The organism is Acinetobacter sp. 1424608, from assembly GCF_000588255.1.
GTDB classification, from domain to species: Bacteria; Pseudomonadota; Gammaproteobacteria; order Pseudomonadales; family Moraxellaceae; genus Acinetobacter; species Acinetobacter nosocomialis.
On the sequence record NZ_JFXL01000006.1, the window covers coordinates 57,672 to 159,194 of the forward strand.

General features: G+C 39.4%; 93 protein-coding genes and 2 pseudogenes (1 of these 95 cut by a window edge). 46 read left to right on the forward strand and 49 right to left on the reverse strand.

The annotated features are described in order from the left end of the window. The 4 genes from J678_RS12190 to J678_RS12205 form a co-directional block, all read right to left on the reverse strand. Positions 1–1,466, reverse strand: partial view of a cation:proton antiporter gene (locus tag J678_RS12190; RefSeq protein WP_017393944.1) — the 5' portion only. 244 nt of this gene lie to the left of the window's left edge; only the first 1,466 of its 1,710 coding nucleotides appear in the window; its start codon is at positions 1,464–1,466; the stop codon falls past the left edge of the window. A 147-nt stretch (positions 1,467–1,613) separates the two neighbouring features. Then, positions 1,614–1,769: a 50S ribosomal protein L33 gene (gene rpmG, locus J678_RS12195; RefSeq protein WP_001205031.1), complete on the reverse strand. Its 156-nt coding sequence runs from the start codon at positions 1,767–1,769 to the stop codon at positions 1,614–1,616. A 12-nt stretch (positions 1,770–1,781) separates the two neighbouring features. Next, positions 1,782–2,018, reverse strand: coding sequence for a 50S ribosomal protein L28 (gene rpmB, locus J678_RS12200; protein WP_000048256.1), 237 nt, complete (start codon positions 2,016–2,018; stop codon positions 1,782–1,784). Positions 2,019–2,185: 167 nt separating this feature from the next. Beyond that, positions 2,186–3,634 carry a coniferyl aldehyde dehydrogenase gene (locus tag J678_RS12205; RefSeq protein WP_017393943.1) on the reverse strand — a complete coding sequence of 483 codons (1,449 nt, stop codon included), beginning with the start codon at positions 3,632–3,634 and terminating at the stop codon, positions 2,186–2,188. Between the two features lie 112 nt (positions 3,635–3,746). On the opposite strand from J678_RS12205, the gene J678_RS12210 reads away from it, so the two are divergent. The 5 genes from J678_RS12210 (at position 3,747) to J678_RS12230 (ending at position 7,588) form a co-directional block, all read left to right on the forward strand. Beyond that, on the forward strand, positions 3,747–4,439 hold the full coding sequence (locus J678_RS12210; protein WP_002053350.1) for a TetR/AcrR family transcriptional regulator: 693 nt from the start codon (positions 3,747–3,749) through the stop codon (positions 4,437–4,439). Positions 4,440–4,513: 74 nt separating this feature from the next. Next, entirely contained in the window at positions 4,514–5,377 is an 864-nt protein-coding gene (gene purU, locus J678_RS12215) for a formyltetrahydrofolate deformylase (RefSeq protein WP_002053369.1), read from the forward strand. 386 nt (positions 5,378–5,763) lie between these two features. Continuing rightward, positions 5,764–6,519, forward strand: coding sequence for an energy transducer TonB (locus tag J678_RS12220; RefSeq protein ID WP_017393942.1), 756 nt, complete (start codon positions 5,764–5,766; stop codon positions 6,517–6,519). A 44-nt stretch (positions 6,520–6,563) separates the two neighbouring features. After that, positions 6,564–7,184, forward strand: coding sequence for a MotA/TolQ/ExbB proton channel family protein (locus J678_RS12225; RefSeq protein ID WP_002053291.1), 621 nt, complete (start codon positions 6,564–6,566; stop codon positions 7,182–7,184). After that, positions 7,184–7,588, forward strand: coding sequence for an ExbD/TolR family protein (locus tag J678_RS12230; protein ID WP_002053449.1), 405 nt, complete (start codon positions 7,184–7,186; stop codon positions 7,586–7,588). Before J678_RS12225 ends, J678_RS12230 begins: the two co-directional genes overlap by 1 nt. Positions 7,589–7,645: 57 nt before the next feature. Here the strand turns inward: J678_RS12230 and msrA are convergent, their stop codons facing one another. From msrA to lgt, 8 genes and pseudogenes are all read right to left on the reverse strand, one after another. Next, a complete protein-coding gene (gene msrA, locus J678_RS12235) occupies positions 7,646–8,170 on the reverse strand; it encodes a peptide-methionine (S)-S-oxide reductase MsrA (RefSeq protein ID WP_002053439.1) in 525 nt (174 codons plus the stop codon). A 135-nt stretch (positions 8,171–8,305) separates the two neighbouring features. Continuing rightward, positions 8,306–8,803: pseudogene (locus J678_RS0104180) on the reverse strand (SRPBCC family protein). A 148-nt stretch (positions 8,804–8,951) separates the two neighbouring features. Further along, on the reverse strand, positions 8,952–10,007 hold the full coding sequence (locus J678_RS12240) for a DUF4105 domain-containing protein (protein ID WP_017393939.1): 1,056 nt from the start codon (positions 10,005–10,007) through the stop codon (positions 8,952–8,954). Between the two features lie 14 nt (positions 10,008–10,021). Continuing rightward, complete coding sequence (locus tag J678_RS12245; protein WP_000312548.1) at positions 10,022–10,531, reverse strand: dihydrofolate reductase; 510 nt, start codon at positions 10,529–10,531, stop codon at positions 10,022–10,024. Positions 10,532–10,575: 44 nt separating this feature from the next. Further along, positions 10,576–11,418, reverse strand: a complete 843-nt coding sequence (thyA, locus tag J678_RS12250) for a thymidylate synthase (RefSeq protein WP_001203170.1) — start codon at positions 11,416–11,418, stop codon at positions 10,576–10,578. A 122-nt stretch (positions 11,419–11,540) separates the two neighbouring features. After that, positions 11,541–11,903 carry a hypothetical protein gene (locus tag J678_RS12255; protein ID WP_017393938.1) on the reverse strand — a complete coding sequence of 121 codons (363 nt, stop codon included), beginning with the start codon at positions 11,901–11,903 and terminating at the stop codon, positions 11,541–11,543. Positions 11,904–11,914: 11 nt separating this feature from the next. After that, on the reverse strand, positions 11,915–12,274 hold the full coding sequence (locus tag J678_RS12260; RefSeq protein WP_004710678.1) for a hypothetical protein: 360 nt from the start codon (positions 12,272–12,274) through the stop codon (positions 11,915–11,917). Between the two features lie 73 nt (positions 12,275–12,347). Then, positions 12,348–13,166 (reverse strand): prolipoprotein diacylglyceryl transferase, encoded by an 819-nt coding sequence (gene lgt / locus J678_RS12265; protein ID WP_017393937.1) that lies wholly within the window; start codon positions 13,164–13,166, stop codon positions 12,348–12,350. Positions 13,167–13,259: 93 nt separating this feature from the next. Between lgt and J678_RS12270 the strand changes: the two genes are divergently transcribed. Continuing rightward, positions 13,260–14,039 (forward strand): NRDE family protein, encoded by a 780-nt coding sequence (locus tag J678_RS12270; RefSeq protein ID WP_017393936.1) that lies wholly within the window; start codon positions 13,260–13,262, stop codon positions 14,037–14,039. A gap of 44 nt (positions 14,040–14,083) precedes the next feature. Here J678_RS12270 and J678_RS12275 read toward each other — a convergent pair whose 3' ends face one another. From J678_RS12275 to J678_RS12295, 5 genes are all read right to left on the reverse strand, one after another. Next, positions 14,084–16,276 (reverse strand): PhoX family protein, encoded by a 2,193-nt coding sequence (locus J678_RS12275; RefSeq protein ID WP_017393935.1) that lies wholly within the window; start codon positions 16,274–16,276, stop codon positions 14,084–14,086. A 205-nt stretch (positions 16,277–16,481) separates the two neighbouring features. Beyond that, on the reverse strand, positions 16,482–18,467 hold the full coding sequence (locus tag J678_RS12280) for a PhoX family protein (protein WP_002053376.1): 1,986 nt from the start codon (positions 18,465–18,467) through the stop codon (positions 16,482–16,484). A 176-nt stretch (positions 18,468–18,643) separates the two neighbouring features. Further along, entirely contained in the window at positions 18,644–19,414 is a 771-nt protein-coding gene (tatC, locus tag J678_RS12285) for a twin-arginine translocase subunit TatC (protein ID WP_002053474.1), read from the reverse strand. Next, positions 19,411–19,848: a Sec-independent protein translocase protein TatB gene (gene tatB / locus J678_RS12290; protein ID WP_017393934.1), complete on the reverse strand. Its 438-nt coding sequence runs from the start codon at positions 19,846–19,848 to the stop codon at positions 19,411–19,413. The genes tatC and tatB overlap by 4 nt, the downstream gene beginning before the upstream one ends. An 11-nt stretch (positions 19,849–19,859) precedes the next feature. Continuing rightward, positions 19,860–20,078, reverse strand: a complete 219-nt coding sequence (locus J678_RS12295) for a Sec-independent protein translocase subunit TatA (RefSeq protein ID WP_002053267.1) — start codon at positions 20,076–20,078, stop codon at positions 19,860–19,862. Positions 20,079–20,330: 252 nt separating this feature from the next. On the opposite strand from J678_RS12295, the gene J678_RS12300 reads away from it, so the two are divergent. Continuing rightward, a complete protein-coding gene (locus J678_RS12300; RefSeq protein WP_017393933.1) occupies positions 20,331–21,206 on the forward strand; it encodes an AEC family transporter in 876 nt (291 codons plus the stop codon). Between the two features lie 213 nt (positions 21,207–21,419). Here J678_RS12300 and rdgB read toward each other — a convergent pair whose 3' ends face one another. From rdgB to J678_RS12335, 7 genes are all read right to left on the reverse strand, one after another. Continuing rightward, positions 21,420–22,046: an RdgB/HAM1 family non-canonical purine NTP pyrophosphatase gene (gene rdgB / locus J678_RS12305; RefSeq protein WP_017393932.1), complete on the reverse strand. Its 627-nt coding sequence runs from the start codon at positions 22,044–22,046 to the stop codon at positions 21,420–21,422. A 167-nt stretch (positions 22,047–22,213) separates the two neighbouring features. Beyond that, the gene (locus tag J678_RS12310; RefSeq protein ID WP_000751694.1) at positions 22,214–22,801 is read right to left on the reverse strand and encodes a tetratricopeptide repeat protein; all 588 of its coding nucleotides are present in this window, start codon (positions 22,799–22,801) and stop codon (positions 22,214–22,216) included. Beyond that, positions 22,798–23,391, reverse strand: coding sequence for a methionine biosynthesis protein MetW (gene metW, locus J678_RS12315; RefSeq protein ID WP_001217230.1), 594 nt, complete (start codon positions 23,389–23,391; stop codon positions 22,798–22,800). The genes J678_RS12310 and metW overlap by 4 nt, the downstream gene beginning before the upstream one ends. Then, positions 23,391–24,551: a homoserine O-succinyltransferase MetX gene (gene metX / locus J678_RS12320; protein WP_002053295.1), complete on the reverse strand. Its 1,161-nt coding sequence runs from the start codon at positions 24,549–24,551 to the stop codon at positions 23,391–23,393. Before metX ends, metW begins: the two co-directional genes overlap by 1 nt. 83 nt (positions 24,552–24,634) lie before the next feature. Then, positions 24,635–26,332 carry a 2-isopropylmalate synthase gene (gene leuA / locus J678_RS12325; RefSeq protein ID WP_000978841.1) on the reverse strand — a complete coding sequence of 566 codons (1,698 nt, stop codon included), beginning with the start codon at positions 26,330–26,332 and terminating at the stop codon, positions 24,635–24,637. Between the two features lie 459 nt (positions 26,333–26,791). Beyond that, a complete protein-coding gene (locus tag J678_RS12330; RefSeq protein ID WP_017393931.1) occupies positions 26,792–27,475 on the reverse strand; it encodes a Fe2+-dependent dioxygenase in 684 nt (227 codons plus the stop codon). Positions 27,476–27,581: 106 nt separating this feature from the next. Then, positions 27,582–29,870 (reverse strand): TonB-dependent receptor, encoded by a 2,289-nt coding sequence (locus J678_RS12335; protein WP_017393930.1) that lies wholly within the window; start codon positions 29,868–29,870, stop codon positions 27,582–27,584. Between the two features lie 415 nt (positions 29,871–30,285). On the opposite strand from J678_RS12335, the gene tig reads away from it, so the two are divergent. From tig to J678_RS12355, 4 genes are all read left to right on the forward strand, one after another. Beyond that, positions 30,286–31,620, forward strand: a complete 1,335-nt coding sequence (gene tig / locus J678_RS12340; RefSeq protein ID WP_002053278.1) for a trigger factor — start codon at positions 30,286–30,288, stop codon at positions 31,618–31,620. Positions 31,621–31,814: 194 nt separating this feature from the next. After that, positions 31,815–32,420 (forward strand): ATP-dependent Clp endopeptidase proteolytic subunit ClpP, encoded by a 606-nt coding sequence (clpP, locus tag J678_RS12345; RefSeq protein WP_000289452.1) that lies wholly within the window; start codon positions 31,815–31,817, stop codon positions 32,418–32,420. A gap of 101 nt (positions 32,421–32,521) precedes the next feature. Then, positions 32,522–33,835 carry an ATP-dependent Clp protease ATP-binding subunit ClpX gene (clpX, locus tag J678_RS12350; protein ID WP_002053318.1) on the forward strand — a complete coding sequence of 438 codons (1,314 nt, stop codon included), beginning with the start codon at positions 32,522–32,524 and terminating at the stop codon, positions 33,833–33,835. Between the two features lie 147 nt (positions 33,836–33,982). Further along, the gene (locus J678_RS12355; RefSeq protein ID WP_002053277.1) at positions 33,983–34,699 is read left to right on the forward strand and encodes a DUF2846 domain-containing protein; all 717 of its coding nucleotides are present in this window, start codon (positions 33,983–33,985) and stop codon (positions 34,697–34,699) included. Positions 34,700–34,723: 24 nt separating this feature from the next. On the opposite strand, the gene J678_RS12360 is transcribed toward J678_RS12355, so the two are convergent. From J678_RS12360 to J678_RS12375, 4 genes are all read right to left on the reverse strand, one after another. Continuing rightward, complete coding sequence (locus J678_RS12360) at positions 34,724–35,278, reverse strand: DUF2059 domain-containing protein (RefSeq protein WP_002053362.1); 555 nt, start codon at positions 35,276–35,278, stop codon at positions 34,724–34,726. Between the two features lie 141 nt (positions 35,279–35,419). Continuing rightward, on the reverse strand, positions 35,420–36,946 hold the full coding sequence (locus J678_RS12365; RefSeq protein WP_002053445.1) for a fumarate hydratase: 1,527 nt from the start codon (positions 36,944–36,946) through the stop codon (positions 35,420–35,422). Between the two features lie 226 nt (positions 36,947–37,172). Further along, positions 37,173–39,317 carry a phosphate acetyltransferase gene (gene pta / locus J678_RS12370; RefSeq protein ID WP_032027329.1) on the reverse strand — a complete coding sequence of 715 codons (2,145 nt, stop codon included), beginning with the start codon at positions 39,315–39,317 and terminating at the stop codon, positions 37,173–37,175. A 43-nt stretch (positions 39,318–39,360) separates the two neighbouring features. Further along, on the reverse strand, positions 39,361–40,563 hold the full coding sequence (locus J678_RS12375) for an acetate/propionate family kinase (RefSeq protein WP_017393928.1): 1,203 nt from the start codon (positions 40,561–40,563) through the stop codon (positions 39,361–39,363). A gap of 761 nt (positions 40,564–41,324) precedes the next feature. Here J678_RS12375 and edd point away from each other — a divergent pair. From edd to J678_RS12400, 5 genes are all read left to right on the forward strand, one after another. Then, on the forward strand, positions 41,325–43,178 hold the full coding sequence (gene edd, locus J678_RS12380; protein ID WP_017393927.1) for a phosphogluconate dehydratase: 1,854 nt from the start codon (positions 41,325–41,327) through the stop codon (positions 43,176–43,178). A gap of 20 nt (positions 43,179–43,198) precedes the next feature. After that, positions 43,199–43,819 (forward strand): bifunctional 4-hydroxy-2-oxoglutarate aldolase/2-dehydro-3-deoxy-phosphogluconate aldolase, encoded by a 621-nt coding sequence (eda, locus tag J678_RS12385; RefSeq protein WP_017393926.1) that lies wholly within the window; start codon positions 43,199–43,201, stop codon positions 43,817–43,819. A 197-nt stretch (positions 43,820–44,016) separates the two neighbouring features. Continuing rightward, entirely contained in the window at positions 44,017–45,375 is a 1,359-nt protein-coding gene (locus J678_RS12390) for a gluconate:H+ symporter (protein ID WP_002053229.1), read from the forward strand. Between the two features lie 17 nt (positions 45,376–45,392). After that, entirely contained in the window at positions 45,393–45,905 is a 513-nt protein-coding gene (locus tag J678_RS12395) for a gluconokinase (RefSeq protein WP_004710666.1), read from the forward strand. Between the two features lie 172 nt (positions 45,906–46,077). After that, entirely contained in the window at positions 46,078–47,706 is a 1,629-nt protein-coding gene (locus tag J678_RS12400) for an NADP-dependent glyceraldehyde-3-phosphate dehydrogenase (RefSeq protein WP_017393925.1), read from the forward strand. Between the two features lie 105 nt (positions 47,707–47,811). On the opposite strand, the gene J678_RS12405 is transcribed toward J678_RS12400, so the two are convergent. Beyond that, positions 47,812–49,077 (reverse strand): glutamate-5-semialdehyde dehydrogenase, encoded by a 1,266-nt coding sequence (locus J678_RS12405; protein ID WP_017393924.1) that lies wholly within the window; start codon positions 49,075–49,077, stop codon positions 47,812–47,814. A gap of 299 nt (positions 49,078–49,376) precedes the next feature. Here J678_RS12405 and J678_RS12410 point away from each other — a divergent pair, with 299 nt between their 5' ends. Next, on the forward strand, positions 49,377–50,690 hold the full coding sequence (locus J678_RS12410; protein ID WP_017393923.1) for an alpha/beta fold hydrolase: 1,314 nt from the start codon (positions 49,377–49,379) through the stop codon (positions 50,688–50,690). 51 nt (positions 50,691–50,741) lie between these two features. Here the strand turns inward: J678_RS12410 and J678_RS12415 are convergent, their stop codons facing one another. Both J678_RS12415 and nagZ read right to left on the reverse strand, forming a co-directional pair. Further along, a complete protein-coding gene (locus J678_RS12415) occupies positions 50,742–51,584 on the reverse strand; it encodes a class I SAM-dependent methyltransferase (RefSeq protein ID WP_032027330.1) in 843 nt (280 codons plus the stop codon). A 325-nt stretch (positions 51,585–51,909) separates the two neighbouring features. Continuing rightward, entirely contained in the window at positions 51,910–52,929 is a 1,020-nt protein-coding gene (nagZ, locus tag J678_RS12420; RefSeq protein ID WP_017393921.1) for a beta-N-acetylhexosaminidase, read from the reverse strand. A gap of 192 nt (positions 52,930–53,121) precedes the next feature. On the opposite strand from nagZ, the gene J678_RS12425 reads away from it, so the two are divergent. The 14 genes from J678_RS12425 (at position 53,122) to J678_RS12490 (ending at position 67,782) form a co-directional block, all read left to right on the forward strand. Next, positions 53,122–55,305: a carboxy terminal-processing peptidase gene (locus J678_RS12425; protein ID WP_004710662.1), complete on the forward strand. Its 2,184-nt coding sequence runs from the start codon at positions 53,122–53,124 to the stop codon at positions 55,303–55,305. Between the two features lie 137 nt (positions 55,306–55,442). Beyond that, positions 55,443–56,741 carry a glycosyltransferase family 4 protein gene (locus J678_RS12430; protein ID WP_079377326.1) on the forward strand — a complete coding sequence of 433 codons (1,299 nt, stop codon included), beginning with the start codon at positions 55,443–55,445 and terminating at the stop codon, positions 56,739–56,741. 24 nt (positions 56,742–56,765) lie between these two features. After that, a complete protein-coding gene (locus J678_RS12435) occupies positions 56,766–57,317 on the forward strand; it encodes a phosphatase PAP2 family protein (RefSeq protein WP_004710660.1) in 552 nt (183 codons plus the stop codon). Positions 57,318–57,416: 99 nt separating this feature from the next. Then, complete coding sequence (gene iscX, locus J678_RS12440; protein ID WP_000524329.1) at positions 57,417–57,617, forward strand: Fe-S cluster assembly protein IscX; 201 nt, start codon at positions 57,417–57,419, stop codon at positions 57,615–57,617. A gap of 113 nt (positions 57,618–57,730) precedes the next feature. Next, positions 57,731–58,162 carry a nucleoside-diphosphate kinase gene (ndk, locus tag J678_RS12445; RefSeq protein ID WP_000963851.1) on the forward strand — a complete coding sequence of 144 codons (432 nt, stop codon included), beginning with the start codon at positions 57,731–57,733 and terminating at the stop codon, positions 58,160–58,162. Between the two features lie 122 nt (positions 58,163–58,284). After that, positions 58,285–59,517: a 23S rRNA (adenine(2503)-C(2))-methyltransferase RlmN gene (gene rlmN / locus J678_RS12450; RefSeq protein ID WP_002053401.1), complete on the forward strand. Its 1,233-nt coding sequence runs from the start codon at positions 58,285–58,287 to the stop codon at positions 59,515–59,517. Between the two features lie 15 nt (positions 59,518–59,532). Next, positions 59,533–60,333, forward strand: a complete 801-nt coding sequence (gene pilW, locus J678_RS12455; protein ID WP_185133783.1) for a type IV pilus biogenesis/stability protein PilW — start codon at positions 59,533–59,535, stop codon at positions 60,331–60,333. After that, positions 60,324–61,115: a helix-turn-helix domain-containing protein gene (locus J678_RS12460; protein WP_017393918.1), complete on the forward strand. Its 792-nt coding sequence runs from the start codon at positions 60,324–60,326 to the stop codon at positions 61,113–61,115. The genes pilW and J678_RS12460 overlap by 10 nt, the downstream gene beginning before the upstream one ends. A 21-nt stretch (positions 61,116–61,136) precedes the next feature. Next, entirely contained in the window at positions 61,137–62,252 is a 1,116-nt protein-coding gene (ispG, locus tag J678_RS12465; RefSeq protein ID WP_000572095.1) for a flavodoxin-dependent (E)-4-hydroxy-3-methylbut-2-enyl-diphosphate synthase, read from the forward strand. After that, complete coding sequence (hisS, locus tag J678_RS12470; protein ID WP_017393917.1) at positions 62,249–63,541, forward strand: histidine--tRNA ligase; 1,293 nt, start codon at positions 62,249–62,251, stop codon at positions 63,539–63,541. Before ispG ends, hisS begins: the two co-directional genes overlap by 4 nt. Positions 63,542–63,569: 28 nt before the next feature. Beyond that, positions 63,570–64,268: a YfgM family protein gene (locus tag J678_RS12475; RefSeq protein ID WP_002053293.1), complete on the forward strand. Its 699-nt coding sequence runs from the start codon at positions 63,570–63,572 to the stop codon at positions 64,266–64,268. Further along, positions 64,268–65,413, forward strand: coding sequence for an outer membrane protein assembly factor BamB (gene bamB / locus J678_RS12480; protein WP_017393916.1), 1,146 nt, complete (start codon positions 64,268–64,270; stop codon positions 65,411–65,413). Before J678_RS12475 ends, bamB begins: the two co-directional genes overlap by 1 nt. Positions 65,414–65,601: 188 nt before the next feature. Beyond that, entirely contained in the window at positions 65,602–67,011 is a 1,410-nt protein-coding gene (der, locus tag J678_RS12485; RefSeq protein ID WP_002053398.1) for a ribosome biogenesis GTPase Der, read from the forward strand. Between the two features lie 114 nt (positions 67,012–67,125). Then, a complete protein-coding gene (locus tag J678_RS12490) occupies positions 67,126–67,782 on the forward strand; it encodes a 4'-phosphopantetheinyl transferase family protein (protein ID WP_017393915.1) in 657 nt (218 codons plus the stop codon). Positions 67,783–67,853: 71 nt separating this feature from the next. Here the strand turns inward: J678_RS12490 and secB are convergent, their stop codons facing one another. From secB to rsgA, 4 genes are all read right to left on the reverse strand, one after another. Continuing rightward, positions 67,854–68,312 carry a protein-export chaperone SecB gene (gene secB / locus J678_RS12495; protein ID WP_031982311.1) on the reverse strand — a complete coding sequence of 153 codons (459 nt, stop codon included), beginning with the start codon at positions 68,310–68,312 and terminating at the stop codon, positions 67,854–67,856. A 27-nt stretch (positions 68,313–68,339) separates the two neighbouring features. Continuing rightward, positions 68,340–68,597 (reverse strand): glutaredoxin 3, encoded by a 258-nt coding sequence (grxC, locus tag J678_RS12500; protein ID WP_000729828.1) that lies wholly within the window; start codon positions 68,595–68,597, stop codon positions 68,340–68,342. A gap of 11 nt (positions 68,598–68,608) precedes the next feature. After that, a complete protein-coding gene (locus J678_RS12505) occupies positions 68,609–69,025 on the reverse strand; it encodes a rhodanese-like domain-containing protein (RefSeq protein ID WP_000443006.1) in 417 nt (138 codons plus the stop codon). A 97-nt stretch (positions 69,026–69,122) separates the two neighbouring features. Further along, on the reverse strand, positions 69,123–70,181 hold the full coding sequence (gene rsgA, locus J678_RS12510; RefSeq protein WP_017393914.1) for a ribosome small subunit-dependent GTPase A: 1,059 nt from the start codon (positions 70,179–70,181) through the stop codon (positions 69,123–69,125). A gap of 125 nt (positions 70,182–70,306) precedes the next feature. On the opposite strand from rsgA, the gene orn reads away from it, so the two are divergent. The 3 genes from orn to J678_RS12525 all read left to right on the forward strand — a co-directional run bounded on the left by orn (position 70,307) and on the right by J678_RS12525 (position 72,699). After that, positions 70,307–70,873 (forward strand): oligoribonuclease, encoded by a 567-nt coding sequence (gene orn / locus J678_RS12515; protein ID WP_002053300.1) that lies wholly within the window; start codon positions 70,307–70,309, stop codon positions 70,871–70,873. 154 nt (positions 70,874–71,027) lie between these two features. Then, positions 71,028–71,759: a Bax inhibitor-1/YccA family membrane protein gene (locus tag J678_RS12520; protein WP_002053496.1), complete on the forward strand. Its 732-nt coding sequence runs from the start codon at positions 71,028–71,030 to the stop codon at positions 71,757–71,759. A 136-nt stretch (positions 71,760–71,895) separates the two neighbouring features. Next, the gene (locus tag J678_RS12525) at positions 71,896–72,699 is read left to right on the forward strand and encodes an enoyl-ACP reductase FabI (protein ID WP_002027450.1); all 804 of its coding nucleotides are present in this window, start codon (positions 71,896–71,898) and stop codon (positions 72,697–72,699) included. A gap of 67 nt (positions 72,700–72,766) precedes the next feature. On the opposite strand, the gene J678_RS12530 is transcribed toward J678_RS12525, so the two are convergent. The 7 genes from J678_RS12530 to J678_RS12560 form a co-directional block, all read right to left on the reverse strand. Continuing rightward, positions 72,767–74,161 carry an efflux transporter outer membrane subunit gene (locus tag J678_RS12530; protein ID WP_079377331.1) on the reverse strand — a complete coding sequence of 465 codons (1,395 nt, stop codon included), beginning with the start codon at positions 74,159–74,161 and terminating at the stop codon, positions 72,767–72,769. A gap of 22 nt (positions 74,162–74,183) precedes the next feature. After that, entirely contained in the window at positions 74,184–76,178 is a 1,995-nt protein-coding gene (locus J678_RS12535; protein WP_004710652.1) for a MacB family efflux pump subunit, read from the reverse strand. Positions 76,179–76,180: 2 nt separating this feature from the next. Beyond that, the gene (locus J678_RS12540) at positions 76,181–77,521 is read right to left on the reverse strand and encodes a MacA family efflux pump subunit (protein ID WP_002053440.1); all 1,341 of its coding nucleotides are present in this window, start codon (positions 77,519–77,521) and stop codon (positions 76,181–76,183) included. 107 nt (positions 77,522–77,628) lie between these two features. Next, the gene (gene holA / locus J678_RS12545) at positions 77,629–78,618 is read right to left on the reverse strand and encodes a DNA polymerase III subunit delta (RefSeq protein WP_002053357.1); all 990 of its coding nucleotides are present in this window, start codon (positions 78,616–78,618) and stop codon (positions 77,629–77,631) included. Positions 78,619–78,638: 20 nt separating this feature from the next. After that, on the reverse strand, positions 78,639–79,148 hold the full coding sequence (gene lptE / locus J678_RS12550; RefSeq protein WP_002053498.1) for an LPS assembly lipoprotein LptE: 510 nt from the start codon (positions 79,146–79,148) through the stop codon (positions 78,639–78,641). Positions 79,149–79,175: 27 nt separating this feature from the next. Continuing rightward, the gene (gene leuS / locus J678_RS12555) at positions 79,176–81,800 is read right to left on the reverse strand and encodes a leucine--tRNA ligase (RefSeq protein ID WP_031996951.1); all 2,625 of its coding nucleotides are present in this window, start codon (positions 81,798–81,800) and stop codon (positions 79,176–79,178) included. A gap of 187 nt (positions 81,801–81,987) precedes the next feature. Further along, positions 81,988–82,341, reverse strand: a complete 354-nt coding sequence (locus tag J678_RS12560; RefSeq protein WP_017393911.1) for a DUF4124 domain-containing protein — start codon at positions 82,339–82,341, stop codon at positions 81,988–81,990. A 503-nt stretch (positions 82,342–82,844) separates the two neighbouring features. Between J678_RS12560 and J678_RS12565 the strand changes: the two genes are divergently transcribed. From J678_RS12565 to J678_RS12585, 5 genes are all read left to right on the forward strand, one after another. Further along, positions 82,845–84,569 (forward strand): acetolactate synthase 3 large subunit, encoded by a 1,725-nt coding sequence (locus J678_RS12565; protein WP_002053493.1) that lies wholly within the window; start codon positions 82,845–82,847, stop codon positions 84,567–84,569. Continuing rightward, positions 84,569–85,060: an acetolactate synthase small subunit gene (ilvN, locus tag J678_RS12570; protein WP_001215920.1), complete on the forward strand. Its 492-nt coding sequence runs from the start codon at positions 84,569–84,571 to the stop codon at positions 85,058–85,060. The genes J678_RS12565 and ilvN overlap by 1 nt, the downstream gene beginning before the upstream one ends. 32 nt (positions 85,061–85,092) lie before the next feature. After that, positions 85,093–86,109 (forward strand): ketol-acid reductoisomerase, encoded by a 1,017-nt coding sequence (gene ilvC / locus J678_RS12575; RefSeq protein WP_002053209.1) that lies wholly within the window; start codon positions 85,093–85,095, stop codon positions 86,107–86,109. Between the two features lie 327 nt (positions 86,110–86,436). Then, on the forward strand, positions 86,437–88,491 hold the full coding sequence (locus tag J678_RS12580) for an EAL domain-containing protein (protein ID WP_004710647.1): 2,055 nt from the start codon (positions 86,437–86,439) through the stop codon (positions 88,489–88,491). 604 nt (positions 88,492–89,095) lie between these two features. Next, a complete protein-coding gene (locus J678_RS12585; RefSeq protein WP_002053434.1) occupies positions 89,096–89,659 on the forward strand; it encodes a TetR/AcrR family transcriptional regulator in 564 nt (187 codons plus the stop codon). Between the two features lie 235 nt (positions 89,660–89,894). Here J678_RS12585 and J678_RS12590 read toward each other — a convergent pair whose 3' ends face one another. Continuing rightward, complete coding sequence (locus J678_RS12590) at positions 89,895–90,467, reverse strand: TetR/AcrR family transcriptional regulator (RefSeq protein WP_002053226.1); 573 nt, start codon at positions 90,465–90,467, stop codon at positions 89,895–89,897. 330 nt (positions 90,468–90,797) lie between these two features. On the opposite strand from J678_RS12590, the gene J678_RS12595 reads away from it, so the two are divergent. From J678_RS12595 to J678_RS12600, 3 genes and pseudogenes are all read left to right on the forward strand, one after another. Continuing rightward, a complete protein-coding gene (locus J678_RS12595; protein WP_004710645.1) occupies positions 90,798–91,661 on the forward strand; it encodes a hypothetical protein in 864 nt (287 codons plus the stop codon). A gap of 227 nt (positions 91,662–91,888) precedes the next feature. Next, positions 91,889–91,960, forward strand: a pseudogene (locus J678_RS24015) (hypothetical protein); the annotation flags it as partial. Positions 91,961–92,179: 219 nt separating this feature from the next. Continuing rightward, on the forward strand, positions 92,180–93,379 hold the full coding sequence (locus J678_RS12600; protein ID WP_017393910.1) for a tyrosine-type recombinase/integrase: 1,200 nt from the start codon (positions 92,180–92,182) through the stop codon (positions 93,377–93,379). On the opposite strand, the gene J678_RS12605 is transcribed toward J678_RS12600, so the two are convergent. Beyond that, the gene (locus J678_RS12605; RefSeq protein ID WP_017393909.1) at positions 93,372–93,593 is read right to left on the reverse strand and encodes a hypothetical protein; all 222 of its coding nucleotides are present in this window, start codon (positions 93,591–93,593) and stop codon (positions 93,372–93,374) included. The two genes, J678_RS12600 and J678_RS12605, sit on opposite strands and share 8 nt — an antisense overlap. A gap of 221 nt (positions 93,594–93,814) precedes the next feature. Between J678_RS12605 and J678_RS12610 the strand changes: the two genes are divergently transcribed. After that, on the forward strand, positions 93,815–94,711 hold the full coding sequence (locus tag J678_RS12610) for a hypothetical protein (RefSeq protein ID WP_017393908.1): 897 nt from the start codon (positions 93,815–93,817) through the stop codon (positions 94,709–94,711). Positions 94,712–94,713: 2 nt separating this feature from the next. On the opposite strand, the gene J678_RS12615 is transcribed toward J678_RS12610, so the two are convergent. Then, the gene (locus J678_RS12615) at positions 94,714–95,640 is read right to left on the reverse strand and encodes a hypothetical protein (RefSeq protein WP_032027334.1); all 927 of its coding nucleotides are present in this window, start codon (positions 95,638–95,640) and stop codon (positions 94,714–94,716) included. A 164-nt stretch (positions 95,641–95,804) separates the two neighbouring features. On the opposite strand from J678_RS12615, the gene J678_RS12620 reads away from it, so the two are divergent. Continuing rightward, positions 95,805–97,442: a hypothetical protein gene (locus J678_RS12620; RefSeq protein WP_017393906.1), complete on the forward strand. Its 1,638-nt coding sequence runs from the start codon at positions 95,805–95,807 to the stop codon at positions 97,440–97,442. Positions 97,443–97,852: 410 nt separating this feature from the next. Beyond that, the gene (locus tag J678_RS12625; protein ID WP_017393905.1) at positions 97,853–98,815 is read left to right on the forward strand and encodes a YagK/YfjJ domain-containing protein; all 963 of its coding nucleotides are present in this window, start codon (positions 97,853–97,855) and stop codon (positions 98,813–98,815) included. 75 nt (positions 98,816–98,890) lie between these two features. On the opposite strand, the gene J678_RS12630 is transcribed toward J678_RS12625, so the two are convergent. The 4 genes from J678_RS12630 to J678_RS12640 are packed head-to-tail and all read right to left on the reverse strand — an operon-like array spanning position 98,891 to position 100,173. Further along, positions 98,891–99,547, reverse strand: coding sequence for a hypothetical protein (locus J678_RS12630; RefSeq protein ID WP_017393904.1), 657 nt, complete (start codon positions 99,545–99,547; stop codon positions 98,891–98,893). Positions 99,548–99,559: 12 nt separating this feature from the next. Next, a complete protein-coding gene (locus tag J678_RS12635; protein WP_002045549.1) occupies positions 99,560–99,787 on the reverse strand; it encodes a hypothetical protein in 228 nt (75 codons plus the stop codon). Continuing rightward, the gene (locus tag J678_RS23935; protein WP_005146783.1) at positions 99,788–99,916 is read right to left on the reverse strand and encodes a hypothetical protein; all 129 of its coding nucleotides are present in this window, start codon (positions 99,914–99,916) and stop codon (positions 99,788–99,790) included. A 2-nt stretch (positions 99,917–99,918) separates the two neighbouring features. Then, complete coding sequence (locus J678_RS12640) at positions 99,919–100,173, reverse strand: hypothetical protein (RefSeq protein WP_005146782.1); 255 nt, start codon at positions 100,171–100,173, stop codon at positions 99,919–99,921. Positions 100,174–100,786: 613 nt separating this feature from the next. Here J678_RS12640 and J678_RS12645 point away from each other — a divergent pair. Then, positions 100,787–101,523: hypothetical protein (locus J678_RS12645; protein WP_032027335.1), on the forward strand; the 737-nt coding region annotated here is incomplete at its 3' end.

Sequence of the window (101,523 nt, forward strand, 5' to 3'; positions counted from 1 at the left end):
ATGATATGAGCCTGAATGAGAACGCCGGGTTCAGTTGCTACACCACTTACGGCAGCAATATTTGCTTGACGTAACTTTTCTACAATTTCACGATTTTCTTCGGCAATTACGACTTTAATATTCTGATTAATTAAATTTTCAGTAATACGTCGTCCAACGCCACCATATCCTACAATTACCACTTGATCGCGTAGATAAGCCTGATCGACTTCATCTGGCAACATAGCGAGTGGGTCACCACTACGTTCAAGAAGTCGTGCCAAATGAGAGCGTTCACGAATCCAGCGTTGTACAGGTTCAACTGCCGAGAAAACAAAAGAGTTAAGCGTAATTGAGAACAAAGCTCCCGCTAAAATCAGGTTTTGCGCTTCTAGGGTTAATAGACCTAAAGAAACTCCCAGTGTAGCCAAAATAAATGAAAACTCACCAATTTGTGCAAGGCTGGCCCCGACAGTCAAAGCAGTATTAATTGGATAGCGGAAGAATAAAACCAAGGCCATTGCAGCAAGTGTTTTACCTACCATAATAATCGCGATAACTGCCAAAATATGCAGTGGACGCTCGATAAGAATATGTGGATCAAACAACATTCCTACCGAAACGAAAAATAAAATTGAGAAAATTTCACGTAGGGGAAGAGTCTCTTCTTCTGCACGGTGGCTAAAGTCTGATTCTTTTACGACCATCCCCGCAAAGAAGGCCCCTAAGGCCATTGAAACGCCAAAGATAGCATAAGAGCCATAGGCGATTGAAACAGCTGCTGCTACGACTGTCAGCGTAAATAGCTCTCTTGAACCTAAGCGAGCAACAAACTGCATAATGATAGGCACTACACGCTTGCCTACAATGAGCATGAACGCAATAAAGCCAATCACCTTTAATAGGGTGATTCCAAGCGTTAACCAAATGTTGCCTTCCGCGCCTACTGGTGCTTTGCCACCAAGTAAAACTGCTGTAGCTGGAAGAAGTACTAAAACAAGTACCATCACTAAGTCTTCAACTAACAGCCAACCCACAGCAATTTTACCGTTTACAGAGTCTAAAAGACCACGGTCTCCTAAAGCTTTTAATAAGACAACAGTACTCGCACACGACAGACTTAAACCAAAAACCAGAGCGGAGCCAAAGCTCCAGCCCCATAACATTGAGACGCCAATACCAAGTAAGGTAGCAACAGCAATCTGTAAAATCGCACCCGGTAAGGCAATACGACGAACTTGTAAAAGATCATTTAATGAAAAATGCATCCCAACGCCAAACATCAAGAACATTACGCCGAGTTCAGCAAGTTGGTTGGCAAGATGAATATCTGCTTCTATGCCGGGGGTATTCGGACTAATAATAATTCCGGCAATAAGGTAGCCAATAAGAGGGGGAAGTCGTAGTCGGGCGGCTATATAGCCAAAAAAGAGGGCAACACCGAAACCAACAGCAAGTAAAATAATTAAATCTACGTCATGCGGCACTAAAAACTCCTTTTACGTGAGTTAGGCTAAAGACAAGCATAAAAAATGCCAAGGCGGAATATGTAGAAAGTTTAACAAAAAGGCAGGTATAAAAAAAATGCAAAAAAAAACGACTTCTTTAAGAAGTCGTTTTTTTCGACGCTAAAATTATTTGATTTTAGCTTCTTTGAAAATCACGTGTTGACGGATTTTTGGATCAAATTTTTTGATTTCCATTTTTTCCGGCATAGTACGTTTGTTTTTAGTCGTGGTATAGAAATAACCTGTACCAGCTGAAGAAACGAGACGAATCTTATCACGCATTGCTCAGACTCCTTAGATCTTTTGACCTTGAGCACGAAGGTCTGCAACAACCTTTTCGATACCCAATTTGTCAATAATACGCATACCTTTAGTGGTTAAACGAAGACGTACAAAACGTTTTTCGCTTTCTAACCAGAAACGGTGGTGGTGCAGGTTCGGCTCGAACCGGCGCTTGGTTTTGTTGTTGGCGTGTGAGACGTTGTTACCAACGACTGGACGCTTGCCGGTAACTTGGCAAACCTTAGACATGGTGTAACTCCATTGATTTAGCCAACAGCAAATCTGTGGCCAGTCATACTAAATGTAAACGGATGAATTCATTCAAGGGGCGTTTTATACCAAAAATACGATTAAAAGACAAGCGAAATTGGTAAAAACGAGGCATGATCTAGTGTAACAGATCATGCCTTGATCAGTTAACGCAACAAGGTTTTCGAAATGAAGCGATGAATTGGTTTATTGAACGGTGGAAGAATGTATTTCAAGCTATAAAGTTTTGGATTTGACATGACCGAACGTTCATGTGACAGTCCAAAAAAGCCTTCAGGTCCGTGGTATTTACCCATACCTGATGCGCCGATTCCTCCAAATGGCAAGTCATCTTGCGCAACATGGGTAATCACCATGTTAATTCCGAAATGCCCTGAATGAGTATGTTGAGAGATATAATCAGCGCGTGCCTGATCATAATCAAAATAATACATTGCTAAAGGACGCGGGCGACTATTAATAAACTCAATGACCTCTTCGATTTGGTCATATTCTAAAATTGGTAGAACAGGACCAAAAATTTCATTTTGCATAATATCCATTGCAGTTGTTACCCCAGTCACTAGAGTCGGTGCAATTTTGCGGACATCATCTAAAATTTCATTTTGCGGATTAACTTCAACAATACGCGCACCTTGATCACGGGCATTTTCGAGATATCCCTGAATACGGTTGTACTGTTTATCATTAATAATAGAGGTGTAGTCTTGGTTGTTACGGAAATGTGGGTACATTCCGGCCACAATCAATTTAAAGTTTTCAATGAACTCGGCAGTTTTTCCGCGTGGCAAGAAAATATGATCTGGCGCAACACAAGTTTGGCCTGCATTCCATAGTTTACCTACAGCAATACGCTGTGCGACATCTTTCATATCTACGGAAGCATGTACCAAAGCAGGGGATTTACCACCCAACTCAAGAATAACCGGAACCAGATTTTGAGCTGCGGCTGCCATGACGGTTTTACCAACAGAAGTCGAGCCAGTGAAAATCATTTTGTCGAAAGGCAAATGACTAAACGCATCAGAAATTACGCCGCCGCCATTTACCACCGCAACCAGCTCTTGTGGGAAGGCTTCAGAAAGTGCATTTTCAAGAACCTGTCCAAAATTTGGAGAAGCACTCGAAATTTTGATCATGGCATGGTTACCTGCAGCCAACGCACAAATAAGTGGACCAACAGACAGTAGTAACGGGTAGTTCCATGGTGTAATAATGCCAATTACGCCCATTGGTTGATATTGTACCCAACCTTTTGCTGGCTGATGTAATACACTGATATGGCGTTTTGATGGTTTCATCCATCCGGTCAGGTTCTTACTGTAATACTTGATTTGTTCAAGACAGGTAAGTAACTCACCAATTTTGGTTTCCATAATGGCACGATTGCCATAATCAAGGTTAATTGCTTCGGCAATCTGATCTTGATATTTTACCAAGACTCTTTTAAGACGAGCTAAACGATCAATACGCTCTTTAGCAGTGGGTACCGGATGACGTAAGTAGGCAATCTTTTGCTGCTCAAGCAAATCTTGTAAATGCTTAACATCATAAGGAACCTGAGTCTCTGGACTTGTTTTTGTTTGACTGTTCATCGGTACTTACCAAATATACTGATATACTTATTTTTTAGAGTAAATACTCTAAAGAGTCAAGTTGGTTTCTGTGTGCAAGTCTTAACCATATGAATTAACGAAGGTTATTAAAATGTCTCTACCTAAAGCTTTGAAGACAAAAGACCGGATTTTACAAATCAGTTTGCAGCTTTTTAATGAGCGTGGCGAACGGTCTGTCACTACCAATCATATTGCTGCAGAGTTGGGCATTAGTCCTGGAAACTTGTATTATCACTTTCGAAACAAGCATGAAATTATTAAAGAATTAATGTATCAATATCAGGTCGAGACTTTGGAAATGCTATCTTTACCTGAAGACAGACCATTAACGACCAATGACAAAATTAACTATTTTCAAGTGCTCAGCGGTCAGTTATGGAACTATCGTTTTATTCATCGTGATGTTTATCACTTAGTTGAAAGTAACGAAGACTTTAAGAAGATCTATCCGCGATTTGCGGGGCAGGTGATGCAACAAGGACAACGAATTTATCAGGCCTTTGTTGATGCAGGACTTATGAAAATGACAGCTTCTGAAATTGAAGCTTTAATTATTAACCTTTGGATTGTCTTAACCAACTGGACCAACTTTCTATATATGTCTGGGCATATTAGTGACAATAATCACCTTGAAGAGAAATGGGTCTGGCAAGCATTACGTCAAATGGTTTTCTTAGAAGGCCCTTATTTGATGGGTGAAAGCCGTGCGACTTATGAACAATTGTTAGAATCACTTGGACCCTCTGATCTTTTTGCAAGCTTGTCATCCTTAAAAGATGAATAGTTGTGCTTGTTTATTTAGAGCGCTAGAATACTCGGCTTATCAAAATTTTGTCTCAATTAAGTGATATTAACCAAATGAATATGACCACTGCCAATACAGCCCGTTTACTGATTACTTGTGAAGACAAGCCTGGGATCGTACAGGCTGTATCGAGCTTTTTGTACCACCAAGGTGCAAACATTACCGCGCTTGATCAGTATGCGACGGAAGCTCAAGGCGGGCGTTATTTCATGCGTGTTGAATTTGAACTTGATCATTTACAGTCACGTAAGGATGCTTTAATTCAGACTTTCGCTGCAAATGTTGCTGAACGTTATGGCATGCAATGGCGTCTTGCTTTTGTAAATGACGTTAAAAAGGTTGGTATTTTAGTTTCTAAAGTCGACCATGCTTTGCTTGAGTTATTGTGGCGCCATGCTCGTGGTTCTTTACCTTGTGAAATTACCCACGTTATTTCTAACCATGAAGATTTACGTGAAGCAGTTGAAAACTTTGGTATTCCGTTTACTGTGATTAAGGTAACTAAAGACAATAAAGCAGAAGCCTATGCTCAAATTCATGAAATGATGCAGGGTAATGACTTATTAGTTCTAGCGCGTTACATGCAGATTTTAAGTGAAGATTTCGTTTCTAAATGGGAAATGAAAATCATCAATATTCACCACTCATTCTTACCTGCTTTCGTTGGGGCAAATCCATATAAGCAAGCCTATGAAAAAGGTGTGAAGTTGATTGGTGCAACAGCTCACTATGTGACTGCTGACCTAGACCAAGGCCCAATTATTGAGCAAGACGTTGAACGTGTGAGCCACGATTATAATGTTGAGCAGTTACGTGAGCTTGGGGAAGATGTGGAACGTAATGTGTTAGCTCGTGCTGTTAAATGGCATTTAGAAGACCGAATCATTGTAGATGGTAATAAGACGGTTGTTTTCTAATTACCTCATATTTTTAAAAGCACACTTTTGAGTGTGCTTTTTTATGGCTAAAATAAAATTAAAATGTTATAACATAACTATGATTTGAGGTTTCATTGATTACGTTCAATATAGTTGCTTAATGTTTTTTTAAGTTGAGCACGATTTGATAAGTAGTATCTGAAACCAACAAGTTTTAGTGCATTGTCTAAACATGAGAAAAGTAAAGTGATATCACTTTATGAAGTTAGATCGCACAATACTGGAAAGTGTTTTCACAAAAAAAGTAGTTGCAAATGAAAACACTTCTCATTTATTATTGTGGCACTTTATTGTTCTATCCGATGTTTGAAATCGTTTCTATAAATTGAAGTCGACTTCATCATCCATTAGGTAATTAGATTCTTATGAGTCAATCTTCCGCAGCCTTAAACTCTCCCAATCCGATGAAAAAGAAAGTCATCACGGCACTAATTGCGGTTGCAATTGGTCATATCGGGGTCTTATGGGCAGTTAGCCACATTAAGCCTGCTGAACTAAAGCCAATTGATAAGAAGCCTTTACAAATCCGCTTTGTAAAAATTCAAGAACAACCAAAACCTTTACCACCGAAACCGAAAGAACCGCCTAAAAAGCCGGAACCTAAAAAAGAAGTGAAAGAAGTTAAGGTTGTTGAGAAACCTGTGACTCCGCCTAAACCAGTGGAAAAAATTCAGCAGGTGAAAAAGGCTGAAACTCCTAAACAGGCAGTAAAGACAGAACCTAAAGTTGAACCAAAAGTAGTGACCCCAACAACTACTGTGACTGAAAAAGTCGTTGAAAAGCCAAAGCCAGTGGTGCAAGAAGCACCTAAAGCTCAACCTGCGCCAGATCCATCACCAAAACATGTTTCAATTGGTGGTTCAGGTGTGCAGTGGAGCCGTTCACCACGTTTGACTGTTTCACCAAAAGATTTACAAGGCGAAGCGCGTTCGGTTGTTGTACTGATTGAAGCCGATGAAAAAGGTAAGATTACCAACGTACGTGTAACACGAAGCAGTGGCATTTCAAGTCTAGATGACAAAGTTGTCCGTGCTGTACGTGGTGCAAAATTTAAACCTTATATGGAAAACGGTGTTGCTTATCCAATTAAAGCCGAGCAACCCTTTGATTTAACCCCTTAAACGAATTTGAGTCCCAACGGCTAACCTTAATCAGGAGTTCTAATATGAACTTTTCAATCTATTGGCAACATGCAGATGCAGTGAGTAAAACTCTGTATTTCATTTTATTGGCAATGTCGATTGCTACCTGGACAGTTTTCATCTTACGTTTGATGGGGACTCGCCAATTAAAACAACAAGCTTACGCTCAACTCTCTAAAGCTATTAGTTCGCTAAAAGCAAAGTTACAGCCTTTGAGTTTTGAACAGCGTAAAGCAGTTGCAGAGCAAGCACTATTGCGCCAAATTTCTGCTGAAAAAGTCAATGCTGAAAAAGGTATTTCTGTTTTAGGAACAATTGCTTCAATTGCACCATTTGTTGGTTTGTTTGGTACGGTATGGGGTATTTTCCACGCGCTGGTTGCTGTAGGTAAGAGCGGACAAGCAGGTTTGGCTCAGGTGGCTACACCAGTAGGTGAAGCACTTATTATGACTGGTCTTGGTCTTGCAGTTGCGATTCCTGCGGTATTGGCTTATAACATTTGTGTACGTGCTAATCGTGGTCTTGCTCATGATTTACAAGATCAAGCACACAGTTTGTTAATCGACACCATGTTGCAGCAAGACTCAACTGTAAAGTCTGATGTTAAAACTGCAGAGCAAAGTTATGTTGGAGGTCAAGCTTAATGGCTTTTCAATTGGGTGAAGACCACGATAGTGGCATAAATGAGATGAACCTCATTCCGCTAATCGACATTATGTTGGTGTTAATGATCATCTTTTTGGTCACAGCAACAGTTGCCAACCCATCGATTCCATTAACACTGCCTAAAACAACTGCTGAAATTATTGATCCACCACCAAAAGCAATTACGATTAGTATCAATGCAAATGGTGAAGTGGCTTGGGATACTCAAGTAATTAGTCTTGATGAGCTTCAAAAACGTTTCCAAGAAGCAGGTCAAGGTGCGGTTAAACCAACCGTTCAACTTCGTGCTGATAAAGAGTCGAAGTACGATACGGTAGCTCAGGTAATGTCTCGCGCCAGTGAAGCCGGACTGAGCGATATTGCCTTTGTAAGTGAAAACTAAAATTTAGTTTACTCAATAAAAAAGCAACCAAGTCGGTTGCTTTTTTATTGCTCTAATTTATTGATCTTTCATTAGATGCTGGAATTTACTATATAGCTTTAATAGCTTAGGTGGAATCGCAAAGTTGCAATAACCTTGTGAAGGATTCTTTGCATAGTAATTCTGATGATATTCTTCGGCTGGATAGAATGTCGGGGCAGGAGATAGCTCAGTCACAATATCAAGATCGTCATCTTTTAACGTTTGAATCGTGTGTTCTGCTGCCTGTTTTTGCTCTTCATTAAAATAGTAAATAACAGAGCGGTACTGAGTACCAATATCATTACCTTGGCGATTTAAGGTCGTTGGATCATGCGTTGCAAAGAACACATCAAGTAACTGAGAATATGTAACTTGTTGTTCATCAAAGTCGATGAGAACAACTTCAGCATGTTGAGTGTCACCTTGACATACTTGCTCATAAGTTGGCTGAGTTGTATGCCCACCAGCATAACCACTTGTTACTTTTTCTACACCACGTATTTGTAAAAATACGGCTTCGACGCACCAAAAACAGCCGCCGCCAAATAATGCCTGTTGCATTGTTTTTCCCTCTATTTCCTGCCTATTACAATAGGGTCTATCTATCTAGATTACAAAGTAAAGCGTGTATAAAAAAGTAAAGAAAAAGAGAATAACTTATTTAGTTTTCGATAGCCACCAACAGATCCTCTATATTTAAAGGGTTTTTAAATAAGCTTCTAAATTGGAGAATGTTCCATTAAATCCTTGCGTCATTCCATCGCGTGCAGAATCAAAAGTTGAGTTACCAATATCGTCAGAGTTCCACGGTTGCCAAGTAATTGTGACTTTTGTTTTATTATCAATATTTTCAAAAGTTGTGGTTGCTAACATTTCTAATGGTCATGTCGGTGACATAGGGTGTCGTGTGCTGTTACCGTCTTTGTCTGAAAAAGATTGAATAAACGTTAATCGCTCATTAGGTACAATCTCACGAAACACTTGCTTACCCCACATTTGTGTTCCATCGGGTCCTTCTAATCCATAGTGATAAGTTCCACCAACTCTAAAATCCATTGAGGTATGAATGATTTTAAAATTTTTTGGACTCATCCAATTTTGTAAGTGATTAATATCAGTATATACCTTGAATACAAGATCACGAGGTGCATTAAATACTTTAGAAATACTAAATGGTGTAATTTTTTCTATCATGATTATTTTCCTTTATTAGAAAACTGGTTAATTTACAAATTGAATAAGTTATACAGTTACTTTGTAATTTTTGCAGATCATATTCAATGCTCTCAAAGTGTTCTTCTAGTATTTGGCGAAAATGAGTCTATAAAATATCAAGCAGACTCTAGTCAGCTTTGGGTAAACCTTGTCGCACAATTTGAGAGAAGTGTTCACTACTCTGATCTGAAAGTTGTTCAAAATGCTCAGTACGTGGATTGATATGTGCGATTTGATACCACTGTTTTAAACTAATATTTTGATTAAGTGCTTTAAGATCATATAAATAATTAGGTAAGTAACCAGAAGCAATCAACCGATAATCTTTAGGAAGTTGATATGGATTAATGGCTTGAACCATATCAAAAATCAAGGTTGTGCAATTACTTGTGAGGGTGTTATACCATTTTGGCTGTGCACGTAGCTCATCTGACTTTTTAAGATATTCTAAAAATAGTGCTTTTTGTTCAGAGCGAGGCATATTGACCGGGAAATTATAAACTTGCTCTTTACGAATGTTGCTACGTGTGTAGACAATATCTTTTTCATCAGATGCAATTAAGCTCAGTTCATATTTTCTAAAAAAACCACCAATTGCCGAAAATTCTTCAGTCTTTTCTTTTCGTATTTCGATGGAAAAAACTAAAGGTTGTTGATTTTTAAATTCGAAACTGACCAGTGTATGGGCAATTTGTGGCCCCATCCAATAAGAGGTAATGATATTTATGCCATTTAACTGGTTTAGATCAAAAGTACGGGTTTCCCAGCGGACATCATAGGTTCCATCTGGATGCCAGTTGAAGTTACGGACATTATGCAAGGTAATAACATCGCCGTGTTTTTCGTAACTTAACATATTGGCAACTTCAGGGTTCCAGTCACGGTCTTGACGTGCAGTAATCGAAAAGTACCAAACCAAAGAGCAGGCAAAAGCTAACAGGTAGATTAAAACGTCTGTACGACGGCTAATGATATGCCCATTAAAATATAAGCCTGCCATACTTAGAGCAAAGGCAATCCATATGCCAATAATAATACGGCTGCCTAACCAGCCAAAAGGTTGTTGCACCCATAAGGCTAAGCATACCCAAATGCTGGAAAGCACAATAAACAACGTGAATAAACTATGTAAAGCGCCGAAAGCGAGGGCGATAATAAACTCACGCGTTCCAATATTGTGCATAGGCGACCAGAAAATTATTTTTTATAAGTGGCAAATTCGAATGAAGTTCCTGATTTTTCATCTACTTGCTGTTCGCTTGCAGTTTTATGAAATTCACTCGGTATAGTTGGATAATGTGCATCACCTTGTACATCTAAGTCAACATGAGTGAGCTCAAGACGGTCTGCAATTGACAAGGTTTGCTTAAAGATTTCACCGCCACCAATAATGAATAAAGCTTGCTTTTCGGTGTTTTTGGCATCTTCTAAAGCAGCATTTAAAGCATCTTCAATTGAATACGCAATTTTTACGCCGTCAAAATGCCAGTTAATGTCACGGGTAATTACCCAGTTCACACGGTTCGGTAGAGCACGGCCCATAGACTCAAGGGTTTTACGGCCCATGATCACCACACCACCTTGTGTGATTTCTTTAAAGTGTTTTAAGTCGGCAGAGATATGCCATGGCAACGCATTGCCTTTACCAATACAGTGATTTTTGTCCATTGCGACAACGTGGACAACTTCTACATTTTGCCATGCCATAATTTTATTCTCTAAACCGTAATCTAATGAAATTTAAGCCGTCGTTATACTGCAACTGGTGCTTTAATTGCCGGATGTGACTCGTAGCCTACAATCTCGATATCTTCAAATTTAAAGTCGAAAATATCTTTAACTTCCGGATTAAGTTTTAATTGGCAAAGTGGTAATGGCTCACGCGTCAATTGTAGTTTTGCCTGTTCAAAATGGTTTGCGTAAAGATGCGTATCGCCACCTGTCCAAACAAAATCACCAACACCTAAGCCACACACCTGAGCAATCATATGGGTGAGTAGGGCATAGCTGGCAATATTAAATGGCACGCCTAAGAATACGTCAGCACTACGTTGATAAAGCTGGCATGACAACTTGTTGTCTTGTACAAAAAATTGGAAGAGTGTATGGCAAGGCGGTAATGCAACTTGTCCTGCCTCATTTGGATTCCAACCAGAGACAATTAAACGGCGTGAATTTGGGTTGGTTTTAATTTCATTAATTAACCATTTAATTTGGTCAAAACCATCTTGGTTATAAGTACCATCGGCATTTTTAGTTGCGCCGAAATTACGCCATTGATGGCCATAAACTGGGCCAAGCTCATGTTCTGGGCGGCCGAAACGGGCAGTTTGTTCTGCTGTTGCCCATTCATCCCAAATGGTGACTTTATTGTCTTGTAAGTACTTAACGTTAGTATCGCCTTTTAAGAACCAAAGTAACTCAATCACGATAGAACGAAAGTGAACTTTTTTTGTGGTGAGTAAAGGAAAACCCTTAGAGAGATCAAAACGCATTTGATGACCAAATACAGAACGGGTTCCTGTGCCTGTACGGTCGCCTTTGTCACCGCCATTATCAAGGATATGTTGTAGAAGGTCTAAATATGCACGCATAACACTCTCGAGTTCGGATTAATTTCCATAAAATAAAAGGGGAGACGGTTCATGGATTAATAAACCGTGGAAGATAATAGCATGGATTCAGGACTGTTAGGAAAGCGAGCCTTGCTTTGTAATTAAAATCGCTTTGCACGATTTTGATAAATCGAAACAAGAAAAAATCCAACCAGTACAAAGCCTAAAGCTTGTAGTGTTGCGATCCAATTGTGTTGAGGGGGCAGTAACCACATTATAATAGCTACAATAATGAGAGGGTAAATTCTAAGCAGAAACTGGAGCTTAAGTTTATATGAACTGTGCTCTGAAATTTTTGTTTGTAAATATTGCCCGAAATGAAGCCCGAACCCTAACACGAGGCTAAGAACAGTGTAAGTCGGCGATAAAGGCTGTACCTGATTGGCTGCATAAATTGCAGCACAAACGACAATAATAAAGATGAGTTTGATGTGACGTGGTGCGTTATACCAATAAGCCAACATAAAAAATGAGCCTATTTGTTAAATAACGATTGTGGTGAAAAAATAAAAGCAGCAAGTGCCATAAATGCAATGCCTTGGACGCCCCAGATCAGCAAGTTAGGCATGGTTTTTACAAAAATAAGTGCAAACAAGAGGGCAATAGGCACCCACGTAAATAGGCGATAAAGTAAACCGGTTGGGTTACTTTGAGCAAAATGCAATTTAAAGTAACGGCAGATTAAAAAAATAACCCCAGTTCCTGTAAACATTAAAATAGTATCTAAAGGCAATGGTTGATATTGATATAACCCAATACAGATTAAGAGGGTAATAATTAAGATCATTAATTTTTTAAAAGTCGGGACTTGCTTGTTAAACCAGAATTCCAGCATGGCGAATCTTCTTTCTTGGGAGATAAAAACTGTAGCATAAAAAAGAGGAGCCGAAACTCCTCTGATTTAGATGTTAACTGTTCTTTTGAGGGCCCCAGTCATAAATTTTCTTTTGGTAGGCATACCACATCATCCAAAGGCCAATGAGTAGCATTGGAACGGTGAGGATTTGTCCTTTCGTCATCCAACCAAATAAGATAAAACCTTGGTCAGCATCTGGTTGACGGAAGAATTCCATTACAAAGCGTGCAACACCATAACCCATTAAAAATAGGGCAGATACGGCCATGCGTGGGCGTGGTTTTGAGCTAAACCACCACAAAACAATGAATAGAATTAGACCTTCACAAAGCGCTTGATAAATTTGAGAAGGGTGACGAATTAAATGTAATGGGTCGGTTGGGAAAATCATTCCGAATGGATAATTTGGATCTGTAACCGCACGACCATATAATTCTCCACCAATAAAGTTACCGAAGCGTCCAAACATTAAGCCTGTCGGTACACATGGCGCAATAAAGTCGAGTGTCTGGAACCACGTTTTTTGATATTTTTTACACCAGAATAACATTGCAATCATGACGCCTAAGAAGCCGCCGTGGAAGCTCATACCACCTGTCCAGACTTGGAAAAGCCAGATCGGGTTTTCAAGGAATTTATCAAACTCATAGAAAAGCACATAGCCGATACGTCCGCCGAGTACAACCCCTAAGGCGCCGTAAAACACCAGATCGGAAACCATGTCCGATGTCCAGCCATCACGCTGTTTGGCACGGTAGGAAGCGAGTCCCCAAGCACATAAAAATGCCAATAAATACATGAGTCCATACCAATGGACTTGAAGAGGTCCTAGATGTATTGCGACCGGATCGATATTAGGATAGGTCAGCATTGCTGCTCCTTGATCTTACGTTTTGACAGATTGTAGCGGAATGATGTGAAAAATGTTGTACATTCAATGTGTAAACATAGGGAACAAGAATCAATGTGTATTGTGGCTTTAGCATGGCATGTTCTGGATGATATGCCCTTGTGTCTGATTTCAAACCGTGATGAGTTTTATCATCGATCAACAGCATTGTTGCATCAATGGGAACATACGCCAATCATTGCAGGGCAAGACTTACAGTCCGGTGGTACTTGGATGGGTGTTACGCCGCAGGGCCGATGGGCTGTGTTAACCAATTTCCGTGATGGACGTGATAAAAAACAATATGAAACTTCTCGTGGTCATTTGGTTCAGGCTTTTTTAGAGTCTGATTTATTACCGATTCGCTTTGCTCAGCAATTAGAACAACGGCAACAGAACTTTGCTGGTTTTAACCTGTTTATGGGGACTGCCGATCAAGCGGTCTACATGAGCAATCGTGGTGAGGCTCCTCAAGTATTAGCCAACGGTGTTTATGTGGTTTCGAATGGTTTAATGTCCGATCACTGGGAGAAAACCAGACATTTACGCACACGTTTTACGCAAGAGTTCTTGCCTATGCATCAGCACAAAACAGAAGAGTTAAGCTTGCAACATGCAGCGTGGGATATTTTAGAAGATGAGCGCAAGGTCACCACAGCATTGTTGCCAAATACAGGCATTCAACCAGAAATGGAAGAGTTGTTATCATCGACTTTTATTCAAAGTCCAGTATATGGAACCCGGTGTTCGAATTTTTTAAGAATGACCAATAATGAATGGATTTGGTTGGAAAAGACCCAGCAAGGCGAACATAGCGGCCAAATTGTACAGCAGCAGGTGCCTCTAAACCGTTAAAAGAATGCCGATCACTTGATCGGCATTTTCTAGGAAGAAATCAATTAACCAGCAATAACACCGCCATCTTTACGGGTAATAACTACAGTTGCCGAACGTGGGCGGGCAGTTTTGTTGCTTGGATCTTTTTGTGTGGCAGGCCAGTTACTTTCTGGTTTTGCATAACTTGCCGAGTCTTCACCAGGATGCTGAACATTAATGAAAATAGCTTTGTAGTCAGGTGTCATGGCAATACCAGTAATTTCACATTGCTTTGGTCCAACTAAGAAACGGCGTAATGTTGCATCTGTAACTTTAGCACCTGTTATGGTTTGCTGACCATTTGAAGTAGTTGCCGCACCACCATCACCAATTTGTCCTGGCAGAGCTGCAAGCATCATACAGTTGGTGACATCTGTATAAGCGCCGTCATCTGTTTCAATCCAGAGAACACCGCGTGGGTCAAACCACATACCATCTGGAGACGAAAAGTCGTTATTGTCTGTTAAACCTGACAAATTGATATTTGAAGCCATCGAAGCTTCTGCACCGAACAGATAAATATCCCATTTGAAGGTTTCAGCAGTGGTTTTGTCATCGGCTTCTCTAAAACGGATGATATGACCGTTCACATTTCCTTTTTGTTCTTTTGTGCCTGCATACAGATCGGTATAGTTACGAGGGTTAGCCGCATCTGTAGGGTAATCTTTACCACGGTTTGAGTTATTTGTAAGTGTGACATAGATTTCGCCATTGATTGGGTTAACTGTAGCCCACTCTGGGCGATCCATTTTAGTTGCTCCGACTGAATCTGCCGCCAAGCGTGCAAAAGTGACTACCTCTGCCTGAGATTTAAATGGATAGGTAGTGTTACTTTCATTTAAACCATTTTTACCGTAGGCAAGTTCAATCCATTGACCTGAACCATCGTTATTAAACTTGGCAACATACAACTTACCTGAGTTCATGTATTTGTCACCGGCTGCATAGCCGCCGTTTATATCTTTTGTGTCCCACACTGCGGTTGAAACAAACTTATAGATATATTCGCCACGAGAGTCATCCCCCATATAAAATGCGATTGGTTGACCTGCTACGGCACGGCATGCACTATCTTCATGGGCAAAACGGCCTAATGATGTGCGTTTAACCGGATTTTGGCGATTATCAAATGGGTCAATTTCGACCATCCAGCCAAATGTGTTTGGTCCATTGCGGTAATCTTGAGTTGCTTGAGCTGCTTTTACATCGGCATTCCAGCGGTCATATAGGTCTTGCGCCTCTACTTGACCAATTGCGGTTTCCCAACCGTAGCGAGAGCTTGATCCTGCTTTAAGACCATAGCGTTTAAGAGCAATAATTTCTTCTGGAGTACGTAGCGCATCATCAGTTGTACTACGCGCAAAATAACCAATGAAGTTTTCTTCCGTGGTTAAGTATGTTCCCCAAGGTGTATAGCCATTACCACAGTTGTTGTGTGTACCACGAGTCTGGCGGCCAGCAGGCGAAAAACGCGTCGAAAGTAAGTTAGATCCTGCCGCGGCACCAGCGAAGTCCATGACTGTAGAACCTGTAATGCGTCTATTAAAAATAGAGTTTTTTACAACCTCGACTTTTTGAGTAACAGGGTCTTTTTTGATATGAACTACAGAAACCCCATGGGCATTGGTTTCACGAATGACTTCGTCTTCTGGGCGGCGTCCATCAACTTTGGTTGGACCTTTAGGGTGTAGAAAGGTTTGGTTGATGTATTCGTGGTTCATCACCAATAAACCTTGTGCTGAGACAGTGTCATCAAAACGGTTTGTTGATGTGTTTAAACCAAAATAGTGCATACCATCATGGCAGTCACCTGAGCGAAACTGGAAGCTTGGACCAGATGGAATATTGTTATCGTCCCAATCACCAAAAGAAGGATTAAGAGAATCACCTAAAGCGTAAATTACATTTGCTTCGTAACCTTCTGGTACGGTCACAATATCATTTAAATTTTTAGCCACTGGCGTAAAGGTAAGTTTTTCAGGCTTTTTATTTGGATCGACTGGAGCAGTTCCACCGTTGTTAGAACCAGAGTCATCGTTATTATCATTACAGCCCGTTAAAGTAGAGGCTAAAGTTAATGCCACAGCACCGCTTGCTGCTTTAGTAATGAGGCTACGACGGCTCACATATTGGTCTAAAACATCACGAAAGTGAATATTGTCTGAAGTGTTGTTGTCTAATTCCTGATCTTCATGATATGGCGTCAAATCGTTCATATTAAATTCCTAATTCAAAATAAGTTTTTTCTAAAAGTCTTGATTAGCTTAAATTTTGAATATGACGAGGTCTTGACGTTTTAATGATAACTTAATGAAAAATTTGATCGTTTAGTCAAAAAAGAAAAGGGCTTTTTATTTTTATAAATGCTTTTAAATAAAAGAAACCTGCATAAGGCAGGCTTCTTTTGAGTTGCGCTAAGAATTATTTCTTCACAACAGATGGTGCTATAGGGTCAGCTGTAATATAACCAACTGCTGCTGCAAAACGATCTTTGTAGTTTGCACGAACAAGAGGATCAAGAGTTGCTTTTACTTTATCGTGTAATGGAGATTCCCAGTCACCAGGGTGCTGGAAGTTACTCATGATATAAGTCCAACCATTTACAGAGTCAACTGCGTGCAAACCTGTAGATTCTGCACCAGCAGGTGTTGATAAGATACGGCTTAATTGTTTGGTATCAACATTATATGCCCATAAGAAGTTATTTACGTGCATACCACTATCTTCACCAATGAAGAGGGTACGTAAATTTTCAGAGAACTTAATGTTATCTGGGTTGGCAATTTTATCTGCATTTGCAGTATTACCTAAAGCATCAGCAGTTGTTAGGTCTTCACCCACTAAAGCTGCAGGTGGTTCCATATGAGTCGATACCCATTCACTGTTAATAAGCTGACCTTTGTTATCAACTTGGCTGCCTTTTAACGTATGTGCGTAAATTGCACCAGCTTTTGGACCTTGTACTTGAATATCAGTAGTTTTATCAACCATAGAAGACTGTACATAAGACATCGCAGAGTAAGCAATTTTGTCTTTGATATTTACAGTTGTGCCTTCCATCTTAGTAAAGCCCATACTTGCACCAACCAAGGCTGCATAACGATGCGTTTCTAAGAAAGCCGCTTCACGTTCTTTACCAGGTACAAGTTTTACCCAGTTGTCTTTACCGCTATAACGGATTTTGGTGTAGCTTGCATCTTTTGGATCAGACGTTTTTACATCCATCAGGTCGGTAATCTTATATTGATCAGCCCAGCTCTTTACTTCAGCACTTGTTGCATGACCAAGGTTAATCCACGAAATATCACCGGCACCAGCACCTACACCTGAGGTTTGCTTCCATTTAGCAACATAGAGCGTACCCGCAGATAAGTCTTTTTCTTTATCTGCAACAAACATGAATAAACCGCCATTTGTTGCATCATCACCCATCAATGCAGTGCGGTTATCTGGCATAACTTGAATAAGTTCGTGAGAGATACGACCTAAACAGTAATGTTTTTTGATTGAACCTGTACCATCCGTATTTACAGTAACTTCTGGTAAGTGACCGTAGTGGTAAGGATTACCTTTTGTACTGTCGCCAAATAAGTTTTTGCTAAATACTGGTAAATAGCTTCCAGCAACATTGTTTGCATCTGGTTCATATTCTTCACTCGACAGGTGAGTTCCCCATGGAGATAAACTTGCACCACACGTGATCCATAAACCGTTTACTTTAGAGGTATCGACATTGTGGTATTTAACAAGAGTTAAATGACCAGTTTTAGGGTCTTGGTCTAAAGTTAAAATTGCAATTGGAGATGGTAGTAAACCATACATAGACGCTAAGCTTTGGTCACGAGTCGTATATTCAAATTGAACTACGTGAAATACAGGGTTGCCAGTAACACCTAAAGCTTGTTTGTCTGCATCGGTAAAGTCACGGCCTGTTGCTTGTTTAAAGCTAATTAAAGAGCTTCCGTCCGGACAGTCAGAGAAGAATTGACGTTCTTGACCTGGTTTTGACTTATCAATAATTGGTTGATTATTAATATCAACATAACCACCCGCCAGAATTTTTCCACCTTTACCGTCTGCAACCAAATCACCTGTGGTAAAGAAAGGCTTATACGCTAATGTGTAGTCAGTTTTTGAGCCATCTTCCCAATTAATTGAAAGGCTTGATGCAACAGTTGTGGTTGCCATCGCCGCTGGGTTAGCTAAAGATGGCGCTGCCATTGATGTAAAGGTTGCGTTTTTAAAGTTTACTGTTGGTGGTGGAGTAACAACATCTGAATCATTATTGCTGTCATTACAGCCTGCTAACGTTGCTGCCGTAGCCATCGCACCTAATGGAAGAAAAGGAATCCCCGTAAACCATTTTAAAATATCGCGACGTGTTGGGTGGTTAGAAGCAGTTGTCATAATAAATCCGTAACTTTTGTGTGTATATTTGTTGAGTCGATTCTATGGATTGGAAATGACACTTTTCTTACATTTTTAAGTCACTTTGAAGACAGTTTATGGTTTGATTAATTAAGACGATTTAAAAGTAAAAAGCCCAAATTTTAATATTCGGGCTTTTAAAGAGAAGTTTTAAATTATTCAGCAGTCTGGCTTTTTCTCTTCTCAAGAATCTTACCGAACAGTAGGCCTATTTCAAAAAGTAACCACATTGGAATAGCTAACATCACCATTGAAATCGCATCTGGTGGAGTAATAAACATTGCAACAAAAAAACAGCCCACAATAATAAAACGTCTTTTTTCAGCAAGGCTTTGCGTATTTACTACACCAATCAAAATGAGTAGCAAGGTCGCGATAGGAATCTCAAAGGTCACACCAAATACCAAAAATAGCTTTAAACAGAAGCTTAAATAACTATTAATATCGGTCATTGGTGCTACTGTTTCAGGTGAAACGCTAATAAAGAAATGTAATATTGCAGGCAAGGTAATGTAATAAGCAAAAGCGACACCTGCATAAAATAGGACAATACTACCAATCAGTAACGGTAGCGCTAAATGGCGTTCTTTTTGATAAAGCGCAGGGCGAACAAAAGACCATATTTCATAAAGAATAAATGGCATTGCAAGCATAAGTGCGACAAATAAATTAAGTTTAAATGGCGCCATAAAGGTTGCTGTTACATCTGTTGCAATCATTGACGATGATGCAGGGAGTTGTAACCTTAAAGGCTCAGATAATAATTGGTAAGTATTATTTCGGAAGGGTAATAAACAAAAGAATAAGAATAATGTTACCCCTACAATCCTGAATAAATGGCGTCTTAAAACAACCAAATGATTCATGATTGGCATTTGGTCTAAGTTTTCTTGACTATTTACAGTGGTTGAAGGCAGTTGGTTCATACGGCAATCTTCAATTCAACAGGAGATATTTCTGCAATATCAATTTGAGTCACTAAAGGCGTAGGTTTAGCAACATACGGTACTTTGTAATGGTCTGATATAGGAATACATTTCCGAATAGGCTTTGGTGTTGTTTTAGGCGTTTCAGTAACTTCTAAATGTTCTGAAATTTGCTGTTTTTGTATTTCTTCAAGCTGTTGCTGTACTTTTCGTTCCAATGCTTCGATGCGGTTAAGTTCCTCTTGCATTTCTTTGCGGAACTCAGAAAGACGAAGCTCCTGATCAATCTCGTTTTGCAGATTGGTAATATAGCGTTTTAGTCGAACATACCAGCGGCCTGCAAAGCGTGCAGCTTCGGGAAGCTTATCTGGACCTAAAACTAAAATTGCAATAATTGCAAAACAGAGTAGCTCTGTCATTCCTACATCAAGCATGGGTCAAACCTTTAGCTTTTCACTGATGTGCTTTCAGATGTTTTAACTTGTGCATCGATTGTACGAGGAGTATTTAAAGATGCAGCTTCGTCTTCTTCACGAACTGATTTTTTAAAGTCTCTTACTGCACCGCCAACATCTTTACCAATATTTTTTAATTTAGATGTACCGAACAATAAAATAACTACAATTGCGAAAATGACGACATGCCAAATAGATAAACCGGCCATAATTTTATACCTCTTTTTAGTTCGCTTTATCTCAACAGGTTGCCATGACAGGAATGTGACACTTATATTTCATTTTTAAGACAATATTTATAAGTAGTCACTTACGACTAGTTTTTTTAAAGATATTTTTAGGAGGATTTTAAAATTTTATTGAGCTTCGTTCTTAGACGAACTTACTTGAAATTGATCATACATTTCAAAATCAAAAGGTGTAGCATAACAAGCTGATTTTGACGAGTGATAGGAGAGAGCGTGGCATTATTACTGCCTGTATTGGCATTTATCACAGGACTTCTACTTGCTCAGACCTCCATTTCAGAAACCGTAAAACCTATTCTCTCAGCTTGGCTTGCACGACTCCTGATTCCGATTGTGATTATTTACAACATGGTCTTTTATCAATCGGGAAGCTTGAGCTTAATGCTTTTTAGTTTTGGTTCGGCGTTCATTATTTTCTTTGCTTATTTGGCTCTATTTAAAGACCGCTTATTGGCGCTTTGCGTAAGTTATACCAACATGGGATGGCTTGGTTTTCCTTTCGCCATGGCTTTATTTGGCCCTGAAGCAACTGCTCCGATTGTTGCTTTATATATTGGAATGTCGCTTTTTGGCAATGCTTGGGCTGTGACTGCCGTTACTACGGCACCGCAAAGTAAGCTCAATATATTAAAAAAGGTTTTAACTTCTCCGCCTTGTATATCGATATTCTGTGCTGTTGTACTCAGACTTTTAGGAGCCCAGCATATCGAAAGCCCTGTTATACATTGGGTTTATGAGGTTGCTAAATTTGCGATGACTTTTGCAGGTATGTGTGTGCTTGGAATGTGGCTGCGCCGTACCAGAGTTTATGCAAAAGATTTAATTTACAGTACAAAAGCTCAAGCATTTAAAGTAGCCTGTGGATTTTTACTTTGTGGATTAAGTTATAGATTTTTACCGATTCCAAATATAAATCAGCATATTGGTGTAATGTTTTTAATGTTTTGCTTGCCACCAGCAGCTAATATTGTAGCCTTAGAAACACATTATCAAGGGACGGGTAGATCAGCGGCTTATATCGCTTCGGGGACTATAGTGAGTTGTTTGTGTATTGCGATTTATGCAGTGTTTTTACATCTTTATTTCTAAGTAAGATGTTTAGATCAGACTGCCTTTTAATAGTGGTTATATGCTTGTTTTGTGTATATAGGCAATATTTACTTTTGTTTCGTCAAAAGTAACAAAACCATTTGTCGAACTGACGACACATCCTTGATGTCGCAGTTCGACGGGCGACATTCATGTCGCCTAGCACGATAGCAAATGGCTTTAACGTTAAAATAAATAAATGCTATAAAAGTTTTACTTCTGCAAGCTCTCTCTAAATAACTGCATCGCTTGCCCACGATGACTAATCTTATTTTTTTCTTCTTTAGACAACTCAGCGCTAGAAACTTGTAGCTCTGGTAACCAGAACAGTGGGTCATAACCAAAACCATTTTCACCGCGTGGCGCTTCTAAAATTTCACCATGCCAAATGCCTTGGAAAATTTGTGGTAATGGATCTTCCGCATGAGTCACTAAAGCAAGCACACATACGAACATGCCTTCAATCACTTCTCCATTTTTACGAAATGGCAAAAGATCATTTAATAACTTGGCATTATTCGCTGCATCGTCACCATGTTCTCCAGCATAGCGTGCTGAATAAATACCAGGTGCACCACCTAAAACGGGAACACAAATACCTGAGTCATCAGCCATAGCAGGTTTCCCTGAAATTTTAGAGGCATGACGTGCTTTAATAATGGCATTTTCAATAAAGCTTAGGCCGTCTTCAATGGCGTCGGGAATATTAAGGCGACCTTGAGGAATAATTTCTACAGGTAACTTAAGCTGTTCAAAAAGTTTTTCAAACTCTGCGACTTTACCTTTGTTATTACTTGCAAGGACTAAAGAGCCCTGCTCAAACCAATGTGGGGTAGACATAAGATAACCAAACTTTATAACCAATATTGAACGTGAGCTATGTTACGTGTTTTTTGAAAGGGGATATAGAGCAAAACAAATAGAATATAAAATTAGAAGCTTAAAAACTAAAACCACCTTATAGGTGATATAAGGTGGTTTTAGTCGAGTAACTATAAGCTGGATTATTATTGTGCTTGAATCCATTTATCCGCGCGGTCACGTGCCATACGGATTTGCTCTTGAGTTAAGTTTGCAGCAAGAGCCGTCTTTTTACCTTCAGATAAGCTAATTACTTTATTGTCGAGCATACCATCACGAGTTGAAAGCTCATACCACTGGTAAGCACCTACGTAGTTTTTCTTTTGCTCTTCCATCATCGCAAGGTTATAGCTTGCACGGTTATCGCCGTTACTTGCCGCTTTTTCGAAATACTTACGAGCCATAGACTCATCTTTCTTAACGCCAATACCATCGGCGTACATACGGCCAACATTTAATTGCGCAGGTGAAAGGCCTTGGTCAGCAGCAGCTTTGAACCAAGTAAAAGCTTGTTTATCGTCTTTTGCTACGTCTTTACCGTATTGATAACGTGTTCCAAGATAAAATTGTGCGCCAGCCTGACCCGCTTGAGCCGCTTTTTGAAGGTCATGAATCCCCATTGTGGAGAAGCGCGCAGCCTGGCTCGCAACCGATTGTGGCTGGGCGATATAATCTGCATGAGCCTGCATACTTAGCAGTCCTGCAATTAGTGTGCTAAATAATGTCTTTTTCATAGTGCACTCACTCGATAAATAGCGACTTCACCAAACAAATTCGGAACATGTTTGCTTAACAGGCTTCCCTGCTGGTTTCCATTGACGGCGAGTCGATTAATAATTTGTATTTGATTTTCCGCACATAGTGCTTCGAAATCTTTAAACGTACATAAATGAATGTTGGGGGTGTTATACCACATATATGGTAGAGCATCCGATACAGGCATCATTCCTTTTAATGCTAGAAAAGAGCGAGTCTTCCAATGCGCAAAGTTTGGAAAAGTAATAATAGCCTGTTTACCCACACGCACCATGTCTCTTAATAAAACATCGGGTGCATCTACGGCTTGCAAAGCCTGTGCCATAACCACATAGTCAAAAGACTGGTCGGCAAAACGGCTCAAACCGAGATTCAAATCTTGTTGAATAATATTTAACCCGCGACTGACGGCAATTGCAATCTTTTCTTGATCAATTTCTAAACCATAAGCACGAATTTGATGCTTTTGGCTCATATGAGCGAGTAATTCACCGTCACCACACCCTAAATCGAGTACGCTAGAGCCGGGTTTAATCCACTTTTCTGCCAGTTGTTGATCAATACGCATTAGCTTGCCTCCAGTGATGTCGATTTTAAATGTTCTTCACCGCCTAAGAAAGCGCGCAGTGTTTTGACATACAGTGGAATCGGGAATAAAAACGAGTCATGACCTTGTTCAGCATCAATATCGAGGTAACTTACCGGCTTATGATTGGTAATGAGTGCATCTACAATTTCTTGTGAACGGCTTGGTGCAAAACGCCAGTCAGTGGTGAATGAGACAATCAGGAACTGACATTTGGTCTTACTCATCGCTTCTGTAAGCGAGTGGCCGTACTCACGCGAAGGATCAAAGTAATCCAAAGCTTTGGTCATAATTAGATAAGTATTGGCATCAAAGTTACGGCTAAACTGTTCACCTTGATAACGCAGATAACTTTCAACTTGAAACTCGACATCAAAACCGTACATAAACTTGCCGGACTTTAAATCACGACCAAATTTTTGTTTCATGGCTTCTTCGGAAAGATAGGTAATATGGCCGACCATACGAGCCAAAATCAAACCACGTTTTGGATAGCTATCATTTTCCAAATAACGACCATGATGGAAGTCCGGGTCAGACAGAATTGACTGACGTGCCACTTCGTTAAACGCAATATTTTGTGCTGAAAGCTTTGGCGCACTGGCAATAACGACACATTTTTGTAAACGGTCAGGGTAATCTACCGACCATTGTAGTGCTTGCATGCCCCCTAATGAACCGCCAACGACTGCATACCAAACGCTTACTCCTAAACGATCAGAAAGCATGGCTTGAGTTTTAACCCAGTCGCGTACCGTTACTAATGGGAAATCTGGTCCATAAGGGCGATTGTCATTTTCAGGGTTTGGTGAAGTTGGACCGGTCGATCCGCTACATCCACCAATATTGTTGAGTGCAACTACAAAAAATTTATTTGTGTCGATTGCCTTACCCGGGCCAATACAGCTATCCCACCATCCAGCTTTTTTATCATCTTCATGGTGATAACCCGCTGCATGATGATGTCCGGAAAGGGCATGGCAGATTAAAATCGCATTTGATTTATCTGCATTTAAAGTGCCGTAAGTTTCAACCATTAACTCAAAGCGCGGTAAAACACGGCCACATTCAAGATGTAAGGGTTCTTCAAATTGGAACTTTTGCGGAGTGACTAACCCCACTGAGTCAGCTGGAAAAGACACGGGAACATTTCGCCTTTTAAATCTTTCAGGAATAAAAAGAAAGGATACCAAGCTAGGTATCCTTTCCAAAGTCTTTTTTTTAATTAAACAGCGGCAGCAACAACCTGATCTGTACTTAAAACACCTTGATCAATCAAACGGTTGGTACATGCAATAATGGCTTCAATAGATGAAGTGACTGTGTTGTCGTGAACACCTGCACCAAATGAGCCTCTACCTGTACCTTTCACTTGAAGTTCAATTAAGGTTAATGCTTTGGCATTTGCACCTGAACTAATACTACGTTCTTCGTAGTTCAATACGTCAATTGGTAATTGAAGTGCATTTAAGAATGCAGAGATTGGACCATTACCTTCGCCACGTAATTGTTGAGTTTCACCTTCAACATCAATCTCAAGTTCAATAATTTGAGTACCATTAATGTCAGATAACTTATAGTTTTTGACCGTGTAATGGTGGTTTTTCACTTCAACATACGTGTCTTTAAATAAAGTCCAGATTTGTTTAGCACTAATCTCTGTACCATTTTCATCAGTATATTGTTGAACAACCTGACTAAATTCGATTTGTAAGCGACGAGGCAATACAACGTTATAGTTTGATTCTAATAAGTAAGCGATACCACCTTTACCAGACTGACTATTTACACGAATGACAGCATCATAGTCGCGGCCCAAATCTTTCGGGTCGATTGGTAAGTAAGGCATATCCCAGATTTCTTCGTTTTTCTGGTATTCAAAGCCTTTTTTGATTGCATCTTGATGCGAACCAGAGAATGCAGTAAATACCAAGTCACCTGCATATGGATGACGAGGGTGTACAGGCAAACCAGTACATTCTTCAACCGTTGCAATGACTTCATTAATATTAGAGAAATCTAACTCTGGCGCTACACCTTGGGTGTACATGTTCAATGCAATTGCTGCAACGTCAACGTTACCTGTACGCTCACCATTACCAAACACACAACCTTCAACACGGTCGGCACCCGCCATAATGGCAAGTTCTGATGCGGCAATACCACAGCCACGGTCATTGTGACAGTGAACGGAAATAATCACACCATCACGACGTGCCAAATTACGATGCATCCATTCGATTTGGTCTGCATAAACATTTGGCGTAGAAACTTCTACAGTCGCAGGTAAGTTCAAAATAACTTTATGATCTGGGCGTGCATCCCAAATTTCTGTAACCGCATCACAGACTTCTTTCGCTACTTCTAATTCAGTTGCAGAGAAACATTCTGGACTGTACTGGAAAATCCAGTCAGTTTCAGGATATTGTGCAGCATATTCTTTTACTTTCTGAGCTGCATTCACTGCCAACTGTTTTGCGCCATTTACATCTACATTCAACACTTTTTGACGGAAGGTTGGAGAGTTAGAGTTATAAATATGCACAATTGCGCGCTTAGCACCTGCTAAAGCTTCGAAGGTACGCTCAATTAAATGGTCACGTGCCTGAACCAATACTTCAATGTATACATCATCAGGTATATGATTTTCTTCGATCAACATACGAGTAAAATCGAAGTCAATTTGAGATGCAGACGGGAAACCGATTTCAATATGTTTAAAACCGATTTTTACAAGCATTTTGAACATTTTGAATTTTTGTTCCATGTTCATCGGTTCAAAAATTGCTTGGTTACCATCACGTAAATCCGTGCTCATCCAGATTGGCGCTTTTGTAATTTCGTTATTTGGCCATTGGCGATCTGGTAAATCGACTCGCTGGTACATACGGCGGTATTTTTTGCTAGGGTCAGCCAACATCATGAGAAAACTCCTTATCTCGTAGCACGGTTGCTCTAGGTATCGTATGAAAGGCAACGTTCTACAGTTATATATGGTATCTAATACAGAAAAATTAAAGGGAATTCAGAAAGGTCTGCTCTAAAATGCAGACAAAAATTTATACGCGCGCGAGGCGCAGCATCAGGAGTTCGAGATGATGTCTTGCTTGAGTAGGCTGGGCAAACAAGTGATTCGTTTTCATCTATAGACCATGTAATAGTAAGTTTGGTGGTTTGCTAATATGCTTATTGTTTAGATATATCACATCTAAACAATGATTACACGTTGTGCAAAAGTCTTATACTCATTTTAATTTCAGTGTTCAGAAAATAATTTTCTAATTTTGCGTTGTTTAATGTTTTGTCGAAAATAATTTTCATTGTTTTGCCTTATTGAGATAAAAATAATTAATTAGTCCAAATAAGGCAAAAATAAATAGTGTTACAGCTCTGACCACATACGGATTAGGTTGTGATAAATATTAGTTAATTTCATGACCTCAGAATAGCTATCACCATGTGATTTACGGAGTTCACGAATACTTTCATCTAAACTAAATAAAAGATGCCGTTTACTATCGTCACGTACTAAACTTTGAATCCAGAAAAAGGAAGCAAAACGAGTACCTGCTGTAATACTACTCACTTCATGTAGACTGGTAGATGGGTAGAGAACTACGTCACCAGCAGGTAATTTAACTTCGTGATAACCATAGGTATCTTCAATAACCAGATCACCACCTTCATATTCATCCGGCTCACTTAAAAATAATGTACATGATAGGTCTGTACGAATTTGTTCCGCTGTACCACGAATAAGACGAATTGAGTTGTCTACATGAAAACCAAAACTTTCATGTTCATCATAACGATTAAAAAGCGGTGGAATAATTTTGTGAGGCAGGGCCGCGGCCTGAAACAAAGGATTTTGCCAAATTGCTTTGATGACGATATCACTTAAATGATGGGTAAGGGGGTCTTGTTCTGAGAGTTGCTGATTTCTTTTCACCGAAGCAGACAAGGTGCCAGCAGTCACTTTTCCACCTACCCAATTGGCTTCTTCCATGAGCTTACGAAACTCGGCAACTTGCTCTTTGCTTAAAACATTGGGGATATGATGAATCACGGCAAACACCTTTTTAATAGATACTTCATTTGTAAAAATAGCCTCATGACGAGGCTATTTTATATGAACTTTAATTAATTCCATAAATAAATTATGGAATTAATCCTTAGTATTTAAAGTTAATCGCTAAGACAGCATTACGGCCATTACCTTCAAATGCGTAGTGAGCTGCATGCGCACTAGTGAAATAGCGCTTATCAGAGATATTGTTGATGTTAAGCTGCAAATTCACATTCTTATTAACATCATATTTAGCCATAGCATTGTAAATGGTATAGGTTGGCAGATATTTCGGAGCAGTTGTGTTCACAAAAACTTGATCGCGATATTCAACACCAGCACCTAGAGTCAATTGAGGCATTACTCGGTAAGTAGACCATAGGGTAGCGCTGTTCTTCGCTACAAATGGTAATGGTTTACCTTCTTGAGCAACTGCGTTATAGGCAGCTTCGGTGATTTCACTATCTAAATAGCTATAGCCTGTGGAAACATCCCATTTATCGGTAATTTTCCCATTCAGACTAATTTCAAATCCATCAACTTTACTTTTACCAGCATTGGCGGTTGTATTAGGGTCGATTTGGATACGAGTATTTTGCTTTTCAGTACGGAAAACTGCTGCTGTTAAGTTCGCACGGTTATTAAATAAGTCCCATTTTGTACCTAACTCGAAAGTACGTGCTTCTTCTGGCTTGAGAGCATTTGCACTCGCACTTGCAGTACCTGAGTCGCTAATAGAATCTGAACCTGTGTCACCCTCAGCAAGCACACCTACTGGGTTTGCTGACGTAGCATAGCTTAAATAAATACTACCATCTTCTGTTGGTTTAAAAACTAAACCAGCTTGGTAAGAGAAGTAGTCTGTATCGCTTTCTAATTTATCACCAGCTTTATGAGGAGTACGTCCATCTACATCCTTATTATATTTTTTCTCAGTTTCAAATTTATCCCAACGCACACCTAAGTTAAGTAACCATTGTGGATTAAATTCAATACTGTCTAAAGCATAAATGCCTACATTGTGACTACGAGTGGTCGATTGTGCTGTGATAGATCCACGCTTATCTGTGAAGGCACCATTGCCTGGATTATTTAAACTCGTACACCAGCCATTTGCCACAGCAGCAGCTGAAGTACAGTTTTGAATATTGCTGTCCAAAATGGTTGAAGTGGTTTCACCAGCAGCATTAGTAAAAGTATGTACACCTTGATCAGTTTCTTGGAAGCTCCACTCGGTACCAACATTAAAAGAATGCTTTAATGAACCAGTATTAAATTTGCCTCTTAGGGAAAGTTGATCACTATATGCATCGGTATCGAGAATACGACTTAAAGCACGACGAGCAACCGTACCTCTATAAATGTTACCTTTTGAGTCATCTGCATTGGTATAAACATAATCTGATTTAGATTTGTTATAAGTCGCTATATTCGATAATGTCAGGTTTTCATTAAAGTCATGTTCTAATTTAAAGGTACCGATATGGTTTTCACGTTTGTCAAAATCACGTGCTTTCCAACCATAATAAGTTCCAGCTTTTACATCAACAGGCTTACCACCACCAGGTGTTACTGTAACCCCAACAGGAGGCTTTGCTGGGTTTGCATTGTTAAAAGGAATGCCTGCATCAGGTTCATCATTGCTACGTAAATAATAGTAGCTTAGTGTTCCGCGTGTTGCTGTATCTAAGCCGAAAGTAATACTTGGAGCAATACCTACACGTTTATATTCGGCACCATTACTTTGGCCGGCTTTCTCATTTTCGTGGCCCATAATTACTACACGGCCAGCAATACCATTACCAAAATCTTTGTTCGCATCTAACTGAATATGACGATAGTTGTCGGTACCGCTTTGAATACTACCTTGATATACATCACCTTCATGAGCAACTTTAGGGATGAGGTTAATACTGCCCCCAACGCTACCACCACCACCAAGAGCAGAAGAAGAGCCTTTAATGACTTCAACTTGCTCAATAGCAAACATATCTCGATTCTGAGAAGTTGTATTACGAACACCATCTACATAAATAGAAGATTGACCGCTATAACCACGAATGTAAGGCATATCTGTAAACGGGGTACCGCCTTCACCAGCACCTAATGTAATACCAGGTTCATAACGTAACGCTTCGAGTAGGGTATTAGAGTTTGTATCTTTAATTAATTTTTGCGAAAGAATAGAAACAGATTTTGGTGTGTCTTTTAACGGAGCAACGAATTTAGAGTTTGCTGATTGATCAACCTTTAAAGATTCTTCTTGAGTCGCTTTAGTATGAATCGTTGGTAGTTGTGAAACAGCTTCTTGTGCCATTGCAGTACTTGCAATCATAGAAAGGGATGAAGCGATTGCAGATGAAACAATTTTTTTACGTGTTCTAATCAATGACATGACTTTCAGGACTTAAATACAAAACGTTATGCGAATAATAATAATTCTTATTTATATGTACAGTTTGTGTTAATTGGATTTGCCGATAGGATTATGAAGAAAATATGAAAGATTTAATAGGTTTTTGTGTCTAAAATTCTCTAATTGATTGATTATTCTTAACTGTTTATAAAATCGATAATAATATGAAATTTAATTGTAATTTTAGATTTATGAAGAATAACTAAAAAATTACTTTGGCTTAAGGGTGAATTAAAAAAAATTAAAAAATCATAAAATTATTGTGAAATTTCCTGGAAAAACCACCTTCAATTTACTGATCTGATCGGTTAATTTTGTATATCTTGAAAGTTGTCATATAATACAGCACTTTTTTAAAAACTGTTCCTACTAACTAATTTTTATCGAGGAAGCCATGCAAGTAACGACTGAAGCGGTTTCGGGCGTTGCCCGTCGTTTAAATGTTTCTGTACCGACGAGCCGTATTAACGAGCAATTTGAAGCTCGTTTGAAGCGCACTGCCAAAACTGTGAAGATCAACGGCTTCCGTCCGGGCAAAGTACCTGCAAACGTTGTTCGTCGCGAATACGGTGCAAGTATTTATCAAGAAGTTGTGAATGACATCATTCGTGACAGCGTATTTGAAGCAATTCAACAAGAAAAAATCAATGCGGTAGGTATGCCGAACATTGAGAAAGTTGAACATAAAGAAGATGCTTTAGTTTTTGAAGCGACTGTAGAAGTTTATCCTGAAGTTGAAGTAAAAGCATTTGACGGCTTAGAAGTTGAACGTAAAACAGCTGAAATTAAAGATGCTGACGTCGACACTATGATCGAAAACTTGCAAAAACAACGTCAAACTTGGGCTGTGACCAAGGGTATGGCGAAAAAAGATATGCAAGTGACTTTTGACTTCGAAGGTTCTATCGACGGTGAGAAGTTCGAAGGCGGTTCTGCTGAAGACTTTAAACTTGTGTTAGGTTCAGGTCGTATGATTCCTGGCTTCGAAGACGGCATCATTGGTATGAAAGCTGGTGAAGAGAAAGTAATTGATGTGACTTTCCCTGAAGACTACCAAGCTGAAAACTTAGCTGGTAAAGCAGCTCAATTCAAAATCACTGTGAAGCAAGTTGAAAAACCTAAACTTCCAGAGATTGATGCTGAATTCTTAAAAATCTTCGGTGTTACTGAAGAAGAAGGCATTGAAAAATTAAAAGCTGACGTTCGTAAAAACATGGAACGTGAAGTTCGCAATGGTTTACGTAACCAAGTTAAACAAGCGGCATTTGATGCTCTTGTTGCTGCCAACGAAGTTGAAGTTCCAGCTGCAATGGTTGCTCAAGAAATTGACCGTCAACGTCAACAAATGGTTCAACAGTTCACTCAACAATTTGGTGGCGCTGGTGCTCAATCTTTTGACAAGAGCATGCTTCCTGACGAATTGTTCAAAGAACAAGCAGAGCGTTCTGTTAAACTTGGCGTATTAGTAAGCAAAGTATTAGCTGATGCTAAACTTGAAGTTGACCAGTCACGTGTTGATGCTTACATCGACGACATGGCTTCTTCTTATGAAGATCCAACTGAAGTGATCGAATACTTCAAAAATGATGCTCAACAACGTGCTCAAATCGAAGCTGTTGTATTAGAAGATCAAGTTGTTGATCATATCTTAGCTGCTGCTAAAGTGACTGACAAAGCAGTATCTTACGAAGATTTATTGAAAGAACAACAAGCTCGCCGTATGGGCTAATCTTTTGAGAAGTCAGGAAAAGGCGCTTTAGGCGCCTTTTTCATTTTTTAGGTATGTGGTTAATTTGAGTACGTCATTAAGTACTTAGGTATAAATAATATAATATTTCAGTGCGAACCTTTTGCAATTTGAGAAATTATCCCGCATATTGTTGCCATAGGTTAAGTCACAAAAAATTTAGGAATAAATAACGTATGTATGTTCCAACAATTGAAAATGCTTTAGTTCCTGTGGTGGTTGAACAATCTTCTCGCGGCGAACGTTCTTTTGATATTTATTCACGACTTTTACGTGAGCGCGTCATTTTTCTAACTGGTGAAGTTGAAGACAACATGGCAAATTTGATTGTTGCTCAAATGTTGTTCTTAGAAGCTGAAAACCCAGATAAAGATATCCATCTTTATATTAACTCGCCTGGTGGTTCAGTCACTGCTGGTATGGCGATTTATGACACGATGCAATTTATCAAACCTGATGTAGTGACATACTGTATGGGGCAGGCTGCATCTATGGGCGCATTCTTATTAAATGCTGGTGCTAAAGGTAAACGCTATTGCCTTGAAAATGCACGTGTAATGATTCACCAACCATTAGGTGGATTCCGTGGTCAGGCATCAGACATTGAAATTCACGCACGTGAAATTCTATTTATTAAAGAACGCTTGAATCGTTTGATGGCAGAACACAGTGGTCAAGACTATGACACGATTGCTCGTGATACTGATCGTGATAACTTTATGACTGCACAAGCAGCAAAAGAATATGGCTTAGTCGATCAGGTATTAAGTAAGCGTCCATAAGGGGAGTTTTTAAGTGGCTTGAGTTGTTAGAAAACGCCTCCATATAGTCATTTAACCCTATCGCTTGCCCTCATATTTAAGATTCTATTTGTGGAGAGAATATGTCCGAACATCCTCAAGGACAAAAACATTGTTCATTTTGCGGTAAAACGCAGTCTGAAGTCGGGAAACTGATTGCGGGCGAGGACGCATATATTTGTAATGAGTGTGTAGATGTCTGCTTAGACCTTGTACAAACCAGCCAACAGGTTGAAGCAGGTGACTGGGCGAGTAAGGCATTGCCAAAACCACATGAAATACGTGCTGCGCTTGATCAATATGTGATTGGTCAGGATCTTGCCAAAAAGACATTATCTGTTGCCGTTTATAACCATTATAAGCGTTTGAAAGTCGGGCAATCTGGTCATGTGTCTAAAGATGTGGAAATTGCTAAAAGTAACATTCTACTGATTGGACCTACCGGTTCAGGTAAAACATTACTTGCTCAAACATTGGCTCGTTTGTTAGATGTTCCATTTGCGATGGCAGATGCGACCACTTTAACTGAAGCGGGTTATGTCGGCGAAGACGTTGAAAATATTGTACAAAAGCTTTTGCAAAAAGCAGATTACGATGTAGAAAAAGCTCAAAAGGGCATTATCTATATCGATGAAATCGACAAGATTACACGTAAATCTGAAAATCCTTCGATTACGCGTGACGTTTCTGGTGAAGGTGTACAACAAGCATTGCTTAAGATGATTGAAGGTACTGTAGCTTCAATTCCACCACAAGGTGGACGTAAACATCCGCAGCAAGAGTTCATTCAAATTGATACCTCAAATATCTTATTTATTTGTGGTGGTGCATTTGCTGGACTGGAAAAAATTGTACAACAACGCCAAGAGAAAGGCGGAATTGGCTTTACAGCTGACGTGAAGAAAAAAGATGAAAGCAAGAAAATTGCTGAACTGTTCCGTCAAGTTGAGCCAACTGACTTAGTGAAATTTGGTTTGATCCCAGAATTTATTGGTCGTTTACCAGTTATTGCAACGCTTGAAGAGCTTGATGAAGAAGCATTAATGCAAATTTTGACAGAACCAAAAAATGCATTAACTCGTCAATACCAATACTTGTTCAATATGGAAAATGTTGACCTTGTATTTGAAGATTCAGCTTTACGTGCAGTTGCTAAGCGAGCGCTTGAGCGTAATACCGGAGCTCGTGGTCTACGTTCGATTTTGGAAAATGTTTTACTTGAAACAATGTATGACTTACCAAGTCGTACAGATGTAGGAACAGTTTTCATTAATGAAGCAGTGATTAATGGTGAAGCTGAACCTGTTTATAAGCCAGAACGCCAGCCTAAAGAAACAGCAACTCATGAAAGTGTTGCTAAGGCAGATTTAAAAGTAATTGATTCGAAGTCAGCTTAGATTTCATTCATCTAAAAAGCATGAATCGCGTAAGTGATTCATGCTTTTTTTGTTTTCAATTCACGTAGGTGGTGTTAATCTAAAAAAACAAAATACGCATAGTTTTGCGATATAGAAAAATCAAAAGAAAACGCTTTGAGGGATGTCATGCGTTATTTAATTATTGCATTAAGTTGTACCGCATTACTTGCAGGTTGCCAAAGTTCATCACACTTAGCAAAAAATTCAGGTGAGCTGACTGCGACTTTACCGAAAGTTGATGTAGATAAAGCACCTGGGGTGTTTGATCAATACCATGTCGGTGGCTTTAGCATGGGTGGGTGGGTAAATCAGAAACTAGGTCAGACATTTGTACCGATTAAACCGCAAAATGAACATGCGGCAGTTGTCTATCTGTATCGGCCAGATACTAAATGGAACCGTCAGGAAATTGCAGCCATCAATTTGTTTGTAAATGGCAAGCGAATTCCAAGTTTATTGCATAACCACTATTACTGGATTGAACTGCCAGCAGGAAGTTATCGTATTTCTGCAAGTCGTCCTTTATTAGGTATTCATTTCCAAGAGCCAAAATATATTGATATTACGGTCGATGCAGGAACATCTTATTATTTAAAATACGATGAAGAAAATAAAATGGACCGTGGTGAACACACTGGCCCGTTTATGTTAATGCAAGATAATATCGGTCGTAGAGAAATTGCATTTACCGAGCTTAAATCTTCTAGCTATAATTTTGTTGCTGAAGATGCTTCAGGAAAAATACGTCATAAACCACAAGAGTTAAAACCAGCCAAATATGACGAAAAGTCAGATGTTCATCTGATTAAACCATTTAAATTGTGGAATCCTTTAACGTGGTAATGGGTTGCAAAAGATAAAGAAAAGTTAAGACTTTTCTTTATCTTTCATGAGTGGCGCAATAATTTTAAGCATCTCTTCTTGCATATGGTCACGTGCTTTAGGGTCATTAAAAGTTTGTTGTCCCAGCTCCATCATATATTCTGAAATTTGCCCCATAATCTGTACGTTCTTACGCGTAATCGATTGGCCTTCTGGGGTTTTTAAAAACTTTAAATTTGCCTGAACTTCTTCTTCAGTATATGTCTTTAAATAAATATCTTGTAAGGCTTGCGTAGTTTTTGGGCTACTAATGAGCTGGTTACTCGAATCTTTTAAAAGTAAGCCTAATTTTTTCGCGGCCTCTTTTTCTTTCGCACCTAAAGTTTTGATGCCCGTAATATTAGTGATGATCTGCTCAGCTTGTTGATCATAATAAGGTGTTAATTCATTAATTGATTCTTTCAGTAAATAATCAATTTGGCTCATTTGCATGAGTTCTTTGACTGAACTTAATTTGGCAGGAGAAGCAAATAAGCTTGTCGTAATACAGCTTAGGCAGAGGCTGATTGAGAGATTTTTGAGAATAGGGCGGATAGTCATGAAATGACCTATATGCAATATATGGCGGGGGGGGTTTTTTTTTTATAAAACAGATTGGTGAATCAATTGTTACAATTCTTTTCAATTTCCAAAAAAAATTATAAGGCATAAAAAAAGCACCGAATTCGGTGCTTTTCTTGATTAGCCTGCTGCGGCATCGATTACTGGAATTTTACCAATTTTCGCTTGCCAGATTTTTGGAGCCACTGCGTGAATTGAAGTACCGTTTACATCAACTGCTACAGATACAGGCATGTCTTCAACTACGAATTTGTAGATTGCTTCCATACCTAAGTCTGCAAATGCTACAACTTCAGCTTCACGAACAGCTTTAGATACGAGGTAAGCCGCACCACCAACTGCCATGAGGTAAGTTGCTTTATTGTCTTTGATTGCTTCAATTGCTGCTGGACCACGGTCAGCTTTACCAATCATACCGAATAAACCAGTATGCTCGAGTACTTTACGTGTGAATTTGTCCATACGTGTTGCAGTTGTAGGACCAGCAGGACCAACGACTTCATCACCCACTGGATCAACAGGGCCAACGTAGTAAATAAATTTACCTTTAAGATCAACTGGTAATTCTTCACCATTGTCGATCATTTCAACCATACGTTTGTGCGCAGCGTCACGACCTGTGTACATTGTACCGCTAAGAAGTAATGTGTCACCTGGTTTCCAAGAATCCATTTCTTCTTGAGTAATGGTATCAAGATTTACACGCTTAGATTGTGAAGAGTCCCAAGTTACTGAAGGGTAGTCTTCAAGTTTTGGTGCTTGAATATGAGCTACACCTGAACCATCAAGCTGGAAGTGAGCATGACGAGTCGCAGCACAGTTAGGAATCATACCGACTGGTTTGCCTGCAGCGTGACATGGATAATCTTTGATTTTAATATCAAGAACAGTCGTTAAACCGCCAAGACCTTGTGCACCAATACCCAGAGCATTTACTTTTTCAAAGATTTCGATACGAAGTTCTTCGATTTTGTTCTCTGGTCCACGGCGAAGTAATTCGTCCATGTTGATTTCTTCCATGAGCGCTTCTTTCGCAAGCATCATGGCTTTTTCAGCAGTACCACCAATACCGATACCGAGCATACCAGGAGGACACCAGCCTGCACCCATAGTCGGAACAGTTTTAAGTACCCAGTCAACAATCGAGTCAGATGGGTTAAGCATTGCAAGTTTAGATTTGTTTTCTGAACCACCACCTTTCGCAGCAACAGTAATATCTACCTTGTTACCCGGGACGAGTTTGTAGTGAATAACAGCAGGGGTATTGTCTTTTGTATTTTTACGACCAAATGCAGGGTCAGCAAGTACAGATGCACGAAGAACGTTACTGTTTTCAAGGTAGCCTTGGCGAACACCTTCGTTTACTGCATCGTCTAAGCTCATAGTTAAATCAAATTTAACATCTAAGCCCACTTCAAGGAAAACGTTAACAATACCAGTATCTTGGCAAATTGGGCGATGACCTTCCGCACACATGCGAGAGTTAATTAAAATCTGTGCAATTGCATCCTTTGCAGCTTTGTTTTCTTCGCGATCATAAGCACGGCTCATCGCTTGGATAAAGTCTTGCGGGTGATAGTACGAAATAAACTGTAGGGCGTCCTTGATTGATGTAATCAAGTCATCTTGTTTGATAATCGTTGTCATACCAGAAAATCTCTTGAGCGGGCTGTTAGCTAGCGGGCTAAATTATATGACAAAAACACAAACTTGTGGGGGATTGGTTGATCTTTTGACCGAAAGTCGAATAGGACTAGTGCTAAGTGTTTTAAAACTAAGAATAACCAAAAGGGAATGTTGTTATTTAAGAATAAAAAAAGCCATTTGAGCGGATATCAAATGGCGAGAGGTAGAAAAGATTAAATGATATTAATTATTTCGCAGCAGCCTGTTGTTCTGCCTGAATTGCTGTTAAGGCAATAGTAAAGACAATATCATCTACTAAAGCACCACGAGACAAGTCATTGACTGGCTTGTTTAGACCTTGCAGCATTGGTCCAACGCTGACTACATTTGCTGCACGTTGTACTGCTTTATAGGTCGTGTTACCTGTATTTAAGTCAGGGAAAATAAATACATTGGCACGGCCAGCTACAGGTGAATTCGGTGCCTTTTGGCGTCCGACACTTTCAACGGAAGCTGCATCATATTGGAGTGGACCGTCAATTAGTAAATCAGGACGGCGTTGCTGTGCAATTTGAGTCGCTTGCTGTACTTTCTCAACATCCGCACCTGTTCCAGACGTACCAGTTGAATAGCTGATCATGGCAATACGTGGGTCAATTCCAAACGCTTTTGCAGAGTCAGCAGACTGAATCGCAATTTCAGCAAGTTGGTCGGCTGTAGGGTCTGGGTTAATTGCACAGTCACCGTAAACATATACTTCATCTGGTAAAAGCATAAAGAATATGGACGAAACTAAAGAGTAAGAAGGTGCGGTTTTAATCAGCTGAAAAGCAGGACGCACGGTGTTAGCCGTGGTGTGAACTGCACCTGAAACCAAACCATCTACATGATCTAGCGCCAGCATCATGGTGCCAAGAACTACGGTGTCTTGTAATTGATCTTTGGCTTGTAACTCGTTGAGTTTACCTTTGCGGAGTTCAACCATAGGTGCAACATATTGATTACGAATGCTGTCCGGATCAATAATTTCCAAATCTGCTGGTAATTCAATACCGCGTGCTTTTGCAACGTCTTGTACCGCCTCTGGTTTTGCTAACAAAATACAATGCGCAATACCACGAGCCTGACATATAGCAGCAGCTTCAATAGTGCGTGGTTCATCGCCTTCTGGAAGAACAATCCGTTTTTTGGCTGCAATCGATTTTTGTACCAGTTCGTGACGGAATGCAGAAGGAGAAAGACGTGGTGTTGCTCCATTATTACTGTGTTGTTTAAGCCATTCGACATCGATATGACTTGAAACAAAACGAGTCACTTGCTCGGCACGCTCAGTGTCATCGGTTGGAATTTCATTACCAAAATCGGATAAACGCTGTGCTGTTTCCAGTGTGTTTAAACGGGTATGTAAAATTGGCAACCCTTGTTTGATGGCACTTTGGCAGAACTCTAAAAGCTCAGGAGCAGGGGCTTCACGTTCAGTCAACACCAAGCCTGCCAGTGGAATACCATTACTAGTTGCTAAACTACTTGCAAGTAATACATCGGTACGTTCAGATGCACTAATAATCAGCTCACCTGCAATGAATTTATTAAGTTCATATTCAATACTTGAGGCAATTAAACTTGAGTGCAAAATACGACGTGTTTTCGCTTCGCCTTGATGTACCCATTGACCATCAATCACATTCGCGATGTCTAAAGTTCTAGGTACACTTAAGGTATTACTAAATGGGACTAAACCAATAATTGGTAAATCGTTTGATCCAAAGTAGCGATTGTATTTTTGCAGTTCTGTCGTAAATTTTGCGATGTCTTCGGTTGGGCGTAGTGACGGATCAAATGCGACAGGTATTTGCGCTGTTTCCTCAGATAACCCACGTGTACGCATAAAGAGTACACCCGCTGTTCGATTAGAGGTTGGACCACCAAACTGCCGTAAGTGTGCTTCAACTTTCTCTGCTGTTTTACGTGGGTTTTGGATGTCTGCTGTACTTACCAAAACTACTTCTGCATCTAGGGCTTGAGCAAGGCTCGCATTCAGCTCACTGGCAAAATGATCTTGCCCATTTGGCAATAAGCCTTCAACAATAATCACATTATTGTCTTCTGAAATACTACGATGAAGACTTCCCGCTTCTTCAAGTAGTTCATCTACTTCGCCAGCCGCAATACGTTGGGTTAGCTTTTCATGAGAAATGGATTGAACGGTTTTACCTTGAAATAAGTGGCCAAATAAAGAGGTGGTCCGGTCTAATTTTTCTTGATCTACCTGAGAAAATGGTTTTAAAAAGCCTGCTTTAATCCCATTACAATCAAGTGCATAAATCATACCTAAGCAGGCAGAGGTTAGACCAACCCCTTCACCTGTAGGAATTAATAAAATTGTATTCATATAAACCTATAAATAAATGAATAACGTTCTTTGACTTCTGTAATTAAGCAAGGCTAACTTCAGGAGATGTATTTGGTGAAACGTCTACAACCTGACGAGTTTCTTTGGCAATACGGCCTTCTTCATCGGTTGGAATTACCCAAATTTGTGGACCTGTACCGCTATCGATACGGCCTTCTGTACCACGTTTTAAGTTGTTATTTTGATCTTTATCGAGCTGTAAACCGAAGTGAGGTAAATAAGCTAGAGTTTTTTCACGAATATAAGCTGAGTTTTCACCGATACCACCTGTGAAGATCAGACCATCAATACTTGGTAAACCACAACTTAAGGCAGCAAGTGATTTTGCAAGGCGATAGCTAAATACTTCTATTGCAAGGCGAGCATCCTCGTTGCCGTTTTCAGAAGCTTCAATCACTGTACGCATATCGTTAGAAAGTTGTGATAAGCCAAGTAATCCACTTTCGTTATTTAAAACTTTGTCTATTCTCGCTAAGTCCCAGCCAAGGTTTTTTGCAAGGAAGCTGTGTAAGCTTGGGTCGACATCACCACTACGGGTTCCCATTACAACGCCTTCAAGCGGAGTAAGGCCCATAGAAGTATCAACACTTTGTCCATTCCATACTGCACAAGTCGAGCTACCATTGCCCAAGTGTGCTGTTAGCCAACCACCTTTTTGGAAATTTCCAGCCAGTTCACTGCCTCGGTCAGACACATAAGCATGGCTTGTGCCATGGAAGCCATAGCGGCGAACGTTATGGTCTGTATATAAAAATTTCGGAATTGCATAACGGTATGCATGTGCAGGCATGGTTTGGTGGAATGCGGTGTCAAATACGGCAACTTGAGGTAATTCAGGAAATAGGCGCATTGTTGCTTCAATCCCAATTAAGTGAGCAGGGTTATGAAGCGGGGCAAGAGGCGTAGCTGCACGAATACGTTCTATAATTTCAGGGGTGAGTAATTCAGCTTTAGTAAGACTTCCACCATGTACGACACGGTGACCGATTGCTTGAGGTTTATAGTTTGCAAGACGTGCAAGTAAGGTTTCTAAAGCTTTGGCGTGGTCAGCATAGGGAATTGAAAGCTCTAGCGGTTCTCCACCGACTGTAATTCCTTTAATACGAGCATCAGCTGCCCCTAAGTTTTCTGCTAAACCATAAATACGATCTTCACGACGCTCTGAAACCAGTGCGTATTTGATAGATGAAGAACCGCAATTAATAACTAATACTGATGTAGCCACGTTGAAATACCCAAGTCCTGATTTAAAAATAGTTTTCCTAACTTCCTGATCAAAAGGCATTAATTGCAATATGCACTAAGAGCAGGTTGTGATGTTTTAACATGTGTTGTTTTTCTGTCCAAGATAGACTTTAGCCCATTAGACTTAAGCACTATCGACCATTAAATTTTTTATAACTAATATTTGTTCAGTATAAAGCTTAACCACTGTATTCATTTATTTTTTGTAGATGAATTAAACAGTTTTTTGTATATATTTATGAAGAGTAAATTTGTATTTAATGTAATTTTCAACTATTTGGTATAAATTTTTTAAGAAAAAGAAGTGCTGTTATTTTAATCAAGCTCGATGAATATATTACAAATAATATACGTAAATGAAATTAAGATTTAATCGTCTATATATAGGTTAAAATGAATAAATCATAAACATTTTTATTATAAAATTTAGTATAAAAAAACTATGTTAATACATTTATAAAGATATTTTATTGCTTTGATATTATGAGAATTTTCTCATAGTTATTAGTGGCTAATATATAGGTAAATATAGTCAAAAATAAAACCAGCTTCTTGTATAAAACTTAAACATAATTTGTATTTAATACTCATGCTCAGGTATTACCGTAAAGTTTTCTAGGGCTTGCATGTCGCTTTTTGCCTTAATAATATTGTTCCTCCCCCTTATCAAATGATGATGAAATATATCATTTGGTCTATTTTTATTGTTCCGGCTTATCCGGTTGTACAGGAGCGTCCAGCATGGACTTGCCGAATCCAATATTGGCAAAAGTTACCGAACGTGTAATTGCGCGTAGCCAAAAAACTCGTTCTGCATATTTACAACGTATTGAACATGCTCAAGGCAAATTTCCAGCTCGTGGAGCACTTTCATGTGCCAATCTGGCTCATGGATTTGCCGGCATGGAAGATAATGAAAAATTAATTATTAAAGTGGGGCGTGAACCAAATATTGGTATTGTGTCTTCTTATAATGAAATGCTTTCGGCACATGCCCCATATAAAACATTCCCTGACATTATAAAAACAGCTGCTCGCGAAAATGGCGGCGTTGCACAGTTTGCTGGTGGTGTACCGGCAATGTGTGATGGTATTACTCAAGGTAATGCCGGTATGGAATTGTCATTGTTTTCACGTGAAACAATTGCAATGAGTACAGCGATTGCACTTTCTCATAATATGTTTGACGCTGCATTGTGTCTCGGGGTATGCGATAAGATTGTGCCAGGCTTGCTGATTGGTGCTTTACAGTTTGGTTATCTACCAACTATTTTTGTACCCGCAGGTCCAATGAGCAGCGGTTTATCGAATGATGATAAAGCTAAAATCCGCCAGCAATTCGCTACAGGCCAAGTAGGTCGCGATGCCTTACTTGAAGCTGAGTCTGCTGCATATCATGGGCAGGGTACATGTACATTCTATGGTACTGCCAATAGTAACCAAATGTTGATGGAAGTGATGGGTTTACATTTGCCAAGTGCTGCATTTGTCCATCCTCACACACCACTACGTGACGCGCTTACTGCCGAAGCTGCTAAACGTGTACTTGACTTAACTGCTGAGCGAGGCAACTACACGCCAATTGGTCATGTTATTGATGAAAAAGCCATTATCAATGGCATTGTAGCTTTACTGGCTACAGGCGGTTCAACCAACCATACCTTACATCTTATTGCGATTGCACGTGCGGCTGGCATCTTAATTGACTGGGATGACTTTGATGAGTTGTCTGCTGTTGTTCCATTGCTCGCAAAAATCTATCCAAATGGTAAAGCCGATGTAAACCATTTCCAAGCAGCGGGTGGGGTGGCATTCCTTATTCGTAACTTACTTGAGGCTGGTTTACTACATAACGATGTGACGACAGTCGCTGGTAAAGGTTTACAGCACTACACTAAAGAACCGAAATTGATTGACGGTCAGCTCACTTGGGTTGACGGTGTGGTTCAAAGCCTTGATGACAAAGTACTCCGTAGTATTGATGCGCCGTTTCAGCCAGATGGTGGCTTGCGCTTAATGCAAGGTCGCCTTGGCCGTGGTGTTATTAAAATTTCTGCGGTTGCGCCAGAGCACCGTAAAGTGAAAGCACCAGCAATCGTATTTGACTCGCAAGAAGCGGTACAAGCGGCGTTTGATCGTGGTGAATTACACCGAGACTTTATTGCGGTGGTTCGTTTCCAAGGTGCTCGTGCGAATGGTATGCCTGAATTACACCGTTTAACGCCTGTGTTGGGTGTTTTACAAGATCAAGGCTTCCATGTTGCATTAGTGACTGATGGCCGTATGTCTGGTGCTTCAGGCAAAGTACCGGCAGTCATTCATTTGTCTCCAGAAGCGTTATTAAACGGTCCGATTGGAAAAGTTCAAACTGGAGATATGTTAATCATTGATGCTGAAGCTGGCGTACTCGATATTGAGTTAGATGAACAAACTTGGCAGTCACGCCCTGTTGCATTGCCAGAACATCAGGCTGAAAACGAAGTCGGTTTTGGACGTGAATTATTTGGTGTATTCCGTGCAGCAGCAGCGCCTGCTGAGCATGGTGCATCTGTGTTTGGTGCACTTGTTGGCGAAGAGCCACAAGCGCATATTTGAGACGAAGGAATTACAAAGTAATGAGCAAGATTGAAGATGTTGTCAAATTAGGCCCAGTAATTCCAGTGTTGGCTTTTGATTCTGCTGAACAAGGTGAGCATGTATCACGTGCGTTGCATGCTGGTGGTGTAAAAGTACTGGAAATTACTTTACGTACCGCTGCTGGTTTGGCTGCTATTGAGCGAGCGTCTCAGTTAGCAGATGACATTGTGGTGGGCGTAGGAACGATTACTAAGCCTGAGCATTGTGCTCAAGCTAAAAAAGCAGGCGCTAAATTCGGGGTATCTCCGGGTTTGACTAAGGAGTTGCATCTGGCTGCGCAAGATGCGGGCTTGCCTCTTTTACCAGGGGTAATGACACCGAGTGATCTTATTCAAGCGATTGAATTGGGTTACGACATTGTGAAGTTTTTCCCTGCTCAACAGGCTGGTGGTGTAGAGATGCTAAAAGCATTTTATGGACCATTTCCAAACTTACGTTTTTGTCCTACAGGTGGAATTACAGCGGAGTCAGCTCCAGATTTCTTGAAGCAGCCTAATGTCGTGTGTGTAGGTGGGTCATGGTTAACACCTAAACCTGTTGTCGCTGCACAAGATTGGGCTGAAATTACCCGTTTAGCCCAAATTGCAAGTCAGTTGTGAGTTTTACGAAAGTAATTGTGGTTTGAAAATCTAAAGTGTCTTTTAGGTGCTTTAGATTTTTTGTGATGCGGTGACTGGCGGATGCCAGTCATACAAAATATAAAAAATGAGTGCTTCAACAATGAGTATATCTCTGGTTGAAGAGCTTCGTTTGGGCAGTATGCCTAGATAGCATTATTCCAAGGAGAAAGTGTCACATGGAGACCGTTCAGGGTGGCATGTTGCTTATCTATACTTTAATCGCGATTGTTGCTTTGATTGTTATGATCGCGAAGTTTAGAATTTACCCCTTTTTAGTTCTTATTATTGTTTCTCTCGGTTTAGCTCTTGCAGTTGGCATGCCAATGGATGGGATCGTTAAATCATATGAGGCTGGTACCGGTAAAACATTAGGTCACCTTGCGATTGTGATTGCGCTAGGAACCATGCTTGGCAAGATGATGGCCGAGTCAGGTGGTGCAGAACGAATAGCAATTACTTTAATTAAATGGTTTGGTGAAAAACATATTCACTGGGCCATGATGTTCATTGCATTAATTGTGGGGCTTCCAGTATTTTTCGAAGTCGGTTTTGTACTTCTAATTCCAATTGCCTTCAACATTGCTAAACGCACAGGTAAATCATTGTTGGTTGTAGGTTTGCCTATGGTTGCAGGTTTATCGGTCGTACACGGGTTGATTCCACCACATCCAGCAGCTTTGCTCGCGGTGCAGGCTTACCACGCCGACATCGGTAAAACCATTATGTACAGTTTGTTGGTTGGTGTCCCGACAGCGGTTGTTGCAGGTCCATTGTATGCATTATGGATCAACAAATATGTCAAATTGCCTGAAAACAATCCTTTAGCAAAGCAGTTTGTTGAAGCAGATGCTAACAAGACACGTGAATTACCAAGTTTTGGTATTACCTTATTTACGATCATGCTGCCAGTTGCATTGATGCTAGTTGGTAGTTGGGCAGATGTTTTCTTTGCTCCAAAAACTTTCCCAAATGAGTTATTACGCTTTATTGGTACTTCTGATATTGCATTACTTATTGCTGTTTTGGTCAGCTTTATTACTTTCGGCACCATGCAGGGTTTCAACCGTGAACAAATCGAAAAGTTCTGTGGTGGGTGCTTGGCTTCAATTGCCGGTATTTTGTTGATTGTTGGTGCTGGTGGCGGTTTTGGCGGTATTTTAAGAGACAGTGGAATTTCTAATGAAATTGTATCTACTGCTTTAAAAGCAAACCTTTCACCATTGTTGCTAGGATGGCTTGTTGCAGCTCTTATACGCTTGGCGACAGGATCGGCTACTGTTGCAATGGCTACGGCTTGTAGCATTGTTGCACCTATTGCGGCGGCGGCAGGTGTAGTTGTTAGACCTGAACTTTTAGTATTAGCAACAGGTTCAGGATCATTAATTTTCTCGCATGTAAACGATGCTGGTTTCTGGCTAATCAAAGAATATTTTGGAATGACAGTTGGGCAGACACTGAAGACTTGGTCTGTACTGGAAACAATTATTTCAGTACTTGGTTTGTCTTTCACATTGTTGCTTAGCGCTGTTTTGTAATTAGAGGTAGGTAATCCATGATTGTGATAGCTATGGGTGTCTGTGGAACAGGGAAAACCCTCATTGGTGAGTTGTTATCAGAGCGTTTGGCTTGTGAGTTTCTTGATGGCGATACGCTTCATTCCGCTGCAAATAAAAGCAAGATGAGCCAAGGTATTCCTTTAACTGATGAAGATCGCTTGCCATGGTTGCAAGCCATTCGTCAGGCAATTGAAACAAAACAAAGAGATGGTGAAACAGCTGTGTTTACATGCTCATCTTTAAAGCGGATGTATCGCGATATTTTAAGAGGGCAGGACCAGAATGTTAAGTTTGTATATCTAAAAGGTTCTTTTGAACTATTACAGCAAAGACTTGCAGAAAGATCTGGTCATTTTTTTGACCCATCGTTGTTACAAACTCAACTAGATACATTAGAAGAACCTGATGTGAATGAGGCAATAGCAATTGATATTGCTCTCACACCAGAACAGATCATTGAACAAGTCATCCAGAAGCTAGGGGTGACTGATAGTGTGTGTCGGGGGTAAATTCATCTAGAAAATATCGAAACTATCACAGCCTTAAGATATTCACCTTGCATTTACGGTTCAAGCAAGGTGAGTACTGATAATAATAGTAGTATTGACCCGAATAAGACCTGATTACAGTGAAAGCTCGGTAGATATAAAAAGATATACAAAGAATAAGGTATTAAGAAGAATGAATCAGTTAAATAATTTACAGCATAAATTTCCAGTAGTGGACAGTATTCCTGAAAGTGTACGTCTGCCATCTCAAATTCATCAACGTGTCTCACTGGTGGACGGTGAGTTGAAGCTATGGGCTGGTCCAACCAAGAAAACATTATCTCCAATCTGGATTCAGCAGTCTGACGGTAGCCTACAGCAAGTTGAACTTGGTAGTTATCCAGTCATGGGCGAAAAAGAAAGTGATGAAGCTCTGGAAGCGGCAGTACGGGCTTACAACAATGGTCGCGGCGAATGGCCAATGATGAAGGTTAGTGAGCGTATTGCATGTATGCAAAATTTCATTCAGCGCATGGTAGAGCAACGAGATCTGATTATTAAGCTGATCATGTGGGAAATTGGCAAGAGCTTGGCTGACTCAGAGAAAGAGTTTGATCGTACTATTACCTATATGCGTCAAACCATTGATGCTTTAAAAGATCTGGATAATGCTAACTCTCGCTTTGTAATTGCTGAAGGTACTATTGGTCAAATTCGTCGTACTCCATTAGGTGTTGTGTTGTGTATGGGACCATACAACTATCCACTGAATGAAACCTTCGCAACCCTCATCCCAGCTATGCTAATGGGTAATACCATTATTTTTAAACCACCTCAATTTGGAACTTTACTATTTGAACCATTGCTAGAGGCATTCCGAGATTCATTTCCAAAAGGCGTAATCAATACTATCTATGCACCCGGTTCTCTGGTAGTGCCTCACTTATTAGCGTCAGGGCAAATTAATGTACTGGCACTCATTGGTTCTAGTAAAGTGGCTGATCATTTGAAAAAGCAACATCCAAAATCCCATCGTCTGCGTGCGATTTTGGGGTTGGATGCGAAGAATGCAGCCATCATTTTGCCTGATGCTGACTTAGACCTGACAGTGAAAGAATGTCTATTAGGTGCATTGTCATTCAATGGTCAGCGTTGTACGGCTTTGAAAATGCTGATGGTACACCGCTCAATAGCCGATGAATTTGTTAATCGTTTAACGACTGAGCTGGCTAAACTGAAAGTAGGTATGCCGTGGGAAAAAGGTGTCTCTATTACGCCGCTACCGGGTATGCACCGTACTACCTACATGACTGAAGTGATTGAAGATGCTGTAGCTAAAGGGGCTAAAGTGGTTAATCCGGAAGGTGGTGAATTCTACAAAACCATGTTCTATCCAGCTGTCGTTTATCCAGTGACTGAGGGGATGAGACTATATCGCGAAGAACAGTTTGGGCCAGTGGTACCAGTTGCTGTTTATGATGATATTGAAACTGTATTGGACTATGTCACTACTTCTGATCATGGTCAGCAGGTGAGTATTTTTGGTAGTGACCCAGCGCAAATTGGTCATTTGGTCGATACACTGGTACATCAAGTTTGTCGTGTAAACATCAACTGTCAATGTCAGCGTGGCCCTGATGTATTCCCATTTGGCGGTCGTAAAGATTCTGCAGAAGGTACGCTGTCTGTGCATGATGCGCTTCGTGCATTCTCGATCCGCTCTATGATTGCAGCTAAACAGACTGATGACAGTAAAGGTATGCTGGCTTCTATGGTGTCTGAGCACTATTCGAAGTTTGTGAATACCGACTTTATTTTCTAATTGATATACGATTAAAAAAACCAGCCTTTGGGCTGGCTTTTTTATGGGAAATAACAAAATAAAAACGCCTGATATGGATCAGGCGTTTTTATTTAAATAAGGGATTTATTGACGAATTTGACCGTCACCTAACACAATCCATTTTTGAGAAGTTAAACCTTCTAAGCCAACAGGGCCGCGTGCATGGATTTTATCAGTTGAGATACCAATCTCAGCACCTAAACCATATTCAAAGCCATCAGCAAAACGAGTTGAGGCATTAACTACGACTGAACTTGAATCTACACGAGCCAAGAACTGACGAGCTAAAGTATAGTTTTCAGTCACAATTGCATCGGTATGATGCGAACCATATTTGTTGATATGGTCAATTGCTTCATCAATGCCGCTAACCACTTTAACTGCAAGAATCGGCCCTAGATATTCGGTATACCAATCTTCTTCTGTTGCAGGTTTTACAGAGCTTCCTAAAATACGACGTGTTTCTGGACAGCCACGTAACTCAACTTGTTTTTCAGCATAAAGTTCAGCAATGCGTGGTAAGAAAACATCTGCAATTTTTTCATCAACAAGCAGTGTTTCCATCGCATTACAAACACCGTAACGATGAGTTTTGGCATTTAAAGTAATCGGTAATGCTTTTTGCAAGTCTGCTTGTGCTTCTACAAACACGTGGCAGTTACCATCAAGATGCTTAATCACAGGAATACGGGCTTCGTTGGTTACACGCTCAATTAAGCTTTTACCACCGCGTGGAACAATGACATCTACATACTCAGCCATGGTAATGAGGTGACCAACTGCCGCACGGTCAGAAGTTTCAATCACTTGTACTGAGTGCTCAGGTAAACCAGCAACTTTTAAACCATGTTTAACTGCTTCTGCGATTGCTTTGTTTGACTCAAGTGCTTCTGAGCCACCACGTAAAATAATGGCATTGCCCGATTTAATTGCTAAAGATGCAGCTTCAAGTGTGACGTTTGGACGTGATTCATAAATCATACCTACTACACCCAAAGGCACACGCATTTTCCCAATTTGAATGCCTGTGGGGCGATATGCAAGATCCGTAATTTCCCCAATTGGATCGACGAGAGCGATCACATCTTTTAAACCTTGCAACATCCCTTTAAAACGTGCGGGCGTAAGTTCAAGACGATCAAGTAAGGCACTGTCAAGTTGGTTACTACGGCCTTTTTCCATGTCGAGTTGATTCGCCGCCAAAATCGCTGCCTGATTATTTTCTAAAGCAGTGTAAATGGCAGAGAGTGCATGATTTTTAAGCGAAGTCGAAGCACTTGTTAAAACACGTGAAGCCTCTCGTGCTTGTTGCCCGACTTTTTGCATATATTGTTCAATTGAATCTTGCATAGCAGTTTTTAATCATTTATCAATGACTACGATAGTAGCAGTCAAATGCGGAACAATGAATGGCTTTTTTTGAAAAATGTGACCGCTATAAAAAAACATTTAAATATTTTGCAAACTATTCGCGGCTTAAACAAGATGAGCGGTCATTTCAGCGATTGCGTATATTTCAGACAATTGTTTAGAATGGACTTGTGCAATACAAACTAATACAAATTTTAAAGATTTGTGCATAAAAGATTACATGTTCAAGAAGGAACTCTTGCAGCATAAAAAAATTACAGCAAGGAGGAAGCAAGGATATGAATTCCATTATTCAAATGGATTCGGAGATAAACCAAGCTTATGCCGGTTTTGGGTTTTTCGATATCTACCATAGAGATAGTTTTAAACAGCCAGCTCGTACGACATGGATTGACGGTTGGAAAATTGAATACATGGCGATTGCAGACCCAAAAACCATTCACAAAACACCGATTGTGATTGTTGGTGGTGCTTTTCAAAATTTTAACTCTTATAAATATTGTGTTGAGCAACTGTTTGAAAGTGGCCCGGTCATTTTAATCGACTTGCCATCTATGGGCGCAAATCAACAAATTACCAATCGAGATACCGGAATTTCTGCTGGAACATTAGAACTACCTGATTTGTCCGCAATGTTAGGTCGCTGGTTAGATATTGTGGGAATTCAAAAAGTTTCTGTAATGGGAATGTCGTTGGGTTCAGTTGTTGCTTCTTGTTTTGCTTATCACCGTCCAGATTTAATGGACCGTATGATTTTAATGGGTGTCATGCAAAAGACCCGTAAAAGTTGGCGGATGATTTTGGAAGAATCACTCAAACTCATGCAAGAAAATCGTATGGAAGAGTTTGGACAAGCGGTGATTCTATATTTGGTGAATCATGCCAAATTAGATAAAACACGTATGTCACCGACAGCTAAAAAATTATTTTTTAGGCAAATGGCTGAGTTTACGGGGACCGAGCGTGAACGTTATGACATTAACTGTAATCGACTTTTACGCTTAACAGATGTACCGATTCCACAGTGTAAAACACTGGTCGCAGCAGGGCAGTACGATAGTTTTACTTTGCCTCATGAAAATGCCAATTTTGCTTTGCAATGTCCGGATATGGAATTTGCTCTGATTGCTAACGCAGATCATGTGCCACAGCTTCAGCGCCGTAAAGAAACTATGAGTTTGTTCACTTCATTTTTGAAAGGTGAATCTATCCAAAATCTGGATGGCATTATTCCAATGACGCGTGAGCAAATGCAAAACATGGAACGCCGAGGTGAAGAACGGATTTCAGTTCTGCAGCCTAAAACCAAACTAAGCCACCGTGAATGTAAATCAGAAATCCCAGTAACGATTGTGGATGTGACTTTCTTTGGAATGTATTTGAAGTTAGATGATGTGAAACAGCTCGACTTTGTAAATGAACATCCACGGGATCTGGCACTATGTTTAGAAGATGAAGAGGGTGCTTTTTCGATTGAATGTTTAATCTTTGAAGCTACTGAACAAGGAATCCGTGCTTTATTTAAACATGGCAGTTTCGAACTTGCTGACCGTTTAAGACGTTTTATTGCCCGCCAAAAGCAAGCAGCATAAAGTTTAATTTTTTATAAAAAAGAAGTCCCAAAAATATTGAGACTTCTTTTTTTATTTCAATTGAGCATGGATAGTCCATACTAAGTCACCTAAATGCTCTTCATCGTTCTCTTTAGAAACTTGTCCGAAGAATATTTGAGGTTGTTCAACGTTAACTTGATTAAAGCCTGCATCTTTAAAAAAGTCTTTCACTTCTAGTGGAGTCTTAAAATGAAAACTAAATGAGCTTCGAGACATAAGTTTAAGTAATTTACTACTGTTCCAGATAATACTTGCGAGTTTGTTCTTAACGGGTTCAGGATACAGGTCGGTTAAATAATGAAGCTTTTTAAAAGAAGCACCATAGTGGGCAATGGATTGGATCAGTTGCTTTAATAAGTCTTTATCAAAATAGTTAATTAAACCTTCACTGATTACAACTAGTGGACGGCTAGGGTTAAACACTTCAAACGCTTGTGCGAAAGCCTCGGTAAATAAATCGACCGATAAAATTTCAGGTGCATTTTTTTCAATTTGTTTTAGTGCATTTTGTTTTGTTTGAGCCATATCGGGCAAATCAAGCTCTCGATAGCTAATAGAAGGATAATGCTGCCTAAACCACCAGCCACGTGGTGATAAACCACAAGCAATTTCAAGCACCTGTAAATCAGGATTTTCTTGAATTAACTTCTCTAAATCATGATCAAGCATAGTATGGCGCTGTTTAAGTGTCGTGCGCATACTGCCACCGACATATTTCTCTGCCCAAGATTCTAATGGGTGAACTAAATATGCCAAAGATTTGCCTTTACTCGTAGCAAGTGCTTCGTGTGAGATCCCCATTTGATACCAGATATAGCCTGTATAGTGGGCTGTAAAAGAAATGTGGCGGGGTTTTGAAAGGTGTTGTGTCATTCGTCCTGAACTCGATTTATTGTTTTTGTGTGATCTTCATTATTAATAACAATGAAGAGGTTCTAATGCATTGATGGTGAATGAACCTGCATGACGGAGTCCTGTCAATTAGGTTGGCATTCTGGGATGAACTTTCAGTTGGAGTTACTTTTCTTTCGGGAAAAGTAACCAAAACCATTGTCATACGCAAAACCTGTTCACTTTCTGCATCTATCAAATATATTGAAGCAATCAATATCCTTCAGCAGATGAGCAGGTTGCGTATGACTTAACCGCGTATCAGATAGTGAATAGGTTTTTGTAGCCAATTAAAATTTTTACTAACTTAAATCGAATTTTTAAACTCTTCAATGGCAGTTTTGACAGCTTGCCATTCATTTCCAAGCGATAAAGTTTCACCAACTTGGATTTGTGGAATTCGACCACGCATACGTTCTAAACGTTCTTGATTTGGTAGTTCTAAGTTTGCAATACCATCGAGTGCTGTACATGCTGCACTACGGTCATTACACACTAGTCCCATATCACAACCAGCTGCTAGAGCTGCTTGAATACGCGCATCTGCACCACCAGCGACACAAGCAGCTTGCATGCTTAAGTCATCAGAGAAAAGTACGCCATTAAACTTCAAGCGATTACGAAGGACTTCTTGAATCCAGAAAGGTGAGAAACCTGCCGGATTTGGGTCAACCTTGTCGTAAATTACATGTGCAGGCATGAGCGCATCTAGCTCAGGCATAAGCTTAATAAAGCTTTGCATATCATGGTTGTAAATTTCGTCATAGCTACGGCTGTCAATTGCGGCTGCGACATGTGAATCGGCTTTGACCGAACCGTGACCCGGGAAGTGCTTACCAGTATTTGCCATGCCGGCTTTTTTCATGCCGCGCATAAATGCACCAGCAAGAGGAGCAATATCTTCAATATTTTTAGAGAAGCCACGGTCACCAATCACATCACTAATCGCATTAAGATCTAAAACTGGTGCAAAACTAAAATCGATCCCCACAGCTAAGACTTCAGTTGCCATTAACCAGCCACACTGTTCAGCCAGTTCTATAGCCTTTTGTGGTTGAGTGATATAGAGTTCGCCAAAGCGGCCCATGGCTGGCAATAGTGTAAAGCCAGATTTTAAACGTTGAACCCGGCCGCCTTCTTGGTCGACAGCAATTAAAATATCTGGGCGAACTTGACGCATATGGTCGGTTAAAGCACGGACTTGTTGTGGTGATTCAATATTTCGTGCAAATAAAATCATGCCACCGACTTGCGGAGCTTGTAATAGTTCAATATCTTCTTTAGTAAGTTCTGTGCCGGCAATGTCCAGCATCAACGCGCCAATCATATTGGTTCCATTTGAATTTTGATTGAAAAACAATAAGCGAATTTTGCAATGATTTGCTACATTTTGTCAGTACAGAATATGATAAAACTACACGGTATAAACAATTTAGTTGGTTAAGATGTTGAATCTGCTTAGTTCATATCGAAAACAGAGCGTGTAAGATACGAACACCCAAGGAAGTATTAAGAATTTATGAAACTTCAAACTATAGCTTGTGCAGTAGCAATCGCGACTGGCGGTTTATTCTTCTCTCATACGATGAACGAAGCAAGAGCAGCAACCAATACAGCTGCTGTTTCTCAATCGATCCAGCCAACGCAAGAGCAGGCCTTGGTGGCTCGTCAACTGGCAACTTTAGTTGATCGCCAACATTATTTAAATATGCGTTTGGATGCGAATACATCTAACCGTATTCTCGATATGTATTTAGATAGTCTTGATCCAGACCATTCATTATTTTTAGACGCTGAAGTTCAAAATTATAAAAAGCTCTATGGTTCAAATTTTGGTGCTTCATTAAAAGCGGGGAATTTAACTGGACCGTTTGCTATTCACCAGCAATATCGTGAACGCTTAAAACAATTTTATGAGTTCATGCTTGCTGAGTTAAAGAAACCACAAAATTTAAAACAGCCAAATACTTTTATTGAAGTAGATCGCGAAAAAGCACCGTATTTTAAAACATCGGCTGAGCAGCAAAATCACTGGCGTAAAATGTTAGTTTCTCAGTTAATTAATTTAACGATTAGCCGTGAAGAAGAGCAGGCAAAACAAAAGGCATTAAAAGAAAATCCATCACTTGCTGATGGTCAAGACTTAACAGGCCCAGAAGATTTAACACCGGCTCAGACTTTGACCAAGCGTTATACACGTCAGCTTGAAAGAATTAGCCGTGTGAAAAGCGACGATGTTTTAGATAAAACATTAAATGCAATGTTGGCGACTTATGATCCACATAGTAACTATTATCCGCCAATTGATGCGATAGAACTGAACCGCCAAACGACCTTACAACTTGAAGGTATTGGGGTATCGATTCGTCCAGAGCGTGGCAATGAAGATTACACCAAGATTGAAACCATTGTAGAAGGTGGCCCGGCAAGTAAGTCTGGTCAAGTGAAATCAGGAGACCGAATCGTTGGTGTCGCTCAAGAGGGCGGTAAAATGATTGATGTGGTCGGCTGGTCGAGTTCAGAAATTGTTGGGTTGATCCGTGGTAAGCGTGGCACAAAAGTAACGCTGAAACTTCTTGGTGCCGGTGCGTCAATGAGTCAGGCACGCAATGTGACCTTGGTGCGTGATGTCATTCAAGAAGAAGATGCGGGCGTCCGTTCACGTACAGTTGAAGTAACACGTGATGGTAAAAAACATCTATTAGGTGTCATTGAAATTCCATCTTTCTATTTCGACTATCGTTCACGTCGTGCTGGTCAGCAATATCGTTCAGTTTCTGAAGACACTGCAAATGCGTTTGAGGCATTAAAAGCTAAGAAAGTTGAAGGTATTATTATTGACTTGCGTAATGACCCAGGTGGTTCATTAGAAGAAGTTGCACGTATGCTTGGACAGGTAATTAAGTCAGGTCCGGTTGTGCAAATTCGTGACGGCAATGGCAATGTAAGTGTATTTGAAGACAACGATGGTGGTCAGCAAATCTATACAGGTCCACTCGCTGTATTGGTGAACTTAGCATCGGCATCTGCAAGTGAGATTTACTCTGCTGCAATTCAAGATTATGAGCGTGGCATTATCATTGGTAGTACAACCACAGGTAAAGGTACAGCTCAGGTCCAACTCGATACTTTGGCATATGGTCAAGCAACCTTAACTCAGCGTAAATTCTACCGTGTTACCGGTGGTAGTACGCAAAACAAAGGTGTAGTGCCAGACATTAAGCTTGTTGATATTTATAACGAAGAGTTTGGTGAGCGTAAATCGAAAAATGCGTTGAAGTGGGATACGATTCCAACTGCACCATTTAAACGTGAAGGTTCAGTGCAGCCATATGTGGCGAAGTTGTCTCAACTTTCAGAGCAACGTGTAGCAGTCGATCCACAGTTTAAATATTTAAATAAACGTACGGCAATCGCAAAGGTGACTAGCGATCAGAAACAAGTTGTTCTTGATATTGATAAGCGCCGCGCAGAGCTTCTGAGTTTAGAAAAGCAAACTTTAGATGCTGAAAATGAACGCCGTGTAGCGACGGGTCAAAAACCTTTTGCTAACTGGGAAAGCTATCAGGCTTCCTTAGATGCATTGGCTGAATCTCGTGCCAAAATGAAAGCCAACCAACGTCCTGCATTGCCAGAAGAAGAAACATTTGTGAATGAAGCAGCAAATGTACTTATGGATTATGCAAAATTGCAGAACCGTTAAGTTTTTTGTCTGTTTATAAAAAAGCACGCTGTTCTCAGCGTGCTTTTTTAATTTTTCATGTCAGTAAACTGTCATGCATTTATCATCAAAGTGTCAAGAAAGCTGCTTAATCTTTAAGCATGAAAATAAATACATTGATGGATGGCGCTATGCAAGGCTCATACGCGACAGCACTATTAAAACAACAGCAACTCCCTGAAAGCTTCCACTTCTATTTTAAACAAAAACAGCAGTTGTCTAATACTCAGGAATTGCACCAACTTCACGGGTTGGTTCGTCCCCGTTTAAAAATTGCGATTGTGACAGAGACATGGCCACCAGAAATTAATGGTGTAGCACTTTCGTTATTACAGTTATGTCAAGGTTTGCAAAAACAAGGTCATAAAATTCTACTGGTTCGCCCAGAACAAAAAGCCAAGTGTCATGATTTTCTACCAGAGCAAGAATGTCTCGTCATGTCACAGGCTATTCCTAAATATCCAACTCTACAATTTGGTTGGCCTCAATATTTAAAAGTTTCAAAAGCTTTTGAAAAATTTGCGCCAGATGTTGTGCACATCGTGACGGAAGGACCGTTAGGCTTAACAGCCATGCAAGCTGCAAAAGCAAAAGATATTCCTGTCTCTAGTGGCTTTCATTCACCATTTCAAGATTTTAGCCGATTCTTTGATTTGGCTTTTTTAGTTAAGCCAATTCAAAAATATCTTTGCTGGTTTCATAACAATACTCAAGTGACTTGTGTGCCAAGTAAAGATACCGAAGAAGCTTTACGTGGTTTTGGTATTACCTGTCCACTGGTTGTGGTGGGACGAGGGGTCGATACCACACGCTTTTCACCAAAACATCGTTCGGAAAGCTTACGCCAGCAATGGGGTGCCGATGCCGATACTCGTGTCATGCTGTATGTAGGGCGTTTATCACCAGAAAAAGAAGTTCAATTGATTGTTGAAAGCTATGAAGCTATGCAAAATATGCAGCAACATAAAACTAAACTTGTGGTGGTAGGAGATGGCCCAGATCTTGCTCGATTAAAAGCATTACCTGAAGCGAGAAATGTCATTTTTACGGGTAGTTTGCGTGGACAAGATTTAGCAATAGCATATGCAAGTGCTGATGTCTTTGTATTTGCGAGTCAGGTTGAAACGTTTGGTAACGTAGTTTTAGAGGCAATGGCAAGCGGTTTGCCTGTTATCGCGTATGATTATGCATGTGCACATCAATATTTAGTCCATAACGTAAGTGGTTGGTTAAGTCCACTTGGACAGAAAAACCATTTTATACAACAAATTTATCAACTCCCTTCAGTACAACAACTTAGAGAAATGGGCATACAAGCCTGTCGTAAAGTACAGCAAAGCGGTTGGCAACTTCCGGTACAGCAATTAGAACAGGCATTTTATCAGGTAGTGAAGGAATCCTCGGTGGACTTCACCTAAGTATCCTAAAATAGGAGAACAACCATGAAATTAAAGAATGCAAAAATAAAAATACTCGATCTAGATTTACGAGGCTGTTTATACCTCAATCACTTTTCCCATTCACAGCGTGTAGCTTTATTTTTCAAAATTATTAGCCGTGCGGGCGATGGGCCATTTTGGTACCTCATGCTGGCAATTGTATGGGGAATGCATGGCATTACCTATAGTTTGCAAATTATCTATTTGCTACTTGGTGGTTCGGTCGGAACAGCAATTTATAAATTCTTAAAACATAAAACCACGCGTCCACGCCCTTACCAAGTACATCAGGTGATTGTGCTTGGGGAAAGACCACTTGATCACTTTAGTTTTCCATCAGGTCATACGCTACATGCAGTGATGGTGACAATTGTGTTGGGTTATATCCAGCCTGTATTGCTGGCTGCCATGTTGCCATTCATGGTGCTTGTGGCATTGTCTCGTATGGTGCTTGGGCTTCACTACCCAAGTGATGTGATTGTAGGCGCACTTATTGGTGCGGCAGTAGCAAGTCTGATTATTTTTGTCGCGCCATTATTGGGCATTGCTTTATAACGAACAGTAATTTTTATCAGCTTAAGCTATCGATTACGTTTGTGGATTTGCTAAAGTACACAGTTCGTGATTTAGCAGATTAAACAGATAGGAGCCGCTATGGGCTTACGTTGGACAGATACGATTGATATTGCCATTGAATTGTCAGAAGCACATCCAGAAGTTGATCCGCAATGGATTCGTTTTACCGATTTACATGCATGGGTATGTGCGTTACCAGACTTTAGTGATGACCCAAATAAATCAACCGAAGGATTGCTAGAAGCCATCCAAATGGCTTGGTTAGATGAAGTTCGCTAAAAACAGTAGAAAAAATCGCAACTTTTACACATTCAAAGCTGATTATTGCCTATGACATCGGTATAATGCGGCAAATTTTTTAAAGTTTAAATCTTAAAATAAAGGAGCCACTCATGGCAATTGAACGTACTTTGTCTATCGTAAAGCCAGATGCTGTGTCTAAAAACCACATCGGTGAAATTTTTGCTCGTTTCGAAAAAGCGGGTTTAAAAATTGTTGCGACTAAAATGAAACACCTTTCTCAAGCTGATGCTGAAGGTTTCTATGCAGAGCACAAAGAACGCGGTTTCTTTGGTGACTTAGTTGCATTCATGACTTCTGGTCCAGTTGTAGTATCTGTTCTTGAAGGTGAAAACGCAGTTCTTGCTCACCGTGAAATTTTAGGTGCTACAAACCCTAAAGAAGCGGCTCCTGGTACTATCCGTGCTGATTTCGCTGTAAGCATCGACGAAAATGCTGCTCACGGTTCTGACTCAGTTGCTTCTGCAGAGCGTGAAATTGCTTACTTCTTTGCTGACAACGAGATCTGCCCACGCACTCGTTAATCGAAAGCATTCAAACCAGATAAGTGGTATACTACTTATCTGGTTTTTTTATTCTCTCAAGAGCATATTGTTTGATTCTTGAACAATATATTCTTTTTTTGACATGGTTTAGGTAAATACACATGAGTTCTGCAGTGGTCGTTTCATCTGAAAATCTTGATGGACAGCAGCAATCTTCGTCCACGCCAGCATCGCCTGCTGCCGAAAAAGTGAATTTACTCGGCATGTCACGCGCTCAATTAGAAAAATTCTTTGAAGATATTGGTGAGAAAAAGTTTCGTGCCGGGCAGGTTATGAAATGGATTCATCAATATTTTGTCACTGATTTTGCTGAAATGACCAATATTTCAGGCAAATTGCGCGCAAAGCTTGAACAAATTTGTGAAATTAAAGCTCCTGAAGTGGTTCACCGTCATTATTCAAAAGACGGAACACGTAAATGGGTGTTTCGCGTAGGTGAAGGTTCTGGCTCTTTAGTAGAAACTGTATTAATTCCTGCCGAAGATAAAACTGGTTCACGCAAAACCTTATGTATTTCTTCACAAGTGGGCTGCGCATTAGACTGCTCATTTTGTTCAACAGGTAAGCAAGGTTTTCAGCGCGATTTAACGCCAGATGAAATTATTGGGCAACTTTGGATGGCAAACTATTCCTATATGGAAGAAGTGCCTGTTGCCGAGCGCGAGCGTTCAGTAACTAATGTGGTGATGATGGGTATGGGTGAGCCATTACTCAACTATGATGCTGTATTAAGCTCAATGCACATTATGCTTGATGACTTTGCTTATGGCATGTCAAAACGTCGCGTGACTTTGTCAACGTCTGGTGTTGTACCGAAAATTGACCAACTTGCACAAGATATTGATGTTGCATTAGCAATTTCTTTACATGCACCAAACGATGAACTACGTAATGAACTTGTACCTATTAATAAAAAATATCCATTGGCTCAGTTGATTGCAGCGTGTCAGCGTTATATTGCCAAAGATGGTAATGAAAGTGCGCGTAAACATGTGACTATCGAATATGTGATGTTAGAAGGTGTAAATGATCAGCCTGAACATGCACAGCAGTTACTTAAGTTGCTTAAAAACTTACCAAGTAAAATTAATTTAATTCCATTTAATCCATTCCCTCATGCGCCATATGGTCGCTCAAGTCGAAATCGTATTATCTCGTTCCAAAAAACTTTGTCTGATGCCGGATTTGTGTGTACGATTCGTCAAACACGTGGTGATGATATTGACGCTGCATGTGGACAGTTAGTGGGTCAAGTTGCTGACCGTACGCGCCGTGCTGAGCAGTGGCAAAAGAAAGTAGCGCAGCGACAAGAGATTTTACGTACACAAGGATAAAGTTGAGGGCAGACTTTGAGTACTCCGAAGTTAAAGATCATGTTATGTATGGGGGTTGCTGTTGCATTTCTGGCCAGTGGTTGTCAGTCTTCGCCAACGCTTAAAAAGGACCCGGAAAAAGCAGTTAAGGTGCGTACGCAGCTTGCCGCAGAATACATTCGTTCTGGTGACTTGGACTCTGCAAAGCGTTCCCTTGACCAAGCTTTAAGTGTCGATAGCCGTGATGCAACGGCAAATATGATGATGGGCATTTTATTGCAACAAGAAGGCAGTAAACCCAATTTAGAAAAAGCAGAACATTATTTTAAACGTGTAATTTCATCTGAGCCAGATAATGCTCAGGCGCGTAATAATTATGGTACGTATTTGTACCAAATGGAGCGTTATAATGATGCCATTGAGCAATTCCGTATTGCTGGTGCAACATTAGGTTATGATCAACGCTATCAAGCCTTAGAAAATCTAGGGCGGATTTATTTAAAATTAGGTGATATTGCGAGTGCTGAAAAAACATTCAAACAAGCACTCCTTGCTAACCGCGATTCTTACATTTCAATGTTAGAGTTAGCAGAAATTTTTTATTTGCAGCAGCAGATTCCGGCTGCTACACAAATGTATGAACAATACGTTCGTACAGTGGGGCAGAAAAATCAGGGTGCTCGCGCACTTTGGATTGGTTTAAGAGTGGCTCGAGCCAATGCGGATAAAATGGGAATGCAAGTTTTAGTAAACCAGTTACGTGCTTTATTCCCGGAAAGTCCAGAATATCAACGTTATTTGCAATTACAGTATAGTACTGAGGCCGTATGGAAATAAATCCTAATTCACAGCAGCCAACTGGCTCAAGCTTACCGACTTCTGCTTTAGGAAATATTCAACGTCCTGGTGAGTATTTACGTCAAATTCGTGTTTCTCAGAAAAAAGAATTAGAGCAAGTATCTTCAGATTTAAATATGCCGCTTAAAACGCTTAATGCGTTAGAGCAAGACGATTATAAATCTTTGCCAGAAGCGACTTTTATCAAAGGCTATTATCGTTCTTATGCGAAGTATTTAAATACTGATGCAACTGCAATTATCCAGCGTTTTGATGAGATTTATGCAAACGATACTGGGCTTTTGCCAAATCATGCGTTAAACAACTCACCAATTAAAATCATGGGTAAATTACCGGGTTCTAATAGTGATCGTAACAAAAAATGGTTAAAGCGCGCACTGCTTGCGATTTTGATTATTGCTGTCGTGTCATTAATTGTGATGGGTGTCCAAAAATGGACCTCAAACAAAGAAGAAGCTGATGTGCCAAAAGCAAATCAGTCTAATGTTGAAGTTTTACCTATGAAAGGGAATACCTCTGCAACAGTGGGTGATCAATTGGTGTTAAACTTTAACCGTCCAACTTCTGTTCATATTGTAGATGCAACAGGGAAGGTTTTAGCGACGGGTCGTCAGGCATCGACTTTAACCTTAAATGGTGAGTCTCCATTCCAGATTCGTCTTGATGATGCAACAGCTGTGTCATTAAGTCTAAACCAAGAACAGATTTCATTGTCTCCATATACGGTAAACGGTAAAGCTGAATTCCGTTTATCCCGCTAATACCATGAGTTGAGCGATACAATGATAGAGAACCCAATTAAACGTCGACCAACACGTAAAATCCGTGTTGGTTCGGTCTATGTCGGTGGCGATGCACCTATTAGTGTGCAAAGTATGACAAATACCGAAACTTGCGATGTTGACGCAACTGTGGCTCAGATTGAGCGTTGTGTTGATGCAGGTGCAGATATTATGCGTGTTTCAGTGCCTTCTATGGAAGCTGCTGAAGCCTTTGGTGCAATCCGTAAGCGTGTTTCAGTTCCATTAGTAGCTGATATCCATTTTGACCATAGAATTGCTTTGGCAGTTGCAGATTATGGTGCGGACTGCTTGCGTATTAACCCGGGCAATATCGGTTCAGATCAGAAAGTTCGTGAAGTTGTGGCTGCGGCACGTCATCACGGGATTTCTATGCGTATTGGTGTGAATGCGGGTTCTCTAGAAAAAGATTTACAGAAAAAATATGGCGAGCCTACAGGGCAGGCACTTCTTGAGTCAGCTTTACGTCATATCGATATTTTAGACCGTCTAGATTTCCATGAGTTTAAAGTCAGCGTAAAAGCATCAAATGTGTTTTTAACCATGGATGCTTATCGTTTGCTTTCTCAGCAAATCGACAATCCATTGCACCTTGGTGTGACTGAAGCTGGTATTTACCGTACAGGTACTGTGAAATCAGCGATTGCTCTTGGTGGATTATTGATGGAAGGTATTGGCGATACCATGCGTATTTCGCTTGCTGCTGAACCAGAAGATGAAATCAAGATCGGTTTTGACATCTTGAAATCGCTTGGCCTACGTTCTAACGGTATTAACTTTATTGCTTGTCCAAGTTGTTCTCGCCAAGAATTTAACGTGATTCAGGTGATGCAAGCCTTAGAAGAGCGCCTAGAAGATATACGTACGCCAATGGATGTTTCAGTTATTGGTTGTAAGGTAAATGGCCCAGGTGAAGCAAAAGAAGCAGATATCGGGGTTGTTGGGGCTGCGCCTCGTTCACTGGTTTATCGTAATGGTGAGAAAAGCCATTTAATTGATACCAATCAATTGGTTGATGAAATCGAAACTATGGTTCGTCAACGTGTTCAAGAGCTTGAAGAAGCTAAATCTAAAGAAATTATTCGTAGTTCATCATGAGTTCAATTGTCGCAATCAAAGGTTTTAATGACGTTTTACCAACGCAAACAGCAGCGTGGAGACGTCTCGAGCAGCATTTAGCATCGTTAATGGATGCTTATGGTTACCAACAAATTCGTTTGCCGATCGTTGAACAAACGGGACTGTTTAAACGTGCTATTGGTGATGCGACCGATATCGTAGAAAAAGAAATGTACACCTTCTTCGATAAAGGAAACCCACCTGAGTCACTGACTTTACGTCCGGAAGGAACAGCGGGCTGTGTTCGCGCGTTGGTTGAACATAACTTGTTGCGTGGTGCTACGCCACGTGTGTGGTATATGGGACCTATGTTCCGTTATGAAAAACCACAAAAAGGCCGTTACCGCCAGTTCCATCAGTTTGGTGTGGAAACTTTTGGTGTGGCAACTCCTGATATTGAAGCTGAAGTTATCTTAATGACAGCTCGGTTATGGAAGCGTATGGGCGTTGCGCATATGGTTCAACTTGAGCTGAATACTTTAGGTGAAAAAGATGAACGTACAGAATATCGTAATGCTTTGGTTGCCTTCTTAAATGAACATAAAGATGCTTTGGATGAAGATTCACAGCGCCGTTTAACAACAAACCCATTACGTATTTTAGATTCTAAAATTGAATCGACTCAGAAAATTTTGGAAAATGCGCCGAAATTAAATGACTTTTTAAAAGAAGACAGTCTAAACCACTTCCAGCAATTACAAGATTATTTGACTGCTGCTGGCGTTAAATTTGTAATTAATCAAAAACTGGTTCGTGGTTTAGATTACTACAATAAAACTGTTTTTGAATGGACAACAACAGCACTTGGGTCGCAAGGTACAGTGTGTGGTGGCGGTCGCTATGATGGCTTGGTTGGTCAGCTAAAAGGTAAGGCAGACCAATCTGTACCCGCTGTTGGCTTCGGTATGGGGATGGAGCGTTTATTGCTTCTGATTGAGCAAGTTGAAAAAGCTGAAATTGTACGTGATTGTGAAGTTTTCTTGGTAGCAGAGCCAGCTTATCAAGCTAAAGCATTGGTTTTGGCAGAACAATTACGTGATCAGTTAGAAGCTGCGAATAGTAATATTCGTATTAAAACAGGTTCACAGGGTAGCATGAAGAGTCAGATGAAAAAGGCTGATCAGGCTGGGGCCGTTTACGCCATGATTTTGGGTGAACGTGAATGGGAAGCACAGCAGCTTGCTATCAAAGAGTTGGCAACAGCTGAGCAGACACAAGTTGCACTAGCTGAACTCGTACCATTCTTAATTGAAAAATTTACAAAATAAACTGAAACATCTGGAAAAGGACAATCACATGAGCTTAAGTGATGAAGAACAATTCGACAGCTTAAAGTCGTTCGCCAAAAAATATGGTTCTGCCATGATTAGCGGGATTCTCATTGCATTGATTGCCTTTTTCGGGTGGGAATATTGGCAAAAAAGAAACCTTGCAACAAGTCAGACAGAAACTGCAAAAGTACAGCAGTTAATGGATGAAGCAAATGCAACAGCCGATAATCCAAATGCTTTAGCTTCAATAACAGCATCGGCAGATAAACTTGTAAAAGACGATATTGATTCAGTTCAGGCGATACAAACTCAATTTGTATTAGCAAAGCTTGCATATGAAAAACAAGATTATGCTGCTGCTGAAAAAGCTTTGAAAAAAGTTGAAAACTCAAAAGTAAAAGATGAAGGACTGATTCAGGTTGTAAAATTGCGTTTAGCAGATGCACAATTAGCGCAAAACAAATATGATGAAGCTCTAAAAACCCTGTCTGGTAATGTCGATCCGGCATTTAAAGCAACAGTAGAAGAGTTACGTGGTGATATCTTTGTTGCTAAGAAAGATATTGATTCTGCTAAAAAAGCATATCAAGCTGCATGGGATTCGTTACTGGAACGTAAACAAGAGCGACAAATTTTACAAATTAAACTCGAAAGTGTTGGCGTTTTAGTTGAAGATCCACAGATTGAGCGCCCAATTTTGGAAACACAGGTGGAAGAGTCTTAATGAATCAGAAATTCAAACTGCCTTTGGCAATTGCAATCGCATCGGCTGTATTGGTCGGATGTTCTAGCAACAAAGTAAAAGAAGCAAAACCAAATCCACTACCGAAATTGACTGAGTCAAATAAGAGTTTGGTGCCCGTGTTTTCACGCAGTGTTTCTTCTACGAATAAGGCAGATCCATTACGTTTACAACTTGACGCTAGCGAAGGTGTTGTTTTTACCCTTGACCCTAAAGGTGAAGTTGCTGCATACCGTGGTAAACAACGTCTTTGGGAGAAAAAAGTTAGTAAATTGGGCTTAAGCTCTGGTGTTGAAGCAGCTGAAGGTATTGTTGTTGTGGGTAACAGCAAAGGTCAATTATTTGCTTTAGATCAAGCGACAGGTGAACAAAAATGGACTGCACAATTATCTGGTGCATTATTAAGTCCTTCTTTAGTTCAATCTGGACGTGTGATTACGATCGCAAACGACGGTACTGTATTTGCACATGATGCGTCATCAGGACAACAAGTTTGGGCATACAAATTGCCAAACGTTCAGTTCAGTTTACGCGGTCAACCATCGCCAGTAAGTCTTGACCCACGTACTGTTTTAATTGCTTCTGCAAATGCATATGTTTATGCAATTGATACGATCAGTGGTATTCCACGTTTCCAACGTCGTGTTGCGGTAAGTGAAGGTCGTTCTGATATTCAACGTCTAATTGATATTGATGGTGATCCGGTTGTTGCAGGCCAACTTATGGTTACAACCAGCTTCCAAGGTCAAGTCACAGTGACTGATTTGGCTTCTCAACGCGTAGTTTGGAGTGAAGATTCAAGCAGCACCAAACGTCCAGAAGTTTATGACAATAAAGTATTTGTTTCATCAACTGATGGCAAGTTGACTGCTTATGATTTATCTACAGGCGAGAAGCTTTGGGAAAATGATAGTTTGTTGAATCGTCATTTAAGTAACCCTGTTGTGTTGGGATCGGACCTTATTGTTGGCGATTTGGATGGTGTTTTACACCTGATCGACCCAGCAACTGGTAAATTGGTAGGTCGTTCTAAAACAAGTGGTGAGGTCAATACTTTACGTGTTATTGAGAATCAACTCTACGTTTCGACCCGAAAAGGCGATTTAAGTATTTGGCAGAATCGTTAATTTTGTTCGCTTGTGCTAAAATAGCCGCTTAACAAATTACGCTGTTAAAAAATATCGGGGTGTTTGAATTAAATCAGTTCAAAGCCCCGTCTTTTATTATGGTCATATCTGACCTTAAAATATATCTCCTGTACTGTTTCTAATGCTCATGCCATGAGATATGGCTGGGCTTGAATTAAGGTTATTGTATGAAACCCGTTATTGCGCTCATTGGTCGTCCGAATGTCGGAAAATCAACGTTATTTAACCAGATTACCAAGAGTCGTGATGCACTTGTAGCCGACTTCGCGGGTCTGACTCGTGACCGTAAATATGGTGATGCGACTTATCAAAATAAGTCTTTCATTGTTGTTGATACGGGTGGTATCGGTGAAAGTGAAGGCGGTATCGATAACTACATGGCCGAGCAGTCAAAAACAGCCATCAACGAAGCAGATATTATTATTTTTGTGGTTGATGCACGTGCCGGATTGTTAGCTTCTGATGAACAAATCGCTCGTGAACTTCGTACGTTAGGCAAGAAAATTTATCTTGTTGCGAACAAGGTAGATGGTGTACATGCTGAAGCTGCTTTAGTTGAGTTCTATAAACTTGGTATGGGTGAACCATTACAAGTTGCAGCGAGTCATGGTCGTGGCGTTCAGCAAATGCTTGAAGATGTGCTTCAAGATGTTCCTGAAGATGAAAACCCAGAAGAGCATGATAAAGATACTGGTTTACGTTTAGCCATTATTGGTCGTCCAAACGTGGGTAAATCAACGTTGGTAAACCGTTTACTTGGTGAAGACCGTGTAGTGGCATTTGACCAACCGGGTACAACTCGTGATTCTATTTACATTCCTTTTGAACGTGAAGGCCGTAAATACACTTTAATTGATACAGCGGGTGTACGTCGTAAAGGTAAAGTTGATGAAATGATTGAGAAGTTCTCAATTGTGAAAACTTTACAGGCAATGAAAGATGCTCACGTTGTAGTGGTTGTCGTTGATGCACGTGAAGGTATTGTTGAGCAAGACTTACATTTAATTGGCTATGCGCTTGAAGCTGGTCGTGCCATGGTGATCGCCATTAACAAATGGGACAACATGAGCGAGTACGACCGTAAACAATGTAAGCTTGACGTTGAACGTCGTTTTGACTTCATTCCTTGGGCAAAAATTCACTTAATTTCTGCTTTACATGGAACAGGGGTAGGTGAGTTATATCCTTCTATACACCGTGCTTATGAGTCTGCAAATTTAAAAGTTTCACCAGCAAAATTAACTCAAATTTTGAGTGATGCGACAGAAGCTCACCAACCGCCAATGATTAGTGGTCGCCGTATCAAAATGCGTTATGCGCATATGGGTGGACAAAACCCACCGACTATTGTGATTCATGGTAACAAGGTTGATAAGACACCTGCGGACTACCGTCGTTACTTAGAAAACGTGTTCCGTAAAGTGTATAAACTTGAAGGTACGCCAGTTCGTATTGACTTTAAAACTTCTGAAAACCCGTTTGAAGGTCGTAAGAGTCAAGTTGATGAACGTACAGCTGCGCGCCGTCGTCGTTATATTCAGAAATTCAAAAAAGCGGAAAAGAAATTTAATCGTTAATCTGTATAAACGTAAAAAAGCCCAAAGTATTCTTTGGGCTTTTTATTATATGGTTTAATAAGTTATTGGTATTTTTATATTAGCTTTAATCCTTAATTAGATGGATTTAAAAAAATGAATGATAGGAAAATTGAAGTTTATATAGGAAAGCTCAATGAGTTTTTAAAACAAGAACAGCAAGACTTTCCTGACTTTCGTACATTTAATAATTATAAAAAGCAGCAAATACAGCACACTAAAAATAATTTATTAGCTCAAAAGCTAAATGTAAATCCAGAAGATTTATTATTTGCTAAACATGAGTATGGCAAACCTTATTTGTTAAATCATACGTTGCATTTTAACCATTCACATAGCCAACAATATTATGCTTTAGCGCTAAGTGAGCGAGTTAAAGATATTGGTATAGATGTTGAAGAACTTGACCGTAAAGTACGTTTAGATAGTTTGGCACAACATGCTTTTCATACTGATGAATATGCAACATGGCAAAATCTAGAACAAGATAAAGAGTATTGGTTTAAAGTCTGGACCACTAAAGAAGCTGTTTTAAAAGCATCGGGCCTTGGTATACGTTTAGATTTAAATACTTTAAACACTCAAGCACACCCTACAAATCATGGCGGATTATGTTCGCATGAACTTATTGGAACATTTGCTTATCAAAACTTTATCTCAGGTAACATGATTTTAACGGTCGCATGGCGTTCCGAGCAGTCTTGCCGCGGGTTTCAGTTTCCTTCTATTCAGCTTCATCCATTTGAAAGATAGAGTGTGCCAAATAGCACGTATAAAAAAACCGCGAATTACGCGGTTTTTTGAGTTGAGAGCAAGCTATAAAATTAAGCTTGACCTTCAACAGCAGCAGCTTGAGCACGTTCCATATTTGCTTCGAACTCTGCATCAAAGTTGATTGGAGTAAGAAGTAATTGTGGGAAGCTACCCTTAGTAACTAAGTCGTTTACAGCTTCACGTAGGAACGGGAACAAAATGTTCGGGCAGTATGCACCCAAAATGTAAGGTAAGCGGTCTTCTTCGATATTATCGATTAAGAAAATACCAGATTGAGTTACATCTACGATGAATGCTGTTTCATTGTCGTTATTGGCTTTAACCACAACTTTTAAAGATACTTCAAAGTGAGTTGGGTCAATCTTTTCAGCAGCAGAAGAAAGATTGATGTTAAGTTCAGGTTGCCATTGTTTAGTAAAAACTTGTGCCCCTGGAACCTCAAAAGAAATATCTTTTGTATAAATACGCTCTAAAGCTAATTGTGGTTGAACTTGTTGTTCTTCGCTCATTGTTTTTTCCTTAATATGGATGCGATGTTAAGCCAATAATTCGTCGAGTTTACCTTCACGCTCTAAAGCATAAAGTTGGTCAAAACCACCGATAAACTGATCATTAATAAAAATTTGTGGAACAGTACGATGATTTGTACGTTGCATTAATTCAGCACGTACTTCTGGTGCCTCAACAGAAAGATTTACTTCTTTGTAAGCAACACCTTTACGCTCAAGTAATTGTTTCGCGCGAACGCAGTACGGGCATACAGAAGTTGAGTAAACAATGACATTTGCTGCCATAACAATTCTCCTTAAGCTTTTGGTTTGCTTTTAACGAGAGGTAAGCCTTGAGCTTTCCAGTTACTGATACCACCATCAAGGCGATAGCTGTCATGGTGAGCAACTTTCTGTAAAGCGCTACCAGCAACTTGCCCTAGGTTGCAAATAAATACCAATGGACGGTCACTTGCTTTTAATTCATCAGCATGACTTGCAATTTGGCTATAAGGAATATTGCGGCTACCACTAATGTGACCTTCGCGGAAGTCTTTGCTATCGCGTAAGTCAATCAAAAGAGCATTTTTCGCTTTCACTAAAATACCAAGCGACTGTGGAGAAATTTTACGACCGTTACGTTGACCTTCAAAAATGAAGAACAATACGATCAAGACTCCGAGTGTACCAAACAAAATGGGGTGATTCCCCATAAACTCTAACCAGCGTTCCACAAGTCACCTAAAAAAATTAAAAACAAAATTGACCTAGAGTATAGCGTATATAGATGGTGATCAAAATCACCACTTCAAGGGCAAAAGGGGTAGAAAATTAGTTTTTTTGCTGCGCTTCTTGAATCTCGTCGATTAAACGTAAGAAGCTATCTAAGCGTCGCGGCAAAATTTCACCTGCTTCAACAGCCTGTTTTAAGCCACAGTTCTTTTCATGAGTATGCGTGCAGTTACGGAACTGACATGAACCTAAATGCGCTTCAATTTCAGGAAAACCCATACGAATTTTATCTAAATCGAGATGCCAAAGCCCAAACTCGCGAATTCCCGGCGAATCAATTAAGGCGCCATTTTTACCAAAGTTGATTAAGCGCGTAGAAGTCGTGGTGTGTTGTCCAAGTGCCGAGTTTTCAGAAATGATATTGGTTTTCTGCTCGGCATCTGGAATGAGCACATTAATAAGTGAGCTTTTACCAACACCTGACTGGCCTACAAAAGCTACTGTCTCACCATCAAGTCGTTGAGATAATGCTGAAATATCACCTTTAGAATGACAAATAATGACTTCATAACCTAAATTTTCATACTCTTTGAGCATGTCGAGAATCGGATCATTTTCAGTGAGTAAATCCGATTTATTTAGTACTAGAAGAGCAGGAATATTTGCATCTGCACATGCTACTAAATAGCGATCAATTAAAGTCGGTGCCGGTTCTGGAAGCGGAGCAAAAACAATAACGATTAAACTAATATTGGCTGCTACAGGCTTTACTTTATGATAGCGATCTGGACGAGTAAGTAATGAAGTACGAGGGTGAATTGCAGTAATAATCCCTAAGCCTGTGTTAGGGTCTGCTTGCCACTTCACTCTGTCACCCGTGACTAGTAATTCAAGATTTGTACGAGTGTGGCAACGCCAAATACTTTTTAGTTCAATCGGTTTCCAAAATGGTTCTGGTTCGCCTTCGGCAACTTGAGGTTTTTCTGGGTGATGCTCGGGTACAGAAAGTGCCTGTACTTCAAGTTGACGGCCATAGTGCTGCACAACCAGCCCATCTAGATCTTGTGAAGTATCGACTTCTTCTTGGCGAGTTTTATGCTGTTTTTCAATACGACGTTGCTGTTGCTCAGTTAAACGACGCTTACGAATTAGAGCCATTCATATCCCAAAAAAACCATTGTTTGAAGACCGCAAAAATAGCACGAAGCTGGTATGGAATTACAGCGCAGAAGCAAGAAATTTGCTACTATTGATGTTTTTACGGCATTTTAGAACGTACATACATGAGCAGTACTTTAAATACACGATTAATTTGGATTGATCTGGAAATGACCGGTTTGGATACCGACAACGACCAGATTATTGAAATCGCAACAATTATTACAGATGATCATTTAAATGTACTTGCCGAAGGTCCGGTTTTGGCTATTCATCAACCTGATCGTATTTTAAATGCAATGGATGAGTGGAATACGCGTCAGCATGGCCAGTCAGGTTTAATTGAACGAGTTCGTCGTAGTAAATTGACAGCTCGTGATGCTGAGTTACAGACTTTAGAATTCTTAAAAAAGTGGGTAAATCCAAAAGTTTCACCAATGTGTGGTAACTCGATTTGTCAGGATCGCCGTTTCTTGCATCGTCTTATGCCTGAACTAGAGCAGTATTTCCACTATCGTAATCTCGATGTGTCTACGATCAAAGAACTCTCAAAACGCTGGCGCCCTGAAATTATGAGCGGTCTGAAAAAGAATGCATCACATTTAGCTATGGATGACATTCGCGATTCAATTTCAGAGTTGAAATACTACCGCGAATATTTTTTCATTATGAACACTGATGGTAAAGATTGATTACGTTGTTCAAGTCATATGAAAGGGGGCAGTAGCCTCCTTTTTTATTGCTTATAAGACATGGTTACAATAATACCAAGGGGTAATTTGGCTTTCATATTCATTTTGCTTAAAATGATGTTTTAAGTTTATTTATTATAAAAAGAGAGCATTTATGCAAAGTAATAACCCGATACTGACTCGCGTTGAAACGGTCAGTGACTACAGTCAACCAATGACCGTGCAAGGTGCGATTCAAAAATCTGTGATGTTGACTATCATTGCTGCTGCAGTGGGTGTCGCTTTATTTTTCTATGCAGCCTTTACTGCAAATGTTGGTATTGCTTACGCAGCTTCAATTGTGGGTGCAATTGGTGGCTTGGTTTTAGCTTTAATCACAACGTTTAAACCAACGACTGCGCCAACTTTAGCAATTCCTTATGCTTTATTCGAAGGGGCATTTATTGGAGGTATTTCTTTTACTTTCCAGTTGAAATATCCGGGCGTTCCGCTTCAAGCCTTATTAGCAACTTTCGTTACCACTTTAGTGATGTTTGGTCTATATAAGTTCCAAATTATACGTGCAACCGAAAAGTTCAAATCAGTTGTAATTTCGGCATCTCTAGCAATCTTTATTGTATTTATTGTACAGATGGTGATGCGTTTAGCGTTTGGTTCAAGCATTCCTTATATTTTTGAAAGCAACTGGTTGGGTATTGGTTTTGCTGCATTTGTTGCAGTCATTGCTTCACTTAACCTGATTTTAGATTTTGACTTGATCGAAACCAATGCAGCATACCGTGCTCCAAAATTCATGGAATGGTTGTGTGGTATTGCCTTACTTGCAACTTTAGTTTGGATGTATATCTCGTTCTTACGTCTACTTGGCTTATTGTCTGATGACTAAAAATGAGATGATAAAAAGTCGCTCCTATGTAGGGGCGATTTTTTTTCGTGCGATTTTTGAAAAAAGATGCATTATGCAATTTCGAAAAATGTTGAATATTGGCATTATGCTGGAAATTGTTTTGAGTGAGATCGGCATGACACAAGGACTTTTAGCAGGTAAACGCTTTTTGATTGCAGGCGTTGCTAGTAAATTATCAATTGCTTATGGTATTGCACAAGCATTACACCGTGAAGGTGCTGAGCTTGCATTTACTTATCCAAACGAAAAATTAAAAAAACGTGTAGATGAGTTTGCTGAGCAATTCGGTTCTAAACTTGTGTTTCCATGTGATGTTGCCGTTGATGCTGAAATTGATAATGCATTTGCGGAACTTGCAAAACATTGGGACGGCGTAGATGGTGTTGTACATTCAATCGGTTTTGCACCTGCACACACGCTTGACGGTGACTTTACTGACGTGACTGACCGTGACGGTTTTAAAATTGCTCATGACATTAGCGCATACAGCTTTGTTGCAATGGCTCGTGCTGCAAAACCTTTATTACAAGCTCGCCAAGGTTGTTTATTAACTTTGACTTACCAAGGTTCTGAGCGCGTTATGCCTAACTACAACGTAATGGGTATGGCAAAAGCTTCTTTAGAAGCTGGTGTTCGTTACTTAGCATCAAGCTTAGGTGTTGATGGTATCCGTGTAAACGCGATTTCTGCGGGTCCAATCCGTACTTTAGCTGCTTCTGGTATTAAATCTTTCCGTAAAATGTTAGATGCTAACGAAAAAGTTGCACCATTAAAACGTAACGTAACCATTGAAGAAGTGGGTAACGCAGCGTTATTCCTATGCTCACCTTGGGCTTCAGGTATTACTGGTGAAATTCTATATGTAGACGCTGGTTTCAATACTGTCGGTATGAGCCAATCTATGATGGATGATGAATAAGTCTTAAGATTTATTCAAATAAAAAAAAGCCGTAGTTGAAGGACTACGGCTTTTTACTGGGCGCAAGTTATTGTGGCAATTCTTTTACAGGTGAACCACCTAATGCCTGCATGAGGGTGACATAAGCGTTGTATTGGCTTTGTTTGGTTTCAACAAGACTCAAGCGCGCAGTACGTGTTGTTTGCTGGGCATCGAGAAGTGTTTTTAACGCAACAGCGCCATAACGGTAACGTACTTCGGTTAAACGTTCGGTTTTTTCTGCAAGTTGAAGATTACGCTCTTGCAGTTCTACTTGTTTGTCGAGTTCTGTACGGCTTGATAACGCATTTTCTACATCAGCAAAAGCCTGATAAAGCGTTTGGCGATATTGAATAATCGCTTTTTCATAATCAAGATTACTAATCGCGATATCTTTTTTCATATCGTTATATTGCAAAAATGGCAAACTCAAACTTGCCCCAAGCGTGAGGGCAGGGTTGCGTAATAACTCGGTTAACGATGTGCTGCTTGAACCTAAACTACTGGTTAAGCTAATAGACGGATAGTAACTTGCTTTGGTCGCATCTTTGGTTGCCAGAGCCTTTCTTAAACGAAGCTCGGCTGCTTGCAAGTCAGGGCGGCGTGACAAAATATCCGCCGGTAAACCTGCACCAATAGCAGGAAGCGCTGTACGTGGTAAACGCTGTGGTTCTTGGATGTTGAGTTGCTGTACTGGCTCATGCAATAACACTGCAATGGCTGTACGTGTTTCCACAAGCTGTTGTTCAATTTGGCTTAAACTTGCTTTTTGGCTTTGAACAGACTGCTCGGCTTGCGTAAGGTCTAAGCCTGAAACTGCACCTGCTTTATACTGAGTTTGAACTAACTGATAAAGCTTTTGTGAAGTGGCTAAGCTCTGCTGTGCAGTTGCATAACGTTCATTTAAGTAGCCCAGTTGCCAGTAGAGTTTCGCTGTAGTGGCAATCAGACTTTGACCTGTAGACTGTAAGTCTTGTTCAGTCGCTAAAGCTTCCCATTTACTTGCTTCGGTTTGACGAGCAAGCTTGCCAAACAAATCAAGTTCATAACTTACGCCTGCACTTAGCGAAAGTCCTGCTGAGCTGTCATCACCTGAATTTAAATCGAAACTATGACCTGTAGAAACTTTTGAATTGGTACGCAAGCCTTGTTGATTTGCAGTTAAATCAGCTTTCAAGCGAGCTTGCTTTAAGGTAATTCCCGCTACAGCTAAATCGCTATTACGCTCTAATACGTTGTTTACGAGTTGGTTGAGCTGTGCATCTCCAAACAGTGTCCACCAACGGTCAGAGTATTGTTCAACTGATGCTGTTTTAGTTTTAGTCGTATCGTACTGAAAACTACCCGGAACCTGTACAGACGGTGCTTGGTAAGGCGTTTTAACCATTGCTGCACATCCCACAAGAGAACTGCTGAGGAGAAGTGCTGCGCTAAGTTTAGTCATTGAAAAAGACATGCAATTTTCCTTATTCTCGTGATAGTGCTGCAACAGGGTCAAGTTTTGCGGCATTTTTGGCAGGCAAGAAACCGAATACGACACCAATCAGTGTTGAGCAAACAAATGCTGCCACAATCGAAGTCGTTGAATATGCCACTGCAAAATTACCTGCGGCTACTTTGTTAATAAGTTGTCCTAACCCCAGCGAAAGTAATACGCCGAGAACACCACCAATTAAACACACTAAAATTGCTTCAATTAGGAACTGTTGCAAAATATCACTTTGTCGAGCACCGACAGCCATACGTACACCAATTTCTTGCGTACGTTCAGTTACCGAAACCAACATAATGTTCATTACACCAATACCACCAACTACCAGAGAAATGACCGCAATTGCTGAGACCAGAAGGGTCATGGTGCTGGTTGTTTTCTCAATGGTTTGACGGATACTGTCACTGTTCATAGTGAAAATATCTTGGGCACCATGTCTCTGCGTTAATAAATTAACGATGGCGTTTTCAGCAGCGCTGGTCGAGTATTTATCATTAATACGTACAACAATATTACGGACATGTGCCTGACCTAACATACGGCTCATGACCGTGGTATATGGCATATACACATTAAGCGTATCATCTGAGCCCATACTACTGGTCTGAGGTTCGACAATGCCGATAATACGAGCCGGCACACTACCTAGTAAGACCACTTGCCCGATTGGGTTAGTACCATCACTAAAGAATTGTTTTTGCGTATTCGTGTCAATCACTACATCTTGTGAACGGTCACGTACACTACGTTGATCAAAAGTTTGACCATCTTTAAAAACCAGACCTTTTACATCAAAAAAATCGTTACTTACGCCATTAATGGTCGCGTTCGCTTCATTTTGTTGATAACGCATAGTTTTGGATGTGCTGACCATTGGGCTGACCGCACTCACATAAGGCTGCGTCATTAATGCATCGGCATCGGCAGGTACCAATGTTTTAAAATTGGCCGTCTTGGAGTTATCACCAAAACCACGCCCTTGGAATACGGTAATTGTGTTAGTACCGAGGCCGCTAATATTTTCCAAAATCTGCTTTTGTGAACCATTACCCAGTGCGACCACCGTTACGACAGATGCAATACCAATAATAATCCCGAGCATGGTTAAAAAGGTACGCATACGGTGGGCATTCATAGACAGCAATGCCATTTGGAACGCCTCAGATAAGCGGTCTAAAGTTGAACGCCAAGCTGAAATGCTTTTACCTTTTTTCTGCTTATTTTGTAGAGCAGGGGCAGCATCGGGGTCAGATTTAACTTCTTCTGTAGATTGGTCTGGAACATTAGGACGGTCACTAATAATTTCTCCGTCACTAATTTCGATAATACGCGTTGCATTTTTCGCAACTTGCATATCGTGCGTGACCAAAATAATGGTGTGGCCAGCCGCATTGAGTTCACGCAAAATTCGCATTACCTCAATACCACTATGTGAGTCGAGTGCACCTGTTGGCTCATCGGCTAAAATTACATCACCACCATTCATTAAAGCACGGGCAATTGAAACACGTTGCTGTTGACCACCTGAAAGTTGGCTTGGTCGGTTTTGTGTTTTTGTGCCTAAACCTAACTCGGTAAGTAAGGCAGTTGCACGCTGTTTACGATCTGAAGGTGTAACACCTGCATAAACAGCCGGAACTTCAACGTTACCTTCGGCTGACAAGTCACCAAGTAAGTGATAGCGCTGGAAAATAAAGCCAAAATATTCACGGCGTAATTGGGCCAACTGGTCAGGTTCTAGCTTACCGGTTTCTTGACCATTAACCTTGTAACTACCACTTGTTGGGCGATCCAGACAGCCCAAAATATTCATGAGCGTTGATTTACCAGAACCAGACTGGCCGACAATCGCAACCAGTTCACCTTCATAAATGGTCAGGTCAATGCCTTTTAAAATTTGAATCGTGCTTTCGCCAGCAGGGAATTCCCGGACCAGATTGCTGACTTCAAGCAAAGCTTGTTTTGTCATGCTTACATTCCCATTGGACCATTACGGCGACGGTTATTGCCACTATTTGCAGAGGCAGCAGAGTTTTCTGAACTATCCGCAATTACAACTTGATCACCTTGTTTTAATCCGGCAAGTACTTGTGCATTTACACGGTTATTAATACCTACCAAAATTTGTGTTGGTTTAGTTGTGCCATCTGCTTGTAAAACACGAACTACGCTCAAGGTTGCTTTACCTTGTTCAATAAGTTGTTTTTGTTCAGGAGTTAAGTTTAAGCGTTCTAAACGGGCACCATTACCTGAATGTTTTCTTTCGGCATTTGGAGTTGAAGCCGCTTTATCTGCTGACTGACCAGGTTTTTTCTGACCAGAAAATTGTTTGCTACTTAAGGCAGAAGATGGAACCAGTAAGGCATTTTTTGCTGAATCTAATACGATATAAACTTGAGCAGTCATATCAATACGCAATTTGCCATCTGTATTTGGAACGTCGAATAAAGCGTTGTAGTAGACAGCTGAGCTACTGGTTGAACTTGTAGTACTGTTTGACTCACTAGAAATTGAATCTGGTGCTGGCTCAATCTGACGTAATGTCGCATAACGCTTACTGTCATCGCCTAAAGTAGTGAAGTAGACTTTTTGACCTTTTTCTACTCGCATGATATCCGCTTCACTTACCTGCGCTTTAATCGTCATATTTTGCAGTTTTGCAATCTTAACGATCGTTGGAGCACTTTGGTTCGCGTTTACGGTTTGGCCTTCTTCAGTCACAATCGCAACAACGGTACCATCAGTTGGCGCAACAATACGGGTATAACCAATATTTGTTTGTGCTGTTGAACGAGTAACTTTCGCAGACTCGATTTGTGCATCTAATGCTTTGACTTGTGCTTGGGCTGTTTTATAAGCAGCTTCAGCTGACTCTAAATCTGCACGAGGTGTCGCATCTTGAGCATACATTTGTTGCTGACGACGATATTCGAGTTGCTTTTCATTTAAAGATGCCACTTGTTGAAGGCGCTGTGCCTCTAAGTTTTTAATATTGGCATCAGATGTTTTTAAACTGTTTTCTTGGGTGGTTGAGTCAATTTGTGCAATAAGTTGACCTTGTTTCACTTGATCACCAAGCTGCACATACATCTTTTTAACCTGACCGGATACCTGAGCACCGACACTAATGAGCTTGGTTGCATCAAGCGTACCGGTTGCAAGTACATTATTCTCAATATCTCCGCGAGTTACCTCAGCTGTAATATATTGAGGCTGCTGCTGTTTAGGTTTAAAAAACTTCCAAGCTAATGCAGCAATAACGGCTATACAGACGACAATAATAACGAGTTTAATGGGCTTTATTTTTGGCATGGCGAGAGGTCGAAAAGTCTAAAATTTTAATTAGTATAAGAGTCAATTGAGGATAAAACGTGAATTTTTATGATATTTCAACAAAGCAGACAAAGGATTTGGCCGCTCTATTGTATAAATAATGTTTTCCCACACAACTCGGCAATCGCTTGTTGCATTAAATGTTCGGCATTTTCATTCGACATGCCTTTAATTGCCGCATCGATTTGCAAGAGTAGAGCAGACCATCCCAAAAATTGCTGTGGATTGAGTCTTCTTAAAGCTTGTTGGTATAAGCTAACTTTGGTTTTCCAAATACCGAGTTGCAATGCATTGTGTGGCTGTTCAAACAACTGCATTAATAAACGCATTTCTTTACTTAATGTCCATAAGATCAGACTTTCTGGTTCACCCGAACCAATTAAATATTGGAAAATCTTAATAGACTGAGCAAGATTGCCTTCTAATAAAGCATCGCTTAAATCATAAGTGGTGTAACGAGACTGATCTTGCAAACAAGCATATAACTGTTCAATTTGAATCAGTTTCTGGTCTGGGAAAGTATCTCTTACGCGCATCAAACTATTTTTAGCAGCGAGTAAATTGTGCTCATGATGCTGCATGAGCCACTGCCAAGCGTCATTGTCGAGTTGAATTTCGAGCTTTTCTGCTTCAGCAGCTAAAATTCTTTGGCGGTCTTGCGGATAGTTTGCAGTAAGAGCAACAACAACGCCGTTTGCTTCAACAACTTGGAAAAAAGCAGACTTTAAGCTACTGCTATCTTGTTTGGGTAAAACAATTAACAGCAGGTTGGTTTCATTATGCTGAATATAACTTTTAAGCTGTTTTAAACCATTTGCATCGGGCTTGATATTGCCGTGAACTTCAATAGCAAGTTGCTGTGAAAATAAAGACAAGCTGTTCAGGGCATTAAAAACATTTTTCCAGTCACTCACACTACTAATATCATAGCGCTGTCTTTCAATGTCTTGTTGCTGCCAGCTTTTACGGAAAGTATCTAGTAAGTTTTGTTCAAGTAATGGTTCCTGACCATGCAGGATCCACGCACCCCGAGCTTCCGGAATGCGTTTAAGGGCTTGTAAGTAGTCAAGTTTCATTACTAAAGAATAGATAAATCTTATGGTTGAGCTTTTGGTAAGCGATTAGCTGAAATTTGACGAGTAATTTGCTGAGCAATGTCATCAATCACAATACGTTGCAAGTAACCTTCTTGCTGGTTTTCAGTGTTGACAGTTGCCAAGTCGTATTGATAACTACGAGCTGCGGTTAAAGTACGTGGCTCGGTAATTTTATTCCCTTGACGGTCTTCAATTTGGAAAGTCACAGTCAGACGTAATAGAACTTCTGTAAGCTTACCATTTAGAAGTTGACGACGAGGCGTGTACTCTAAAACATGAAGAACATAGGCGTCGTTGTCATTGGTGAGCTGAACGCCATTTGCTGTTAAGTACACTTTTAATTGTGTTTCTAAGTCATCGGTTTTTGCCGGTAACTCAAGGCTCAACTTTTTATAAACAAGTGGAGTCGCAGTCGGGTTAGTTCCTTTTAAATGGAAACCACACCCGACTAAGCCTGCACTAAGGCCTAAGGTTAAAACAACAGCGGCTAAACGTTGGGCTAAGTGCATGCTTGATCCTCTCATTAATACCTGTAATTAAACCACGAGGTTAACCAATTTGTTTGGAACCACAATTTCTTTTTTGGTTGGTCCTGTTAAGAACTGTTGAACTTCTGGTAACGCTTTAGCTTGAGCTAATAATTCATCTTTAGAAATATCAACAGAAACTTCAAGTTTACCGCGAAGTTTACCATTTACTTGTACAACAATCGTTTGGGTATTGCGTGTTAACGCAGAAGCATCAACTTCAGGGAAAGTTGCTTCTGTTAAGTCCGTACCAAACTGAGCCAATAAAGTCTGGCTTAAATGCGGAGCAAATGGAGCAAGCAACGTTAACAATGTTGTGATTGCTTCACGTTCTACAGCAACGTCGTTGTCATCTTTTGCTTCAAACTTATTGCTTGCGTTTAATAATTCCATTAATGCGGCAATTGCAGTATTGAATGCATGACGACGTTCAATATCATCACTTACTTTTTGAATCGTTTCGTGAGTCTTACGACGTAAATCTTGAGCGTCTTTAGACAAGTTTGCCGTATCGATTGCAGTTGCAGCGTTTCCTTTTTCAAGGAAGCTTGCTACCAGACGCCATACACGTTTCAAGAAACGGTTTGCGCCTTCAACACCTGCATCAGACCACTCTAAAGATTGATCTGGTGGAGCAGCAAACATCATAAATACACGTGCTGTATCTGCGCCGTATTGATCAATAATGGCTTTTGGGGCAATACCGTTATTTTTCGACTTAGACATTTTTTCTTGTCCGCCGATAATCACTTCTTGACCATCACCTGAATATTTTGCAGAAATGATGCGACCTTTCTCATCACGTTCTAATTCGATGTCAGCAGGGTTGAACCAAGTTTTCTTACCATTTTCGGCTTCACGATAGAATGTATCTGCAAGCACCATGCCTTGAGTTAACAAGTTGGTAAATGGCTCATTACCTTGTACAACGCCTTCATCACGCATTAATTTGTGGAAGAAACGTGCATAAAGTAAGTGAAGAATCGCGTGTTCAACACCACCAATATATTGGTTTACAGGAAGCCAGTTTTGAGCTGCTTCAGGTTTAACCATACCGCCAGTGAAGTCTGGAGATGCATAGCGTGCGTAGTACCAAGATGACTCTACGAATGTATCCAATGTATCTGTTTCACGGCGTGCATCGCCACCACAGCAAGGACATTTCGTTTCATAGAATTCAGGCATTTTATTAAGCGGGTTACCTGAACCATCTGGAACAACATCAGTTGGTAATACAACCGGAAGTTGGTCTTCTGGAACTGTGACTTGACCACAAGTATCACAGTTAATCATTGGAATTGGACAACCCCAGTAACGTTGACGAGAAACACCCCAGTCACGTAAACGGAATTGAACTTTAGAGTTTGCTAAACCTTGTGGTTCTAATTTCGCAAGGAATGCGTCAAACGCAGCTTGGAATTCTAAACCGTCAAACTCGCCAGAGTTAACAAGTTTACCTTCTTTAGAACCGTACCATTCTTGCCACTCAGTTGCAGAGTAGTCTGCATCGTCAGCGCCTTTGGCATCAATCACTTGCTTAATTGGCAAGTTGAACTTGTTCGCAAATTCAAAATCACGTTCGTCATGTGCTGGTACAGCCATTACTGCGCCAGAACCGTAAGACATTAATACGTAGTTTGCGATCCAGACAGGAAGCTCTTCACCAGTGACAGGATGTTTTACAAACAAGCCTGTTGCCATGCCTTTTTTCTCGGCTGTTGCCAAGTCAGCTTCTGCAACTGAACCCATGCGGCATTCTTCAATAAATGCAGCTAATTCAGGGTTATTTTCAGCAGCTTTAAGCGCAAGAGGGTGTTCTGCGGCAACAGCAACGTATGTCACGCCCATAAGCGTATCAGCACGTGTTGTATACACAGTTAAGCCGTCAGCATAGATTTCGGTATTGGCAGATGGGAAAGTAATTTCCATACCTGTAGAGCGACCAATCCAGTTACGTTGCATGGTCAACACTTGTTGAGGCCAGCCGTCTTGTAGGGTATCTAGGTCGTCTAATAATTCTTGTGCATAGTCCGTAATACGGAAGTAGTACATTGGAATATCGCGTTTTTCAACCAATGCACCAGAACGCCATCCGCGACCATTTTCAACTTGTTCGTTTGCCAAAACTGTTTGGTCAACCGGATCCCAGTTTACTGTTGAAAGTTTACGGTAGATCAAACCTTTTTTATAAAGCTGAACAAACAACCATTGTTCCCAGTGGTAGTACTCTGGTGTACACGTTGCAAATTCACGGTCCCAATCAACAGATAAACCTAATTTTTTTAATTGGTCACGCATATAAGCGATGTTTTCAAATGTCCATTTTGCCGGAGCAACTTTATGGGCAATTGCAGCGTTTTCTGCAGGCAAACCAAAAGCGTCCCAACCCATAGGTTGTAGTACGGTTTCGCCTTTTAAACGATAGAAACGGCTAATTACATCGCCAATTGTATAGTTACGCACATGACCCATGTGCAGTTTGCCACTTGGGTAAGGGAACATTGACAGGATGTAACGATGTTTACCTTCGACAGTGTCGGCAACTTTAAAGACTTTACGATTTTCCCAATCTTGTTGGACGGATGGTTCAATCGTGTTTGCTTGATATTCTGGGTCAATGTGAGAAATAGTCATAGACGTAAGCTATACAACGAAAATTGAAATGAAAGATTGCTGCACAGCATAGCGCAAAATAGAGGAAAATGTCAGTTTTTAGATCACGATTTTATCTTTTAATATGCGCTATAAAAATTTCCCAACTTATTCTTCTTTATTTTAAATCCGAGAAGAGTGGTGAAAGTATTCACCACTCTCATTTTACTTATCGTGGTGCTGAAGCTGATGGAGCAGGTGCGGGTGCAGCAGATGGAGCTGCTACTGCAGGTGCAGTTTTTTCCTGCATGGCGTTAGCTGCTTCTGGTACGGCTTTATCTGTTTTAGTCTGAGCTGGTTGTTCTGGGTTTGATGTCGGATTCTTTACAGAAGGCTGGGTACCGTAAGTTGAAACTTTGTTCAAATGTTTCGCACCCTTAGGTGGTGGCGTCGTGGTGTAATGTGTCGAGCCGTTTTTATCTACCCATTTATAATATTGCTCGGCTTGACTTTGAGTTGAGCAAACTAAAATTGCTGTGGTGATTACTGTATATAAGCTTGTTTTTAAATAAGATAAATTCATATTAGATGTTCCCCAAAAAATACTGACTATATTTAAATAAAGTTCATAAATAAGCAATTTAGAATGCATGGTTTTATATAAAAAAGAGTGTTTTTTTAATAAAAATGGAGAGGGAATGAACAAATTTACGGCTTAATATTAGATTAAAAAAACAACAGCTAAAACTTTTTATGGAAAAACCATTTCTTTATTCTTGACTTTGTATATAGAAACAACAAAAATGCTTTCTCTAGTTTTATATGTATTTACTCGATCACCCTTCGAATAAATATCATGTTTTGTAATAGACATTCTCTCTAGCCGAGAGATTGATTTTACTAAAGTATGTATATCCAGACATGCTTTATTAATGTTAAAACAGCTTATACGGCTGAAAAACAGAAATTTTTCTATTGCAACGAAAACTAGACAATATGTGTGCTATAACAGTGCAGACAATTCAATGAATGAAACACTATTTGTGCCTTCCATAAATAGTGATAAAAATTTTAGGGTGAATCACGTTGGAACTTTTATCTGGTGGTGAAATGCTCGTTCGTGCTCTTGCGGACGAAGGCGTTGAACATGTTTTTGGTTATCCAGGCGGCGCTGTATTACATATTTATGATGCGCTATTTCAACAAGACAAAATCAATCATTACCTCGTGCGCCATGAGCAAGCTGCTGGTCATATGGCAGATGCCTACTCGCGTGCTACAGGTAAGACTGGCGTAGTACTGGTCACTTCTGGTCCGGGCGCAACCAATACAGTAACTCCAATTGCAACAGCTTATATGGACTCAATCCCAATGGTGATTTTGTCTGGCCAGGTTGCATCACATCTGATTGGTGAAGACGCTTTCCAGGAAACTGACATGGTTGGTATTTCACGTCCTATCGTGAAACACAGCTTTCAGGTCCGTCACGCGAGTGAAATCCCTGCAATTATTAAAAAAGCATTCTATATCGCGTCAAGTGGGCGCCCTGGTCCAGTTGTAGTTGATATTCCTAAAGATGCGACGAACCCTGCAGAAAAGTTTGCCTACGAATACCCTGAAAAAGTGAAGATGCGTTCATATCAACCGCCTTCACGTGGCCACTCTGGTCAAATTCGTAAAGCAATTGATGAATTACTTACTGCAAAACGTCCTGTTATTTATACAGGCGGTGGTGTCGTACAAGGTAATGCTTCTGCATTATTAACCGAACTTGCACATTTACTTGGTTATCCGGTAACTAACACACTTATGGGGTTAGGCGGATTCCCGGGCGACGATCCACAATTTATTGGCATGTTGGGCATGCACGGTACATACGAAGCCAATATGGCAATGCACCATGCAGATGTAATTTTGGCGATTGGTGCGCGTTTTGATGACCGCGTAACAAATAACCCAGCCAAATTCTGCCCGAACTCAAAAGTGATTCATGTCGATATCGATCCTGCGACCATTTCAAAAACGATTATGGCGCATATTCCGATCGTTGGTGCAGTAGAGCCTGTTCTTCAAGAAATGTTGGCACAGTTAAAACAGTTAAATGTGTCTAAACCAAATCCTGAAGCAATTGCGGCTTGGTGGTCTCAAATTAATGAATGGCGCAAAGTTCATGGTTTGAAATATGAAAACCCATCTGATGGCACCATGAAGCCACAGCAGGTTGTTGAAACTTTATATAAAGTAACCAATGGTGATGCCATCATTACTTCTGACGTTGGTCAACATCAGATGTTTGGTGCACTTTATTATAAGTACAAACGTCCTCGTCAATGGATCAACTCAGGTGGTCTTGGCACCATGGGTGTTGGCTTACCTTATGCAATGGCTGCGAAGCTTGCTTTCCCTGACCAACAAGTTGTTTGTATTACGGGTGAAGCTTCAATTCAGATGTGTATTCAGGAACTTTCAACCTGTAAACAATATGGCTTGAACGTAAAAATCTTGTGCTTGAATAACCGTGCTTTAGGTATGGTAAAACAATGGCAAGATATGAACTATGAAGGTCGTCATTCAAGTTCTTATGTTGAGTCATTACCTGACTTTGCCAAGTTAATGGAAGCTTATGGTCATGTAGGCATTCAAATTAATCATGCCGATGAACTTGAATCTAAGCTTGCAGAAGCAATGGCCATCAATGATAAATGCGTATTTATCAACGTTATGGTTGACCGTAGCGAACACGTTTATCCAATGCAGGTTGCAGGTCAATCTATGCGTGACATGTGGATTTCTAAAGGGGAGCGCATTTAATGAGACATATTATTTCTGTACTCGTTGAAAACGAAGCTGGTGCGCTTTCTCGTTTGGTGGGCTTATTCAGCCAACGTAACTACAACATTGAAACTTTGAATGTTGCACCAACCGAAGATCCGACATTATCGCGTTTGACGTTAACGACTTATGGCGATGACCATAAGATCGAACAAATTACGAAACAGCTCAACAAACTTGTTGAGGTGGTAAAAGTAGTTGATTTATCAGAAGGTTCACACATTGAACGTGAACTCATGCTAATCAAAGTAAAAGCATTAGGTGCTTCACGTGCCGAAATTAAGCGCACTGCGGATATTTTCCGTGCGCAAATTGTAGACGTGACACCAACGACCTATACCATTCAAATAGCAGGGACAACTGAAAAATTAGATGGTTTTATCGATGCGCTTGCAGAAAACACCATTCTTGAAGTCGTTCGCTCAGGTGTATCAGGTATCGCCCGTGGCGAAAAAGTTTTAGCCATTTAATTTTTTTAAAAGTATTTTAGCGGAGAACACAAATGCAAATTTTTTACGATAAAGACTGTGACTTATCAATCATCCAAGGCAAGAAAGTTGCGATTATTGGTTACGGTTCTCAAGGTCATGCTCATGCACTTAACCTTAAAGACTCAGGCGTAGACGTAACTGTAGGTTTACGTGCAGGTTCAGCTTCTTGGAAGAAAGCTGAAAACGCTGGTCTTAAAGTTGCTGAAGTTCCAGCAGCAGTTAAGCAAGCTGACCTCGTAATGATTTTGACTCCAGATGAATTCCAATCACAACTTTACCGTGACGTGATTGAGCCAAACATCAAAGAAGGCGCGACTTTAGCATTTGCTCATGGTTTCTCTGTTCTATATAACCAAGTTGTTCCACGTAAAGACTTAGACGTAATCATGGTTGCGCCTAAAGCTCCTGGTCACACTGTACGTTCTGAATTCCAACGTGGTTCAGGTGTTCCTGACCTAATTGCGATTCACCAAGATGCTTCTGGTAATGCACGTAACGTTGCACTTTCTTACGCTTCTGGCGTAGGTGGTGGTCGTACAGGTATTATCGAAACTTCATTCCGTGAAGAAACTGAAACTGACTTATTCGGTGAGCAAGCAGTTCTTTGTGGTGGTGCAGTTGAACTTGTTAAAATGGGCTTCGAAACTTTGGTTGAAGCTGGTTATGCACCAGAAATGGCTTACTTCGAATGCTTACACGAACTTAAGTTAATCGTTGACTTGATGTTCGAAGGCGGTATCGCTGACATGAACTACTCAGTTTCTAACAACGCTGAGTACGGTGAATACGTAACTGGTCCTGAAGTAATTAACGAACAGTCTCGTGAAGCTATGCGTAATGCATTAAAACGTATTCAATCTGGTGAATACGCGAAGATGTTCATCCAAGAAGGTGCGTTGAACTACCCATCTATGACAGCTCGTCGTCGTCAAAATGCTGCACACGGTATTGAACAAACTGGTGCTAAATTACGTGCGATGATGCCTTGGATTCAAGCAAACAAGATCGTAGATAAAGAGAAAAACTAATACTCTTTTCTATTGTTTAAAAAGACCCTGCTTCATGCAGGGTTTTTTTATTTTAGAGCAGCTAAAATAAGCTTAAAAAAACATCATTAAGGTCAATTGACCTAGATTTAAGAAATCCTATATTTTTCATATAATTGGATGCTTAATTTTTGTTTACTTTATTGATTTCTAAAGTAAAAAATACTTGACCAAATGTTAGATAATGTTATTGTTTATAACTGACCAAAAAAGTCGAATTTACTATTTTTCTTTAACGTGTTTAATTGTATTTTGTGCAATGAATTGAACAAAATAAAAAAAAGTATTGAATAATCATGGAAGTCCAATATGGGTCATGTTGATTACGATAGCACATTGATCGTCGGCTCTTTTATTGCGGCTGGCGCTATTTGCTATATTGTGATTTCCATGGAGCAACTAATATTTAAGCAAGCCTATCAAAAGATTGAACCGCTTATTTTATTATTTAATGGATTATTACTCGCTGCGGCTATTAGTATTGTCCATATTGTTGGCATGCATGCTTATCATTTATTTGAAACTGCCAACGCTAATCTTTCTTTAATTACGCTTTCTTTTGGTATTAGTGCTGTACTTTCTTGTGTGGCAATTTGGCTCACTTCCCGTTTTACACTACCATTATTTAGGTTGGTTTTAAGCTCAGTCATTATGGGCATTGGTATTTCAGCTTCATATTATGTAAGTATGCTGGGCTGGAATATTGATATTTATAAGAAAGATTACACCTCATTTCTCATTTTATTTTCTGTCTTAATTGCCATGAGTGGTTCAGGTCTAGCTTTTTTGTTGGCCTATAAATTAAAAGAGAGCGAGCGTAATCGAGTAAGTTTAAAACTCGCTTTTGCAGTCATGATGACTTTAAGCATTATGGGCATGCACTATACGGCACTCATTGCGACCAATATTACCGATAAATTTGTGAGCCAATATCAGGCTGAACATGACCTGTTGCTGTTTACTATTATTCTGGTTACATGTCTGGTGCTGGTCGCGAGTTTTATTGTCGCCGTGCTGGAACAACGACTGAACCAACGAAATTTAGAACTCCGTAAAGCCAATAAAGAACTCGCCAATCTCTCCATTCAAGATAACTTAACTAAATTACCAAACCGACTTTATTTAGTTGATTACGCAGAAGTTCTTTTATCAGATCATCGTTATAAAGACCAGAAAATTGCTTTTCTCTATATTGATTTAGACCGTTTTAAATCGGTAAATGATGCCTTTGGTCACCACATTGGTGATCAACTCCTTATACAAATGGCCAATCGCTTACATTGGCAACTCAATGAAAAGTGTAAGTTGCTTAGGATTGGCGGTGATGAGTTTTTATTAATAGCTGAAAATACCGATACTGAAGAGGCAATGCAACTTGCTGAAAAAGTATTGCAGCTTATTCAAGACAGTTACCAGATTTCCGGTAAAGAAATTAATATTTCGGCAAGCCTTGGCATCGCATTGTTCCCTGAACATGGGCAGAATGTTCAAGACCTGCTAATGAATGCCGATGCTGCCATGCTGATGTCTAAAGAGCAGGGCCGCAATACTTACACCGTCTTTAGTTATTCAACCCACCAACAAGAAACCAGAAGTCAGTCAAAACTGATCAATGATTTATATAAAGCAGTCGAAGAAAAACAATTTGTTCTCTATTACCAACCGAAGTTTAATACCAATCTTGAGATTTGTGGGGTTGAGGCGCTCATTCGCTGGAATCATCCATCTTTAGGTATGCTGACACCACACATGTTTATTGGTGGCGCGGAAAAGACGGGTTTAATTATTCCAATGGGATATTGGGCGCTTGAACAAGCTTGCCAGCAAATTCAGGAATGGGAACGCAGCAATACGCAGTTTTATCCAATCGCAGTCAATTTATCGGCTTTGCAGTTTGAAAATAAAAAGCTCTTTAGTACCCTCGAAGGCTTGTTAAAAAAATACCAAATTAAGCCTCATCACCTCATTATTGAAATTACTGAATCAACTGCAATGCGGCATATCGACTTAAGCATTCGTGCTTGTGAGCGGCTGCGTGATATGGGCATTCGTGTCGCAATTGATGACTTTGGAACAGGGCACTCAAGCTTCTTATATTTAAAAGACTTACCAGTCGATGAGCTTAAAATTGACCGTGGTTTTATTGTCGATTTAAAACCGGGCTCCAAAGAAGAAGTCATTTTAGAAAGTATTATTCATTTGGCGAAAAAGTTAGGTTTAACCGTAACAGCCGAAGGGGTGGAAACTCAGCAGCAAGTCGAAATTTTAACGCGTTTAGGCTGTCAGCAGTTCCAAGGTTACTTGTTAGGAATGCCTGTAAATGTAGGGCAATTGATTCAGTCACAAGGCGCTCATTTTGTTTAACGAACTTGTGATAAATTTTAAAATTACAACTTTATATAATATCTAAAATAATAATTTAGTTAATCTAATGAAAAATAATAAGAATTTTGAAAACTTGTCATAAATTCCACATTGACACTTCTAAACTCTCAGATTATCCTTTGCCTGCTGGCCTACATTGCCAGGTGGTTTTGACAGACCACATACGACCGCATCAGAGTTTTCCCGTCTGAGGGATAGTTCTGTGTGTAAGCTCCTCGTCTCCTCCCGTAGCGGTAGGACGGGAGAGGGACACCTTCGGGTGTGCTGGCGTCGTACCAGTCTGTCAACCCTCTTTCGTTCTGCCACCATAATTCTTTATTAATGCTTTGGCAGAACTCCCCATATAAGGAGTTGGCTGTGCATACTTTTTTTACACCTCCCGATTAGTCTTTAGCGTTGTTTGATCACTTTCGAGTTTTCAGGCTTTAGTTCGTCACGACTAAAAAATCATATCAACAATAAAACTTGAGATGCCTTAGGGCCATCTTTGGGGCCTTTACATGCTTTTTTTGCCTAGAGTAAAAGTTGCGGCTGTTTTATCTCATTTAGACACAACAACAAATTATTTTATAACGGTACATATATGCCATATTCAGATCTCTCATTTCGCGCGTTAAGTGTGCTTCATACATCTCGTTATCTTTTTAATGACCATGGTTTTCACAACGTTGGTGTAGACCGCATTGTAGAAGAAGCGGAAGTGACCAAAACCACGTTTTATAAATATTTTCAGTCTAAAGAGCGGCTTATTGAAATGAGTTTAAACTTTCAAAAAGATGCTTTAAAAGAAAAAGTCTTCTCAATTATTTACACACAAAAAGATTTAGTGGTGCGTGAAAAGTTAAAGGAAATATTCTTTTTACATGTCAATCTGGAAGGGCATTATTATTTGCCATTTAGAGCTATTTTTGAAATTGAAAAAATTTACCCTACAGCCTATCAAGTGGTTATACAGTACCGTCAATGGTTAATTGATGAAGTTTATAAATTGCTTTTAACAGCGAAGAACGATGCTACTAAAAAAGATGCTCATATGTTTTTATTTGTAATTGATGGTGCCATTATTCAACTGCTAGATGAAACAAAGGCTGATAATAGAGAACTGTTATTGCAATATATTTTAAAAAGTATTTTTCTTAGTGATTAATTAATTAAATAGATGAGCTTAACTAACATTAGAGTTTTATTAATAAATTTTTTTTAAGAAAAGCTTGAGCTTATATAAAATAAGGCCGCTATGCATTTAAAACATAACGGCCTAATCTATATATAGCTAAAAAGATGAAACAAGTCTGTTCATGTAAAAGAGTATGTATTCAAGCTTTCGTATGGGTTAAAACAAGGTTTATTTATGAGATAGCATCATAAATAATTAAATCTATTTACGCAGCCGCACAGCTCTGCGTTGTTTCAAGCTCAATGAGTTTATTTATATAAGACCATGTTCTTTCAGCATTAATTTCTGGTTTATTAATGGTGCCATCAATAATAAGTCCATCAATAATATTTAGAAAAAGGCTGCTTAGAACTGTTGGATCTTCAATTTCTAGCTCTAAAAACATAGAGACTACTAAGTCGTAAATCCATTGTCTATATTGGTTCACTTGGCTTTTAATGGATGGATACATTTGTAAAACTTCTATAGTCGCTTTTTTAAATAAACAACCATAAAAATCTTCAGTGTTAATCCAGTCTATATACCAGTTAAAAACATTTTTAAGTTTATTTAACGGATCATGTGCGCGGTTTACCTTTTCTAGTAAAGAAGCCTGCACTTCCAAAATTCTTCGCTGAAGGCATTCTTCAATTAAAACTTCTTTAGAAGAGAAGTACTTATAGAAAGTCATTTTTGCAACATTGGACTCAGCAATAATTTTGTCTACCCCAATTGAGGTATAACTTTTCTGATTAAAAAGGGTCATTGCTGTTGTTATAATCGTTTCTCTTTTTGACATTGGTTGCCCCGTCATAGATATTTTTTGATTAACTTTGCTATTGTAAAGTATGAAAGCTTAAATAAAACTTATTTTATGATATTTAAAAAATTATATTTATTCAATAGTTTGGTTTATTTTAAAAAACAATAATATATATTTTTTATTGGCAATAGTTTACTTTTTTAAATAATATTAATTAATCCATTGATTTGTTGAGATAATAAACATAATATCGACTCGTTAAGTATGGGTATATGGAATTTATCCTTTTAGCAATTGAGTGCGAAATGGAAATAGAGGGATAAGCCTTAGCTTAACTATAAGAAAAACTTTTTATTGAGAATGATTATGTCAAAAAAATTTGAAGACTTTGATAATCCAAGACAAAAAGCATTACAAGGTATGAAAAATAGTATTTCTGCCCAACAGTGGGAAGAAAACTTACAATTTCTCAAACAGTTAAGGAATAGAATTGCACATTTACCAGTAAGTCATCATCCAGCCATTGAAATATTAAATAACGGTTATCTTGATAAACAAACCTTGACACGTATTCATTTAGAATATCGTCATGCCATCGTACAAATTTTTACTGATGCTTTATTACAGGCACAGTTTTTAACAAAGCAATTGGAACCAAAGCTTCACTCTGGCGCCAAAATGTTTCCACGTGTGTTATTAAGCCTAAATATATTAGATGAATTTGGTTTTAGACCGGGTTTGGGTAAAGATAATTATTATTTAGGAAACCCTGAATACGCACATTATCCATTATATGAAGATTTATTAAATGACTACGGTTTGTCTGAGGACGACCGCCGTAATTATAAACCTTCAAAAATTGCAGATCAGGTGAGAACATTTTTAGAAGCTTCTTATGATAGCTATATGAATGTAGTGGCTTTATTGGCTGTAGCAGAAGAAGAGGTTATTCTTTTTAGCCCGCCATTAAGACAAGCCACCAAGTTCGTTAATATTGATGTTGAGGGTGGTGGTTATTATCACGTCCACGGCGTCTCAACAGATGAAACAGCAGAAGCTGCTGATGATGATCATCAAGACGACTTGTGGTTTGCATTAGCACAAGCGATTACCAAAGATGATTATGAAAGCTTGACCAAACTATGTCTTGATTATTGTGCGTTGTGGACTGAGTTTTGGGATGCCCAAATTGCCGATGTTCATTTTATTGAAGAAAAGAAATTGGCATAAGTTTTTTAAGTTCACTCGTAAAAGCCTGTTTATATTGGACAGGCTTTTTTATTGGTGTGACGGCCCGAATTTTTATATTTTCACCAAAGTTATTTCAAATATGAAAACACGGGCCAACAACTCAACAATCTCTAAACAGTACCTATAAATCTGCTACAATTACGCCAATTTTTATTTTGATCGACTTTAGATCTTTGGCACTGCAGTCTCCGCAGTAGGTGTATTTCATGAGTTTTAAAGATGAGTTAGCGGCACAGGTCGCTCAACGACGCACATTTGCTATTATTTCCCACCCAAATATTTGATATCTATTCAAGCCCATTCAACCTATTTCAAATATAATAATAAAATTATTGTAAGTGCTGTAAAAATATAAAAATATTGATATTCTTTATCTGATATATCTTTCAACCCCGTTCAATAGATTTCAAGTCTAGTCAGTATGTTTGTGTACATATGTGTGTACATATTTTCTAGAATTAGCTACTTGAAAAAAATATGTACACAGGTGGAGTAAAATGCCTTTAACAGATACTTGGCTGAAGAAGAATTTAGATCGTGAACGTTCAGCTATACATACAGAGCCTGATCAAGATGGATTGAGCGTTCGTGTATCGCAAAAAGGAAAGCTCACTTTTCAGATGCGTTTTCGATATAACGATAAGCAAGCTCGTTTAGATTTGGGAACCTATCCAAATATGAGCCTTAAAGAAGCTCGTATTGAATTGCAGAAAATGAAAGCAATTTTAGAAAAGGGACATGACCCACGTATTCATAAAAAAGTAGAGCTTCACAAGATCACAGAGGCTATAACTTTTGAAGCGTTATTTCGTGAGTGGCATGCGAAATATAGTATTCCTAATAAAAAGAATGCAGATCAATATTTGAGATCATTTGAACTTTATGTTTTCCCAAAGTTAGGTAGCATACCTGCTGAGCAAATCACATTACATATGTGGTTAGATTTACTAGAAGAGCAATTTAAACAGTCGCCATCGATAACTGATCGCATTCTTACGAATACAAAGCAGTGTTTGGATTGGGGGATTAATCGAAAATTAATTGAGCAAAATCCGATAAGACATATCACAGGCAAACGTGACTTGAATATTAAGAAAAATAAAACTGTTCGAGTATTACAAGATGATGAGTTGTCTTTAATTTTTAAAATTTGTGATGAGTCTAGAACATCATTAAGGAATGTTTTATTTCTCAAGTTATGTTTGTTTTATGGTAATCGATATAGTGAGTTGAGGCTTGCAAGGAAATCAGATTTTGATTTTAGTAAAAATAGATGGACAGTACCGTATGAAAATCATAAGACAGGAGAAAGTAAAGGGGACATTGTTCGACCTATTATTGATGAGATCAAACCGTGGCTTCAGTCTGCAATGGATTTGAGTAATTCTGAATACATTTTCCCACATGAAAATGGCAAAGAGCCAATGGGGCGTAGTGGGCCAACAGATACCCCTTATAACTTCATGCAATTTGCAAGGAAGAATTATAAAATTGAAATGGATCATTGGTCTATGCATGATTTACGGCGTACAGCAAGGACAAATTTCAGTGCGTTTACAAGTAGGGATGTTGCGGAACTGATGGTTGGACATGTGATGCCTGGGGAACAGGGGACATATGACTATTATGATTATCAAAAAGAGATGTCGAAAGCTTATAAAAAATGGTGGAAAAAGTTAAGTAATCTGTCTAGCTAGACAGATTACTGAATTGGTTGTTATTGAAATATTTGACTAACCATTCGTTAAAAGTACCTTCATCCCAAAGACTACTAGAACCTGCACATTTCTTAATAGGTTGAGGCATTGGTTGCTCGAACATTTTTTGATTGGGTTGCTGATAGCGCCATAAAGTTGATGCGGAGCAATCCTTTAGTTTTTTGCGAATTTCTTTAGATGTTAAATAGCCCATATCTTTGATCCTTTTGTAATCATAACAAATAGATAAAAGAACTATTTTTTAACTTTAATTATCAATCTGAGATTAACACGAATCATTAAAAAAGTAGTTCTATTAGTTTATGAGGTAACTATAAAATTTAGAAAAGGTTTAAGGTAGAGCAGTACTCATGTATAAAAGAATATTAGCATTATCCTGTTATAATGTTTTGTAATATAAGGAATTAAATAATTATGGATTCGAAAATAATTTCAGATCTAACGTTGCTCGAACAGAACATTCTTGAGAATTTTTGTTACTACTATCAGTGTGATTTAGAGGAAGAATTGGGAAATCCATTATATGCAGCAATGACAGACAAAATCATGCTCCGTATGAAAGAAAATGATTTTCGACACAGTGAGCAAGCATTAAGTCTTATAGAGGGGGGGGATGATATTAAATTGATTCCTTTCAAGCCAGACCAAGTTTTTGAACTTCTAGTACAGATCAATAGCTTAAGAGAAGATATGGAGCAGTTGAAAAAGACGCTCCAAAAAAAACGTTACTCAAATATTTTAATGACGTATGTTGCTGTATTGGGAGGGAGGATATATTTAATTTATAATACGGCTCTTGAAAGGCAAGCTAAAGCAACAAAAGCAGCAATGGAAAAACATACAAAAAGCTTGTACCCAAGACGAGAAATAATATGCAGAGTTTTACGTGAGCAGGTAGTTCAACGCGGTCGTAAATGGGATAATCCAACTCAGGCGGTTACATCAATTATTCCTATATTGATCAAAGAATTTGAAAAAGATGATGTCATTTGGATCAAGTCTGAAATTACTCGCATGCAGGATGAGCTTCAAAAACTTGAACAAGATGATGTCCCTATGTTTGAATCACGGCCAGATAATTTAATAAAACGTAAAAAAGCATCATCTACTGTAAAAGCTAAAAAAATAACTAAACTTCAAGAGCAACTTAAAAAGCTAGACAGAATCCTTCACTCTAAAAATCCTTCAGTTATGCTGAAGGATCTGGAATACAACTTGCCATATAACAATACTGCCTATTTGGATGAAACGATCATCCATTGGTTGAGGGGGCAACCTGAAATGTTGGAGGAAATATTGAATTCAATTTAAGCTTATTTGTTGGTGAATGGTTTTATTGGGTTTGTAAGGTACTTTGGCACAGCTCTCTGTTTGTTATCAGTTTTTTCCTCTATGCCATCATGAATAATTTCCCCTTGTTTAGTAAATCCTGAAGGTCGTGGATAAATAAGTGGGTAATCGTTTTCGGAAATAGGCGAAAGAGTTGTATGAAGGGGATTTGTGGTTTCTGGTTTGAGTTCTAGTGTCGCTTTTATGCGGAGAAGGTTGTTATTAAAATCAGATTGTAAATTTGATTTTATTATCCTACGAGAGTTCTCCTTTTCTTCGTCAGTTTGAGAAGCATAAATTTGGTCAAGGTCATCTTCATTCGGAAATTGGTTTTCTAGGACTTCCAATTTTTGCTGGGTTGAAACCCATTGGCTGAATAAGTAATCCTGAATTTTCTCATTGAGTGCATGTGCTGTCTCAAGCTCTAATTTGTGCTTACTATTTAGATACGCTTCAAAATCTCGCAGTTTTTGAATTTGTTCCTGTAATTTATTAATTTGAATTTGTTGCTTTAATTTGTCTTCATCAAAACTATTAATGACATGTTCAAGTGTCCCTGAAGCACTGCTATGTTCAAGCTTTTTTTTGATTTGTTCAAGCTTGGATGTTGAGCTTTTACTTATTCTTGCCTGAATACGGCTTTTGTGCTGTTTAGAGGTTTGGTGCTTGTGCTCCCTAAATTTTTTACGAATGGTTTCATAGAAATCTTTAGATGCGGCGACAAATTCTTTTGTTGAAAGTATGGCTTTTTCTTGATCATAACCGAATAGGATTTGGGGTTGGGATATAGACACTGTAAATTGTTTTGGGGTTAATTTGCTCCATGCATCTTTATTTTTTTGGATGAAATCTTCCTTCGCTTTACTGTCTTTCTTCATCCAATTTTCAAAATGTTCGTATGGTCTTGTCATGATGAGCATTCTTATGAAATTAATAACAAGAATAATATTAACTTATTAGTAAGTTAATGTTAACTATAATGTTAAATTAATATTTACTAAATTTTAATGGTTGCGTATTTGAGTTTTATCATCCATATTTGTGAAATTACAAGTGGGTAGTGTTCGATAGATTCATGGAAGATAGATTTTTACTTTTTTTACTTGCACACGAATTTTCCCCTGTTACTCTGACTCCAATAGCACGATGGTTATTGCTCCAAATAATTCAAATGTATGGAGGGCAAGAATTTTGTTTAACATCTGCAATGAGTGCAAAGGAGTTTGTATTTCATGATAAAAAATTGCAGACTACGCTGAATGAATTACAAGAGCATCAAATAATTGTTAGAGGAATTGATGAAAAATCTTGCAAAGAATTTGTAAGAATAGATATTGAAATGTTTGGTCTTTGGGGGAGTGTAAAAACGATAGGTGATTTTGAGAAAGAGCGATGGTTCTCTAAGATGATGAATCATGAACTTCCGCTGAAGGCTCTTTTTTTTCACCTTGTCGATACCAAATTAAATGACTTTTATGTACATCACTTACAACATACTAAACCGATATTATTTAGAAAAATAGATTTCAAAACGGCATTGGTATTAATGGTATTGGTTAGACATAGTAATCAATTTGGAATTACCAATAAATGCGGAATTCATAAATTAAAGCATAAAACAGGACTGTCTAAAGATGCGATCTTTCGGTGTATCAAAAAATTAAAGCAACAGGGATTAATACGTACACGAGTCGATGGTACTCAATCAAGCAAGATTATCAGTCGAATGAATCCATTTTACGCACTCAACTTATCGCATGAGCTTTGGGGGGATAAAGCTCGATATGGTCGATTTTATATTGAGAAAAGTAAACCCACTCAGCTTTTTGAAGTACAACGGGTAGGTCGTTTACTTCAGTTGTTTAAAACCTTTAATAGAGAATTGGACTATTATTTAAATTTTAGACAAGATCCACATTCAACATATATCAGTTTGATACAGCATGAACCAAGAATATTGAGTGATCGCTTATGCCAGCGAACGGTATTCAATTTTGAACATTCATCCAGAATGGCTCAGGATGATTTAGAAAAGGAGCTTGTGCTTAATTTATTGAGTGGTTACTTTGAATTAAAAAAATACCCTTTAGCTCAGTCGTGGTTGAAAGAACTAATTAGCTATAATGAGTTGAACACCAAGTCGAATAATTTTGCTAACGCTTCGATGGCTTGCGCATTATTTCAGTGTTATTTGGAACAGTGGAGTTTAGAGTTATATTCCTCCTCAACTAGATTGAAGCAATTATTACTAAATTTTGATGTTGTAGAAGTATATGATCTCAAGAGGCTTGAAAAAAACCTTAAGCTAAGTTCTTTGCTTCAGATAAATGATCGCGATTTGAGTAGATTCTTCGAACAAGAAATTCAAAGTGTTACCTTCTTAATTAGTTTTTTACTGACATTGATTGCAAACAATAAGCTTTATCCGTTCCTTGCTAAGCAAAGTAATATTAAGCAGTTGAAGCCTTTCAGTATTATGCCTCGTTCATATCATCAACAAACATATAGCTGCATTTTTATGATTGATCCAACCCTACGAGCAAATGAGTTTTGCTTATTGGATGAAGCAGATGATGATTTCTCCGAGTGTCGAAAACACAAAAATCATGATTCAAATTTCAGTTCTTTTGACTCACCAAGTTTACAGCAATTACAAGATTTTGGTTTGCTTCCTGTGGAATGCAGGGGGGTAGATTGCTTAGTTAATATTTAACTATATTGGCGTAACTTTAGCCTAAGCAAATTTCGATATATCTTTGGATATATCGATGGTTAGTATCATATGGTTCAATGATCTTACCGAGGCAATAGCTTAAGGTAATTAACAGGTATCTTATATTATTATCTATAAGTAATATATTAATAATATAAACAATATCTTATCTAGTTAAGTAAGTACAATGAGTTGCTTAGTTCAGTATAGCCCATACTCAAATGGGCTATAGATAACGTATCCATATCAAGTCACTAAAAACATGCAGAACTAACCCTATAGTATGTTCCAAAGTCTATGAGCATATTCAGTAGAGCAGGATGACTACAGCATACTGCTTTAGAATTAAGATCAGTAAAAAAATATATTCCTCACTTACATATGAACCTTATGTTTCAGTGAGAACCTAAATGTACCAAAATGTTCAATTTCAAAATAATCCATATGATCAGCTTTACCATGAAGCAGAAGTATTGGCAGCAGTAGACCATTTCATTCAAGAAGTATGCTTGGGTAGCTATGATCTATATCATCAAAACCTGATGATAGACCTACAAAAATTAGTTCAGTCATTTAAGCCAATCTATAACGCTAATTTTTTCTATTGCAATACAGTGCAGATATTCATTGAGGTGGTGAACATCGTTGATCACACACTCAGTCTAATGCCACAGGCAGACTATGATTGTATAGTCTGTTTGGATGAGATGACCGTCTGGCATATTTTGACTTACATCCAGTCATTATCAGGCTGTGTAAAACAGCAACTGATAGATTTTCAACAACGTGAATTAAAGAATCAGCAAAGCCTATTCGACTATACATCCTCATTGATCAATCATTATGCAAGACTATTAGTTGTACGTGTGGATTTATCCATTCTTCAGGAATATCAAGCCTTATACAACATTCAGGCATTTAACAAAGCATTAGACACTTTGCTTCGTCGAATCGCAGATCAGGATACTTGCTTTAATGCTTTGCAGGGTTATGCATGGGCATTAGAGCATGGTGTTAGCAAAGGCTATCACTGCCATCTTCTGCTTATGTACGATGGGAATGTACATCGAAGTGGTTTTGAAATGGGGCAGTGGGTAGGTGAGTCTTGGGAGCAGATTACTCATGGCTGTGGTTATATTTTTAACTGTAACCATCCCGACTATATGGATACATATAAAGCGATGGGAACATTAGGCATTGGTATGATTCATCGTGATATTGAGCATGAAGTTTTTAACTTTCTTAATTATGTTGCCCCTTATCTAGTGAATGGAGAAAAAGTGCAGCAGCATCCGAGGGGAAAAGATAAGTCAAACATGCGTAGTTTTGGTACAGGGCAGTTTAATTCTAAAAACCGTAGAGGGATTGAATAATCTTAATGACAATGGAGAGCACTGAATCATTAAAAGTGCTCTCGTTATTGATAGTGTTTTAAAATGTCTACAGCTTTAAAATGTAAGACTCAAACTCCCTTGATCGGTTATCAATTCAGCTTCAAGTACCTGATCACCACGGCATTTCAACAAATACGATACCGTAGAACTATAACTCATTTGTACAGGCATCTTGCTATGAAAGTCAGCGGTGTAATAACCACAACGACCACGATTAATACTCATACCTTGTAAAACAAAAGGTTGATCGTTGGTCGACTGGATTTCTAGAATATATTCAATCGCCCCTTGTACATTAAATGCAGATTGTGACTCACGACTGGTAATTTGAGCACGAACAGATAATGCAGGCTGTTCCATTTCCATGGGAATATGATTGCTATATTCAGCGTTGTTTGGATCAAGATCAGACTCCATCATGGATTTGAGCGCTTCAGGATATTTCTCCCAACTCTCAAGAAATGACTGAGCTTGTTTGACCGCAGCAGGCAAATACTCGGTATCATTTTCTACAATCTGAGTTAAAGCTTGTACTTTGGCTTCAACCTCTTCCTTACTATATGGAGCATATTTAGATTGCTCCTTTTGTGTAGCAGTATTAGATGAGCTGTGTTTAGCTTGATCTGTAGCACTTTGTTGAGCTGGCTGATTGTTTTGGCCACAAGCGAGCAGTAAAGTTGAAAGTGCTACTGTGGAAAGTATTTTTTTCATGATTGCACTCCGTTATAACTTAGGTCGAATAACAACGAACCAAATGAATAATAGGATCAAGATACCACCTACAATTTTACCGATGACTGGAAACATTACCGCAGGCCACACTAAGCCTTGCCCCAAATTGTAAGTAAATGGCTTGTAGTTATACTGTCCCCAAAAGTGTTGATAGATGGCAAAGAAAAAACCAATCACCAAGTAGCTACTAATCACCCATGTCTTAATATTTGAATTCATTTACTTTCCCCCAATTGCATATTTTGCCAATGCGATAAATAGTCCCATCACGATCATGAAGCCAATAAATGGCAAACCTAAAAAGCAAATCACTGCAATGATGCAGATGATGCCAGCAAGTGTTCTCATGGTTATTCCTTCATGCACTGATAGGAAATATTGACCATATCTTTTTGGAAGGATTCAGTTTGCTGCAAGGTGTAGAGGTTTTCTTTAAGCCCATCTTCCCCATATTTATTTTCAAGTTTGTCGTAAATACATGAACAGGTACTGCCATCAATGCCACCTGTTTTACAACCACTGATAAATTGACGTTCGGTTTTGCTGGCACAACCTGAAGCCATTAATGCAACAGAGATGAGTGCAAGTGAAGTTTGAATTTTCATCATTTCCCCTAATTTTTTATTGTGTTATTTGATGTGTAATAAATTTTGCTGAATGAACTAAAGTGTAGATGTGACAAAGCTTTCCAAGGCTAGACAGCGTTTAGATTAGTCAAATAAGCAAAAAATTTATGAATGCTGTTAATGCAATAGAGGAATACAAAATCGTTTTAGGAAAAACAATAAAGATAGAAAAAGTTTAGTCATGGCGACTACTCCTGTATGTATTAAGAAGCTCTACCAACTTACTGCTAAATAATGGTGGCAGAACGAAAAGGGGTTAGCAGACTGGACATACAGAACCAGCACGCGCGGACGCGTCCCCCTCCCGTTCTACCGCAAAGGGGGACGAGAAGGTTTTACGCATAAGAGATACTCAGAAGAATAAACCCTGATGCGCTGTATGAAACGGTCTGCTAAAACCGACTGACAATGTAGGTCAGCAGTTGAATGATAAAATTAAGGGTGGGTTTAGTCAATTCAGCTAATGAAAATATATAAATAAATCAATAATTTTATTATTTTTAATACACTAGTACTTTTTCAATTTTAAGTAATATAATTCTGATGTCTAAAATAGTAAATTATCTGAAAATTCAAAAAATTAGGGGGATATATGAATTTTAAATTACTTAAAGTACGACTAGATAGAATTAAAACTCAAAAACATACACTTACTCCAGAAGATATGTTGATGTTAGTTACTCAAGAAAAAGCTGATCTTAATTCGGGGTTTTTCTCTCGCTTATTTAGTGTGACTATTCCACAAAAATGGGAATTTTCTATCAATTCATCTGAGGAAATTGGCGTTGCTTTAGAATTGGTTGAATTGATTGAAACAGTATTTATCCCTCACTATCAGGGGCATGCAAAAAATTATGCTTGGTTAGAGCAATGTATTTTATTCAAACTCAAGCATCAAGCGTCGATGAATATTTCTGAATTAGTCAGTCGGTATTTATCGAAGATTGAAAAAAGTGAACATTTACAGATTAGTCGAGAGATCTTAAAAATTTTATTTGAGCGTGAGCCTAGCAATGCTGTCATTAAAGCACAGGCGATAGTGTACAAACGTAGTCAAATCTATACCAGCGCTATAGAAAAGTTTGAGTACTATTTTGAGCATTGTTCTTATCAAGAAACATTATATTTTGATTATCTTGAATGTTTAATAATGCGGAAGAATGTTATCTATAATCAGGAAAAAGGAGAGTTTGGTGATTTGCAATATGCTGTATATTTACTTTGCTCTATAGACGATGCGAAAGATAGAGCATTACAAGGGAATCTACTCAATCGTGCTATAACAGCCCTTTTACCAGAAGACGTTATTGCAACTCGTCCTGAAGATAC

What these genes read in the sequence shown, in the direction of transcription:
- rpmG (WP_001205031.1), bottom strand. Translation starts at nt 1,769, where the DNA reads ATGCGTGATAAGATTCGTCTCGTTTCTTCAGCTGGTACAGGTTATTTC.
- rpmB (WP_000048256.1), bottom strand. Translation starts at nt 2,018, where the DNA reads ATGTCTAAGGTTTGCCAAGTTACCGGCAAGCGTCCAGTCGTTGGTAAC.
- J678_RS12205 (WP_017393943.1), bottom strand. Translation starts at nt 3,634, where the DNA reads ATGAACAGTCAAACAAAAACAAGTCCAGAGACTCAGGTTCCTTATGAT.
- J678_RS12210 (WP_002053350.1), top strand. Translation starts at nt 3,747, where the DNA reads ATGTCTCTACCTAAAGCTTTGAAGACAAAAGACCGGATTTTACAAATC.
- purU (WP_002053369.1), top strand. Translation starts at nt 4,514, where the DNA reads ATGAATATGACCACTGCCAATACAGCCCGTTTACTGATTACTTGTGAA.
- J678_RS12220 (WP_017393942.1), top strand. Translation starts at nt 5,764, where the DNA reads ATGAGTCAATCTTCCGCAGCCTTAAACTCTCCCAATCCGATGAAAAAG.
- J678_RS12225 (WP_002053291.1), top strand. Translation starts at nt 6,564, where the DNA reads ATGAACTTTTCAATCTATTGGCAACATGCAGATGCAGTGAGTAAAACT.
- J678_RS12230 (WP_002053449.1), top strand. Translation starts at nt 7,184, where the DNA reads ATGGCTTTTCAATTGGGTGAAGACCACGATAGTGGCATAAATGAGATG.
- msrA (WP_002053439.1), bottom strand. Translation starts at nt 8,170, where the DNA reads ATGCAACAGGCATTATTTGGCGGCGGCTGTTTTTGGTGCGTCGAAGCC.
- J678_RS12240 (WP_017393939.1), bottom strand. Translation starts at nt 10,007, where the DNA reads ATGCACAATATTGGAACGCGTGAGTTTATTATCGCCCTCGCTTTCGGC.
- J678_RS12245 (WP_000312548.1), bottom strand. Translation starts at nt 10,531, where the DNA reads ATGGCATGGCAAAATGTAGAAGTTGTCCACGTTGTCGCAATGGACAAA.
- thyA (WP_001203170.1), bottom strand. Translation starts at nt 11,418, where the DNA reads ATGCGTGCATATTTAGACCTTCTACAACATATCCTTGATAATGGCGGT.
- J678_RS12255 (WP_017393938.1), bottom strand. Translation starts at nt 11,903, where the DNA reads ATGTTGGCTTATTGGTATAACGCACCACGTCACATCAAACTCATCTTT.
- J678_RS12260 (WP_004710678.1), bottom strand. Translation starts at nt 12,274, where the DNA reads ATGCTGGAATTCTGGTTTAACAAGCAAGTCCCGACTTTTAAAAAATTA.
- lgt (WP_017393937.1), bottom strand. Translation starts at nt 13,166, where the DNA reads ATGCTGACCTATCCTAATATCGATCCGGTCGCAATACATCTAGGACCT.
- J678_RS12270 (WP_017393936.1), top strand. Translation starts at nt 13,260, where the DNA reads ATGTGTATTGTGGCTTTAGCATGGCATGTTCTGGATGATATGCCCTTG.
- J678_RS12275 (WP_017393935.1), bottom strand. Translation starts at nt 16,276, where the DNA reads ATGAACGATTTGACGCCATATCATGAAGATCAGGAATTAGACAACAAC.
- J678_RS12280 (WP_002053376.1), bottom strand. Translation starts at nt 18,467, where the DNA reads ATGACAACTGCTTCTAACCACCCAACACGTCGCGATATTTTAAAATGG.
- tatC (WP_002053474.1), bottom strand. Translation starts at nt 19,414, where the DNA reads ATGAACCAACTGCCTTCAACCACTGTAAATAGTCAAGAAAACTTAGAC.
- tatB (WP_017393934.1), bottom strand. Translation starts at nt 19,848, where the DNA reads ATGCTTGATGTAGGAATGACAGAGCTACTCTGTTTTGCAATTATTGCA.
- J678_RS12295 (WP_002053267.1), bottom strand. Translation starts at nt 20,078, where the DNA reads ATGGCCGGTTTATCTATTTGGCATGTCGTCATTTTCGCAATTGTAGTT.
- rdgB (WP_017393932.1), bottom strand. Translation starts at nt 22,046, where the DNA reads ATGTCTACCCCACATTGGTTTGAGCAGGGCTCTTTAGTCCTTGCAAGT.
- J678_RS12310 (WP_000751694.1), bottom strand. Translation starts at nt 22,801, where the DNA reads ATGAAAAAGACATTATTTAGCACACTAATTGCAGGACTGCTAAGTATG.
- metW (WP_001217230.1), bottom strand. Translation starts at nt 23,391, where the DNA reads ATGCGTATTGATCAACAACTGGCAGAAAAGTGGATTAAACCCGGCTCT.
- leuA (WP_000978841.1), bottom strand. Translation starts at nt 26,332, where the DNA reads ATGATGTTGGCTGACCCTAGCAAAAAATACCGCCGTATGTACCAGCGA.
- J678_RS12335 (WP_017393930.1), bottom strand. Translation starts at nt 29,870, where the DNA reads ATGTCATTGATTAGAACACGTAAAAAAATTGTTTCATCTGCAATCGCT.
- tig (WP_002053278.1), top strand. Translation starts at nt 30,286, where the DNA reads ATGCAAGTAACGACTGAAGCGGTTTCGGGCGTTGCCCGTCGTTTAAAT.
- clpP (WP_000289452.1), top strand. Translation starts at nt 31,815, where the DNA reads ATGTATGTTCCAACAATTGAAAATGCTTTAGTTCCTGTGGTGGTTGAA.
- clpX (WP_002053318.1), top strand. Translation starts at nt 32,522, where the DNA reads ATGTCCGAACATCCTCAAGGACAAAAACATTGTTCATTTTGCGGTAAA.
- J678_RS12355 (WP_002053277.1), top strand. Translation starts at nt 33,983, where the DNA reads ATGCGTTATTTAATTATTGCATTAAGTTGTACCGCATTACTTGCAGGT.
- J678_RS12360 (WP_002053362.1), bottom strand. Translation starts at nt 35,278, where the DNA reads ATGACTATCCGCCCTATTCTCAAAAATCTCTCAATCAGCCTCTGCCTA.
- J678_RS12365 (WP_002053445.1), bottom strand. Translation starts at nt 36,946, where the DNA reads ATGACAACGATTATCAAACAAGATGACTTGATTACATCAATCAAGGAC.
- pta (WP_032027329.1), bottom strand. Translation starts at nt 39,317, where the DNA reads ATGAATACAATTTTATTAATTCCTACAGGTGAAGGGGTTGGTCTAACC.
- edd (WP_017393927.1), top strand. Translation starts at nt 41,325, where the DNA reads ATGGACTTGCCGAATCCAATATTGGCAAAAGTTACCGAACGTGTAATT.
- eda (WP_017393926.1), top strand. Translation starts at nt 43,199, where the DNA reads ATGAGCAAGATTGAAGATGTTGTCAAATTAGGCCCAGTAATTCCAGTG.
- J678_RS12390 (WP_002053229.1), top strand. Translation starts at nt 44,017, where the DNA reads ATGGAGACCGTTCAGGGTGGCATGTTGCTTATCTATACTTTAATCGCG.
- J678_RS12395 (WP_004710666.1), top strand. Translation starts at nt 45,393, where the DNA reads ATGATTGTGATAGCTATGGGTGTCTGTGGAACAGGGAAAACCCTCATT.
- J678_RS12400 (WP_017393925.1), top strand. Translation starts at nt 46,078, where the DNA reads ATGAATCAGTTAAATAATTTACAGCATAAATTTCCAGTAGTGGACAGT.
- J678_RS12405 (WP_017393924.1), bottom strand. Translation starts at nt 49,077, where the DNA reads ATGCAAGATTCAATTGAACAATATATGCAAAAAGTCGGGCAACAAGCA.
- J678_RS12410 (WP_017393923.1), top strand. Translation starts at nt 49,377, where the DNA reads ATGAATTCCATTATTCAAATGGATTCGGAGATAAACCAAGCTTATGCC.
- J678_RS12415 (WP_032027330.1), bottom strand. Translation starts at nt 51,584, where the DNA reads ATGACACAACACCTTTCAAAACCCCGCCACATTTCTTTTACAGCCCAC.
- nagZ (WP_017393921.1), bottom strand. Translation starts at nt 52,929, where the DNA reads ATGATTGGCGCGTTGATGCTGGACATTGCCGGCACAGAACTTACTAAA.
- J678_RS12425 (WP_004710662.1), top strand. Translation starts at nt 53,122, where the DNA reads ATGAAACTTCAAACTATAGCTTGTGCAGTAGCAATCGCGACTGGCGGT.
- J678_RS12430 (WP_079377326.1), top strand. Translation starts at nt 55,443, where the DNA reads ATGGATGGCGCTATGCAAGGCTCATACGCGACAGCACTATTAAAACAA.
- J678_RS12435 (WP_004710660.1), top strand. Translation starts at nt 56,766, where the DNA reads ATGAAATTAAAGAATGCAAAAATAAAAATACTCGATCTAGATTTACGA.
- iscX (WP_000524329.1), top strand. Translation starts at nt 57,417, where the DNA reads ATGGGCTTACGTTGGACAGATACGATTGATATTGCCATTGAATTGTCA.
- ndk (WP_000963851.1), top strand. Translation starts at nt 57,731, where the DNA reads ATGGCAATTGAACGTACTTTGTCTATCGTAAAGCCAGATGCTGTGTCT.
- rlmN (WP_002053401.1), top strand. Translation starts at nt 58,285, where the DNA reads ATGAGTTCTGCAGTGGTCGTTTCATCTGAAAATCTTGATGGACAGCAG.
- J678_RS12460 (WP_017393918.1), top strand. Translation starts at nt 60,324, where the DNA reads ATGGAAATAAATCCTAATTCACAGCAGCCAACTGGCTCAAGCTTACCG.
- ispG (WP_000572095.1), top strand. Translation starts at nt 61,137, where the DNA reads ATGATAGAGAACCCAATTAAACGTCGACCAACACGTAAAATCCGTGTT.
- hisS (WP_017393917.1), top strand. Translation starts at nt 62,249, where the DNA reads ATGAGTTCAATTGTCGCAATCAAAGGTTTTAATGACGTTTTACCAACG.
- J678_RS12475 (WP_002053293.1), top strand. Translation starts at nt 63,570, where the DNA reads ATGAGCTTAAGTGATGAAGAACAATTCGACAGCTTAAAGTCGTTCGCC.
- bamB (WP_017393916.1), top strand. Translation starts at nt 64,268, where the DNA reads ATGAATCAGAAATTCAAACTGCCTTTGGCAATTGCAATCGCATCGGCT.
- der (WP_002053398.1), top strand. Translation starts at nt 65,602, where the DNA reads ATGAAACCCGTTATTGCGCTCATTGGTCGTCCGAATGTCGGAAAATCA.
- J678_RS12490 (WP_017393915.1), top strand. Translation starts at nt 67,126, where the DNA reads ATGAATGATAGGAAAATTGAAGTTTATATAGGAAAGCTCAATGAGTTT.
- secB (WP_031982311.1), bottom strand. Translation starts at nt 68,312, where the DNA reads ATGAGCGAAGAACAACAAGTTCAACCACAATTAGCTTTAGAGCGTATT.
- grxC (WP_000729828.1), bottom strand. Translation starts at nt 68,597, where the DNA reads ATGGCAGCAAATGTCATTGTTTACTCAACTTCTGTATGCCCGTACTGC.
- rsgA (WP_017393914.1), bottom strand. Translation starts at nt 70,181, where the DNA reads ATGGCTCTAATTCGTAAGCGTCGTTTAACTGAGCAACAGCAACGTCGT.
- orn (WP_002053300.1), top strand. Translation starts at nt 70,307, where the DNA reads ATGAGCAGTACTTTAAATACACGATTAATTTGGATTGATCTGGAAATG.
- J678_RS12520 (WP_002053496.1), top strand. Translation starts at nt 71,028, where the DNA reads ATGCAAAGTAATAACCCGATACTGACTCGCGTTGAAACGGTCAGTGAC.
- J678_RS12525 (WP_002027450.1), top strand. Translation starts at nt 71,896, where the DNA reads ATGACACAAGGACTTTTAGCAGGTAAACGCTTTTTGATTGCAGGCGTT.
- J678_RS12530 (WP_079377331.1), bottom strand. Translation starts at nt 74,161, where the DNA reads ATGACTAAACTTAGCGCAGCACTTCTCCTCAGCAGTTCTCTTGTGGGA.
- J678_RS12535 (WP_004710652.1), bottom strand. Translation starts at nt 76,178, where the DNA reads ATGACAAAACAAGCTTTGCTTGAAGTCAGCAATCTGGTCCGGGAATTC.
- J678_RS12540 (WP_002053440.1), bottom strand. Translation starts at nt 77,521, where the DNA reads ATGCCAAAAATAAAGCCCATTAAACTCGTTATTATTGTCGTCTGTATA.
- holA (WP_002053357.1), bottom strand. Translation starts at nt 78,618, where the DNA reads ATGAAACTTGACTACTTACAAGCCCTTAAACGCATTCCGGAAGCTCGG.
- lptE (WP_002053498.1), bottom strand. Translation starts at nt 79,148, where the DNA reads ATGCACTTAGCCCAACGTTTAGCCGCTGTTGTTTTAACCTTAGGCCTT.
- leuS (WP_031996951.1), bottom strand. Translation starts at nt 81,800, where the DNA reads ATGACTATTTCTCACATTGACCCAGAATATCAAGCAAACACGATTGAA.
- J678_RS12560 (WP_017393911.1), bottom strand. Translation starts at nt 82,341, where the DNA reads ATGAATTTATCTTATTTAAAAACAAGCTTATATACAGTAATCACCACA.
- ilvN (WP_001215920.1), top strand. Translation starts at nt 84,569, where the DNA reads ATGAGACATATTATTTCTGTACTCGTTGAAAACGAAGCTGGTGCGCTT.
- ilvC (WP_002053209.1), top strand. Translation starts at nt 85,093, where the DNA reads ATGCAAATTTTTTACGATAAAGACTGTGACTTATCAATCATCCAAGGC.
- J678_RS12580 (WP_004710647.1), top strand. Translation starts at nt 86,437, where the DNA reads ATGGGTCATGTTGATTACGATAGCACATTGATCGTCGGCTCTTTTATT.
- J678_RS12585 (WP_002053434.1), top strand. Translation starts at nt 89,096, where the DNA reads ATGCCATATTCAGATCTCTCATTTCGCGCGTTAAGTGTGCTTCATACA.
- J678_RS12590 (WP_002053226.1), bottom strand. Translation starts at nt 90,467, where the DNA reads ATGTCAAAAAGAGAAACGATTATAACAACAGCAATGACCCTTTTTAAT.
- J678_RS12595 (WP_004710645.1), top strand. Translation starts at nt 90,798, where the DNA reads ATGTCAAAAAAATTTGAAGACTTTGATAATCCAAGACAAAAAGCATTA.
- J678_RS12600 (WP_017393910.1), top strand. Translation starts at nt 92,180, where the DNA reads ATGCCTTTAACAGATACTTGGCTGAAGAAGAATTTAGATCGTGAACGT.
- J678_RS12605 (WP_017393909.1), bottom strand. Translation starts at nt 93,593, where the DNA reads ATGGGCTATTTAACATCTAAAGAAATTCGCAAAAAACTAAAGGATTGC.
- J678_RS12610 (WP_017393908.1), top strand. Translation starts at nt 93,815, where the DNA reads ATGGATTCGAAAATAATTTCAGATCTAACGTTGCTCGAACAGAACATT.
- J678_RS12615 (WP_032027334.1), bottom strand. Translation starts at nt 95,640, where the DNA reads ATGACAAGACCATACGAACATTTTGAAAATTGGATGAAGAAAGACAGT.
- J678_RS12620 (WP_017393906.1), top strand. Translation starts at nt 95,805, where the DNA reads ATGGAAGATAGATTTTTACTTTTTTTACTTGCACACGAATTTTCCCCT.
- J678_RS12625 (WP_017393905.1), top strand. Translation starts at nt 97,853, where the DNA reads ATGTACCAAAATGTTCAATTTCAAAATAATCCATATGATCAGCTTTAC.
- J678_RS12630 (WP_017393904.1), bottom strand. Translation starts at nt 99,547, where the DNA reads ATGAAAAAAATACTTTCCACAGTAGCACTTTCAACTTTACTGCTCGCT.
- J678_RS12635 (WP_002045549.1), bottom strand. Translation starts at nt 99,787, where the DNA reads ATGAATTCAAATATTAAGACATGGGTGATTAGTAGCTACTTGGTGATT.
- J678_RS23935 (WP_005146783.1), bottom strand. Translation starts at nt 99,916, where the DNA reads ATGAGAACACTTGCTGGCATCATCTGCATCATTGCAGTGATTTGCTTT.
- J678_RS12640 (WP_005146782.1), bottom strand. Translation starts at nt 100,173, where the DNA reads ATGAAAATTCAAACTTCACTTGCACTCATCTCTGTTGCATTAATGGCT.